General features: G+C 68.1%; 94 protein-coding genes, 3 tRNA genes and 1 pseudogene (2 of these 98 cut by a window edge). 30 read left to right on the top strand and 68 right to left on the bottom strand.

The features are described from left to right. On the top strand, positions 1–923 hold the 3' portion of the coding sequence (locus IFSED24_RS03195; protein ID WP_491333777.1) for an AMP-dependent synthetase/ligase. 889 nt of this gene lie to the left of the window's left edge; 923 of the gene's 1812 nt are visible here — the last part of the coding sequence; the start codon falls outside the window, past its left edge; the stop codon is at positions 921–923. Continuing rightward, positions 913–1839 carry a cation diffusion facilitator family transporter gene (locus IFSED24_RS03190; RefSeq protein WP_491333776.1) on the top strand — a complete coding sequence of 309 codons (927 nt, stop codon included), beginning with the start codon at positions 913–915 and terminating at the stop codon, positions 1837–1839. Before IFSED24_RS03195 ends, IFSED24_RS03190 begins: the two co-directional genes overlap by 11 nt. On the opposite strand, the gene IFSED24_RS03185 is transcribed toward IFSED24_RS03190, so the two are convergent. The 10 genes from IFSED24_RS03185 to IFSED24_RS03140 form a co-directional block, all read right to left on the bottom strand. Further along, complete coding sequence (locus IFSED24_RS03185) at positions 1805–3079, bottom strand: M28 family peptidase (RefSeq protein WP_491333775.1); 1275 nt, start codon at positions 3077–3079, stop codon at positions 1805–1807. The genes IFSED24_RS03190 and IFSED24_RS03185 overlap by 35 nt on opposite strands. 7 nt (positions 3080–3086) lie before the next feature. Next, positions 3087–4775, bottom strand: coding sequence for a gamma-glutamyltransferase (gene ggt / locus IFSED24_RS03180; protein ID WP_491333774.1), 1689 nt, complete (start codon positions 4773–4775; stop codon positions 3087–3089). 1 nt (position 4776) lies between these two features. Next, positions 4777–5481, bottom strand: coding sequence for a B3/B4 domain-containing protein (locus tag IFSED24_RS03175; protein WP_491333773.1), 705 nt, complete (start codon positions 5479–5481; stop codon positions 4777–4779). Between the two features lie 114 nt (positions 5482–5595). Then, positions 5596–6633, bottom strand: coding sequence for a dTDP-glucose 4,6-dehydratase (rfbB, locus tag IFSED24_RS03170; protein WP_491333772.1), 1038 nt, complete (start codon positions 6631–6633; stop codon positions 5596–5598). Between the two features lie 9 nt (positions 6634–6642). Beyond that, positions 6643–7374 (bottom strand): sugar phosphate nucleotidyltransferase, encoded by a 732-nt coding sequence (locus IFSED24_RS03165; RefSeq protein WP_491333771.1) that lies wholly within the window; start codon positions 7372–7374, stop codon positions 6643–6645. Continuing rightward, positions 7371–8180, bottom strand: coding sequence for a BtpA/SgcQ family protein (locus tag IFSED24_RS03160; protein ID WP_491333770.1), 810 nt, complete (start codon positions 8178–8180; stop codon positions 7371–7373). Before IFSED24_RS03160 ends, IFSED24_RS03165 begins: the two co-directional genes overlap by 4 nt. 65 nt (positions 8181–8245) lie before the next feature. Next, positions 8246–11647 carry a M6 family metalloprotease domain-containing protein gene (locus IFSED24_RS03155; RefSeq protein WP_491333769.1) on the bottom strand — a complete coding sequence of 1134 codons (3402 nt, stop codon included), beginning with the start codon at positions 11645–11647 and terminating at the stop codon, positions 8246–8248. A gap of 203 nt (positions 11648–11850) precedes the next feature. After that, a complete protein-coding gene (locus IFSED24_RS03150) occupies positions 11851–15276 on the bottom strand; it encodes a M6 family metalloprotease domain-containing protein (protein WP_491333768.1) in 3426 nt (1141 codons plus the stop codon). Between the two features lie 215 nt (positions 15277–15491). Then, entirely contained in the window at positions 15492–16091 is a 600-nt protein-coding gene (locus IFSED24_RS03145) for a thymidine kinase (protein WP_491333767.1), read from the bottom strand. Between the two features lie 213 nt (positions 16092–16304). Beyond that, the gene (locus IFSED24_RS03140) at positions 16305–18176 is read right to left on the bottom strand and encodes an HDOD domain-containing protein (RefSeq protein WP_491333766.1); all 1872 of its coding nucleotides are present in this window, start codon (positions 18174–18176) and stop codon (positions 16305–16307) included. Positions 18177–18331: 155 nt separating this feature from the next. Between IFSED24_RS03140 and queD the strand changes: the two genes are divergently transcribed. Next, positions 18332–18691 (top strand): 6-carboxytetrahydropterin synthase QueD, encoded by a 360-nt coding sequence (gene queD / locus IFSED24_RS03135; RefSeq protein WP_491333765.1) that lies wholly within the window; start codon positions 18332–18334, stop codon positions 18689–18691. On the opposite strand, the gene IFSED24_RS03130 is transcribed toward queD, so the two are convergent. From IFSED24_RS03130 to IFSED24_RS03105, 6 genes are read right to left on the bottom strand one after another with little or no spacing between them, the layout of a single operon-like run. Next, on the bottom strand, positions 18679–21312 hold the full coding sequence (locus tag IFSED24_RS03130; RefSeq protein ID WP_491333764.1) for a BatD family protein: 2634 nt from the start codon (positions 21310–21312) through the stop codon (positions 18679–18681). The genes queD and IFSED24_RS03130 overlap by 13 nt on opposite strands. Beyond that, entirely contained in the window at positions 21312–23102 is a 1791-nt protein-coding gene (locus tag IFSED24_RS03125; protein ID WP_491333763.1) for a VWA domain-containing protein, read from the bottom strand. Before IFSED24_RS03125 ends, IFSED24_RS03130 begins: the two co-directional genes overlap by 1 nt. A 22-nt stretch (positions 23103–23124) precedes the next feature. Continuing rightward, a complete protein-coding gene (locus IFSED24_RS03120) occupies positions 23125–24111 on the bottom strand; it encodes a vWA domain-containing protein (RefSeq protein ID WP_491333762.1) in 987 nt (328 codons plus the stop codon). After that, positions 24105–25148: a hypothetical protein gene (locus tag IFSED24_RS03115; protein ID WP_491333761.1), complete on the bottom strand. Its 1044-nt coding sequence runs from the start codon at positions 25146–25148 to the stop codon at positions 24105–24107. The genes IFSED24_RS03120 and IFSED24_RS03115 overlap by 7 nt, the downstream gene beginning before the upstream one ends. Beyond that, the gene (locus tag IFSED24_RS03110) at positions 25145–26074 is read right to left on the bottom strand and encodes a DUF58 domain-containing protein (protein ID WP_491335022.1); all 930 of its coding nucleotides are present in this window, start codon (positions 26072–26074) and stop codon (positions 25145–25147) included. Before IFSED24_RS03110 ends, IFSED24_RS03115 begins: the two co-directional genes overlap by 4 nt. Before the next feature lie 27 nt (positions 26075–26101). Then, complete coding sequence (locus IFSED24_RS03105; RefSeq protein WP_491333760.1) at positions 26102–27085, bottom strand: AAA family ATPase; 984 nt, start codon at positions 27083–27085, stop codon at positions 26102–26104. Between the two features lie 182 nt (positions 27086–27267). Between IFSED24_RS03105 and IFSED24_RS03100 the strand changes: the two are divergent. Together IFSED24_RS03100 and IFSED24_RS03095 are read left to right on the top strand one after the other, a co-directional pair. Then, a pseudogene (locus IFSED24_RS03100) lies at positions 27268–27903 on the top strand (DUF507 family protein). A gap of 31 nt (positions 27904–27934) precedes the next feature. Beyond that, the gene (locus IFSED24_RS03095; protein WP_491333759.1) at positions 27935–29197 is read left to right on the top strand and encodes a glycosyltransferase family 4 protein; all 1263 of its coding nucleotides are present in this window, start codon (positions 27935–27937) and stop codon (positions 29195–29197) included. Between the two features lie 13 nt (positions 29198–29210). Here IFSED24_RS03095 and IFSED24_RS03090 read toward each other — a convergent pair whose 3' ends face one another. The 4 genes from IFSED24_RS03090 to IFSED24_RS03075 all read right to left on the bottom strand — a co-directional run bounded on the left by IFSED24_RS03090 (position 29211) and on the right by IFSED24_RS03075 (position 33217). Beyond that, entirely contained in the window at positions 29211–29828 is a 618-nt protein-coding gene (locus IFSED24_RS03090; RefSeq protein WP_491333758.1) for a class II aldolase/adducin family protein, read from the bottom strand. Positions 29829–29841: 13 nt separating this feature from the next. Next, positions 29842–31266 carry a TolB family protein gene (locus IFSED24_RS03085; protein ID WP_491333757.1) on the bottom strand — a complete coding sequence of 475 codons (1425 nt, stop codon included), beginning with the start codon at positions 31264–31266 and terminating at the stop codon, positions 29842–29844. A gap of 125 nt (positions 31267–31391) precedes the next feature. Continuing rightward, the gene (locus IFSED24_RS03080; RefSeq protein WP_491333756.1) at positions 31392–32234 is read right to left on the bottom strand and encodes an energy transducer TonB; all 843 of its coding nucleotides are present in this window, start codon (positions 32232–32234) and stop codon (positions 31392–31394) included. Next, positions 32231–33217, bottom strand: coding sequence for a tetratricopeptide repeat protein (locus tag IFSED24_RS03075; protein WP_491333755.1), 987 nt, complete (start codon positions 33215–33217; stop codon positions 32231–32233). The genes IFSED24_RS03080 and IFSED24_RS03075 overlap by 4 nt, the downstream gene beginning before the upstream one ends. 258 nt (positions 33218–33475) lie before the next feature. On the opposite strand from IFSED24_RS03075, the gene IFSED24_RS03070 reads away from it, so the two are divergent. Then, positions 33476–35227 (top strand): family 43 glycosylhydrolase, encoded by a 1752-nt coding sequence (locus IFSED24_RS03070; RefSeq protein ID WP_491333754.1) that lies wholly within the window; start codon positions 33476–33478, stop codon positions 35225–35227. Positions 35228–35299: 72 nt separating this feature from the next. Here the strand turns inward: IFSED24_RS03070 and IFSED24_RS03065 are convergent, their stop codons facing one another. The 4 genes from IFSED24_RS03065 to IFSED24_RS03050 all read right to left on the bottom strand — a co-directional run bounded on the left by IFSED24_RS03065 (position 35300) and on the right by IFSED24_RS03050 (position 39536). Beyond that, positions 35300–36343 carry a FlgD immunoglobulin-like domain containing protein gene (locus tag IFSED24_RS03065; RefSeq protein ID WP_491333753.1) on the bottom strand — a complete coding sequence of 348 codons (1044 nt, stop codon included), beginning with the start codon at positions 36341–36343 and terminating at the stop codon, positions 35300–35302. A 365-nt stretch (positions 36344–36708) separates the two neighbouring features. Further along, positions 36709–38157 carry a hypothetical protein gene (locus IFSED24_RS03060; RefSeq protein ID WP_491333752.1) on the bottom strand — a complete coding sequence of 483 codons (1449 nt, stop codon included), beginning with the start codon at positions 38155–38157 and terminating at the stop codon, positions 36709–36711. A gap of 4 nt (positions 38158–38161) precedes the next feature. Beyond that, a complete protein-coding gene (locus IFSED24_RS03055; RefSeq protein WP_491333751.1) occupies positions 38162–38683 on the bottom strand; it encodes a zf-HC2 domain-containing protein in 522 nt (173 codons plus the stop codon). A 271-nt stretch (positions 38684–38954) separates the two neighbouring features. After that, complete coding sequence (locus tag IFSED24_RS03050) at positions 38955–39536, bottom strand: RNA polymerase sigma factor (protein WP_491333750.1); 582 nt, start codon at positions 39534–39536, stop codon at positions 38955–38957. 200 nt (positions 39537–39736) lie between these two features. On the opposite strand from IFSED24_RS03050, the gene eno reads away from it, so the two are divergent. From eno to IFSED24_RS02995, 11 genes are all read left to right on the top strand, one after another. Then, positions 39737–41020, top strand: coding sequence for a phosphopyruvate hydratase (gene eno / locus IFSED24_RS03045; protein ID WP_491333749.1), 1284 nt, complete (start codon positions 39737–39739; stop codon positions 41018–41020). A gap of 139 nt (positions 41021–41159) precedes the next feature. Further along, positions 41160–41444, top strand: a complete 285-nt coding sequence (locus tag IFSED24_RS03040; RefSeq protein ID WP_491333748.1) for an FtsB family cell division protein — start codon at positions 41160–41162, stop codon at positions 41442–41444. Between the two features lie 49 nt (positions 41445–41493). Then, positions 41494–41570, top strand: a tRNA-Met gene (locus tag IFSED24_RS03035). 52 nt (positions 41571–41622) lie between these two features. Beyond that, positions 41623–42555 (top strand): Ppx/GppA phosphatase family protein, encoded by a 933-nt coding sequence (locus IFSED24_RS03030; RefSeq protein ID WP_491333747.1) that lies wholly within the window; start codon positions 41623–41625, stop codon positions 42553–42555. Between the two features lie 92 nt (positions 42556–42647). Continuing rightward, entirely contained in the window at positions 42648–44045 is a 1398-nt protein-coding gene (locus tag IFSED24_RS03025) for a sodium-dependent transporter (RefSeq protein WP_491333746.1), read from the top strand. Further along, on the top strand, positions 44046–45248 hold the full coding sequence (locus IFSED24_RS03020) for an MFS transporter (RefSeq protein ID WP_491333745.1): 1203 nt from the start codon (positions 44046–44048) through the stop codon (positions 45246–45248). A gap of 79 nt (positions 45249–45327) precedes the next feature. Then, the gene (gene hemE, locus IFSED24_RS03015) at positions 45328–46368 is read left to right on the top strand and encodes a uroporphyrinogen decarboxylase (protein WP_491333744.1); all 1041 of its coding nucleotides are present in this window, start codon (positions 45328–45330) and stop codon (positions 46366–46368) included. Continuing rightward, the gene (hemN, locus tag IFSED24_RS03010) at positions 46369–47736 is read left to right on the top strand and encodes an oxygen-independent coproporphyrinogen III oxidase (protein ID WP_491333743.1); all 1368 of its coding nucleotides are present in this window, start codon (positions 46369–46371) and stop codon (positions 47734–47736) included. It begins immediately after the preceding gene. A gap of 9 nt (positions 47737–47745) precedes the next feature. Further along, entirely contained in the window at positions 47746–48837 is a 1092-nt protein-coding gene (hemH, locus tag IFSED24_RS03005) for a ferrochelatase (protein WP_491333742.1), read from the top strand. Continuing rightward, positions 48830–50269 carry a protoporphyrinogen oxidase gene (gene hemG, locus IFSED24_RS03000; RefSeq protein ID WP_491333741.1) on the top strand — a complete coding sequence of 480 codons (1440 nt, stop codon included), beginning with the start codon at positions 48830–48832 and terminating at the stop codon, positions 50267–50269. The genes hemH and hemG overlap by 8 nt, the downstream gene beginning before the upstream one ends. Next, positions 50266–54819, top strand: coding sequence for a GNAT family N-acetyltransferase (locus tag IFSED24_RS02995; RefSeq protein ID WP_491333740.1), 4554 nt, complete (start codon positions 50266–50268; stop codon positions 54817–54819). Before hemG ends, IFSED24_RS02995 begins: the two co-directional genes overlap by 4 nt. A gap of 12 nt (positions 54820–54831) precedes the next feature. On the opposite strand, the gene IFSED24_RS02990 is transcribed toward IFSED24_RS02995, so the two are convergent. From IFSED24_RS02990 to IFSED24_RS02955, 8 genes are read right to left on the bottom strand one after another with little or no spacing between them, the layout of a single operon-like run. Beyond that, on the bottom strand, positions 54832–55149 hold the full coding sequence (locus tag IFSED24_RS02990; protein WP_491333739.1) for a metal-sulfur cluster assembly factor: 318 nt from the start codon (positions 55147–55149) through the stop codon (positions 54832–54834). Further along, entirely contained in the window at positions 55146–55664 is a 519-nt protein-coding gene (gene sufU / locus IFSED24_RS02985; RefSeq protein WP_491333738.1) for a Fe-S cluster assembly sulfur transfer protein SufU, read from the bottom strand. The genes IFSED24_RS02990 and sufU overlap by 4 nt, the downstream gene beginning before the upstream one ends. Continuing rightward, positions 55661–56935, bottom strand: a complete 1275-nt coding sequence (locus tag IFSED24_RS02980; RefSeq protein WP_491333737.1) for a SufS family cysteine desulfurase — start codon at positions 56933–56935, stop codon at positions 55661–55663. The genes sufU and IFSED24_RS02980 overlap by 4 nt, the downstream gene beginning before the upstream one ends. Positions 56936–56938: 3 nt before the next feature. After that, positions 56939–57253 carry a Rieske (2Fe-2S) protein gene (locus tag IFSED24_RS02975; protein ID WP_491333736.1) on the bottom strand — a complete coding sequence of 105 codons (315 nt, stop codon included), beginning with the start codon at positions 57251–57253 and terminating at the stop codon, positions 56939–56941. 1 nt (position 57254) lies between these two features. Further along, a complete protein-coding gene (gene sufD, locus IFSED24_RS02970) occupies positions 57255–58559 on the bottom strand; it encodes a Fe-S cluster assembly protein SufD (RefSeq protein ID WP_491333735.1) in 1305 nt (434 codons plus the stop codon). Continuing rightward, positions 58552–59967 (bottom strand): Fe-S cluster assembly protein SufB, encoded by a 1416-nt coding sequence (gene sufB / locus IFSED24_RS02965; RefSeq protein ID WP_491333734.1) that lies wholly within the window; start codon positions 59965–59967, stop codon positions 58552–58554. Before sufB ends, sufD begins: the two co-directional genes overlap by 8 nt. Positions 59968–59969: 2 nt before the next feature. Continuing rightward, positions 59970–60746 (bottom strand): Fe-S cluster assembly ATPase SufC, encoded by a 777-nt coding sequence (gene sufC, locus IFSED24_RS02960; protein WP_491333733.1) that lies wholly within the window; start codon positions 60744–60746, stop codon positions 59970–59972. Positions 60747–60752: 6 nt separating this feature from the next. Next, positions 60753–61259, bottom strand: a complete 507-nt coding sequence (locus IFSED24_RS02955) for an RrF2 family transcriptional regulator (protein ID WP_491333732.1) — start codon at positions 61257–61259, stop codon at positions 60753–60755. A gap of 412 nt (positions 61260–61671) precedes the next feature. On the opposite strand from IFSED24_RS02955, the gene IFSED24_RS02950 reads away from it, so the two are divergent. Further along, the gene (locus IFSED24_RS02950) at positions 61672–62487 is read left to right on the top strand and encodes a ferredoxin--NADP reductase (RefSeq protein WP_491333731.1); all 816 of its coding nucleotides are present in this window, start codon (positions 61672–61674) and stop codon (positions 62485–62487) included. 141 nt (positions 62488–62628) lie between these two features. Continuing rightward, the gene (locus IFSED24_RS02945; RefSeq protein WP_491333730.1) at positions 62629–63759 is read left to right on the top strand and encodes a 30S ribosomal protein S1; all 1131 of its coding nucleotides are present in this window, start codon (positions 62629–62631) and stop codon (positions 63757–63759) included. Between the two features lie 90 nt (positions 63760–63849). Here the strand turns inward: IFSED24_RS02945 and nadA are convergent, their stop codons facing one another. Continuing rightward, positions 63850–64806, bottom strand: a complete 957-nt coding sequence (gene nadA / locus IFSED24_RS02940) for a quinolinate synthase NadA (RefSeq protein ID WP_491333729.1) — start codon at positions 64804–64806, stop codon at positions 63850–63852. A 214-nt stretch (positions 64807–65020) separates the two neighbouring features. Between nadA and IFSED24_RS02935 the strand changes: the two genes are divergently transcribed. Next, positions 65021–66199, top strand: a complete 1179-nt coding sequence (locus tag IFSED24_RS02935; protein ID WP_491333728.1) for a WD40/YVTN/BNR-like repeat-containing protein — start codon at positions 65021–65023, stop codon at positions 66197–66199. A gap of 78 nt (positions 66200–66277) precedes the next feature. Beyond that, a complete protein-coding gene (pepF, locus tag IFSED24_RS02930) occupies positions 66278–68200 on the top strand; it encodes an oligoendopeptidase F (RefSeq protein ID WP_491333727.1) in 1923 nt (640 codons plus the stop codon). A 157-nt stretch (positions 68201–68357) separates the two neighbouring features. On the opposite strand, the gene IFSED24_RS02925 is transcribed toward pepF, so the two are convergent. The 10 genes from IFSED24_RS02925 to IFSED24_RS02880 all read right to left on the bottom strand — a co-directional run bounded on the left by IFSED24_RS02925 (position 68358) and on the right by IFSED24_RS02880 (position 78501). After that, a tRNA-Lys gene (locus IFSED24_RS02925) sits at positions 68358–68434 on the bottom strand. Between the two features lie 159 nt (positions 68435–68593). After that, positions 68594–69889 carry an adenylosuccinate synthase gene (locus IFSED24_RS02920; protein WP_491333726.1) on the bottom strand — a complete coding sequence of 432 codons (1296 nt, stop codon included), beginning with the start codon at positions 69887–69889 and terminating at the stop codon, positions 68594–68596. A gap of 102 nt (positions 69890–69991) precedes the next feature. Beyond that, positions 69992–70414, bottom strand: coding sequence for a hypothetical protein (locus tag IFSED24_RS02915; protein ID WP_491333725.1), 423 nt, complete (start codon positions 70412–70414; stop codon positions 69992–69994). A 66-nt stretch (positions 70415–70480) separates the two neighbouring features. After that, positions 70481–71074, bottom strand: coding sequence for a ribosome biogenesis GTP-binding protein YihA/YsxC (gene yihA, locus IFSED24_RS02910; RefSeq protein WP_491333724.1), 594 nt, complete (start codon positions 71072–71074; stop codon positions 70481–70483). 2 nt (positions 71075–71076) lie between these two features. Beyond that, on the bottom strand, positions 71077–73488 hold the full coding sequence (gene lon / locus IFSED24_RS02905) for an endopeptidase La (RefSeq protein ID WP_491333723.1): 2412 nt from the start codon (positions 73486–73488) through the stop codon (positions 71077–71079). Positions 73489–73513: 25 nt separating this feature from the next. Further along, positions 73514–74779, bottom strand: a complete 1266-nt coding sequence (gene clpX / locus IFSED24_RS02900) for an ATP-dependent Clp protease ATP-binding subunit ClpX (protein ID WP_491333722.1) — start codon at positions 74777–74779, stop codon at positions 73514–73516. A gap of 48 nt (positions 74780–74827) precedes the next feature. Next, entirely contained in the window at positions 74828–75430 is a 603-nt protein-coding gene (gene clpP / locus IFSED24_RS02895) for an ATP-dependent Clp endopeptidase proteolytic subunit ClpP (protein WP_491333721.1), read from the bottom strand. A gap of 107 nt (positions 75431–75537) precedes the next feature. Further along, the gene (gene tig / locus IFSED24_RS02890) at positions 75538–76875 is read right to left on the bottom strand and encodes a trigger factor (protein WP_491333720.1); all 1338 of its coding nucleotides are present in this window, start codon (positions 76873–76875) and stop codon (positions 75538–75540) included. Between the two features lie 48 nt (positions 76876–76923). Then, positions 76924–77008 (bottom strand) — tRNA-Leu (locus IFSED24_RS02885). Positions 77009–77130: 122 nt separating this feature from the next. Beyond that, on the bottom strand, positions 77131–78501 hold the full coding sequence (locus IFSED24_RS02880) for a sigma-54-dependent transcriptional regulator (protein ID WP_491333719.1): 1371 nt from the start codon (positions 78499–78501) through the stop codon (positions 77131–77133). A 162-nt stretch (positions 78502–78663) separates the two neighbouring features. Between IFSED24_RS02880 and IFSED24_RS02875 the strand changes: the two genes are divergently transcribed. Beyond that, positions 78664–80079 (top strand): alginate export family protein, encoded by a 1416-nt coding sequence (locus tag IFSED24_RS02875; RefSeq protein ID WP_491333718.1) that lies wholly within the window; start codon positions 78664–78666, stop codon positions 80077–80079. A gap of 93 nt (positions 80080–80172) precedes the next feature. Then, positions 80173–81645 carry an MFS transporter gene (locus IFSED24_RS02870; RefSeq protein WP_491333717.1) on the top strand — a complete coding sequence of 491 codons (1473 nt, stop codon included), beginning with the start codon at positions 80173–80175 and terminating at the stop codon, positions 81643–81645. Between the two features lie 78 nt (positions 81646–81723). On the opposite strand, the gene IFSED24_RS02865 is transcribed toward IFSED24_RS02870, so the two are convergent. The 4 genes from IFSED24_RS02865 to IFSED24_RS02850 form a co-directional block, all read right to left on the bottom strand. Beyond that, positions 81724–83142: a 2-oxoacid:acceptor oxidoreductase family protein gene (locus IFSED24_RS02865; protein ID WP_491333716.1), complete on the bottom strand. Its 1419-nt coding sequence runs from the start codon at positions 83140–83142 to the stop codon at positions 81724–81726. Further along, entirely contained in the window at positions 83142–84203 is a 1062-nt protein-coding gene (locus tag IFSED24_RS02860) for a 3-methyl-2-oxobutanoate dehydrogenase subunit VorB (RefSeq protein ID WP_491333715.1), read from the bottom strand. The genes IFSED24_RS02865 and IFSED24_RS02860 overlap by 1 nt, the downstream gene beginning before the upstream one ends. A gap of 18 nt (positions 84204–84221) precedes the next feature. Continuing rightward, complete coding sequence (locus tag IFSED24_RS02855) at positions 84222–84443, bottom strand: 4Fe-4S dicluster domain-containing protein (protein WP_491333714.1); 222 nt, start codon at positions 84441–84443, stop codon at positions 84222–84224. Between the two features lie 140 nt (positions 84444–84583). Further along, positions 84584–85366 (bottom strand): enoyl-CoA hydratase/isomerase family protein, encoded by a 783-nt coding sequence (locus tag IFSED24_RS02850; RefSeq protein ID WP_491333713.1) that lies wholly within the window; start codon positions 85364–85366, stop codon positions 84584–84586. A gap of 173 nt (positions 85367–85539) precedes the next feature. Here IFSED24_RS02850 and IFSED24_RS02845 point away from each other — a divergent pair, with 173 nt between their 5' ends. Next, positions 85540–86934, top strand: a complete 1395-nt coding sequence (locus IFSED24_RS02845; protein ID WP_491333712.1) for a response regulator — start codon at positions 85540–85542, stop codon at positions 86932–86934. A 15-nt stretch (positions 86935–86949) separates the two neighbouring features. Here IFSED24_RS02845 and IFSED24_RS02840 read toward each other — a convergent pair whose 3' ends face one another. The 6 genes from IFSED24_RS02840 to IFSED24_RS02815 all read right to left on the bottom strand — a co-directional run bounded on the left by IFSED24_RS02840 (position 86950) and on the right by IFSED24_RS02815 (position 92969). After that, a complete protein-coding gene (locus tag IFSED24_RS02840; protein ID WP_491333711.1) occupies positions 86950–88080 on the bottom strand; it encodes a sodium ion-translocating decarboxylase subunit beta in 1131 nt (376 codons plus the stop codon). Positions 88081–88092: 12 nt separating this feature from the next. After that, a complete protein-coding gene (locus tag IFSED24_RS02835) occupies positions 88093–88494 on the bottom strand; it encodes a biotin/lipoyl-containing protein (protein ID WP_491333710.1) in 402 nt (133 codons plus the stop codon). Positions 88495–88512: 18 nt separating this feature from the next. Next, positions 88513–89406, bottom strand: coding sequence for an OadG family protein (locus IFSED24_RS02830; protein ID WP_491333709.1), 894 nt, complete (start codon positions 89404–89406; stop codon positions 88513–88515). A 12-nt stretch (positions 89407–89418) separates the two neighbouring features. After that, positions 89419–90969, bottom strand: a complete 1551-nt coding sequence (locus tag IFSED24_RS02825; protein ID WP_491333708.1) for an acyl-CoA carboxylase subunit beta — start codon at positions 90967–90969, stop codon at positions 89419–89421. Between the two features lie 199 nt (positions 90970–91168). Then, entirely contained in the window at positions 91169–91843 is a 675-nt protein-coding gene (locus IFSED24_RS02820; protein ID WP_491333707.1) for a hypothetical protein, read from the bottom strand. A 10-nt stretch (positions 91844–91853) separates the two neighbouring features. Then, positions 91854–92969, bottom strand: a complete 1116-nt coding sequence (locus IFSED24_RS02815; RefSeq protein ID WP_491333706.1) for an aminopeptidase — start codon at positions 92967–92969, stop codon at positions 91854–91856. A gap of 151 nt (positions 92970–93120) precedes the next feature. Between IFSED24_RS02815 and mce the strand changes: the two genes are divergently transcribed. After that, the gene (mce, locus tag IFSED24_RS02810; protein WP_491333705.1) at positions 93121–93573 is read left to right on the top strand and encodes a methylmalonyl-CoA epimerase; all 453 of its coding nucleotides are present in this window, start codon (positions 93121–93123) and stop codon (positions 93571–93573) included. A 10-nt stretch (positions 93574–93583) separates the two neighbouring features. Here mce and IFSED24_RS02805 read toward each other — a convergent pair whose 3' ends face one another. Genes IFSED24_RS02805 through IFSED24_RS02765 form a run of 9 tightly spaced genes read right to left on the bottom strand, consistent with a single transcriptional unit; the run spans position 93584 to position 102261 of the window. After that, complete coding sequence (locus tag IFSED24_RS02805) at positions 93584–94264, bottom strand: hypothetical protein (RefSeq protein WP_491333704.1); 681 nt, start codon at positions 94262–94264, stop codon at positions 93584–93586. A gap of 11 nt (positions 94265–94275) precedes the next feature. Next, positions 94276–95130: an ABC transporter permease gene (locus IFSED24_RS02800; RefSeq protein ID WP_491333703.1), complete on the bottom strand. Its 855-nt coding sequence runs from the start codon at positions 95128–95130 to the stop codon at positions 94276–94278. Next, on the bottom strand, positions 95127–95786 hold the full coding sequence (locus tag IFSED24_RS02795; RefSeq protein WP_491333702.1) for a hypothetical protein: 660 nt from the start codon (positions 95784–95786) through the stop codon (positions 95127–95129). The genes IFSED24_RS02800 and IFSED24_RS02795 overlap by 4 nt, the downstream gene beginning before the upstream one ends. 3 nt (positions 95787–95789) lie before the next feature. After that, positions 95790–96677, bottom strand: a complete 888-nt coding sequence (locus IFSED24_RS02790) for an ABC transporter permease (protein ID WP_491333701.1) — start codon at positions 96675–96677, stop codon at positions 95790–95792. Beyond that, complete coding sequence (locus IFSED24_RS02785) at positions 96670–97701, bottom strand: ABC transporter ATP-binding protein (protein WP_491333700.1); 1032 nt, start codon at positions 97699–97701, stop codon at positions 96670–96672. The genes IFSED24_RS02790 and IFSED24_RS02785 overlap by 8 nt, the downstream gene beginning before the upstream one ends. Before the next feature lies 1 nt (position 97702). Continuing rightward, positions 97703–97969 (bottom strand): exodeoxyribonuclease VII small subunit, encoded by a 267-nt coding sequence (xseB, locus tag IFSED24_RS02780; RefSeq protein WP_491333699.1) that lies wholly within the window; start codon positions 97967–97969, stop codon positions 97703–97705. Then, positions 97932–99410, bottom strand: coding sequence for an exodeoxyribonuclease VII large subunit (xseA, locus tag IFSED24_RS02775; protein WP_491333698.1), 1479 nt, complete (start codon positions 99408–99410; stop codon positions 97932–97934). Before xseA ends, xseB begins: the two co-directional genes overlap by 38 nt. Positions 99411–99419: 9 nt before the next feature. After that, entirely contained in the window at positions 99420–100778 is a 1359-nt protein-coding gene (locus IFSED24_RS02770) for an MATE family efflux transporter (protein ID WP_491333697.1), read from the bottom strand. Then, a complete protein-coding gene (locus tag IFSED24_RS02765; RefSeq protein ID WP_491333696.1) occupies positions 100768–102261 on the bottom strand; it encodes a leucyl aminopeptidase in 1494 nt (497 codons plus the stop codon). The genes IFSED24_RS02770 and IFSED24_RS02765 overlap by 11 nt, the downstream gene beginning before the upstream one ends. Positions 102262–102483: 222 nt before the next feature. Here IFSED24_RS02765 and IFSED24_RS02760 point away from each other — a divergent pair, with 222 nt between their 5' ends. Both IFSED24_RS02760 and IFSED24_RS02755 read left to right on the top strand, forming a co-directional pair. Continuing rightward, positions 102484–103128, top strand: coding sequence for a YIP1 family protein (locus tag IFSED24_RS02760; RefSeq protein WP_491333695.1), 645 nt, complete (start codon positions 102484–102486; stop codon positions 103126–103128). Then, positions 103125–103541 carry a DUF2752 domain-containing protein gene (locus tag IFSED24_RS02755; RefSeq protein WP_491333694.1) on the top strand — a complete coding sequence of 139 codons (417 nt, stop codon included), beginning with the start codon at positions 103125–103127 and terminating at the stop codon, positions 103539–103541. The genes IFSED24_RS02760 and IFSED24_RS02755 overlap by 4 nt, the downstream gene beginning before the upstream one ends. Here IFSED24_RS02755 and IFSED24_RS02750 read toward each other — a convergent pair. From IFSED24_RS02750 to IFSED24_RS02730, 5 genes are all read right to left on the bottom strand, one after another. Further along, positions 103538–104686 (bottom strand): acyl-CoA dehydrogenase family protein, encoded by a 1149-nt coding sequence (locus IFSED24_RS02750; RefSeq protein ID WP_491333693.1) that lies wholly within the window; start codon positions 104684–104686, stop codon positions 103538–103540. The two genes, IFSED24_RS02755 and IFSED24_RS02750, sit on opposite strands and share 4 nt — an antisense overlap. 8 nt (positions 104687–104694) lie before the next feature. After that, positions 104695–105537 (bottom strand): 3-hydroxyacyl-CoA dehydrogenase family protein, encoded by an 843-nt coding sequence (locus tag IFSED24_RS02745; RefSeq protein WP_491333692.1) that lies wholly within the window; start codon positions 105535–105537, stop codon positions 104695–104697. 19 nt (positions 105538–105556) lie between these two features. Continuing rightward, positions 105557–106729 carry an acetyl-CoA C-acetyltransferase gene (locus IFSED24_RS02740; protein ID WP_491335021.1) on the bottom strand — a complete coding sequence of 391 codons (1173 nt, stop codon included), beginning with the start codon at positions 106727–106729 and terminating at the stop codon, positions 105557–105559. A 152-nt stretch (positions 106730–106881) separates the two neighbouring features. Continuing rightward, on the bottom strand, positions 106882–107535 hold the full coding sequence (locus tag IFSED24_RS02735) for a lamin tail domain-containing protein (protein WP_491333691.1): 654 nt from the start codon (positions 107533–107535) through the stop codon (positions 106882–106884). A 329-nt stretch (positions 107536–107864) separates the two neighbouring features. Next, entirely contained in the window at positions 107865–110123 is a 2259-nt protein-coding gene (locus IFSED24_RS02730) for an ATP-binding protein (protein WP_491333690.1), read from the bottom strand. A 283-nt stretch (positions 110124–110406) separates the two neighbouring features. Here IFSED24_RS02730 and IFSED24_RS02725 point away from each other — a divergent pair, with 283 nt between their 5' ends. The 3 genes from IFSED24_RS02725 (at position 110407) to IFSED24_RS02715 (ending at position 114596) form a co-directional block, all read left to right on the top strand. After that, on the top strand, positions 110407–111903 hold the full coding sequence (locus IFSED24_RS02725; RefSeq protein WP_491333689.1) for an ABC transporter substrate-binding protein: 1497 nt from the start codon (positions 110407–110409) through the stop codon (positions 111901–111903). A 104-nt stretch (positions 111904–112007) separates the two neighbouring features. Further along, entirely contained in the window at positions 112008–112535 is a 528-nt protein-coding gene (locus tag IFSED24_RS02720; protein WP_491333688.1) for a chemotaxis protein CheW, read from the top strand. Positions 112536–112625: 90 nt separating this feature from the next. Continuing rightward, the gene (locus tag IFSED24_RS02715) at positions 112626–114596 is read left to right on the top strand and encodes a M1 family aminopeptidase (RefSeq protein ID WP_491333687.1); all 1971 of its coding nucleotides are present in this window, start codon (positions 112626–112628) and stop codon (positions 114594–114596) included. On the opposite strand, the gene IFSED24_RS02710 is transcribed toward IFSED24_RS02715, so the two are convergent. Next, positions 114593–115343, bottom strand: partial view of a M6 family metalloprotease domain-containing protein gene (locus IFSED24_RS02710; protein ID WP_491333686.1) — the final stretch only. 1571 nt of this gene lie beyond the right edge of the window; only the last 751 of its 2322 coding nucleotides appear in the window; the start codon falls outside the window, past its right edge; its stop codon occupies positions 114593–114595. The two genes, IFSED24_RS02715 and IFSED24_RS02710, sit on opposite strands and share 4 nt — an antisense overlap.

Below are 115343 nucleotides of genomic sequence, written 5' to 3'. Positions count from 1 at the left end.
TGTGGGCCACCGCGGTGGGGAGCGCCATGGCCCGCTGCCGCATCGACGACCGCCGCCCTGGGCCCTGGCTGCTGTTGCGCTGGGCGGTGGCCGACCGGCTGGTGTTCTGCAAGCTCCGCGCGGCCCTCGGCGGCCGGGTCTCTTTCGCCGTCTCGGGCGCCGCCCCGCTGACTCCCAAGGTGAACGAGTTCTTCATCGGCGCCGGCGTGCCGCTCTGCGAAGGCTACGGCCTGACCGAATCGAGTCCCGTACTGACGGTGAACAACCCGGGTCGCCAGCGTCCGGGCAGCGTGGGCACCGCGCTGCCGCGCACCGAGATCCGCGTTGCCGACGACGGCGAGATCTGCGTCCGCGGACCGCAGGTCATGCAGGGGTATTGGAACGATCCCGCCGCCACCGCCGAGGCCATCGATGCCGACGGCTGGCTGCTGACCGGCGACATCGGTCGGCTCGACGACGAGGGCTATCTCTACATCACCGATCGCAAGAAGGACCTCATCGTCACCGCCGGCGGCAAGAACGTGGCCCCGCAACCGCTCGAGAGCATCCTGCGGCGGAGCGAGTTCATCCAGCAGGTCGTGGTCTTGGGTGACAAGCGCCCCTTCCTATGCGCGCTCATCGTCCCCGAGTTCGAGACCCTCGACACCTGGGCTCAGTCGCAAGGACTGGATACCGACGACCGCGCGGCGCTCCTCGCCTCGAGCGAGGTCTTCAAGCTCTACCAGGGACTCCTGACCGACCTCAACCGCGAATTGCCCGGCTTCAACCAGGTCAAGCGGCATATCCTGCTCGCGGAGGAACTGACGGTGGAAGCCGGCGAGTTGACTCCGACCCTGAAGGTCAAGCGTTTCGTGGTGGCGGCCAAGTTCAAGGACCGCATCGACGCCGTCTACCCGCCAGGAGCCGCCGAGCATGCCGGTTGACCCCCGCAGCCTGCCCCGGCTCTACCGCCCCAGCGAATGCACCGCCGTCGGCATGGCCGTCAACCTGGTCCTGACCCTGGGCAAGATCCTGGTCGGCTTCGCCGCCTCCTCCGCCGCTCTGGTGGCCGACGGCGTCCACAGCTTCGCCGACGTGGTCAGCGACCTGGGTGTCCTGCTGGCGCTGCGGGCCAGCCGACGCCCGCCCGATGCGAAGCACCCCTATGGCCACGATAGTTTCGAGACCCTGGGAGCCCTGGTCGTCTCGCTGTTCATGATCATCACGGGCGTGCTCATCGGTCGCGATGCGGTGATGCGCCTCCTGCGCGGCGAGAATCTGCACCCGGAGTTCATCGCGTTCCTGGTGGCGGTCGTCTCGGTGGGCATCAAGGAATGGATGGCCCGCTACACGCTCAAGGCCGCGCGCCTGAACCACAGCCCGGCGCTGCTCAGCAACGGCCTGATGCACCGCGCCGACGCCGTCACCTCGGGTGCCGCGGCGGCAGGCATCCTGGGCGCCATGCTGGGCATCGTCTGGCTCGACAGCGTCGGAGCGCTGATCATCTCGGTGTTCGTGCTGCGCGAGGGCTGGAAGCTGACCCAGCAGAACGTGCTGGCCTTGGTCGACACCATGCCCGACGAGGAGACCGTCCAGGCCATCCGTGCCACCGCCGCCCAGACCCCGGGCATCCTGGCGATCCACGACCTGCGCGTGCGCCAGCGCGGCTCGGTCTTCCACGCCGACCTCCGGGTGGCCGTGGATCCCGACCTGAGCGTGGCCACGGCCCACGACCTGGCCCACGAGGTGGAAGAAGCGCTCTGTGCCGAGTTCCGTGAGCTCTCGCGGGTGTTCGTCCACGTCGAACCGTGCGACACGAGTGCGGTCAACGAGACCGCTGGCTCCGATCACCCAGCGTGACCAGGAAACGCAATCGCCTCCCCTGACGGTCCACCGTCACCTCGACCACCTCGCCGGGATCGTGCCGGCGCATGGCCGTGGTGAAGGTGGCCAGATCGGTCACCGGCGCCCCTCCCAGTTCCACGAGCAGATCGCCAGCCAGCAGGCCGCCCACCGCGGCCGGCCCTTTCGCGGCCACGGCGCCGATGAGGTAGCCCGCCTGCTCGCTGCCGGCGAAATCCGGCACCGAACCGAACCAGGTCTGAGGGTTGCCGCTGTCGGTGTCGGTGTCGGGGTCGCGTTCTGGCAGATCCTGGAACTCGAACCGACCGGGATCGGCACGCAGGCGCTCGACGAGTCGCGTGGTCAGGTCGGCCACCCTGGCCAGTCCAGGCAGATCCACCGCAGCCAGGCTGTCCGCCGGCGAATTCATCTCGGGATAGGCGCCGGTGAAGAAGAAGACCGACGGGATCCGCTGGTCGAGGAAGTTGACATGGTCGCTGCGCAGGAGACCGGCGTCCTGGGCGCGATACGTCAGATCATGTCCCACCGAGGTCAACAGCTCCGGGAAACGGTCGCACGATTCGAGGCCTGCGACGTGGAGCGGCCCGTCACCGAGCCGTCCCACGGCGTCGAGATTGACCATGGCGTCGATCTGCTCGGCCGGCACCGGCAGATGCGCCACGAGATGGGCCGACCCCACCAGACCCACCTCCTCCGCACCGAAGGCGCAGATGAGCAGCGAGCGTCGCGCCGGCGGACCGCTGCTGAGCAGGGCCAGCGCCGGCGCCGTGTGTGCCACGTGCATCAGGGCCGCCACCCCGGCCGCGTTGTCGCCGGCGCCGGGATAGTACTCGCCCGCCACCGGGATCCCCGTCGCTCCAGTGTGGACGCGACCGAGGTGATCGAGGTGCGCGCCCACCACGATCCAGCGCTCGGCCAGCTCGCCACGACCCGGGATCATGCCCACCACGTTGACCGAGTGGCCCCCGGCCGGAGACGGCAGGGGCACGTCCTGATACCAGCCGGTGGGCAGGGCCGGTCGGACCGATTCCCGGGCGCTTTCGTGGCGAGGAGTGCTGAGCCAGGACACCACCAGTTCGGCCGCCAGCCGTTCCTCGGCGGTGCCGGCCCCGCGGCCGGCGAGTGCGGGCGCGGTGAGCGCCCGGATCATGGCCGCCAGTTCGTCGGTGTCGGCCTCCATGGCGGGCACCGTGGCGGACGCGGTCAGCAACAGGATCAGGCAAGCCAGTCGTCGCATGGATCTCCTAGTAGCCGCGCGCCAGGCCCATGCCGCGCGGGTCGCTGGCACCGGTCCACTCACCGTGCTCGCGATCGCGCACGATGACCTGCACGTTGCCCATGGGTTCGCGGGCGGTCAGCTGGTGGCCCAGAGCCTCGAGCCGGCGCTGGGTGTCCGGCGACATGCCGTACTCCTCGAAAAAGCCGGTGGCCGGCGACCACTGATGATGGATGCGCGGCACCGACACCGCCTGGCGCACGTCCATGCCGAAGTCGATGACGTGGACGATGGTCTGGAGCGTGGCGGTGATGATCTTCGCCCCGCCCGGTGACCCTGTCACCATGAAGACCTCGCCGTTCTCGAGCACGATGGTCGGCGTCATGCTCGACAGCGGACGGTGATGCGGCGCCACGGCGTTGGCCTCGCCCTGGATCAGTCCGAAGGCGTTGGGCACGCCCGGCGCCGCCGCGAAATCGTCCATCTCGTCGTTGAGGATCACCCCGGTCCCCCGGGCGATCATGCCGGCGCCGAAGCCCAGGTTGATGGTCAGGGTGGACGCGACGGCGTTGCCCTCGGCGTCGACCACCGAGAAGTGGGTCGTGTGTTCGGACTCGGGCGCGAGGGGGGCGCCCTGGATGGCGGCCGGGTCGAGCGCGCGCCCGGGATCGATCCGCGCACGCTGTTCGCGGGCGCGATCGCTGCCGATGAGCATGGCCACGGGGACCGCGTGGAAATCGGGATCGCCGAGAAAGCGGCTGCGGTCGGCGTAGGCGAACTTCATGGCCTCGAGCATGAGGTGCCAGGAGGCGGCCGCGCCATAGCCCGCGGCGGCGAGGTCGAACCCCTCGAGGATGTTGAGCATCTGGACCAGGTGGACGCCACCACTGCTCGGTGGCGCCATGCTGATGACGCGGCGGCCGCGGTACTCGCCCTCGACCGGGTCGCGCCAGACGCAGCGATAGGCGGCGAGGTCCTCGCGCGTGAGCAGGCCGCCGCCCGCTTGCACTGCGTCGACCAAGGCTGCGGCTGTCGCGCCGGCGTAGAAGGCCTCCGGGCCATGTTCGGCGATGGCGCCGAGCGTGCGCGCAAGGTCGGGCTGCGCCAGGATCTGGCCCGGGGCGGGCAACGACCCGCCGGGCAGGAAGACCTCGCACATGGCGGTGTCGAAGCGTCCGTTGGCATGGTGATACGCCAGCCGTTGCGCGAGCATCTCCTGCACCGGGAATCCCTGGCGCGCCAGATCGATGGCCGGCTGCAGCAGTCGTGCCCAGGGCAGCCGACCGTGCTCCTGGTGGAGGTCCCAGAGGCCGCGTACCAGCCCGGGAACCGCCACACTGAGTGCACCGGTCCGGCTGCGAGCAGGATCGGCGCGACCATCGGGGCCGAGGAACATGTCGCCGGTGGCGCCGGCGGGCGCGGTCTCGCGGCAATCCAGGGCGAAGGCCTCGCGCGTGGCGACCCGCCAACCCACCACGAAACCGCCGCCGCCGAGGCCGCTGCTGTAGGGCTCGGTCACGGCCAGGACCGTGGCCGCGGTGACGGCGGCATCGGCCGCCGAACCGCCCTCGCGCAGCACTGCCAGCGCGGCCTCGGTGGCGTGGGGCTCGGCGGTGACCACCATGGCCTCGGCGCCACGGGCCGGTTCGTCGATGGCCAGGATCGGCGAGGCCCAGATCAGGAGCAGGATGGCGGCGAGGAAGAAGCGGTGGCTCATGTCAGTCTCCGAGAATGCCGGTGAAGGCGACCTGGGCCTCGCAATGCCGCGAGAAGAGGTCGCCGAAATGCGCGGTGTGGGCAGCGAGGTCGTCGAATGGATAGCGGCCGGTGGCCATGATCACCGCCAGGATGCGCTCGGTTCCGGTCGTCACGCAGGTGCGTGCGCTGTCGCTGGTGGGCGAGCCGAACCCACCTTGCTTGTCGAAGAGGCCGAGGCGTCCTGCCAGGTGCACCGGCCCCTTGCGGATCCCGGCATACTCCTCGCCCGTCTCGCCGACGCGCAGGACGATGTCGCCGGCGACCCGGTCCAGATCGTACATGCCGATGGGCAGCAGGTAGGAGAGGCTGGCCAGGTTGCAGCAGTCGACGGCATTGTTGAGCCGGTACAGGCCCTTGCCCGACAGCACCCGGCGCAACAGCGCCTCGCTGCTCGGCCGGTGGCGCGAGGGATCCATGCCGAAGCTCTTGTAGAGGTCGCGGGCCTCCTGCAGCCCGGCGATCTCGCTGGGCAGCTTGCCGGCATGCCTGGCGACCAGCTCGGCGGCCAGCGCCGCGGTCTCGGTCCAGACCGCAGGTTCTTCGCGGACCTGGATCCCGGCGAGCTGGATGACGCCGGCGCGGACCAGGCTCCGGGTGGAGTCGTGGAGGCTGACCTGGCGGCCGGCGGGCAGCGCGAGGCATGGGGCAGCGGCGGGATGGTTCAAGTGGCCTGGTCCTCCCTCTCCGGATCGGGGTGCGAGGCCGAACCAGGCGATGCCGGTCGGGCCCCCGGTGCCGTTGCTGGTGCGGCACCGGCGATGGATCGACAGGTCCCTTTCCTAGATGTCGTCTCCCCCGGCGTACCGACCCTCCTTGCCGTACATCTCCTCGTAGTAGCGACTGTACTCGCCGCTGCGGATCTTCTCCCACCACGCGCGGTTCTCGCGGTACCAGCGCACCGTCTGCTCGAGACCGCTGGGGAAATCATACGCGGGCTGCCAGCCCAGTTCGCTGCGGATCTTGTCGGCCACGATGGCGTAGCGCCGGTCATGCCCCGGCCGGTCCGGCACGAACTGGATGAGGGACTCCGGCCGGTCCAGCTTCTCCAGCAGCAGCTTGACCAGGTCGAGGTTCCGCCATTCGTTGGCCCCGCCCACGTTGTAGACCTCGCCCGCGCGACCGCCGCGCATCACCAGGTCGATGGCCGCGCAGTGGTCGGCGACATGGAGCCAGTCGCGCACGTTCTGGCCGTCACCGTAGACGGGCAGCGGCTTGTTCTCCAGCGCGTTGGCCAGCATCAGCGGGATCAGCTTCTCGGGGAACTGGTAGGGTCCGTAATTATTGCTGCAGCGCGTGATGCAGACGTCGAGGCCGAAGGTGTGGTGGTAGGCCCGGCAGAGCAGGTCGGCGGCGGCCTTGCTCGCGGCATACGGCGAGTTGGGCGCGAGGGGCGTCTGCTCGGTGAAACCGGGCGCATCGGCGGCCAGCGAACCGTAGACCTCGTCGGTCGACACCATCACGAAGCGCCCGAGTCCGTGGGCCAGCGCCGCCTGCAAGAGCACCTGGGTGCCCCGGGTGTTGGTGTCCAGAAACACGCCGGGAGCATCGAGCGAGCGGTCGACGTGGCTCTCGGCCGCGAAGTGAACCACGCAGTCGATCTGTTCGTCGGCCAGCAGGCGCGCCACCAGATCGGCATCGCGCACGTCGCCGCGCACGAAGCGATAGCGCGGATGGTCCTCCAGGCCAGCCAGGTTCTCCAGATTACCGGCATAGGTCAGGAGATCCAGGTTGACGATCCGGTCCTCGGAATGCTCCACGAGGTAATGGATGTGATTGCTGCCGATGAAGCCCGCTCCACCGGTGACCAGGATGTTCAACGCATACTCCTAATCGGTCTTGTTGGCGCCGCTCTCGGCCACCAGGGTGCTTGCCCGCAGCAGCGAGGGGAAGGTCCCGGCGTCGGTCCACCAGCCCTCGAGCTCGCTCCACTCGAGCTGGTCGCGATCGATGTACATGTTGTTGACGTCGGAGATCTCGAGCTCGCCGCGGTCGCTGGGCTTGAGCTGGGCGATCATCTCGAAGACCTGATGATCGTAGAAGTAGATGCCCGTCACCGCGAAATCCGAGCGGGGCATCTTGGGCTTCTCCTCGACCCGCACGATGCGCCCGTCCTCGAACACCGGCACACCGAAGCGCTGGGGATCGGACACCTTCTTGAGCAGGATCCGCGCTCCGCTCCGCTGCGCCCGGTAGGCCTCCACGGCGCCGCGGATGCTCCGCTCGACGATGTTGTCGCCCAGGATGACGGCGATCTTGCCGCCGTCGGCGAAATCCTCGGCGAGGCGCAGGGCGTCGGCGATGCCGCCCTCGCCTTCCTGATAGGTATAGTGCAGATCCTTGAGACCGAATTCCTTGCCGTTGCCCAGCAATTGCAGGAAATCCCCGGCGAAGCTGCCGCCGGTGACCAGCAGGACCTCGTCGATCCCGGCACTCACCAGGCAGCGCAACGGATAGTGGATCATGGGGCGGTCGTAGACCGGCAGCAGGTGCTTGTTGGTGATCTTGGTGCAGGGCAAGAGCCGCGACCCGAGGCCGCCAGCCAGGATGACGCCTTTCATGCCGGTTCCTTTCCTTCGGGGAGCGCCGCCAGGAGGGCGCGGACGCGGTCGGAGTCGACCACATCCCGGGTCTTCAACGAGGTGCCGACGATGTAACCGTCGGCCAGGCCGGCGTAGACCGGCAGGTTCTCCCGGGTCACGCCGCTGCCCAGGAGCAGCGGACAGTCGGGCAGGGCCGCGCGCAGGGTGGCGAGCTGCTGCGGATCGGCCGCTGCGCCGGTGGCCTCGCCCGAGATCACCAGGGCATCGGCCAGTCCCCGCAGCCGCAGGTCGCGCGCCTCGGCGGCGAGGTCGCGCACCGCCAGCGGGGCGGCGTGCTTGACCCGGATGTCGGCGAAGATGCCCACGTGATCGAGGCCGAGTTCGCGGCGCTTGCGGAGCGTCCGGTGCGCCTGGCCCAGGAGCGTGCCCTGGTCGGTGACCATGGCGCCGGTATGCACGTTGATCCTGATGAAACCGGCCCCCGTGGCAGCCGCCACCCCGAGCGCGGCCGCCGCATCGTTGCGCAGGACGTTCACGCCCAGGCGCACGTCGGGGCGCTGCCGGTGCAACTCGGCGACCACCACGGCGAGGGCCGCCACCGTCTCGGGCGGGACGCGATCGGGCCAGAAGGGGATGTCGTGGAAGTTCTCCACCATGACGGTGGTGATGCCGCCACGGGCCAGCGCCTCGAGGTCGGCGTGGGCCCGTGACAGCACGTCGTCGAGATCACCGGCATAACCGGGTGCACCTGGCAGCGACCGCAGGTGGATCATGCCGATGAACGGGGGGCTGCAGAGGCCCTGGAAGTCGTTGCGCGTCCACATGGTCGCCAATGATAACACCCGGCACGCCGCCGTGCATCCGGGTTTTCGGCGACCCTGTCCGCGGCCTACTTGACCAGGGCCAGGCGGGTGCTCTGCCGGATGCCGCCCGCTTCCAGGCGAGCCAGGTACACTCCGGCAGCCACGGCCCGTCCCCCGTGATCGCGCCCCTCCCAGCGGAACCGGTGGGGTCCGGCCGCGAGCTCGCCGTCGTGCACCACGGCCACCCGTCGGCCCGCCACATCGTAGATCGTCAACCGGACGTCCGTGGCCACGGCCAGCTCCAGCTCCAGGTTGGTGCCCGGATTGAAGGGATTGGGATAGGCGGGCAGGAGTCGGGTGACACTGGGCAGTTCCACGGGTCCCGTACCGCCGGAGGCCGGCTGCTCCACCGCCAGGATCTGGTCCGCCGCCACCTCGCGGATCACCTGACGCTGACCGCTGGGCCACAGGATCACCAGGCTGTCGGCCTGGGTGGCCGCCCCGAGCCCGAAATGGATCCGGCGCGCGATGCCCGACGGTCCGCCGCGAGCAGCCACTTGCCGCAGCTGGTACTGATCGCCGAGATGCAGCTGCAGGACAGCCCCCACGGGTTCGCACAGGGTCCCCCGGCCCTCGGGGTCGACCTGGAGCCAGTGCCCGCGGTTCATGGTGTTGTGCAGGAGCATGGTGGGCGCGCCATCGCGATCGATGGCCAGATCGAGGCCGCCATCGCCATCGAGGTCGCCGGCCATCGCCGCGACGGAAGGACCGTCGAGTTCGGTCAGGAGCAGGGGCGCCTCTTGCCATTCCCCATCCCCGTCGTTCATGAGCAGGCGATCGGGTTGCTGGTAGCGGGCGAGGTAGAGGTCCAGATCCCCGTCGTTGTCGAAATCGCCCCAGACCACGTCCCGGCCCGAGCCGGTGGTGCTGGTATTGTCACCCGCCTCCATGACGAAGGTGCCGTTGTACTGGGTGAAGAGCACGTCGGAAGCACCGTCCTGGACGGTGTACAGATCGAAATCCCCGTCGTTGTCGTAATCGCCCCAGGCGGCGGAACCGCCGCGCCATGGCTGCCCCAGTCCGCCGTGGGTCGCATTGACGAAGCGAATGGGCAGGCGATTGTGGGCCAGCACGTTGTCGCCGTAGAGGTTGACGGTGTAGAGGTCGAGCAGGCCGTTGCTGTCGTAATCGCACCAGGCGGAGCAGACGCTGCGGGCGAAGCTGAGGCTGGGCAGGATGTCCTGGACGATGTATTCCCCCAGCAGCGGTCCGGACTTGTCGGGAGCACGCAGGAGCACGTTCGGTTGTCCATCGCGCACCAGGTGCAGATCCAGGCGGCCATCATCGTCGTAGTCGACCCAGATCGCGGCCTGCGTCCCCTCCAGCCCGGAGGGCGCCTCCTCGGCCGCGGCCGCGAAGATGCCGGGCTCGGTCTGCCGCAGCAGCAGACCGGGCTGGTCGCGCAGGACCACGTAGAGATCCCGGTCACCGTCACCATCCACGTCGGCCCAGGTCGCAGCCACCGTCGGCGAGGTTCCGGACAGGGCCGACGGGGTGGCCTCGGTGAACTGCCACCCGCCCTCGTTGCGCAGCAGCAGGTCGGCCTCGTTCTCGCGGCAGAGGAAGAGGTCGAGATCGCCATCCTCATCGTAATCGGCCAGGTGACCGCCGCGGCCGGTCACGGGTTGGGCCAGCACGGGCACGTCGGTCATGGTGAAGGGGGGATGGCTGTAGGTCCCCGACACCTCGGGCACCGGGCCAGCCTCGGGCACGAGCACCGTGGCCGCCGGCGGTGCCAGCCAGCCCGGCACCGGACGCCAGGAGACCACGTAGCTGCCTTCCGCCGGCACGTGCACCAGCCGGGTGCCCCGGCCGAGCTTGACATAGCCGTCGGCGCCGGAGATCTGCCAGGGCGCATCGAGGGCCTCGGGCTCGGAATAGACCTGCAACGGCAGGATGCCGATGCCGTCGCGGAAGTCGAAGGTCATGGTGTCGCCGGGCGCGCTGATGTTGTCGAGGTAGAGGTCGGCGAATTGCTGCCGCCACCAGCGAGCCTCCGGCCAGGTATGCGGGCCGAAGCTGGTGAACTCGGGAGCGCCGAAGAGGTCGGTGTCGTCGCCCCAGTTGGCATCGTTCTCGAGATCGTAATTCCCGTCGGCCTGGACCAGGCTGACCATGTAGTGGAAGTCGGGCAGCATCTCCTCGCGATTGTTGTCCCCACGCCAGTCGACGTGGTAGACCGCCAGCCCCTCGTCGGTCATCAGCAGATCGCGCCCGCTTCGTTGCCGGTTCTCCATCATGTAGAACTCGCTCTCCACCGAGGGATGCGGCACGATGAAGACGTGGTTGCCCGTGACGGGCGCCACCTGGTCGGGCATGAAGCCGTCCAGCAGCTGGGTCTGGGTCCAGCCGGAACTGTATTTCAGGGGCCCGCACGGCTGCAGCGGATTGCGATAGGCCGCAGGGTTGCTCATGAGGCAGAACAGCCCGACACCCCAGGAATCGCCACCGGTGTCGTAGAGGTCGGGCCACTGGCAGAGCGCATGCCCGATCTCGTGGCAGGCCACGCCCAGGGTCAGCTCGTCGCGCATGGGGGCGATGTGCCATTGCCGCACCAGCACGCCATCGGCGTGGAAGCCCGTCTCACCGGCCTGCGGCCAGAGACCGACACCCCAGCTCCAGCGCGGCTCTCCGGCGTAGAACACGCCCACGAGGTCGACGTAGCCGTCGCCGTTGGCGTCGTACTCGCTGAAGTCGAAACCCTGTCGCTCGAGCTCGTTGAGCGCTTCATCCACCAGCAGCCGCGCCCGCCAGCCCATGGAATAGGACGGATCCTCGTACCAGGTCTTGGGGTGGGCAGCACGATAATAGTACGGCGTGACGTAATGGGTCAGGTCGAGGTTGCCGGCGGAGATGTCGCGATAGTAATCGCGCACCGAGCCGTTGTTCCCGCCCACGCTGTAGCCCAGCTGATTGAGGAAGTCCTCGATCTCGGTGGGATCGAAAACCGCAGTTTCGTCGCCGAAATCCACGAGCAAGGCGATCCCGCGCACCTGCCCCGTCACCGCGGGGACCGGATAATCTGTCTTGTCGACGGCGCCATCGAACCGTCCTGCGGCCGCCCGACCGGCGGCCACCTTGGCCGCCACCACGTCCGCCGGCAGGCGTAGACCCCGTTCGAGACCGGCGGGGGCCGACTTGCCGGCCACGATGCCGGTGGAGACCAGGGACTCGCCCCCGGGTCCCAGCTCGGCATAGCAGATCCAGCCGGTGTCCGCCTCGCGGATCAGGGTATAACCCGCCTCGTCCTCCACCCGCTGGTGGTATTCGTCGCCCCAGACACGGACCGTCAAGTTCGTGCCGTCCGGTTGCGACAGGGTCTCGGTCTCACCGAAGATGGGAATGGCCTGGTTCACGCCTGGCAAGAAGATCACGCAGATGACCAGAGCCAGGGCGACCCTTCCGAATTGGGCGCGTCCGACCGTCATGGGCTGTCCTTGCTTTCTGGCGCCATCAGGGAGGGGCGCACGGTCCGTCTGGGGGATACCGGATCGTCAGCATGAGTTTACGGTCAGATTCGGGCCGAGGCAAGCCTGGCCGCCACTTATTTATATCTTTTTTGTCCACTTTTTGGCGAAGACGGCGGCGGGGGCCCGTCGAGCCCCCGCCTAGATCCAACGGTGTCAGGCGCTTACTTCACCAGAGTCAAGCGCCCGCTGAAGGGTCCATCCACCGTCTTCAGCCGGTAGAGATACGTCCCCGAGGCCACCGGTCGGCCCGTTGCGTCCCGCCCCTGCCAGGCGGCTTCGTGGGCGCCGGCCGGCAGGTTGTCGCTCACCAGCACCGCCACCCGGCGACCATCCAGGCCGTAGATCGCCAGCTCGACCGGACCGGGGCGGGCCAGATCGAAGGCGATGGTGGTGGCCGGATTGAAGGGGTTGGGATAGGCCCCACGCAGGCTGGTGGCCGCAGGCAGAACCTGGTCATCCACCGCCGTGGGATTGGGATCCTCGAAGATCACTTGCCGCTGGTCGACCGTCAGACCGGTCTGCACGGTCTGCGTGCCGCCCGGCCAGGTCACGATGACGCTGTCGACACTGGTCGCGGCGCCCAGACCGACATGGAGGATGCGGCTGGCCTGGCCCTGCCCATCGCCACCATGGACCTCGCGCAGGAAACTCCGACCACCCGCCACCACCCGCACCCGTGCGCCGACGGCGTCGCGGCCGGATTCGTCACCGCGCAGGTCGATGGCCACCCAGTGCCCGCGCTCCTCGATCTGGTTGTGCAGGATGACGTTCGCCGCCCCGGCGCGACCGATGTAGAGATCCACGCCCCCATCGTCATCGAGGTCCGCGCAGACCGCGGCCACGCAGTCGCCCAGGGTCTCGGCCAGCGCCACCGGAGTGCGCACGAAGTTGCCGGTGCCGTCACCGAAGAGCAACAGGTCGTCGACACCGTAACGCGCGACGTAGAGGTCGAGGTAGCCATCGTTGTCGAAGTCGGCGGCGGCCACCGAGCGTCCCGGACCGTTGTCGCTGACCACGGGCTGTATCACCTGCTGGAAATAGGAACCCATGTTGAAGAAGAACGCATCGGGCTGGCCGTCATTGACCAGGTAGAGATCCCAGCTCCCGTTGTTGTCGAAATCGCCCCAGACCGCGTCGGAACCGCTGCCGATGTTGGCCAGCGCGATCGAGCCGGCATCCTCGAACATGGTGCCGTCGTAGCTGCGCACCAGCATGTTGGCCGCCATGTCATTCACCAGGTAGACATCGCGGTCGCCGTCGAGGTCGTAGTCGCACCAGATCGCCGACCGGCCGGGACCGTCCTGAGCGAGCACGCCGCTCGATGAGCTGACCAGCAGATGATGATCCCCGCTGGCGGGACCATAGTTCTTGAACATGACATTGCCGCTGCCGCTCTGGACCAGGTAGAGGTCGAGGTAACCGTCCTGGTCCACGTCGCACCACGCGGCGTCCTGGCCCGAACCGGCGTCATCGAGGCCGTAGTTCAGGGCGGTGACATCGATGAAGCCGCCGTCTTCCTGCTCGAAGAGGCGATTGGCCTCGCCGTCGCGCACGAGGTAGAGATCACGGTCGCCGTCGTCGTCGAAATCGCTCCAGGCGGCGGCCCGACCGGCGCCAGTGTCGGCCAGCTCGGCGGGTGTGATGTCGGTGAAGACCAGTCCGCCGTCGTTGCGCAGGAGCAGGTCGGCGGCACCGGCATTGACCACGTGCAGATCGTCGTCACCATCACCGTCGACATCGACCAGGGCTACCGCAGCGGCGGGGCCGGCGTCGCTTGCCGGTCCGGCCTCGGCCAGGACGAACGGCGGATTGGTGTAGTAGCCGGTGATCACCGCGGGTTCGCCGTTCTCGGCCACCGCCACGGTCACGCTGAGGGGATCGGGTTCGGTCCAGCCGGGCACATCGCCCCAGGTGAGCGTGTAGTCGCCCTCGTCCCAGACCAGCACCGAGCGGAAACCCTCGCCGCTCAGCTCGTAGTCGTTGGGACCGATCAGCGTCCAGGGCGCCACCAGCTCGGCCGGCTGAGGATCCACGTTCACGGCCATGGTGCCCAGCGCTTCGCGGTAGTTGAAGGTGATGATCTCGCCGGGAACGCTCACGCCGTCGATGTACAGCGGCGCCTCGCGGCCGTCCCACCACAGCGCCGCAGGGATGGTCGTGGGCGTGAATTCGGTGTACCTGGGCGCGCACCAGAGGTCATCGGGGTCGCCGTTGTTGTTGCCTTGCTCCAGGTCCCAGAGGCCGTCGGCCTGCACGAGGGTGACCAGGTAGTGGAGCGTGGGCGTCTGCTGCTCGTTGTTGTTGCTGCCGAACTCGTCGACGTGCCAGATGGCCATGCCCTCGTCGGGAATCGCGTAGTCGCGACCGCTCTGGATCCGGTTCTCCATCAGGTAGTACTCGTTGGGCTCGCCCTCGTACGGCACCTTGAAGACGTTCATGGCGTCGTGCGAGACCTCCAGCCCGCCCTGCAGGCCTTCCAGCACCACGGGCTCGACCCAGCCGGCATCGGCGCGCAGGTACGCGCATGGACGCACCGGATTGGTGCCCGGACCGCTGCTGCACATGAGGCAGAAACCGCCGACGCCGCTGGACTCGTGGCCATAGTCGTAGAGGTCGGGCCAGAACATGATCATGTGGCCGTTCTCGTGGCAGAAGGTCGACAGGCGCAGGCTGCTGCCGATGTTGGTGATCTGGTAGCGGTAGGAGGAGACCCCATCGGCGAAGAAGTTGATCACGCTCGAATGCGGCCACAGGCCCACCGACCAGCCGCCGGTGGGCGATCCGGCGTAGAACACGTTGATGGCGTCGATGAAGCCGTCCCCGTTGGCGTCGTACTGGCTGAAGTCGTGCCCCTGGGCGTCCAGCGCGTTGAGCGCCCAGCTCACCAGCTGCCTCGCCCGCTGGCCGTACTGGATGCTGGGATCCTCGTAGTAGGTCTTGGGCTGGGGAGCCCGGAGGTAGGCGTCGGGGACCCAGTTGTTGTAGGTGAGGGCCCCGCCGGAGACATCGTGGAAGTAATCACGTACCGAACCATTGTTGTTGTAGCCGTTGTAGCCAGGCAGGTTCAGGTAGTCGTCGAAATCGGCAGCGGGCACCGTGCCGGGCTCGTCGGAGAAGTCGATGATCAGCGTCAGGCCGAGGACGTTGCCCAGGCTCGATGGCTGGGGGTCGCGATCCTTCTCCGCGAGCAGCGCCTGCTCCTCGGCCAGGAACTCGTTGCGCACCTTCCAGGCGGCGGCCGACCGCGCTGCGGTGGTCAGCCGCAAGCCCCGGGCGAGTCCCGCCGGAGCGGGCTGATCCGCGGAGATGCCGGTGGATTCGAACCGGTCGCCGGCGGCCGAGAGCCTGGCGTAGCAGATCACGCCAGTGGCGTCATCGCGCACCAGGGTGTAGCCGTCCAGGCTCTCCACGCGCTGGTAGAACTCATCGCCCCAGACCCTGACGTCCACCGTCGAGCCATCCGGCTGACCGAGACTGAACCGGTCGCCGTCGTGGGGAGCGGCCAGGCCACTGCTGGCGATCAGCAGGGCACCCAAGACCAGGAGCAGGGAAATGGAACGACACCGCGAACAGGAACGGTACATCATGATTGCTGACCTCGCCGATTTGGCATGGTGGCAGAGTGACCCAAGCTAGCAATTTGATCATTTATTATACGTCAGACCGACGTGAAGATCAACCGGTCTAAGCAAGAAACATGCAATTATGGCGAAAATTGAGCACCGATGGTCAGGTCAAGGAATCGGGAGACATCACGAGACACGCTGGGCTTTTTTGAGTTATTGTAATTGCCGACATTGGGTCATCCCGACTGCTCGTGGGCAGCCTCTCCGGCCTCATCCTCGTTCGGAATCTCGAAGTGGTGCCGGCAACGTGCCTCGTACATGCCCGTGGCGCCCACCTGGATCTGGTCACGGCTGCGGGTCAACCGCTGGGTGAATCCCGCCGGATCGCCGCAGACCATGCAGATGGCCAGCTGCTTCGTCAAGTATTCGGCGCGGCACATCAGGTCGGGCATGGGCCCGAAGGGCTGGCCGCGATAATCGAGGTCGAGGCCGGCCACGATGATCCGCTTGCCCTGGTTCGCCAGCTTGTCGCAGACCGCCACCAGCCCGGAACCGAAGAACTGGGCCTCGTCCACGGCCACCACCTCGGTCCGATCCGCCACGCGTTCGAGGATCTCCTCGGGATCCTCGATGGCCAGCGAGGGCAGGGTCTGCTGGCTGTGGCTGACGATGCTGGCGGAATCGTAGCGGGCATCGATGGCGTGCTTGAAGATCTGGACCCGCTGGCGCGCGATCTCGGCCCGGCGGATGCGTCGGATCAATTCCTCGCTCTTGCCCGAGAACATGGGTCCGCAGATGATCTCGATCCAACCTGTCTTGCCCTTGACGATCTGCATCAACGTTGCCACCTCGTGGTCTGGATTGACTGGGGGTGGACAACCTTAACGTGTTCGGGCCTGCAGATCAACGCTCGTGGACCAACGCCGCTCCGGTTCTGCTTCCCAAGGACCGTCGGCTGTGCTAGGATGCTCTCCGGTTACCGCGCGTTCCCACGACCCCCGCCCGATCAGCGAGCGGGGGTCGTGTTGCGTGTCGGGCCAGCATCGTGATCAGGAGAAGAGGCTCGCATCGATGCTCAGATCGCGGGCCTGATTGCGGAGGCGATGGAACAGGTCGCTGGCGATGCCCAGGGCGGGCGCCGCGCGGCTGTGGTCGAAATGCAGATCCTCGGTATCCGGGTCGACGCTGCCGGTGCAGGCTGCCACCTCCTCGCCCAGCGCGATCATGCCGGCCAGCTCGCGGCACTGGATGTCGGGATGGTCCAGCCGATGGTGCCAGCGCACACCCTGCTCCAGTTCCTCGCTGAGGTTCCACTCCTTGATGAGCAGGGCCCCCAGATCACCGTGGTCGAAGCCCAGCAGCTCCTGCTCCACGACGTGGTAGGGCAGTCCCTCCTCCGCCGAGATGGTCAGGACCTGCTGGAAGAGCTCGGGCTGGCTGCGCGCCAGGACCAGCTGGCCGATATTCTGCATCAGGCCGCCGATGAACACGGTCTCGGGTTCGGCGCGCCGCAGCGCCTGGGCCACGATCTGCGACGCCATGGCCGACAGCACCGACTGCCGCCAGATCTTGTGGAAGAGCAGCCCTGCGCCCGCACCCAGGAACACGGACTTGGTCGCCGTCACCAGGGTCCAGTTGCGGATGGTGACATAGCCTAGCCGGACGATGGCCTCGCTCACCGTGTTGATCTCACGGACGGCTCCGTAGAACGGACTGTTGGCGATGCGCAGGATCTTGGCGGTGAGCGCCTGGTCCATGGCCACGGCCTTCTCCAGCCGCGTGGCGGTCGTGCGCGGATCCTCGATCACCGACAGGATGTGCAGGGCGGCCTTGGGCATGGCGGGCAGATCCCCGCTCTGGTGGAGGATCTCCGCCGGATCGCGGGGAGCGCTCGACGGTCCCGCCAGGTCGGCCGGTTTCGGCTCGGCGTGGAGCGGCCCGCCGAGAACGGCATCTTCCCAGGCCTGGACGATGGCGTCCGCCTCGGCCTGGGCCTGGCTGGCGCGCAGCGCCGCCAGCGGCAGTTGCATGGCCATGGGCTCGGGATCGGCCGGGGAATCGGCCACGTCCGCCGGCAGCGGCGTATCGGGAAGCTTGTTCATGGTAGGCTCGTCCTCATCGCCCTGGTGAATCCATTCGAGTTGCACGTCGACCTCATCGGCCGGGTACCGCGGGGCGGCCTCACGCCGGCCCAGGCTCGGCGCCTGAGATTCGGCCTGCTGTTGATGACGGCTGCGACGGCGATGCAGCTCGGTCTTGAGCAGGGCCGCCACCTGGCCCTCCCCGGTCAGTTCACCCTTCTGGAGCAAGCGCAGCCGGTCCACCGCGTGGCGGGCCAGGAACTCGGCCACCGTCAGCGCTGCCTCGGTGGTGGTATCGCCGTCGAGATAGACGTACGTCGACCAGCGGTCGCGTGCCGGCAAGGGCAGCACCACGATACGCCGATCCCGGGTGCCCCGGCCGAGCAGCAGCGTCAGATCGAGAGGGAAGGCCTTCACTGGCACGGGGCCGGCATAGACCTGACGCTCCCGACCAACCACCGCGAAGAGGTCGTCATCCTCCACCGGGATGGGCGCCTTGCCATCGGGGCGGCGCTGCTTGGCCTCCTGAGGTAGGGAGACGTTCCGTTCGGCACAGACCTGCAGCCCGCTACGCCACCGCTTCAGCACTAGCATGCGCAGGCCGGCGCGGGCGGCGTAGCGGGCGAAGAAATTGGGGAAGTCGCTGGCCTGGGTCAGGCTGTCCAGCTGGGCCAGGCCAGCCCGCAGCTGCACGAGGGCGTCCCCGCCGAGGCTGGGTGCCTGCTCCTGGGCGACCGCAGCAGGGGCCTCGTCCGTGCTGTCCTTGAGCTCACGGACCCGGTCCTTGAGGCGTCCCAGGGTGTCCAGGATCTTGTGGATATCGTTGTTCTGGCCCGACACGACCGTCCCTCGCGCTGAAACATCGAACCATTCGCTGCCCCAGGAATCGGCAGATGGACCAGAGGATTTGACAGTTTTTTGTACTGGAACTTACCTTTCGTCACTCAGCTCGCCCCGGAACCACCCCCCACCGGCCCCTATTGCCGGGAGGAAGCATGCACGTGCGCATCACCAAGGCCTTCGCCTTCGACGCCGCTCACCATCTGCCCCACGTTCCCGCAGGGCACAAGTGCGGCCGGCTGCATGGACACAGCTACCGGGTCGTCCTGGGACTGGAAGGACCGCTGCACCCCGAACTGGGCTGGGTCCAGGACTATGGCGAGGTGAAGACGGCCTTCGCACCCCTGCTCGAACGCTTCGACCACCAGAACCTCAACGAACTGCCGGGGCTGGAGAACCCCACCGCCGAGATGCTGGCCATCTACATCTTCAACGAATTGAAGCCGGAACTGCCGCTGCTTGTCGACGTCACGGTCTGCGAGAGCCCCACCGCCGAGGCCGTCTACCGTCCCTGAATCCGGATCGGCTCGAGGACGCCGGCCGGCACCCAGCCGACCCAGTCGCCGCCCAGCCCGATCCGCACCCAGCCCTCGCGTTCACCCCGCATCACCAGGGTCAGACCGTCGTGGACACGGAAGACCACGGGGAAGCTGGTGGCCGGACCGCTGCGCACCTCCACCTCCTCGGCGATCACGACCGCGGTGTCCCGCACCTGCTCCTCGTACCAGCGCGTGCTGGCGACCACGCCGACCAGCAGGGTCACCGCTCCCAGCAGGATCAGGGCCCGCCGGGTGCTGGTGGCCAGGTAGCCACGCCGCCAGGACCAGGCCACCAGCGCCGCGGTCAGCCAGGACAGCACCGCCAGCACCATGGACCATTCGTCGAGCGAGAGCATGTGCGCCAGTCCATCGAGCTGCTGGATCACCGGCGGCAGCGCTCCCCCGGCGAGCTCGAGATCCCGGGTGTGCGAACGAACCCAGCTCAGGTTGGTGCGCACGTCCGCATCGCGCGGATCGCGACGCTGGGCGCGCAGGTAGCTGGCGATGGCCCGCCCCAGCTCGCCGCTGCGCGCATGGGCGTTGCCGAGGTTGTAGTGGAGGATCGCATCGTCGGCGCCCTGGCGGCGGGCTTCCCGGTAGCGGGCGATGGCCGTATCGAGATCGCCGTCGGTATAGGCCTGATTCCCCTCGGCCAGCAGGCGGGCCGGATCCACGCCGGGAGCCGCGGCCACGGCCGGCGGGATGTCCTGGGCCGGCAGCGGGGTCGCCAGCAGACCGGACCCGAGGCACAGCACCGCCAGCACCGCACCGGTCGCCCCGACACCGCCGGCGCGGGAGCGCTGCCGGATCAGCGCGGCAAGCAGGGTCCGCACCTCCACCGCCGCAGCCGCCACGTCGAGGGCGGCGCCGCCCCCGAACCGGGTCTGGTCGCACGCGTCCAGGATCGCCGCCAGCGCCTCGCCGCGCGAGCGGTCCCCGCGCTCGACGGCCCAGTCCAGCACATCGGCCGCGGTCAAGCCGGCGGCCGGACGACCGGTGCTGTCGGCCACGTAGCCCACCACCACACGGGCCAGATCCTCGGCCTCGCCACCGCCAGCCAGACGCTGCAAGGCCTTCTGGGTACGCGGCCAGGCGGTTCGCCGGCGCAGTCCCTCGGGATCGCGGCGATCGGCTGCCACACGGCGCAGGTGGACCCGGTAGAACCCGAGCAGACACCAGGGCATGAGCAGCACCGCCCACCAGAGAGGCTGACCGCCCAGCGGAGTCGACCCGCGTCGGAGCGGTCCGCTGGCGGCGTGGATGAAGGCCAGGTCGCGCCCGAGCCGGGCGATCTCGGTGCGGCGGAAACCAGACGGGTCGTCGCCCACGGCGGGCAGGTCGCTCGGCGTGATGATCAGCAACGGGGAGGGGGCGTTGGCGATGGCGTAGCGACCGGACTCGGTGTCGAAATAGACCACGGCCAGCGGCGGCAAGGTCAGGGAGCCCTCCGCGGTGGGGACCACCGCCTTCTCCTGGCGGAAGACCGCCCGGTAACGTGGTCCGGTCACATCCTCACGCAGATCCTCGGCGGCATCATGGATCTGAAGACCCGGCGGTTCGGGCAGCTCGAGCCCCTCGTAGCTCTTGAGGAAGCCGTCGGCCGCCACTTCCAGGGTGAGACCCACCGGTTCGCCACGGGGCACGGTGTCCCGGTCCACGGCGGCGGTGAAATCCAGCCGGCTGGCGACGATGCCGCTGAAACCCGCCGGTCGCGGCAACGGCAGATCCCGGACGGTGACCCGGATGGGATCGGTCACCAGGTTCCGGGGACCGCGACCCCGGCGCCCGAAGAGCCGTTCGAAGGGATCGCCGGCGATGGTCACCTTGGCCGGCTCGATGGTCATCGCGCCCGACTGGGTGGGAAAGAGCGCGTAGCGGATCTCGGTGACGTCGTAGACGTGGCCGGCGATGGAGCGACGGTAGTTGCGTTCGGGCGGCAGATCGACCCGCCAGAAACCCTCGGTGCGTGGCGGCGAGTAGGACGGACGGTCCCAGGAACTGGAACGACGGTGATAGCGGAACACCAGCACGACCTGTTCCCCCACCCAGACGTCGTCGTCGTCCACGGTCATGGTGACGAAGAAAGGATCACCGGGACGGCCGGCAGCCGGGCCGGATCCTTCAGGCACCACGGGTTCGGCGGCATCGGTGGGCGGCGCCGGCGCCGGCCGGCCACCGGTCTGATCGGGATTCACCGTTCCGGCCACCACCTCGATGGCGATGGGCTCGGTGGCGCAGGTCTCGCCGCCAGCGGTGAAGGTCACCGCCGGGATTTCGAAATCACTGCCGCGGTCCACGCGCAGGTAGTAGGTAGCCGAGACCGAGAGCCGTTGCCCGCTGGCATCCATGCTGAACTGCTGGCTGGTCCCCCCGGACACCACCTGGACACCCTCGATTCGCGGCTCCTGGTGCCGGGGCTGGCGGTTCAGGTCGCCCTCGGCGTTGAGGATCAGGACGACCTGTCCGCCCTGGACCACCTTAGCTCGGTCGACCTCGGCCCAGCAGCGCAAGCTCGCCCAGGCCGGCCCGGCCAGGGTGGCCATCACCAGGGTCGCCAGCAGGACAGCATGCCATCGTCGTTCACTACGGTTGCGCATCACCACCGCTTCCCGCTCTTGGTGTTCCCGCCGTGCAGCCGCCGCTGCACCGAACGCTTGAGTTCCTGCTCGTCACGATCCAGGGCCTTCAGCATCTGCAGGGCCTGTTCCCGATCCAGTTCCTCCTGGCTGGGTTGTTCCTGCTCATGCTGCTCCTGCTGCTCCTGCTGCTCCTGCTGCTCCTGCTGTTCCTGCTGGTCCTGCTGTTCCTGCTGGTCTTGCTGTTCCTGCTGGTCTTGCTGGTCTTGCTGGTCTTGTTGCTCCTGCTGTTCCTGCTGGTCCTGCTGCTGTTCTTGTTCTTGTTCCTGCTCTTGGTCCTGCTGCTGTTGCTGCTGTTGCTGTTGCATCATCTGCAACGCCGCTTCCAGGTTCCAGAGCGCATCCTCGCGTTGGGGTTCGAGGCGCAGACTCTCGCGCAGGTGGTCCATGGCCGCCTGGGCGTCGCCCTGGGCCAGGGCGTTGGTCCCGGCGTTGTAGAGGCTCTCGGCCACCAGAGAGGGCTCGGTGGCGAGCTGACGGGCGCGTGTGAACTCGCGATCGGCCTCCTCGAAGCGTTCGAGGCGGAACAGGGCCTCGCCCACGGCCAGGGCCAGCCGCGGGTCCTCCGGATCCAGGGCCCGGGCCGTCTCGAACTCCTGCAAGGCGTCCTCGTAGCGGCCCTCCACGTAGGCACGGCGGCCGCGATCGGCGGCGGCCGCACCGGCTGGCCGCACGACCTCGGCCTCGGCGCGCCCGACCCCGAAGGACAGGACCAGCCAGAGCGCCAGCGAGGCCGTACCCGCCAGGCGGCGGGGACGGATCACCAGCGCCAGCAGGAGACTGAAGATCGCCAGCGTCAGGGGCCAGTGGTAGCGGTCCTGCCAGGCGGTGATCTGACGCTGCTCGAAATCGCGCTGACCGAGCCGCTCGAGCACGGTGCGCAGCCGTTCGCCGGCCAGGCCATCGAGCCCCACGCGGAAGGTGGATCCGCCGCCCATGGCCGCCAGGCGTTCCAGCGAGGCCAGGTCGATCCGCGAGAGGACCAGCTGGCCTTCCTCGTCCTTCAGAAAACCGTCCGGGTTCCCCTGGGCGTCGGTCATGGGAATCAGGCCACCCGTCTCCTCACCGATACCCACCGGGATCACGCTGATCCCCTCACGGCGGCACGCCTGGGCTGCTTGCTCCCAGTCGCCCTCGAGATCCTCGCCGTCGGTCACCAGGAGGATGGCCTGGAAATCGGCCGGACCACCCGGATCGCGTCCCGTGAGCAGCAGGTCGCGGCTGACCTCGAGGGCCGTGGCCAGCGCGGTGCCCTGGGCGGAGATCATGTCGGGTGCCGCCATCTGCAGGAAGATCTCGGCCGTGCCGAAGTCGGCCGTCAGGGGACACTGGACGAAGGCCGCTCCGGCGAAGAGGACCAGGCCGATGCGGCTGTCCTCCTGGCGCCGCAGGAAGCTGGTCAGTTCGGCCTTCGCCCGCTCCAGGCGGTTGGGCGCCACATCCTCGGCCAGCATGGAATTGGAGATATCCAGGGCGATGACCACATCGCGACCGCGCTGGGTGACGGTGACCTCGCTGGCCCCCCACTGCGGTCGGGCCAGCGCCAGGACCAGCCAGAAGACCGACGCCAGGAAGAGGAATCGCTGCCAGCTGCGCACCCGGGGATTCCAGCCCTCGCGATGCGCGGCGGCCCGCTCGCCCAGGAGATCCCTGGCCCGGGCCTGCGCACGGCGGTCGGCGGCCTTGACCGCCAGCCAGAGCAGCGGCGGCAGGACCAGTCCCACGAGCCAGATGCCGGCGGCGAAATGCATGCGTCCTCCTCGCTGGGTGCGGTCAGGGCAGCCGACGCACCCAGACCTCGTGCAGCAGGCCCGCCAGGACCAGCAGGATCAGGGCGGGAGTGGCTAACCACCCCGCCAGTTCACGGTGCCAGGTGGAGAGGCGCGTCTCGTAGCGGCTGGTCTCCAGCTGGTCGATGGTGGCGAAGATCCGGGCCAGCGCCTCGGGATCGGTGGCCCGGTCCATGATGCCGCCGGTGTGGCTGGCGATCCGGCGCAGCAGGTCCTCGTCGATGTGGGTCTCGAGCTGCCGGATCCGCCGCCCCGCCGGAGTATCCACCGGGAACGGGGCCACGCCCTCGCGACCGATGGCCACGGTGTAGACCCGGACGTCGAGGGTGCGCGCCAGCTCGGCGGCGGTCTCCGGTTCGAGTGTCGGCACGTTGTTCATGCCGTCGGTCAGCAGGATGACGGTCCGGCTCTGGGCGTCGCTGTGCCGCAGCCGTCCCACCGCGGTGGCCAGGCCCAGGCCGATGGCGGTGCCGTCGTCGATCAGGCCCACCTGGATCTCGTCGAGGAAGCCGACGAGGACCTGGTGGTCGAGGGTCAACGGGCACTGGGTGAATGCGCGCGAGGCGAAGACCACCAGCCCGATGCGGTCGTGCGGGCGGCCGGCGATGAACTCGCGGATCACGTCCTTGGCCGCCTCGAGGCGATCCTTGGGCTCGAAATCCAGCGCCTGCATGCTGCCGCTGATATCGAGCGCGATCATGATGTCGATGCCCTCGCCCTCGATGGTCTGGCTCGTATAGCTGCGCCGCGGCTGGGCCAGCGCGACCACCATCAGCAGCAGCGCGATCGCCAGGAGCCAGGGCACCGACCGCGACAGGCGCACCCGCCAGCTGGTGGGCAGCGGACCGAAGAGCGCGGTGTGTGAGTGCCGCAACACCGCGACCGGCGCCGGCTGGCGGCGGCGCCACCACAGCAGCGCCAGCACCGGAATGGCCAGCAGGAGCAGCCAGGGATGAGCCAGGGTCAGCATGCCACGCCTCCCTGGTTGCGCAGATCGCGCCAGGCCGCCTCGGCGGCCGTCGTCGTCTCGGCAGCCACCGGCGTATAGCGCGGCCGGATCCGGACCGCCTCGATGAGATCCAGCGCCTCGTCGAGACCGGCCCGGCACCGATGCGCCGGGACCGGCTCGGGCGCGTACCGGTCATCGTCGCAGCGTTGCAGCAACCTCACGAAACCCTGGAGCGGCGTGGTGGGCCAGCCGGCCAGCTGGCCCGCCGCGCCGATCTCGGCGGGCGTCATCTCCTCGGCGGGCAGCTGGAAGCGCACGGCGAGGAAGCGGCGCAGGATGCCGGCGAGGCGGTCGAGAAAGGCACGGCCCGAGTCGGGCCCGGCAAGGGAAACCGCTGCGAGATCTTGCAAGGCCAACGCCGCCTCGACCCAGGCGAAGGCCGGCAAGGGCCTGTCCACCGGCCAGTCGCGAGACCCGCGACCCCGCAGCCGCAGCCCGAGCAGCACGATGGCCAGCAACAGGATCACGGCGCCCACCAGGATCAACACCCAGAGCGGGATTCCGCCCAGGCGGCGCGGGTCGCGCACCGGCGCCACCTGGTTCGGATCGGCCACGCGCCCCTGCACCGTGAGCACTGGCCCGGGCTCGCTCCGTGACCAGGCGGGTCGCCAGGGGCCCACGCGGTAGACGTGGAAGGGAAAGGTGAGGCGCGGTCCGGTGGCGGCGGGCAGACCGGCGAGGTCGACTGGCGGCATCACGCTGGCCGGCTCGAGCCAGGGGACATCCACGAGCAGGGAATCGGCCGGGAGATCCCCGGCATCGAGAGCCAGGTCGAGGACCAGGACCACCGGGTCCCCGAAGACGGCGGAGCGCGGCACCACGTGCAGCGCCACGGGTTCGTGACCGGCGTTGGCCCAGGCGAAGCGGACCACCGCCGTGTCGGGCGGCGTCACCGCAATACCGGGCGGCGCCCCGGGCTCCGGGGGCATGGTCTGGGCGCCGGCGAGGGTCGCCAAAAGCCCGAGCAGAATCAGCGACATGCCCAGAGGCGGTTTCAACGGCCACCTCCCGGTCGCCGCCGCCCCGCCCGCGCGGCGAAGAATCGTTGCAGAGGCTCGACGTAGCTGCCGGTGGCGTCCACATCCACCAGGTCGACGCCGGCGTTGCGCAGATCGCTCTCCAGACGCCGGTCGTGCCGCTGGGCCCGTTGTCGCAGTTGCTCGCGCACGGCCGCCGCTCCCGTGTCCACCAGGACGTCCTGGCCCGTCTCGGCGTCGCGCCATGTCACCAGCCCCACGTCCGGCAGTCCGGTCTCGCGCGGATCTCGCAGCCGGACCGCGACGCAATCGTGACGGCGCGCCACGGTGCGCAGGCTCGACGAGAAATCGCCGGTCCAGAAGTCGCTAACCAGGAAGACCGTGGCCTTGCGCTTGAGCACGCGGCCGACCAGTTGCAGCGGCTCGTCGAGATCGGTGCCCATGCCCTCGGGCCGGTAGGTCAGCAGTTCACGGATGATCCGCAGGACGTGGCTCCGTCCCTTGGCCGGCGGGATGTACTTCTCGACGTGATCGCTGAACAGCAGCAGCCCCACCTTGTCCTTGTTGGCGATGGCCGCGAAGGCCAGCACGCCGCAGAGCTCGGCCGCTGTCTCGGCCTTGGTGCGCTCGCCGCTGCCGAAGCGCCCGCTGCCGGAGACGTCGGCGGCGAGCACCACGGTGAGCTCACGTTCTTCCTCGAACTGCTTGACGTAGGGCGTGTCGGCGCGCGCGGTGACGTTCCAGTCGATGGTGCGCACATCGTCGCCGGGGGTGTATTCGCGGACCTCGCGGAACTCCACCCCCCGCCCCCGGAAGACCGAGTGGTACTCGCCGCTGAAGACCTCGTCCACCAGCCGCCGTGTACGGATCTCGATGCGCCGCACAGCCGCCAGGATCTCGGGCGGGATCGCGGTTGCGCCGGGATTGTTGCTGCTGGGCTCTCGCATCACGGCGGACAGCTCCAAGACGTCGGTTTAGGGAACCTCGATGCTGTCGAACAGGGTGCTGACGATGGCGTCGGCATCCATCTCGCGCGCCTCCGCCTCGTAGGACAGGAGCACGCGGTGGCGCAGCGCCCCGTGGCCCACCGCCTTCACGTCCTCGGGCACCACGTAGGCCCGACCCTGCAGCAGCGCCCGGGCCCGGGCCAGGCGGATCAGCGCCAGCGAGGCCCGCGGCGAGGCCCCGTAGGCCAGAAGCGGCCCGATGTCCAGGCCATACGTACGGGGCTCGCGGGTGGCGAAGACAAGGTCCAGGATGTAGGTCTTGATCTTCTCGTCCACGAAGACGCTCTCCGTGGCCAGCCGGAACCCGGCGATGTCGGCCGGGGTCAGGCAGGCGGAAGCCTGGGGCGGGGTGCCGCCGCCCATGCGCTCGAGGATGAGTCGCTCCTCGTCCTTCTGCGGATAGCCCACGCGGAGCTTGAGCAGGAAACGGTCGACCTGGGCCTCGGGTAGCGGATAGGTCCCCTCCTGCTCGATGGGGTTCTGGGTGGCCAGGACCAGGAAGGGGTCGGGCAGCGGGAACGTCGTCTCACCGATGGTGACCTGCCGCTCCTGCATGGCCTCCAGGAGCGCGCTCTGCACCTTGGCCGGGGCGCGGTTGATCTCGTCGGCCAGGATGATGCTGGCGAAGACCGGACCGTGCTTGACGGTGAATTCGCCGGTTTCCCGGTTGTAGATGGTGGTGCCGACGATGTCCGCCGGCAGCAGGTCCGGGGTGAACTGGATTCGCTGGAAACTGGCGTCCACCACCTGGCTGAGGGTACGCACCGCCAGGGTCTTGGCCAGGCCGGGGACGCCTTCGAGCAGGATGTGCCCGTCGGCCATCAGGCCGAGCATCAGCCCCTCGAGCATCTCCCGCTGGCCGACGATGACCCGGCCCGCCTCGCGCAGCACGCCGTCGAGGCGGCTGGCGATCTCCTCCGCATGGACCTTGTCCAGGGTGTTCTCCTGCATGAGCACCTCTCCGCTGACTGGTTCACTCTGGTAAGGGCTGCACCGGGCCGCCGAGGGCCCAGCCCCGTTCTACGCCGCAAGCGTCCGACGGTTCCCCATTCGCTGCCCCGGAAATCGGAGCCTCGGGGGCGGGCGGTAATGTACCGTGTGGCTTTTCACTTGCCAAGACCGGGTGATCACCGTTGAATTGTCGCCGAGGCCGTCGTCCACGGCGGTCGTCGGCCAAGGAGGCAACGTTGAGACTCTCTCCGAACAAGATCGAATATCTTGCCGATCGGATCCTGGTCATGCTGCAGGAAACCGGCCCGGTCCACCTGACGGCCAATCCGGAAACGGTCTGGAAGACCGTGGCCGACACCATCTTCGCCAACATGCGCGAGGAAGAGTCCATCGACGACGAGGTGGACGAACTGCTGGCCAAGCACCGGGCCGAGATCAGCGGCATGGAGATGGATGTGGGCGATCTCCGGCGGAAATTCAAGCGCGAGGTCGCCCGCAAGCGCGGCTTCACACTCTGACCAGGAAGGACGACCGTGCGACTGTCCGAGGAACGCATCGCCGTGATCGCTCGAGAGATCGCCGAGACCCTGCTGGACGAGGAACTGGTCGATCTGGAGATCGAGGAGGACAAGTTCCTCTTCCTGCTCGAGAGCCTGCTCCTGAAGGATCTGCGCATCGAGGACGAGATCGACGAGGAGGCCACGGCATGGCTCAGGAAGCACCGCTCGCGGCTCGAGGAAGGCAGCACCGAGTGGGAGGTCGAGATGGAGCGGACCAAGGAAGAGCTGGCCGTCACCCGCGGCTACGTGATCCGCTGACCGAGCCCACGCCCCGCCCGAAGGCCCATCCGTGCGCATCCTGATCGTCACTCCCTATCTACCCCACGCCAGCATCGGCCACGGCGGCGGCACCGCCATCCGTGGCCTGATCGGCGCCCTGGCGCGCCGGCACGAGGTGGGCGTGGTCAGCCTGCTGCGCCCCGGCGAGGACACGCTCACCGAAAGTGTCCGGGAGCTGGGTGTCGCCCTGACCACCGTGCCGTTCCTCGACACCGCCGCCAGCGGCCGGGCCCGACTGGGGCTGTGGGCCGCCCGGTCCCGCGCACTCGGCCGTGTTCTCGCCACCGGCTACCCTTTCTACGTCGCCAAGTACGAGAATGCCGCCCTGGTCGCGGCCACGCAGGCCGCCATCCGCGCATTCCGGCCTCACGTGGTCCAGATCGAGTACCTCCAGCTGGCGGGGCTCCTGCGCGAGCTGCGCCGCTGGCGCGACGCCCGCTCGCCCGGATCCCCGACGCCGCGCCTGGTCCTGGACAGTCACGAGCTGGGTTCGCTGCCCAGACGGCGCCGGGCCGGCGGCGCCCCCCTCCTCTTGCGGCCCTGGTTCCGGCGGCAGGCCGCCGCCTGGGACCGCCTGGCCCGCCATGCCAGCCTCTGGGCCGATGCCACACTGTGCGTCACCGAGCAGGACCGCCGGCTCTACGCCGATATCGGTGGTCGGAACCTGGTGACCGTGCCCCTGGGCATCGACACGCACAACCTGGCCTGCGAACGCGATCCCGAGCCGGTGCCGCGCGCGCTCTTCGTCGGCAGCTTCCAGCACCCGCCCAACCGGAGCGCCGCCCGCCTGCTCTGCGAGCGGATCTGGCCCCAGGTGGCGCCCCAGTTGCCGGATTGGGAACTGGTGCTGGCCGGCCCCGGCTCCGATGCCTTCCTCGCCTCCCGGCCCCAGACGCATCCGGGGATCCGGGCCACGGGATACGTGGACGACCTCACCCCGCTGTTCCGGTCGAGCCGCCTGTTCCTGGCTCCCCTCGTGGAGGGCGGCGGCATCAAGATCAAGATCCTGGAGGCCATGGCCCGCGGCATCCCCATCGTCACCACCCCCATCGGGGCCGAGGGCATCGCCAGCGAGGCGGAAGAGCTGGTCTGGTGGGCCCACTCGGCCGACGAGTTCGGGGCGGTGCTCCTGGCCGCCGCCAAGGATCCCGAGGGCGCCGCCAGGCGCGCGGCCCGGGCCAGGGAGCACGTGGAAGCCAGGTTCTCGTGGCAGGCCGTGGTCGAGTGGCTGGAAGACGTCTATGGCGGGGAACAGCCCGCCGCCGGGGCCTAGGCGGGCTCGCGGGTCAGGATCCGTCGCCGAGGCGTCGCAGCAGGTCGAGCGGCAAGCAGCGGGCGCCCCCGGCCAGTTCGGCCAGCAAGCTCACCTCCGCCAGCCGTTCCACGCTCTCCAGCCGGAAGAAGGCCTCCTGGAGGTCCCGGCCCCAGGCCACGGCTCCGTGTCCTCCCAGCAGCAGCGCCCGGGCGCCCGGGATCAGGGCCCGCACCGAGGCCGCCACCTCGGGTGTCCCCGCCGCGGCGGGGTCGGCCAGCGGCACCGGTCCCAGCAGGGCTGCGGTCTCGGTCAGGACGCGATGATCGAGAGCACGCCCGGCGACGGCGCAGGCCGTGGCGTAAGGAGGATGGCCGTGGCAGACGGCGCCGGCCTCGGCGCACTGCTGGTAGATCTCCCGGTGCAGACCCCACTCGCTGGTGACCCGCCCCCGTCCCCCAGTCACCGTGCCGGCCGCATCGACCTCGAGAAGATCCTCCGCCCGGAGCCATCCCTTGCAGACGCCGGAAGGCGTGACCAGAAAGCGATCGCCGCCGAGACGAACCGAGAGGTTGCCTTCGGCGGCGACGACGAGCCGACGCTGGTAGAGCTGTTCTCCGATCCGGACCAGGTCCTGGCGCGGATCACCCATCGGATCGGGACCGTCAGAAACCACGGTAGAGGAAGAGATGGGACATGACGTCCTCGAAGAACGCCAGTTCCTCGCGTTCGTCGGCGGCCCGTCGCTGGATCTCCACCTCGGTCAGCGGCACCTCCAGATCCTCGTTCTCGGCCCAGAGGCGGTCGATGGCCTTCTGTTCGAGGGCGTCGAGCATCTCGTCGGGGAAGCCCATCCGGCTGGCGACGAGGATGGTTCCCGTGGGCCAGTAGACCACCGGATCGACATCGTCCATCCGTGAGTAGAAGAGCAGTTCTGGCTCGAGCCGGCCGTCGGAGGGGATTCGCCAGAGATTGCGGCCGCGCTGCGTGGAGCCCGGCGCGCGGCGCGAGGAGGTGAAGTAGATCTCGGAACCCGTGGCGTTGAAGTAGGGCGCGTAGTTGTGCAACCCGACGATGGGGTCGCCTTCGGAGACGCTGGTCGTGGTCAGCCGCTGCAGGCTGTTGTCGATGGTCACCACACCGGTCTCCGCCTCCTCTGGATCGAAGCGGACCAGGAAGAGCTCGTTGGCGGAGCCGCTGTACTGCCCCACCAGATCGACCGAGGCGGAGAAGCAGATGGACCGCCCATCGGGGCTCCAGGCCGGATCCTCCAGGTCGGCCGCCTCGCTGGTGACCGGGAACGCGGTGACCGCCGCCGGATCGCCCAGGGTGTTCATGTCGAGCACCCACAGCGCCTCGCCGGTGCAGATGGCCTCCGGCTGGTTGGGCAGCGTGTTGCAGCCGTAGCGCGTGAACACCAGCCAGCGTCCGTCGGAGCTCAGCGCCGGATCGCCGTGGTAGTAGAACCAGAAGTTGGTGCCGCGGGTGTCGTCGTCCTCGATGAAGACCAGTTCGGGAACCACGTTGCCCGGGTTGGAGATATCCGCCATGAGCATGCGGTCGCGGTTGTCGAAGCGCATCAGGAACAGCAGCGTGGTGTCATCGATCCACACCGGACTGTCCTTGGTCAGCCGGTGCGCGTTCTCCACCACGTGGACGTTGGGGTAGTCGGCGCCGATGGGACTGTTGAAGGGGCCGACGTAGACCAGCTCCGCCCCCAGGTCCTGGATGTCGGCCACCGGGTCCCGGTAGATCATGGTGTCGGCCCAGATGTCGGCGGGGATGGGCATCAGGAGGATCTGGCGCGCCAGGACCGGTTCACTGGGATCCTCGCCTGGTACCGAGGGGATCACGCCCCAGTCGGCGGTGAAGGCGATCCGGGTGCCATCGGGCGAGAAGGTCGGATCCAGATACTGCCAACCGTCGCTGGAGGTGTCGATGGTCACCATGGCCAGGTCACCGCAGGAGTGGTTGCCGCAGATGACCAGTTCCTCCGCGGGATCTTCCTTGGTGGAACAACCAACGACGAACGCGGCGGCCAGCAGCAGGACGTAGGCCGCGGCCAGATAACGATTGCGGAACCCCTTCAAGATTCCGACCTCCCGTCGGGTGCGCAGATTGGCGGGCCGAGGCCCGGATGGCAACTCGTCCTGCCCGGCCGGAAGGCGCACAGGACGCATTAAAGTAAGGGCAGTCAGCCGAGCAAATCAACCTGTCAGTTCGTGAGGGTGAATCGGATCGGGACCCGGAGCCAGGACCAGATCGGGTAGTAGCCCACCTGGGCAGCCTGGTAGCCCCCCATGGGCAGTGCCTCCCGGGCCGCGGCCAGCAGGTCGCGGGGCGGCTCGCCCACGACCACGGATTCGACCGCCCGTCCCTGGGGATCGATGAGGATATCGAGCACCACCTCGCCCTGGATCCCCTCCCGGATGCAGTTCTCGGGATACGCGGGCACGATGGGCGCGATGACCTTGGCCGGCTTCCGACCCAGTTGCCGCAGACGCCGCAGCAGGTCGAGACTCTCCGGATGGCTGCACTTGCCGCGCCCCCGGAAATCGAACTCGGCGGCGGCGGACTGGTCGTCGCGGGCCCGGCGAGCGTCGGCGAGCAGGAAATCCACGATCGCGTCATCGGGCCAGTCGGCCGCCAGGCGGTTCAGGAGATCCTCGGCCCTGGCGAGCAGGCGCTGCTGGTCCCTGGTCCAGTCGCCGGACATGGCCGCCGGTCCGGAGGTCGGCTGGCAGTGCGGCTCCCCTTGCCCCGCGAGCAGATAGATCTGGGCGAGCAGGAGCAGCGACCAGGGGTCGCTCGCCCCCTCACTGAGGCCCAGTTCGAGCACCGAGACCGCGTCACCACCGTTGTGCAGCTCGAAGAGCTCGAGGGCCTCGGCGAACACCGGCCGGGCCAGACCGGACGGCGGGGCATGCTCCTGGCAACGCGACAGCAGATGCGGTCGCCAGGCTCCCTCCGGCGGCGGCGCTTCCTCGGCTGGCACCGGCGCCGTCAGGGCTGTCAACGCCGCCATGAGAGTCAGGCTCCAGATCCGCAGTCGATTCACGGTGATCCTCCCTGTGCGGGATCCAGCCGACGCGCCTCCGCCAGCGCTGCGCGGGCCTCGTCCTCACGACCCAGTGCCAGCAGGATCGCGGCGCGGTTGTGGTGGTAGACGGCCTGTCCCGGTTCCTGGGCCAGGGCGCGATCGATGGCCGCCAATGCTGCCTCGTGTTCCTCCGCCTGCAAACAGATCTCCGCGACGATGGCCCAGAAATCCGCACCTGGCCGCCAACCGGCGGGCAGTTCGGGCTGGTCCGAGCGAGCCCAGTCCACGGCCCGGCTGCTCGTTCCGAGCTGGCGGTCCGCCTGGATCAGGATCATGACCTCGGCACCGGTCAGCGCCGCAACGGGAACGGTGTCCAGCAACGCGGTCGCCGCCGCAACCTCGCCAGCCGAGGAGAGCACCAACGCCAGGAGTCGTCTCGTCTCCGGATCGGGCTGGCGTGCGTAGAGCAGGCCCAGCGGTTCGGCCGCGGCTGAGGCCTCGCCGCTGGCCAGGTAGTGGTTCACCTCGCCTCGCAGCGCCGCGTCGCAATCGGCACAGTCGCGACGTGCGCGACGGATCTGCTGCAGGGCATCGCGGCGGATGCCGAGAGCGTCGAGAGCCTCGGCGTACTCCAGGCGCCATGCGAACCGGCCCGGAGCCAGCGCCAGCGCCGCATCGAATTCGGCCACAGCCCGACCCTCCCGGCCCAGCGCCCGCAGCGCCCGGGCCAGATTGAGATGCGAGGCCGCATCGTCGGGCACCTCGCGGAGGACCGCCTCCAGGATCCCGACCGCCTCATCGGGTCGGCCGACAGCGGTCAAGGCGGCCCCCAACCGCTGGCGGACACGCCAGAGGTTCCGGGGTTCCACCGCTCCCGGCTTCAGCAACCCGGTGGCCAGGGCCACGGCCGCCTCGGCCTCTCCACCGGCGAGCAACTCGTCGAGCGCCGCCAGGCTGGACAGGTCGTCCGCCCCGGCCAGGCCCGCAACCAGGACACACACCAGACACGCTGCCCCTGGCCTCAGGTCCCTCGAGTTCATGGTGGCTCGATCCTCTTCATCGATGGCGGGGACAATTGACCCGACAACCTCATCCCTGGTATAATCCCCATGATTGAGGAAAAATTCCAGGACATCGTGACAACCGCAAGACAAGAGGCGGTTTAGATCGATGGACACGCCTGCATGGAGGACCAGACCAGCATGCCCATCCCCACGAGCGAGCGGTGTCGTCCCCGACGGGGCCGCCCAGGCCGTTCCATGCTGTACGTTATCCTGTCTCTGGCCCTGCTGTCAGGACAGGCCTCTGCGCTGCTGAACATCGATTTCGAATGCCCCTACTACGTCCACCCCGGCATGCAGGTCTGGGACTTCTGCCTGATCCAGGAGGGTGGGCTCTATCAGATCTTCTACCATGGGATCCTCGAGGAGCACAATCACCCGCGGTTCGCTCATCACATCTATCGCGCCACCAGCGAGGACCTGCGCCACTGGTCCCCGCCCGAGATCGTCCTCTCGATCTCCGACGAGGCCCACGAAGCCGAGGCCATCTGGGCACCCGACGTGGTCTTCGACGACGAGACCGGACTGTGGTGGATGGCCTACACCGGAGTCGACCACCAGTTCAACCAGCGGATCTGCATGGCCTGGTCCCGCGACCTCACGACCTGGTACAAGTCACGCGCCAACCCCGTGCTGGAGCCCGACCCTTCGCTCTTCTTCTACTATCCCAGTTCAGGCTGGGCCGAGTGCCGCGATCCCTTCCTCTACCGGCAGGACGGCCAGTGGCACATGCTCACCTCGGCCAAGATCCAGGGTATCCAGGGTGGGCAGGGCGTCCTGGCCCATGCCGCCAGCAGCGACCTCCTCCACTGGAGCCCCACCGACGTCTTCATGCTCAACGACGGGACCCAGCCCGGGCACACGCTCGAGAGTGGCCAGTATCACGAGCGCGAGGGCCGTCACCATGTCTTCTTCCTGGAATACGACGTCCAGGGCATCAGCTACATCGGAGCAGCCTCGGTTCCCGAATTGAGCTTCGAGCGGCGCACCATCATCGACCTGGGCATCGCCCCGGAGGTCGATAGTTTCGACGACGGCGCCAATTTCGTGTTCTCGCGCCTGGCTCCCTATCGCGAGACCGGCGCCTCGATCCTGAGCTACTGCGTCCGTCTCGACACCCTGCGCTTCCAGGACGGCAGCCTCGCCCCGGCCGTCTATCGGGCCAACCCCCTCGATCGCGACTGGGAAGTACATTCCGGGACCATGTGCCTCGGCAACCCCTGCTTCGGCGACAACCCGGCCCGCCGAGGCGAGGAACCCGCCGGACCGGTGGGCCAGTTCTACTTCGGCTCCAAGGAGTATTACCAGGGTCCCCTCTCGGGCCGTGGGGATCCGGGCCGCGACATCGGCGACTCGGCCATGGGACTCCTGAAGTCGCGGCCCTTCACCATCGAGGGCAACTCGATCTCGCTCCTGGTCGGGGGAACGTTCAACCCGGACAGCCTCTACGTGGCACTCGCAGACGCCGCCACCGACACCTTGCTCCGCGTCGCCACCGGCCTGGGCAGCGAGACCATGACCACCCGCTTCTGGGACGTCCAGGACCTCCAGGGCCAGGAGGTCTATGTTACGGTGGTCGACAACGACCCCTTCGGGCATATCAACGTCGATGAGATCGTCGAGAGCCATACCGAGTTCATCACCGGGATGGAGCCGACCACGCCCGCCTCCCCCATTCGCGATCTCGGCCCCATGCCAAACCCCTTCAATCCGGCCACGGACCTGCGTTTCGAGCTGGCCGCCCCTTCGGATTACCGGGTGACCATCCACGATCTGCGCGGACACCGCGTCTGGGACTCCGGGACGGTCGCGGGACGCGCAGGGCTGAACACGGTGCGCTGGAACGGTGCTGATCAGGCGGGGGTGCGGGCGGCAGGAGGACTGTACGTCTATCGCATCGAGGCGCCGGGGTCTTTCACCACCGGCGGCAAGCTCACGCTGGTTCCTTGAGTGGAGTACCGGAGAGAGCGCGGCAACCTGTCCTGACCACCGCGATGCCGAGCTCCGGTGCCGCGATCGCCATCAGCGGGACAGATAGATGAGACGCCCCGAGCCGACAGACGTGCCGTGAGTCAGCCGATACAGGTAGATCCCGGCCGCCGCCCGGCCGCCGCCGAGGCTCTCCCCGTCCCAGGCCAGGGTGACCCTGCCCGCCGAGACCCTGCCGCCACGCAGCCGCTGGACCAGATGTCCCCGCACGTCGAAGATCTCGAGCACCGACTCCCCGTCGTGCGACTTGGCGGCGCCATCCTCCAGGCTCATCTCCACCGTGGCCAGGTCGCGACAAGGATTGGGATAGACCCGGCTCGGCCGCAGGGATGGCATCTCCAGTCCTGGCTGGGCCAGGAATCCGGCGAGGAGGTCGGCCAGTCCAGGCACCCGGTTGGGCAGGGTCAGCGAGTCGTTCTCGATGGTGCCCGATTGTGTGGCGAGAGCGCCCCCGAAGAGGAAACGGAGGTCCTCGGCGATGATCTCACGATGGCGCTGGGCATGGGGGACATCGGGGCCACCTGTGGAGGCATCGAGGTCGCGCAGTTCGCGGTAGGCGGCCCAGCGCGATTCATGACCGTCGATGGCGGACCAGCAGAGCACGTGGCCCAGTTCATGGGTGGTCACGTAAGCCACGGTTTCGTCGGGCTGAGGCCCGAATCCTGGCGCGAGGAAGATGGCGTCGCGCCGGGCGAAGCTCGACAGGACCTCGGCGGGTAAACCAGGCAGCAGAAAGACGTCGACGTCCAGATCGGTGACGAATCCTTGCACGTCGCGGAGGGCCTCGGCCACGGGTCCCGGCGATACGGGCGTCAGCCCGGACCAGGGATGGCGTTCGGTATCGAGTTCCACCTCCCCCGCCGTGGGATGGTCCAGATAGACGCGACCGTCGCGGTAGGTCAGCAATTCGGCCTCGATCTCGGCCGGCGAATGGATGGTCACGTGCAGGCCGGTCGGCGTCTCCAGGGTCGTGGCCGACGCCGTGCCGACGCCGAAAAGACCGCACAGGACGAGGGTCAGGAGCAGGGGTCGGGAACCGATCCGACCAGCGCTATCGCGGTTTCCATGCTGAGACATTCCGGGGTCTCCTCGTCCGTTCCAGGGCCTCGCAGGCCATCCTCCACCATCATCGTCCATGCTCTGCGCCATATCGGAATATGACGCAGGGAGCATTCCAGATCCCCCGGATCCCGACGTGGTTCGCGACACCACGCCTGCGGCGATGTAAACCTCTTCCATGAAACAGCTTACATGAACAATTCGAGATCGTGACAATCATGGAGGGCAGGCGCCCCAAGGCGACGGCCACGAACATGCGCCAAATGGCTCAGAATGCTGGTGATTATAACACAGATAATATTTATTGAATATTGATAATTGCCGATTCCAGGTTGAACCCAGAAATCCGGCTCACCGGTCTAGCGCGAGGTAGGCAGGGAGGATCAGGCGCCGTGGGCGCCCGGAGTCGGATCGAGGGGCACGGTGAGGTCGCTGGCCCGGGAGCTGGCGCCGAGGCGGCCGAGAACCAGGGCTCCCAGGCCGAAACAGAACGCTGCGAATTTCAGGATACGACCGAGCCAGGAGATCAGGATGATCAGCACCAGGGGCAGTCCAGCCGGCCCCAGAAGCGCGGCCAGGAAGGCGGGCAGGTGCAGCAGGGCCATGCCCAGAAATGCCTCTCGCCAGGGATTGCCGCAGCCCAGACCGAGACGCGCACACAGGCGCTGGCCCACGACCAGGGCGGACAGGCCCACAGCGCCCAGATCGAGGAAGATCACCACCAGCAGGACCAGCAACGCCACGGGAATGCCGATGACCGTCAGCACCAGGATCGCACCCAGGCCGAGCAGGACCATGTGCCCCACCAGCGCCATGATCAGGCCCACGCCGAAGCACTCACCGGGGCGACGGAGCAGCGTGAGCGTCATGGTCTCGAGACGCCGCCGGGGCGTGAGGGCGACCATGAGGAGGACCAGGAAGAGCAGGAGCAGGAAGAGCGCCTGGTAGCCCCAGAACCCCAGCCAATTGCCCCGGATCTCGCGCATCCCCTCGGGCAGGAAGGACAGGCCCGGATCCACCACCGTCAGCGCCCCGTACTCGCTACCGGCCAGGAAGTCACGCTGGCCGAGGATGGAGATGATCTCCCCCTCGACCTCGGCATTTTCCCCCAGCTGCAAATCTCCGAGCACCACCACCAGATCTCCCTGGATCCGCCCCTCCACCAGCACGTCGCCCATCACGGCGATGACGTCGCCCAGCACCAGTTCGTCGGCGAAGATCTCCACATCGTCCTTGAACTTGACGATCCCGCCCTCGATCACCCGCTCTGGCTTGGGGGCCACGACGGGCACGATATCCAGACCCTTGCCATCGAAGCTCCAGGTGAAGCCGCGCTGATCGTCACCGAGGCGAAGAGTGTCCGGCATCTCGTCCAGGATCACGCGGGTGATGGAGCTGATACCCTCGCTGAACCGCTGGCCCAGATCCTCGGGGATCTCCAGGGTCACCTCACCGCCGCGGCCGTCCCGCAGGCTGACCTGTCGATCCTCGACGGCGACCTCCAGCTGCGAGAGCTGATCGGTGAGCATGCCGATGGCCTCGCTGAGCGCGGTGATGGACTCCTCCATGTCCTCGACCCGCTCCCGGCGCGGCGACGCCTGGCGATCGAGACCATCGAGCGAATCGCGCAAGGCGGCCACGATCTCGGCATAGCGCTGGATCTGAACCCGCAGCGTGTCGCGGCGGTCGGCCTGGCTCGGCTGCGAACGGGAAGACGAACGGGAGGCGGACTGAGCGCCCGCCTCTCCGGGAACCATGATCACTGCTGTCGCCACCAGACAGACCGCCACCAAGCAGGAGGCGAGACGGCCGAACTGGAGCGAGTGCCTCATGAAATCACGCCCCTTCCCGACCAGCGGTCAGGGCCAGGGCCAGACGGCGACCCATGCGTTGCAGTTGCACCGCGGCCTCGGGCAGGCAGCCCACAACCGCAGCGATCAGTGCAGGATCGGGAACCATGTCTGCGAACCGTCCGGCCACGACCGCCACGGCGATCATGATCCCGGCAAGGCGCGTGGCGCGTGCCCGCACCCAGGCCGGCAGGGTTTCCTGCTCCAGGAAGATCGGGACTCGCTGCTGGCGCAGGCCAGCCATGGCCCGGTAGGAATCATAGGGCACCGCGGCCAGGACCTTGGCGTCGAAATCAGCAGGAGGCTCGCGCTCGGGCAGGGTCTCCAGGAGGGTGACCAGTCTCTCGAGACGGGCCAATTCCTCGGTACACTGCTCGCAGGCGCGGACATGTAGGAACACGCGCATGGAATCGGGCTTGCTCAGCCCCCCGTCGCGATACTCCTGTAGCCATTGCTGGCATTCGGCGCAGGTCAGGTGGGGTGCCTGGCGAGAATGCTGGCCGCTCAAATCAATTCTCCTCGCTCGAAGCCGATCCTCGACTTCTTGCACGGTGGCCGGGACGGGAGAAGCCCGGAAACCGTCTGCGGACGGGAGCGAGCACGCTGGGCGTCCTCGCTCCCCCGACCGCGGCAAACGACGTATCCCCCGACAACGACATGTCCATTCGCCACGGTTTCGAAATGTCAACCCATTCACCAGAAGGCACTTGCGCTGCCCGCAGCGCCATCGGATCCGGGTCGACACCCATCTTACGGAATCCCCGTGGCCCAGGTTTCACCTAAATCTCGTAATTCCTGGCGGCCAGCAATTGCTGGATCATGTTCCGCGCCCGGTGGATCCTCGCCTTCACCGTGCCCAGGGGGAGCTGCAGGGTCTCGGCGATCTCCTCATAGGAGAGCTGCTCATCATGACGGAGCAGCGTGATGATCCGGTAATGCGGCGGCAACTCGGCGATCACTTCCTCCAGCTTCTCCAGCGCTTGCCGCCGCTGCATGACCACGTCGGGCTCGGGCCCTGTGGCCGGGATCTGCAACTCGGCTTCCTCGTCCTCGCTGCCGCCGTCACGCTCCACCGAGAGGAATCGGAGACGCTGGCGGCGCAGGTGGTCGATGCAGTGGTTGGTGGCGATGCGGAAGAGCCAGCTGCTGAAGGCATATTGCTCGTCGAACCGGTCCAGGAGGGTAAAGACCTTGATGAAGACCTCCTGAGCGAGATCGCGAGCGTCCTCGTCGTTGCGGACCATGCGCCAGCAGAGATTGTAGATTGCAGCGCGATAGCGGGTCAAGACCTCCTGGAAGGCGGCCTCTTCCCCCCGCTTGCAGCGGCGGATGAGCTTGAGATCGGCACGACGATCAAACATGGTAGGAACCTGGAGCTGCCTTATTCTGTCTGCGGTAAGCGGCAACATTGGCAGCTTGCCGGCGGCTGGTCAACAACGGTTTCCCATCCATTGACACCCGCGAACCAGGGGCCTAGACTGCCGCGCGCCACCAGATCGGATGCAGGGATCGCCAGGGAACCCACCCGTACGATCCACCCGACGCCTCAGGAGGAGTGAATTTGAGCGCCATTGAACTGATCCAGGCCCGGGAGATCCTCGATTCCCGTGGCAACCCCACCGTCGAGGTGGATGTGCTGCTGACCGATGGCTCGGCTGGCCGGGCCGCCGTCCCCAGTGGCGCCAGTACCGGTGAGCACGAGGCCCATGAGCTGCGTGATGGCGACAAGGATCGCTACCTCGGCCGGGGGGTGCTGAACGCCATCAAGAACATCCAGGGCATCGAGGACGAGTTGGTGGGGCTGGATGCCACCGACCAGATCCTCGTGGACCGTGTACTCATCGAGCTCGACGGCAGCCCGAACAAGTCCAAGCTGGGCGCCAACGCCATCCTCGGCGTGTCGCTGGCCGTGGCCAAGGCTGCCGCCGAATCGGTGGGGCTGCCGCTCTACCAGTACCTCGGCGGTGTGGCGGCCAGGACCCTGCCCGTGCCCATGATGAACGTCCTGAACGGGGGGTCCCACGCCGACAACAACGTCGACCTCCAGGAGTTCATGATCATGCCCCTGGGAGCGCCCAGCTTCTCGGAGGCGCTGCGTTACGGGGCCGAGACCTTCCACACGCTCAAGAAGCTCCTGAACGAGAAGGGCCTGGCCACCGGGGTGGGCGACGAGGGCGGCTTCGCCCCCAACCTGGGCAGCAACCGCGAGGCCCTCGACCTCCTGGTGCTGGCCATCGAAAAAGCCGGATACAAGCCCGGCGAGGAGATCGCCATCGCGCTGGATCCCGCCAGCAGCGAATTCTTCCGCGACGGCAAGTACGTGCTCGAAGCCGAGGGTGGTGAGCCCTGGGATTCCGACCGCATGATCGAGTTCTACGCCGATCTGGTGGACAACTATCCCATCGTCTCCATCGAGGATGGGCTCGCCGAGGACGACTGGGAAGGCTGGAGCAAGCTCTATGAGCGCCTCGGCAATCGCATCCAGCTCGTGGGTGACGACCTCTTCGTCACCAATCCGGAGCGGCTGACCCGTGGCATCGAGGTACGTTGCGCCAACAGCATCCTGATCAAGCTGAACCAGATCGGGTCGCTGAGCGAGACCCTCGAGACCATCGAGATCGCCAAGCGCGCCAGCTTCACCAACGTGGTCAGCCACCGCTCGGGTGAGACCGAGGACGCCTTCATCGCCAGCCTGGCCGTGGCCACCAACGCCGGCCAGATCAAGACCGGCTCGCTCTGCCGCAGCGATCGCGTCGCCAAGTACAACGAGCTGCTGCGCATCGAGGAAGAACTTGACGATCTGGCGGTCTTCCCCGGACACTCGTGTTTCTACAACCTGCGTTGATCCGATCGGGGGCCGGCTCGCGGCCGGCCCCGCCCCTACCGTGGAGGATCCGGCCGTGTCGGACAAGGATGTCCCCCAGCGCCGCTCACCATATTTGCGACCCCGGCCACCCGGTGCAAGCCTCGCCAGAGGGACCGTCGTGTGGTTGCTGGGCGCGGGCGTGCTGATACTCGCGCTTGTCTCCCTGGTCGGTGAGAATGGCCTGGGCGAATACCTGCGACTGCGCGCCGAACGGGACCGTCTCCAGCGGGACCTCGACAGCCTCACCGCCGAAGCCGCGACCTTGCAGGCCAGCCTCGACGCGCTGCAGCACGACCCCCTCGCCCTCGAGAAACTGGCCCGGGAACGCTACAACATGCGCCGCGAAGGCGAAGAAGTGATCCTGCTGATTCCCGAATCCGACCAAATACCATCCCATCCTTGACACTCCCAGGACCCCCACATACATTGGCCCAACGAACCTATTTGATGGGTGCGGGGTGGAGCAGTCTGGTAGCTCGTTGGGCTCATAACCCAAAGGTCGCAGGTTCAAATCCTGCCCCCGCTACCAACGATCGAGGCCCGACAGAGATGTCGGGCCTTTCTCGTGTCCGGAGGTCGGCGTGTCTGACGCGAACAAGACCTATGCCGCCATCGATGTGGGCAGCCATTCGGTGAAGCTGCGTCTGGCGCAACGCAGCAGCGCGGGTGCTTGGCGGACACGGTCGGACCAGGTCGTGATCACGGGCCTGGGCACTGGGCTCGCCGGATCCGCACACCTCGACCCCACCGGCGTGGAGCGGACCCTGGCCGCCCTGCAGGACTTCACGGCCCTCGCCCGCCAGCACCGGGTCGCGGGCATGGCCGCGGTGGGCACCATGGCGCTGCGCCTGGCTGTCGATGGTCAGGATTTCCGGGACAGGGCCACCGCGGTGCTGGGCATCCCGCTGGAGATCATCAGCGGAGACGAGGAGGCGAGGCTGACGTACCTCGGCGCCGTTTCCAGCCTGCCCCGCCCCCCGGGCGCGGCGGCGCAGCTGGTCTTCGACATCGGCGGCGCCAGCACCGAACTGGCCTGGGGCCACGATCGACAGCCAGCCGAGCGCCGCAGCCTCGCCCTCGGCACCATCACCCTGACCGAAAGCCATGGCCTCGCAGACCGGGTTGGCCCGACGACCTGCGAGGCGGCGCTGCAGGTGGTCAAGCAGGCGCTCGACACGCTGCCCGTCTTCGCGACGCCAGCACGGCTCGTGGGCATCGGCGCCACTCCGGCGAGTCTGGTGGCCCTGGCGCTGGCACGCGAGGTGGCCGACAGCGACGAGGTCCACGGCAAGACACTGGAGCCGGCTGTCCTGCAACACTGGCTGATGACACTGAGCGACCTGACGACCAGTGGCCGACGCAACCTGCCGGGGCTGCATCCCGACCGGGCCGCGGTGATCCTGGCCGGAGCCATCATCACCACCGCCGTGGCCCAACGTTGGCGCGGCGTACCGCTTCTCATCAGCGCCTGCGGACTGCGGCAGGGACTCCTGGTCGACCGCTTCGCCGACTGACTGCCGGTTGCCTAAAGGCTCCGCTTGCCATAATCTCGGCGGCATCGTCAGCACCAAGACCCTGCGGATCCTGATTCACGGGAAGGCGAGTCATGCAGCAACGAGGTCAGTGGAGCGGTCGGCTGGGCTTCATCCTGGCGGCCGCCGGGAGCGCCATCGGCCTGGGCAACCTCTGGAAGTTCCCCTACGTCACGCACCAGAACGAGGGCGGCGCGTTCGTCCTGGTCTACATCGCCGCCGTGATCCTCGTGGGCTTCCCCATCATGGTCGCCGAGGTGTTGCTAGGGCGCCGGACGCAGCGCAGCCCGGTGGGCGCCTTCGCCGCCCTCGGCCAGGGCCGACCGGGAGGCAAGGCCTGGACCGCCCTGGGATTCCTGGGGGTCAGCGCCGGCTTCATCATCCTCTCGTATTACAGCGTGGTGGCGGGCTGGACCGTCCACTACATCGTCCTGGCGATCCAGGGGAAACTGGCCACCCTCGCCCGCGACGCCACGGCGCTGCAGGACCATTTCCTGACGGGCTTCCTGGCCGACGGCACCCAGCAGGTCGGCTACCACCTGGCGTTCATGATGGCCACCGTCGGCGCGGTCTACTTCGGCGTCAAGGAGGGGATCGAACGGGTGGCCAAGATCCTGATGCCGCTGCTGTTCGCCATCCTCCTCTTCCTGGTGGTCTACTCGGCCACGACCAGCGGCTTCGGCGATGCCATGCGCTTCCTCTTCCGGCCCAACTTCGGCGACCTGACCGCCTCCTCCATCCTCGAGGCGGTGGGGCAGGCGTTCTTCTCGCTGAGCCTGGGCATGGGCGCCATGCTCACCTACGGCAGCTACATGCGCCGGGACAGCAGCATCCCCCGCTCGGTGGTGGAGATCTGCCTCCTGGATTCGCTCATGGGCATCCTGGCCTGCGTCATCATGTTCTCCATCATCTTCACCTTCGACCTCGAGGTGACCCAGAGCGCCACCATCCTCTTCACGACCCTGCCCACGGTCCTGGTCCAGCTGCCGCTGGGCGGCGTGGTCCTCGCGCTCTTCTTCGTGCTCGTGGCCTTCGCCGCGCTCACGTCCACGGTCAGCCTGATGGAGGTGGTCTCGAGCTACGCCATCGACGAACTGGGCTGGTCGCGCCAGCGCGCCACCTTGACCATGGGTGCGGCCATCACGCTGTTCGGCGTGCTCAGCGCGCTCAGCATGGGCAGCAACGCCACCCTGTCCAACCTCAACCTCTTCGGCAAGGAGTCGACCGAGGGAATGTTCTCCTCCCTGGACTACCTGGCCGCCAACTGGCTGCTCCCGGTGGGCGGGCTCCTGATCGCCCTGTTCGTCGGCTGGATCCTCAATCCACGCGACGTGCGCGACGAACTGGAGGCAGGACACGGGGCCATGGGCCGCAACTTCGGATTCCTGCGGTTCGCCCTGCGCTTCGTGGCGCCGCTCGCCGTGGGCGCCATCCTCTTCTCCATCATCTTCCTGGGCGCGGAGTACCAGTAGTTGCGGGGGCCCGCCGCACAGCCCGGCTCCAGAGCCCTGCAGGCCACGCTGCGAGGCTTCTTCCTGTCCGCCGCCGGCATGGACGGCGGCTTCTTCCTGATCATGGCCGCCATGCCCTTCAAGGTCCTCGCCCTGGGCGGCGACGCTCTCGCCCTGGGCCTGGTGCCGGCCATCGGCGCGGTGACCTACATCGTGTCCGCGCCGCTCTCCGGTCACTGGAGCGACCGGGTCAGCCGGACACTGCTCTGCCTGGCAGGCGGCTCCGTGCTCATCGTCTGCGCCGTCCTGGCCTGGCTCGTCCAGCGACTGGACCTGCTCCTGGCGCTGCAGGTCCTCATGGGCCTGGGCAAGGCGCTCTACTGGCCCACCGTCCAGGCGACCCTGGGTGACCTGAGTCCTGGTGACCGCCGCATCCCCGTGCTGGGTCGATTCAACGTGGCGTGGTCGGCGGGCAAGGCGCTGGGCTTCGCCCTGGGCGGTGTGCTCCTGGCCTGCTGCGGCTTCCGCACCGCCTATCTGGTGGGGGCGGTCAGCGTGGCCCTGGCCTTCGCGGCGCTGCCCAAGAGCGCGCTGGTGACTGCAGGACTGGCCGCCGTGAAGACGTCGGGACCGGCGACTGCGACCGACCAGCAGCACGATCCGGCCACGCTGCATGCTTTTCGCGCCATGGGTTGGATCGCCAACACCGCCGCCTACGGGGCGTTCGGCATCCTCACCGCACACCTGCCGCAATGGTTCGCCCAACACGGCTGGGCGGCCAGCCACTACGGCTGGTACCAGGGAGCGATCCTGGCGTGCCAGACCACGGTCTTCTTGCTGCTGACCGGTCCATTGAAGCTGGCCTACTCGGCCTGGCGGCTCTGGCTGCCCCAGGCAGCGAGCGTGGTCGCCGTGCTGCTGGTGCCCTGGCTGCCGGGGTTCGGCTCGTTGCTCCTGACCGCGCCCTTGATCGGGCTCGGTTGCGGGGTCTGCTACACCGCGAGCATCTTCTACAGCCTGGAGATTCCTGGCCAGCGCGGGCGCAACGCGGGAATCCACGAGGGGCTGGTGGGAGCCGGGGGATTCTTGCCGCCGGTGATCGCCGGCCTGCTCGTCCGGGCTGGTCTCGGCCTGGCCGCACCGTACTGGTTGGCGTCGGGACTGCTGCTGCTGGCCCTGCTGGCGCAGATCGCCCTGCACGCTCGCCGATCCCGCCCGGCTTGAACCCGAACCGCTCCGTGCCAAGGACGACCGGATTGGTTATCCTGGTAGGAATTCTGACGTTTCCCGAAAGGTAGTTACCATGCCCCAGACCTCTCTTGCCAGCTCGCCCTTTCTGACCGCCCTGCGCGGCGAGACACCGTCGCGCCGGCCCCTCTGGATCATGCGCCAGGCCGGCCGCTACCTGCCCGAGTACCGGGCGGTGCGCGAACGCGCCAGCTTCCACGAGCTGTGCACCACGCCCGAGCTGGCGTGCGAGGTCACCCTGCAGCCGTTGCGTCGGTTCGACCTCGACGCCATGATCATCTTCAGCGACATCCTCACGCCGCTGGGCCCCATGGGCGCCGAATTCGATTTCAGCCAGGGCTCGCCCAAGCTGGCGGCCCCGCTGCGCACCGAGGCCGACCTGGCCCGGTTGCGGGTGGTCGAGCCGCGCGAGGAGCTGGGCTTCGTGGCCGAGGCCATCGGGCTGGTCACCGGCGAGAAGCCCGGGACCCCGCTCATCGGCTTCGCCGGCGCCCCGCTGACCCTCGCGGCCTACCTGGTCGAGGGCGGCGGCAGTTCGGATTTCCGCCACTTCAAGGCGCTGCTCTACTCGCGTCCAGAGGTTGTCACGGGGCTGCTCGACACCCTGGCCGATCAGGTCACCCGCCACCTGACCATGCAGGTCGAGGCGGGCTGCTCGGCGGTCCAGATCTTCGATAGCTGGGCGTCGATCCTCCACCCCCACGACTACGCCCGCGTGGCCCTGCCCCCGATCAAGAAGATCATCGACGGCCTGGCCCACCTCGGCGTGCCGAGGATCCTCTTCAGCAAGGGCGGCGCGGGAAACCTGCCGTCGCTGGTCACGGTCGGCGCCGACTGCCTCTCGCTGGACTGGACCTGCGACCTGGCGGCGGTGGCCGCCCAGGCGCCGCAGCAGACCCTGCAGGGCAACCTCGATCCGGTGGTTCTCTTCGGCAGCGAGGACGAGATCGTGCGCCGCGCCCGCGCGGTCTGCCGCGCCGGCGACCACGCCCGTTCGCACGTCTTCAACCTGGGCCACGGCATCCTGCCCCCGACCCCGCCCGAAGCGGTGGCCCTGCTCGTCGAGACCGTTCACGCCCATGGCAGGGAGGCCTAGATGCGCGTCCACGTTCCCCAGGATCTGCTCCAGCGCATGGACCGACCGGGTCCGCGCTACACCAGCTATCCCACCGTGCCGGCCTGGACGAGCGACTTCGGGCCCGAGCAGTGGCAGGAGGCCCTGGTCGACCTGGCCGCCGCGCCCGAGCGCGAGATCAGCCTCTACGTCCACCTGCCCTACTGCGTGAAGCGCTGCCACTACTGCGGCTGCAACGCCGCGGTGCCCGACAGCCGCGGCGACGTCGATCGCTATCTCGATCATCTCGAGCGCGAACTGGACCTGACCGTGGACGTGCTCGGCAAGCGGCGCGTGGTCCAGATGCACTGGGGTGGCGGCACGCCCAACTACCAGACCGACGCGCAGATGCGCCGTACCTGGCAGCTGCTCGCCGACCGCTTCGAGCTGAGCGGCGAGCTCTCGCTGGAATGCGATCCCCGCGCCGCCAAGGCCGACCAGCCTCACCTGCTGCGCGAGCTGGGCTTCAACCGCATCAGCATGGGCGTGCAGGATTTCGATCCCCGGGTGCAGGAGGCCATCGGGCGGCGGCAGCCGGAGAAGGTGACACGGCGATTCGTGGAATCGTGTCGCGCCGCCGGATTCGAGAGCGTCAACCTCGACCTGGTCTACGGGCTGCCGCACCAGACCGCCGAGGTTCTCGCCGACTCGCTCGAGAAGGTGCTCGCCCTGGAACCCGACCGGCTCGCGGTCTTCGGCTACGCCCACGTGCCCTGGGCCAAGCCGCAGCAGCAGCTGATCGACGAGACCACGCTCCCCACGGCCGACGAGCGCTTCATCCTCTACCAGCAGGCGGTGGAGACCCTCACCGAGGCGGGCTACGTGTGGATCGGCCTGGACCACTTCGCCCGCCCCGACGACGAGCTCGCCGTGGCACTCGCCGCCAAGCAGCTGCACCGGAACTTCATGGGCTACACCACGCGTCCGGCGCTGGACATGCTGGCCTTCGGCAACAGTGCCATCGGCGACGTCTGCGAACGCTTTGCCCAGAACGCGCCGCTGGTGGGCGCCTACGAGGAGAGCGTGGCGGCCGGCCGGCTGCCCGTGGTGCGCGGCATGCGGCTCTCGGACGACGACCGCCTGCGGCGCGCCGTGATCCTGCACCTGATGTGCAACCAGGAACTGCCCTGGGACCTTACGGTCAGCGGATTCGGCGGCACGGTCACCGACCTGATCCCCGGGTGCATGGACCGACTGGCGCCCCTGGCCGTCGAGGGGCTGATCACCCTGGATGACGACGGCGTGAAGGTCACCGAGCTCGGCCGGTTCTTCCTGCGCAACGTGGCCATGGTCTTCGACGCCTACCTCGACGCCGGCGATGGCCAGCCCCGCTACTCGCGCACCGTCTAAGGAGGGACCGTGCGATACAGTCCGCCGCTCTGCCCCGCCCGCCGGCTCGACCCGGCTCGCCGGACCGGACTGCTCTACCTCGGCCTCGGCGGCCCCGACTCGCCGGAGTCCGTGGCGCCCTTCCTCTACAACCTCTTCGCCGACCCCATGGTGCTGCCGCTGCCCGCGTGGTTGTCGCGCCCGCTGGGCAGGATCATCGTCCGCCGCCGTCTCGACGAGGTGCGCGAGAAGTATCGTCGGCTGGGTTTCGGCGGCGGCTCCCCCCAGCTCGAATGGACCGCGAAGCAGGCCACGGCGCTCGCCGGCGACCTCACCGCGCGCGGGATCGACACCACGCCGGCGGTGGCCATGCGCTACTGGCATCCGCTGACCGGGGAAGCCCTGGCGATCTTGCGCGAGGCCGCGGTCGAGCAGCTCCTCGTGGTGCCCACCTATCCGCAGTACAGCGCCGCCACCACCGGTTCGAGCCTGATCGAGCTCGCGCGGGTGCTGGCGCACGAAGGCTGGGATCCGCCGCGACACGTCCTGCGCGAGTGGCCGCTGCTGCCGGGCTATGTCGACCTGCTCGCGCGGCAGGCCGCGGCTGTCCTCGACCGGTGGCGACGCGACGGCAAGGATCCCCACCGGACCGCCCTGGTCTTCACCGCCCACTCGCTGCCCGAACGTTTCCCCAGGCGTGGCGATGCCTACGTGCGGCAGACGCGCGCCACCGTGCGCGCGGTGCACCGGGAACTGGCCGGCCGGACCACGCTCGACGACCTCGCCGCCGGCGGCCGCGAGCCGCTGCTGGCGTTCCAGAGCAAGGTCGGACCGGTGAAGTGGATCGGGCCGCCCACCGAGGGCACCTGCCTCGAGCTGGTGCGTGGCGGCGTCCGTCACCTGCTGGTGGTGCCGGTGAGCTTCAACTGCGAGCACATCGAGACCATCGACGAGCTCGACAACGAACTGGGCGAGGACGTGCGCCACGCCGGCGTCACGGACTTCGCGCGGACCGCGGCCCTGAACCTGGACCCGGCCTGGTTGCGCTCGCTCGCCGACCGGCTGGCGACGCGCGCCTTCGGCCTGGCAACCACCGAGCAACAGGAGAATCGACGTGCCTGAGCTTCACGGATCCCGCGTGGCCATCATCGGCGGTGGCGTGGCCGGCCTGGCAGCAGCCTGGCGTCTGGAAAACCCGCCGGCGGACACTCGGGACACCGCACCTGTGAGCGTCACCGTGTTCGAGGCGGACCAGCGGGTGGGCGGCAATCTGCGCACCGAGGTCGACGGCCCGTTCCGGGTGGAATGGGGCCCCAACGGTTTCCTCGACAGCGAACCGGCGACACTGGAACTGGCCCGTGCCGCGGGCCTCGCTGACGACCTGCTCCGCAGCAGCGACGCGGCGCGCCGACGCTTCCTCTTCCTGCGCAGCAAGCTGCGCGAGATCCCCACCAGCCCCGGCGCCTTCCTGCGTTCGGATCTCTTCTCGACCGCCGCCAAGCTGCGGATCGCCGGCGAGCTGCTGGTGCCACGGCGGCACGGTCTGGGCGAGGCGGCCGCGCGTCCGGAAACCGACGAGACAGTCTGGGCGTTCGGCGCCCGCCGGCTCGGTCGCGAGTTCGCCGACACCATGCTCGACCCCATGGTGCGCGGCATCACCGGCGGCGAGTGCCGGCGGGTCTCGCTGGCGGCGGCCTTCCCGCGCATGGTCGAGCTGGAGAAGGATCACGGCGGACTCTTCCGCGCCATGGTGGCCCTCGGCCGGCAGCGCCGGCGCGAGAAGCGGTCGCGCGAGGGCGGCACCGGCGGCCCGACGGGTGTGCTCACCAGCTTCACCTGCGGCATGGAGCAGCTCCCGCGCGCGCTGGCCGCCGGCCTGCGCGGAAAGGTGCACACCGGTTGCGCCGTCACCGCGCTCGAGCCTGGTCCCGAGGGCTGGTTCCTCACCGCCGGCGGCGAGCGCCACGGCCCCTTCGCCGCGGTGGTCGACACCGCTCCCGCCCATGCGGCCGCCCACTACCATCCCGACCCCGAGGCGCGCCAGTTGCTCGGCGGCATCCGCTTCAACCCGCTGACGGTGATCGGCGTGGCGCTGCGTCGCGAGGACGTGAGGCACCCGCTCGACGGATTCGGCATGCTGACCCCGAGTACCGAGGGACGACCGTTGCTCGGCGTGCTCTGGACCAGCAGCATCTGGTCGGGCCGCGCTCCTGCGGATACCGTGTTGCTGCGGGCCATGTCCGGCGACCCGGAGTGGCTCGGGCTTGCCGAGGACGAGATCGTCGACCGGGCGGTGGCCGAACTCGACCGAATCTACGGTGTGCGCGGCGCGCCGCTGCGCCGGTGGGTCTTCCGCCATCCGCGGGCCATCGCCGAGTACGAGGTCGGACACCTGGCGCGGCTGGCGGCGCTCGAGCGTGCCCTGGCCCGGACGCCGGGGCTGCTCGTCGCGGGCGCCAGCTACCGCGGCATCGCGGTCAATGCCTGTTGCAAGGATGCGTCCCGGGTGGCCGCGCAGGTCCGGACGCACCTGGCCCTGGAGGTTCCGGCATGAGCGACAACCAGGAACTGTCCTCCCTGCTCCAGCGCTGGCTCGCCCAGGAGCCGGACCCCGGCCTCGCCGCCGCCGTGGCCGCGGCGGCCGCCCGCGCGGCCGCCGGCACCGAGAGCGACCCCGAACTCTGGCGGCGCTTCCTCGAGACCACCGGATCCCAGCCCTACCTGGCCGCCCTGGCCGACCGCTCCGCCCGTCATGCCTGGGCCGAGACCGCGTTCACGGCCATCCGTCGTGCGGAATTCGGCGTGGCCGCGCTCCTGGACTGGCGCGTGCGCGAACGGGGCGACACCATCTTCCTGCGCGATCTCGGCCGCACCGGCGAACCGGCTCTCACCTACCGGCAGGTCGCGCGTCGCACCCGGCGCATCGCGGCGCACCTGCTGGGTGCCGAACCCACTGCCGGCAACCGTCCGGTGGTGGGCATCCTCGCGGCCAACACCCTGGACGGCGCGCTCTGCGACCTGGCCTGCCTGGCGCACGACATCCCCGTGGTGCCGCTGAACATCCACGAGGACGTGGCCACCCTGGCCTGGATCTGCGACCGCCTCGCCATCAACGTGCTGATGGTCGACGGACCCGACCGCCTCCAGCGGGCGCTCGAGCTGCGCGACCGCACCAGCCGGCCACCGCAGATCAAGCTGCTGCAGGCCTGCGCCCACGGTTCGCCCGAGGCCATCAGCGTGCTCGACGAGGAGCTGTCCCACCTCGCCCAGGACGAGGTCGACGCACGGCTGGCACGCCGCCCGCGCTACGGCCTCGACGACCCCTGCACCGTGCTCTTCACCAGCGGCTCCACCGGCAAGCCCAAGGGCATCGTCTTCACGCCCTACAACCTGGTCAGCAAGCGTTTCGCCCGGGCGGCCGCGTTGCCCGCGGTGGGCCAGGACGAGGTCCTGCTCAGCTTCCTGCCGCTCTACCACACCTTCGGTCGCTACCTCGAACTCATGGGCATGCTCTACTGGGGCGGCACCTACGTCTTCGCCCGGGATCCGTCGGCCGACTCGCTGCTGGCCGGCCTGCCCCAGATACGCCCCACCGGCCTGATCTCGGTCCCGTTGCGCTGGCAGCAGATCCGCGAGCGCGCCCAACAGCTCGGCCACGACCCGTCCGTCCTGGGGCAGGTCACCGGCGGCCGCCTGCGCTGGGGCCTCTCGGCGGCCGGCTGGCTGGCGCCCGACACCTTCCGCTGGTTCCACTCACGCGGAGTGGAGCTGTGCAGCGGCTTCGGCATGACCGAGGGCACGGGTGGGCTGACCATGACGCCGCCCGGCGAGTACGTCGAGGAATCGGTGGGCCTGCCGCTGCCCGGTGTCCGCACCCGCCTGGGCGAGCTGGGCGAACTGCAGGTCTCCGGCCCCTACGTGGCGCGATACCTCACCGAGAACGCTCCGCCCGGCGACGTGAGCATGGAGCCACCGGTCGATCAGGAGTACTGGCTGGGCACGGGCGACCTCTTCCGCGAGCTGCCCGGGGGACACCTGCAGATCGTCGACCGCATCAAGGACATCTACAAGAACAACCGCGGCCAGACCGTGGCGCCGCGCAAGGTGGAGTCGCGCTTCACCGGGGTTCCCGGGATCAAGCGCACGTTCCTGGCCGGCGACGGTCGGGCCTACAACGTCCTGCTCATCGTGCCCGATCTGACCGACCCGGTGCTCGAGGAGCTCGGGCCCAAGGAACGCGAGGACTACCTGCGGCGCGTGATCCGGCAGGCCAACCTGGACCTGGCGCCCTACGAACGCGTGGTGGCCTTCACGCTCCTCGACCGCGACTTCAGCGCCGATGAGGGCGAGCTCACGCCCAAGGGTTCGTACCGCCGCAAGGCCATCGCCACCAACTTCAAGGACGTGCTCGAGGACCTCTACCGCCGCCGCACGCTGACCTGGCACGACCGGCGGCTCATCATCCACCGCTGGGTCATGCGCGATCTCGGGGTCCTGGGCGACGAGATCCAGCTCGAGGACGACACGCTGGTCAACCGCCGCACGGGCGCCCGACTCCTGCTGGCCGAGGGCAGCCGCCCCGGATTCGTCAGGATCGGGGACCTGGAGTACCACCACGCCGACGGCCAGGATCTCGACCTCGGCGTCTTCGCGCGTCAGCCGCTGCTCTGGGTGGGCAACGCCCAGCTGCAGACCTTCCTGCCCTGCCGCAGCGGCTGGGACACCTCGCTGGGCGGCCTCGCGGAACAGGTCCTGCTGCCCGACCGCCAGGGCGACGCCGCGGAAACGGTCTGCCCGGCCCGGCGGGGCGATCGGTTGGGGGAACTGGACAGCCTCTGCCAAGCGGCGCTCTTCGGCGAGATCGCCGACAGCCTCGCGGCCATCGGCGCGCTGGAGGAACGCCTCGAGCACGCGACGTCCCGGGAGGCGCTGCTGATCAGGCGGCGCCTGGAAGCCCTGGCCAATCATCCCCAGCTGGAGGTGCGCTGCGAGGCCTACCGCATCCTGGTCCTCGACGAGCCCGAACCGGATTACGGGCGCTACCTGGCGGCCTTCGTCGACTCGGGCCGTCCCTTCCTCTGCCCCGGCAGCATCGCCGCCATCGCCCGCGACGCCTCCGAACCCCGGCGCCTGTTCAGCTTCCGCCGGCGCCTGCACGCCTACCGCCAGCAGCTGGACTGGCCGGCCAGCCCGACCGTGCGCAACATCTTCACCGACCTGCTGAAGCTGCTCGCCGATTTCGGCCGTCACCAGCCGGAAAACCTGCCCACAGTGCGCCGCGAGCTCATCTGCTGGGCCACGTTCCAGGCCGACCCCGCGCTGGCGGCCCAGGCCGGCGCCCTGCTCGACGAACTCACGGCCTGGCATCGCGAGGAACTGGCCGACCGGGCGCCCGAGCGGGCCGCCTGGGACGACAAGATCGCCTACCAGGACGGCCTTGACGCCGAGGAGATCGCGCACATCGAATCGGTCCTTCTGGAAACCACGTTCCTCGCCGAGACGCTCGCCCTCATCTTCGATGCCGAGCTCGATCCCGGCGAGGTCGATCCCGGCGGGATCTGGATCAGCCGCACCCTCTCCCAGCCCTTCCCCTCGCGCTACCGGGTCAGCATCAATACCCGCAGCGGCCTGCACTTCGACTTCCTGCTCGTGCTCCGCGAGGACCTGAACGACCCGCACGTGCTGGAGACCTTCCACCGGGTGGCGGCGATCCGGGCCTGGCCCACCGCCACGCCGGTGCTGCCGCGCCTGGGCGCGCTGCGACCCGACCTGGGCGCGGCCAGCCTGGCGTTCGCCAGCGGGCTCACCGTGTGGGACCGCATCCGCCAGCACGCCGCCACCGGAGCCGACGCCGCCCAGGTGGGCCGCCAGGGCTGGCGGCGGCTGCTGGTCGCCGGCATGGCCGCCGTCATCACGGCCTGGAAGCATTCGGGACGGGAGATCGTCGCCGGCATGGTCACGCCCTCCAACGTGATCGTTCCCGACCGCGACTGGCAACGCGACCGCCTGGTGATCAGCCTCGCCGGCTGGCGGCCCTACACCGGTCCGCTCGACCTGGCCCGGCCGCTCCTGCAGAACTTCCTGCGCCTGCCGCCGAGCCATTACCCGGCGCTGCGCGGACTGGTGGACGACGGCTGGCTCGCCGAGGCGGTGGCCGAGGCCCTGGGCGCGGTGGAGGCGCGGCAGTTCCTGAGCGAACTGGCCGGCGCGCTCGAACAGGACCCCCGCCCCCAGGATGGCGCCGAGCTGGCGCCGCGCATTCGCCTCTTCGCCGACGATCTGGCCGTGCGGTACCGGCCGACCCTGACGGTGGAGGGCGCCTGCGAGCGCTTCGAGCGCTGGCGCGCCCTCAATCCCGACGCCTCCTCGCACGCCCGCAGCGACCAGATCGAATCGCTGATCCGCCTGTACCGGCTGGACCTCGAGGGCGAGCTGGCCTGCTTCACGCTCTTCCGCGAGGCCTACCTGCGCGAGGCCGACGTGGCCGCGCTGCATGCCTGCGACCAGCTCCTCGCCCGCCTGTTCCGGTTCCCGGACCTGCGCGCGGCCCGCACGGTGGAGATGAGCGACCTGCAGGCCGCGTTGACCGACCCCGAGGACCGCGAGGCGCTCAGCCGGCTGGCCTTCCCGCGCTCGGCCTTGGGGCACCGCCCGGCACTGCACGCCATCGGCGACCGCGCCCGCGGCCACGTGGTCCTGCAGACCGAGATCGTCGACGACCGTGGCACGCACCACATGGTGCGCGAGCCGCGCGACGCCGCCGAGATGGGCCGCCTCTACCGGTTGTTCCTGCAATCGGGATTTCCGCTGGACATCAGCGAGAACGACCGTCACCTGGTCCTGGTCGACGTCGACGGTCAGCTCTCCGGCGGGGTGGTCTGGCGGCTCGACGCCATCGGCGAACCGCACCTCGACGGCGTGGTCGTGGCCCGGCCTTTACGAGGCCGGGGACTGGCCAGGCTGCTGCTCGAGGATTTCGCCCGCCGGCTCAGCGACGATGGCCACCAGGTCCTGCGCACGCACTTCAGCCTCCAGGGCTTCTTCACGCGCCTGGGCTTCCACACCGACCGGCAACGCGGAGGTCTCGTGCGGCGGCTGGCCTGAGCGCCCGCCGGATCAGTCCCAGATCCCCAGCTCGGCCTTGGCATCGTCCGAGGCATCGACGCGCGGGTCCCAGAGCGGCGACCAAACCAGCTGGATCTCGGCCGCCTCGACGCCGGACACCTTTTCCGCCGCGTGCTTGGTGGCGGCCATGATCTCCGGCCCCAGCGGGCACATGGGACTGGTCAGGGTCAGGTCGATGTCCACCTGGCCCGAATCGTCGGCCACGGTGATGCCGCGCACCAGGCCGAGGTCGACGATGGAGATGTTCAGCTCGGGGTCGATCACCGGGCGCAGGCCCTCGAGCACGGCTTCCGGAGTGGGCTTGGTCATGAGCGTTCCTCGATCGTCACATCCATGGGCCGACCGTCGTCGGTCACGCCCTCGGTGCTGACAGGCTGGGGAGTGCGGCCCTGGCGATGAGCCAGGATGGCGTCGAGCAGGGTGACCCAGGGCAGGAGCGCGCACTTGACGCGCACGGGGAACTTCTTGACCCCCTCGAGAGCCTCCAGATCGCCGAGGTCGATATCGGTGGGGAATTCGCCACCGTGCATGACCGCCCGGAAGCGGTCGGCCAGGACCTGGGCCTGGTCCACGGTGAGGCCCTCCACGATCTCGGCCATCATCGAGCCGCTGCTGGTGGAGATGGCGCAGCCCTGGGAGAGGACGCCCACGGCGGCGATGCGATCGCCGTCGAAGCGCGCCTGCAGCGTGACCTCGTCGCCGCAGCTGGGGTTCTTGCCCGACGCCTGCACGTCGAACTCGGCGAGCGGGCTGGCGCCGCGCGGGTGCCGGTGGTGATCCAGGACCACCTCGCGGTAGAGCGAATCCAGGGGTCCTTCCGTCATGCTGCAAAGACCTTTCTGGCGGCCGTGATGCCGTCGATCAGCGCGTCGATGTCATCGCGCCTGGTGTAGAGACCGAAACTGGCGCGGGTGGTGGCGGGCACCCCCAGGCGACGGTGCAGCGGCTGCGCGCAGTGATGGCCGGCGCGCACCGCCACCCCGAACTGATCGAGCAGGGTACTCATGTCGTGCGGGTGCACCGCGGGGTCCCAGAATGCGATCAGGCCACCGCGCCGGTGAGCCTCCCGGGGCCCGTAGATGGTGAGCCCGCCCAGTTCCTCGAGACGGGCCAGCGCGTAGGCCGTCACCGCTTCCTCGTGCCGTCGGATCGTGTCGGCACCCAGTTCCTCGAGCAGGTCCAGGGCCGCGGGAAAGGCGGCGGCCGCCGCCACGTTGGGGGTCCCCGCCTCGAATCGATGCGGGACCTCGGCCCAGGTGGCGTTGTCCAGGTGCACCCATTCGATCATCTCGCCACCCCCCTCGAGGGGTTCGAGCTTATCGAGCAGGTCGCGCTCCGCAACCAGGAAGCCCAGTCCCATGGGACCATAGGCCTTGTGGGCGGAAAACACCACGGCGTCCGCGCCGAGGGCCGAGAAGTCCAGAGGCAGATGGCCGGCAGTCTGGGCAGCATCGACCACCGTGAGCGCGCCGCGCAGCCGCGCCTGACTGGCGACCTCGGCCACCGGATTGATGGTGCCCAGCACGTTGCTCGTGTGGACCAGCGAGACGATCCGGGTGCGACCGGTGAGCAGTTCGGGTAGGCGATCCAGGTCGAGCTGGCCGTCGTCGGCCAGGGGCAGGAAGCGCAACACCAGGTCGCGCCGCCGGGCGAGCATCTGCCACGGTACCAGGTTGGCGTGGTGCTCCATCTCGGTCAACAGGATCTCGTCGCCGGGTGCGAGCAGATGCTCGACCCCGTGCGCCAGCAGGTTCAGGGCCGAGGTGGCACCGCGAGTGATGACCACCGACTCGGCCGCCGGCGCCTTGACCCACGCCGCCACGCGGCGCCGGCACGCCTCGTAGGCCTCGGTGGCTTCGGCGGCCAGCGTGTTGAGGCTGCGGTGCACGTTGGCGTTGCTGTGGCGGTAGTAGTGATCGATGGCCTGCAACACCGCCTCGGGCTTCTGGCTCGTGGCCGCGGTGTCCAGGTAGTGCAGGGGTCGGCCGGCGACCTGTCTGGCCAGCAGGGGGAAGCGGTCACGCGCCAGCCCGGTCGCCAGGCTGCCGAGGTCCGGTCTGGTCGCGTCGGCGGTGGTGTGGTCGGCTCGCGCCAAGGCTCAATCCTCCAGGTCGGCCACCACCCAGTCGCCTTCGATGCGCGCCGGATAGGTGGCGATGCCCACCGGGGCGGGGCTGCGACGCACCTCCCCGGTGGCGATGTCGAAGCGAGCGCCGTGCCTGGGGCAGGACACGCATCCCTCGTGGATCTCCTGCGCGCCCAGCGACGCATCGTCGTGGCTGCAGACGTCCTCCAGCACGTGGACCGTGGCGCTGGCGGGTCTGCAGATCAGGAGATCATCCAGCCCGATCCGCACCGGCCGCGCTGTACCCACCGGCAGTTCGGCCAGCGCGATGACGCGCGTCCAGGCCACGTCAAGCCGCTCCGACCAGCCGCTGCAGACGCGCGTCGATCAGCTCTTCCAGCTCCTCGCGCAACCCGACGGGCACCAAGCGCAGGGTGGTCTCCACGAACCCGCGCACGATCTGGTGCAAGGCCTCGTCGGGGCTGAGGCCGCGGCTCTCCAGGTAGAACAGCTGTTCGGGATCCACGGGTGCCGCGGTGGCTCCGTGGCTGCAGCTGACGTCGTCGGTGAGGATCTCCAGCTCGGGAATCGTGTCCGCCCGGGCCCGTTCCGACAGCAGCAGATTGCGGTTCTCCTGGAACGCCTCGCTGCCCGCCGCATCCTTCTCGATCCGGATCAGCCCGGTATAGGCCGACCGCGCCCGGTCGGTGACCGCCGCCTTGAAGTCGATGTTGCTCCACGTGCGCCCGCTGAGGTGCTGGTGCAGAGTGTGGTGATCGAGGTGCTGGCGCCTCTCCGGCAGGGTCACACCCACCAGTTCGCTGCGCGCGCCGGGACCGGCGAGCACGCCACCCAGGTCGACCTTGACGAGCTGACCGCCGAGGCCGGCAGTGGCCCCGAGGAAGCGGGCATCGCGCTCGAGGCGCGCCCGCTGGGTGAGGTGGCCGCGCACGCCGTGGTTCCAGCGCTGGACCAGCACGTGCCGGACGTCGCTGTTGGCGCCGGCCAGGATCTCGGTCACCCCGATCACCAGCGCATCGGCACCACCCCCGACATGCTCCTCCACCACGGTCAGGGTCGCGCTCTCACCCGCGACGACCAAGAGGCGCGGCAGGCTCTGTCCGGCGAGGGGCGCGGGCACGATCACTCGCAACGGTCGCTCCAGAGCCAGACCTCGCGGCGCTCGCACCACCAGTCCGGCATCGAAGCCCACGGCGTTGAGCGCCTCGAAATAGCCGTGTCGTGGCGGAACGGCCCGCCCGAAGAGGTCCGTGTGGTCTGGCCGGGTGAAGGCCCGCTCGAGCGACAGACCACAGGCTTCGGCCGCCGGATTCAGCCGCAATTCGTCGGCGGCGGTGAGCACCACCGCCGGATCGTCCACCGGCGGATCGATCGGATCCCCGGCGTCCGCACGGGCTGTCAGCAGAGCCGGCGGCATCAGCAATCCGGGATCGGTGTAGCGCCAGAGGTGCTGGACACGATCCGGAATGGCCGTCTCGGCGAGGGCCAGGAGTGCCTGCTGGCGCCACTGGGCGCCGGCGGCGGTCTCCTGCCGGCGCTGGCTGAAGTCGTCCACAGCCGCCGCCGTGGGCAGCGGACAGGTGCTGGCGGCGGTCGCCGTGACGTTGCGGGTCATGGTGTTGCTGTCAGCCAACGGATCCCTCCATTTCAAGCTCGATGAGGCGGTTCATCTCCACGGCGTACTCCATGGGCAACTCGCGGACGAACGGTTCGATGAAGCCGTTGACGATCATCAACCGGGCCTGATCGGCGTCGAGGCCCCGGCTCTGTAGGTAGAAGAGCTGCTCGTCGGCGAGCTTGCTCACGCGAGCCTCGTGCTCGACCCGCACATCGTCCTCGGCGATCTCCATGGTCGGGTAGGTGTCGGTGCGCGACTTCTCGCCGATGAGCAGCGCGTCGCACTCCACGCTGGTGCGGCAGCCGGGGCAATCCTTGTGGACCTTGACCATGCCCCGATAGGTGCTGCGCCCCTCGTCCTTGCTGATGGACTTGCTGATGATGCGGCTGGAAGTGTTGGGCGCCGCGTGGATCATTTTGGCGCCGGCGTCCTGGTGCTGGCCAGTGCCCGCATAGGCGATGGAGAGCACCTCGCCGTGGGCCCGCTCGCCGAGCAGATGAATCGCCGGGTACTTCATGGTCAGCTTGGAGCCGATGTTCCCGTCGACCCACTCGACCACCGCGTCGCGGTGCGCGTGCGCCCGCTTGGTCACCAGGTTGTAGACGTTGTTCGACCAGTTCTGGATGGTGGTGTACCGGATGTGCGCACCCGGCAGCGCCACCAGCTCGACCACCGCCGAGTGCAGGCTGTCGGTGGAGTACACCGGCGCCGTGCAGCCCTCGATGTAGTGCACGCTGGCACCCTCGTCGGCGATGATCAGCGTGCGCTCGAACTGCCCCATGTTCTTGGCGTTGATCCGGAAGTAGGCCTGCAGCGGGATCTCCACCTTGGTGTTCTTGGGCACGTAGATGAACGAGCCACCCGACCACACGGCGCTGTTGAGCGCGGAGAACTTGTTGTCCTCGGGCGGGATCACGGTGGCCCAGTACTTCTTGACGATGTCCTCGTGCTTGGCGAGCCCGCTGTCCATGTCGGTGAAGATCACGCCCAGCTCGTCGAGTTCCTTGTTGATGGAGTGGTAGACCACCTCGGAATCGTACTGGGCCGTGACTCCGGCCAGGAACTTCTGCTCCGCCTCCGGGATGCCGAGCTTGTCGAAGGTCCGCTTGATGTTCTCCGGAACGTCGTCCCAGTCGTTGACCGAACCCTCGCTGGAGGCGAGGTAGTAGTGGATATCTGCGAAGTCGATGCTGCCGAGCAGTTCCTGGTTCCCCCACTTCGGCATGGGCTTGGCCAGGAACGTGTCCAGAGCCCGGTGGCGGAATTCGCGCATCCAGTCGGGCTCGTCCTTGAACCGCGAGATCATCTCCACGGTCTCGTGGTCGAGGCCCTTGGGTGCCTGGTGCAGGAACGCTTCGGGATCGGCGAATCCATATTTCTCGCGGTAGTCCGCGTTCAGATCGGCAATGCGCTCGGCGGACATGTCTATGCTCCCGCGTTGGCGGTGACGGTGTCGTTGAGCCAGTCGTAGCCGCGCTTCTCGAGCTCGTGCGCCAGCTCCGGGCCACCGGTCTTGACGATGCGGCCGTGCATGAAGACATGCACCACGTCGGGCTTGACGTAATCGAGGATCCGCTGGTAGTGAGTCACCAGCAGCACGCCGGTCTCGGGACTAGCAGACTGGTTGACACCCCTGGAAACGACCTTCAGGGCATCGATGTCGAGCCCGCTGTCGGTCTCGTCGAGCAGCGCGATCCTGGGTTCCAGCAGCAGCATCTGCATGATCTCCAGCCGCTTCTTCTCACCGCCGGAGAAGCCCTCGTTGAGGTAGCGGCCGGCGAATTCGCGCGGCACCTCGAGCACCTCGAAGGCCGCCTGCATCCTCTGCCGGAACTCCTTGACGGGAACATCCTGCCCGGTCCGCGCCGAGAGGGCGGCTCGCAGGAAGCTGGCCACGGTCACTCCGGGCACCGCCACGGGGTACTGGAAACCAAGGAACATGCCCCGGCGTGCGCGCTCGGAGGGCTCGAGCTCGGATACGTCCTGGCCGTCGAGCAGGATGGTGCCCTCGACGCGATAGGCGGGGTGCCCCATGAGCGCGGCCGCCAGCGTCGACTTGCCGGACCCGTTCGGCCCCATGAGCGCGTGTTTCTCACCAGCCCGGATGTCCAGATCGACACCCTTGACGATCTCCTTGTCCTCGACGTACACCCGCACGCCTCGGCAGGAGAACAGGCTCTGCTTCTCTGCGTTGTTAGTCATGAACCTTCAGGCTCCTTCGGAGAGGGCGCGTCCCACGCCCGTGTCTTGGTCGTCCATATCTTCCAGCGGCCAGAGCTGAGCGAGCTGGCCGTCCATGCTACGCTCGACCTGCAGGAGATCGGCGATGGAGGTCCTGTCCAGCAGTCCGGCCACCTGTTGCTGCAGATGCCGCCATACCGCGCGCAGTCCGCAATCCTCGGTGCGCGGGCAATCACCAGCCCCCTCGGGATTGGCCACGCAGGGGTGGTCGGGCGCCGGTTCGTTGCCCAGAGCCCGCAGCACGCTGGCCGTGGAGATGTCTTCGGGCCGGTGAGCCAGGGTGTAGCCGCCATGGCGTCCCCGCACGGCCTCGACCACTCCCCCGCGCCGCAACTGCCCCAGCAGCTTGGCCACCGTGGGCTCGGGCAGGCGCTCCAGCTGGGCCAGCTGGCCCAGGGTCTGCTGCTCGCCAGCCATGGCCAGCCGCATCACCAGTCGCACCGCCTGGTCCTCTGCCTTGGTGATTCTCAGCATGTCGACTGCTCTCGATCGAGTGAGAGGATGGTGGGCGGCACGTCTGGAACTTCGCTGGTGGGCGAGTTGCTCGCTCGCCGCTGGCCGCCCACGACCCTTTTCTACTAGATAACTTAAGTCCGATATTAAATACAATACCAATTTCGTCAATATATTTTTCTTGTGCCATCGAGATTGTGTCTGGCGGTCCACTGAGGCTTTTGAAAGCACCACGATGTAATAATGATGACAATTGGCATATTCTGTGGCCCCAGAACGGTCCGCCGATCGGCAGACACAATTTCCTTGGCACAAGTGGATGTTTCGATTGGGGGGTATTGGGTGTTATCTTGCGGCGTTCCCGGGCTTCCCCGGAAGCCCCGATCGCCGCCGACAACCCTGACCGCACCCAATCCCAGGGAGAGAATGGTTCATGTCCGCCGAACTGAACGCCACCGTCACCATGCGCTACGAGATCAACCACGGCCTACTCGTGTTGCAGGTCGCTCCCGACGAGGAGATGCAGCCGTTCACCGCCGGGCAATACACCATCCTGGGCTTGCCAGGGTCGGCGCCCCGCTATCACGTGGCCGATCCCGAGGACGCGCCGGCTGATCCGGACAAGGTCATCAAGCGGGCATACTCCATCGCTTCTTCCAGCCAGCAGGGGAAATTCTTCGAGTTCTTCGTGGCGCTGGTGCGATCCGGAGCCCTGACCCCGCGGCTCTTCGCACTGCAGCCCGGGGACCGGATCTTCCTGGGACGCCGGATCGTGGGCATGTTCACCCTCGAGGATGTGCCGCCGGAGAAGGACATCGTCTTCGTGGCCACGGGTACGGGCCTGGCCCCCTACATCAGCATGCTGCGCTCGCGCTACGCCTTCGATGCCGGAAACCGCACCGTGGTGGTGCACGGTAGCCGGGTCTCCTACGACCTGGGGTATCGCAGCGAGCTGGTGGGCCTCGCCTCGCGGTTCGAGAACCTCCACTACATGCCCATCATCGACCGCCCAGAGGCCGACCCCGGCTGGACCGGAAGCGTCGGTTTCGTGAACCGATTCTTCGAGGATGGCAGCGTCGCCGAGGCGCTGGGCCACGATCTCTCGCCGGAGAACAGCGTGGTCTTCCTCTGTGGAAATCCTCACATGGTCGACGGGATGATGAAGTATCTGGGGGACCGGGGGTTCCGCAAACACACGCGCAAGGAGCCCGGCGAGCTTTTCGTCGAGGAATTCTGGAAAGAGAGCTGATTCTGTCCGGCTCGAAAGATGAAGCTGGACATGGAAAAAACACACGCCATGCGCCCGGGGATGGGTTATGCTGTCTCCTCAGGCACCCGGAAACCAAGGATGCCCAGGTAACTTGCCCATCAAGGAGACCAGGACCGGATCATGCACGAAGAGCCCATCAATCAGGAATTCGACGACGAAAACGATAGTCGCGAATCCGAGGAGTTCGCCCAGCTCCTCGAGCAGAGTGAAGACAGTCAACCCGAACCCAAGCCTGGCGACAAGGTGACCGGCAAGGTCGTCCAGATCAGCCCCACCGAGGTGTTCATCGACGTGGGCTCGCGTCGCGAGTTGCCCATGGCGGCCGAGGAGCTCCAGGACCCCGAGGGCCAGCTCGCCGTGGCCGAGGGCGATGAAGTCACCGGCTACGTCGTCAAGGCCCAGGACGGTCTCGCCCTGACCAAGTCCATGAGCCCCGCCGACGCCGGCAAAGAGGCCATGCAGATGCTGCAGGACGCCCTGGCGGCTGGCGCACCGGTGACCGGCAAGGTCACCAGCACCAACAAGGGCGGATTCACCGTCGATCTCGGCGGACAGCGTGGCTTCTGCCCCTTCAGCCAGATGGACCTGCGACGCGTGGACGACCCCGACCCCTACGTCGGCACCAACCAGCAGTTCCGCATCCTCGAGATCTCGCCCGATGGCCGCAACATCGTGCTGAGCCGGCGGGCGCTGCTGCAGATGGAGCGCGAGGAGCAGGCGACCTCCACCCGGGAAGCCCTGGCTCCCGGCGCCGTGTTCCAGGGCGAGGTCACCCGTTTGATGCCCTATGGAGCGTTCGTCGACATCGGCGGAGTCGAGGGCCTGGTGCACATCTCCCAGATCAGCCACCAGCGGATCTCCGATCCTTCCGAGTTGCTCTCCGAGGGTCAGCAGGTGCGTGTCGAGGTGGTGGAGATCCAGAACCAGGGCGAGGGCCGGCGTGAGCGGATCAGCCTGTCCATGAAGACTCTGGCCGAGGATCCCTGGCCTGCCGATGCGGCGACCATGCCCGTCGGCGAGGACACCACCGGGACGGTGACGCGGCTGGTGGATTTCGGCGCCTTCGTCCAGCTCAAGCCTGGCATCGAGGGCCTGATCCACATCAGCGAGCTCTCCGAACGCCGTCTCGTCCATCCCCGCGAGGTGATCAACGAGGGTGACGAGATCTCGGTGCGCGTGCTCGAGGTCGACGTCAACCGTCGCCGGATCAGCCTCTCCCGCCGGCAGGCTGCCGATTACGCGGGCGACTAGACCGGAGACCGGGGCACGATCATAGCGAAGACCACGGCCGACCCTCTGGTTGGAGGGCCGGCCGTGTCCTTTGGAGGACCTGGGTGCGGATCAGACGCTGAGGTCGAGCATGCGCTGCAACGGCGCGAGGGCCCGGCGCGCCAGCTCGGGATCCAGGACCAGTTCGGGGCTGCGATCGCGCATGCAGGCGTGCAGCTTGGCCATGGTGTTCTTCCGCATGTGCGGGCAGAGGTTGCAGCTGCAGGTCTCGTCGGCGCCCGGAGCCGGGATCAGGACCTTGCCCGGGTTCTCCTTCTGCATCTGGTGCAGGATGCCCGGCTCGGTGACGACGATGATCTCGCGGGCCGGCGTCCGGCGGGCGAACGCGAGGATACTGCTGGTCGAGCCCACGTGGTCAGCCTGGTCCAGGATCACCCCCGGACACTCGGGATGCGCCGCCACCACCGCCTCGGGATGGGCCTCGCGCAGCTCTTCCAGCCGGATGGCGCTGAAGACCTCGTGGACCTCGCAGCTGCCATGCCACAGCACCAGGGGACGGCCGGTCTGCTCGCTGACCCAGCGGCCGAGGAATCGATCGGGGGCGAAGACCAGCGGCTGGTCGGCCGGGAAGCTCTCCACCATCTTGACCGCGTTGCTGCTGGTGCAGATGAGGTCGCTGAGGGCCTTGGTCGCCGCCGAGCAGTTGATGTAGCTGATCACCTTGTGGTCCGGGTACTGGGCCAGCCAGGCGGCGAACTCGTCGGCCGGACAGCCATCGGCCAGGCTGCAGCCAGCGGTGAGATCCGGCACCAGGACCTGCTTCTGGGGATTGAGGATCTTGGCGGTCTCGGCCATGAAGTGCACCCCGGCGAAGACGATCACCTCGCGGTCGGTCTCGGCGGCGCGCTGGGCGAGGTAGAGGCTGTCGCCGACATGGTCGGCGATGTCCTGGATGGCCGGCTCCTGGTAGAAATGGGCCAGGATCACCGCGTTGAGCTCTTCGCGCAGGCGTTCGATCTCGGCGACGTGGTCGACAGCCAACGCATCCTGGACAGGATTCCGGTTCATGGACTCGCCTTTCGGGTTGGGCTCCTGGCAGCAATTTCGTCACGGCGGCCGCCCACGGCAAGGTCGAAGCACCGCCGGTTGTCTGTGGACTTTCACCCTGCCAGTCATTACTTTTACCGAGATTGAAGCCATCGACCACGACGCGGCCGCCCCGCCCGGCGTGGTCTGAGGTCCGATCCTGCTGGAACGTTCCAAGCCAAGGGAGATGCCCACGATGACAGGTGTCCGGGCTTCCAACACCCGTCGCCCGCAAATGGTGGTCCTGGCCGTCCTGGCCCTGGGTCTGCTGCTGGCCGCTGGTTGCGGTGAAGACGACAAGAAACCCACCTACCCCCCCCAGCCCGAGCCTCCCGTGGGCAACTGGTTCAACGCGGTCTGGGGCAGCGGTGCCGACGACGTCTACGTCGTGGGTCGGCCTGGTCTGATCTACCACTGGAACGGCACCGACTGGGCACGTCAGGATAGCGGTACCGAGAGTACCCTGACCGACGTCTGGGGCGACGGCGCCGGAACGGTCTACATCACCGGTCACGGTGGCCTGATCCTGCGCAGCACCGGCGGCGGCTGGTCCAGCATGAACAGCGGCACCGACAAGGACCTCTACGCCATCGGCCGCTACCAGGACACCATCATGGCGACCGGCTTCAAGGGCACCTTGCGGCAGCTCAACGGCGGCACCTGGGGCCAGGGGCCCGACGAGGTCTACGTCCGGGACGAGAACCTCGCGGTCACCGACACCTTCAGCCTACGTACCGACGAGCGGGTCGAAAGCCTCACCGTGGTGACCGAGTATCACGTCGCCGGCTCCGATGGTTACATCCTCATGGAGGACCCCGAGACGGATTGGCTGCAGCGGCGGATCACCGGTGGTCTCGAGTGGATCACCAGCGGCACCTCGAGCGACCGTGTCTCCGGCAACTTCGTGGCCACCAGCGAGGGGCGGCTCTTCCAGATGCGGGCCGAGGACAACGGGCTCTACGCCTGGAGCGAGCGGTTCTCCCCCACGGCCAGCCTGGCCAGGATCGACTCGGTGAATTACGATCCGCCGCGGTACTTCTATACCAATTCACCAGCCCGGATCTATGGCCTCTACTCGGACGACGCGGACACCGTCTGGGCCGCGACCAACGATGGACGCATCAATCGCGTCGTCCCCGGCGCCACGCCGAACCTGGACGAATTCACCGAACTCTACAACGACGGCCTGGTGCTCTTCGACATCTGGGGGACCGACGGCACCAATCTCTATGCGGTCGGTATCGAGGGCCGCGTGTTGCACTTCCACGAGATCGCTCCCGGCGAGTACGGCTGGGAGCTCGAGGAAATGCCAGGCCTGCCCGAAGCCAAGAGCTATGCGGAAGTCTATGATAAATTCGGGGTGCTGGTCCAGTAGCCCCCCTGCTCTGTACCCCCGGCGAGCCCGGCCCCTGTGGCCGGGCTCCTTCCTGTCCCTACTCCCTGGAGGTCCCTCATGATTCAGCGCGCGAATGGTCGCTCGCTTCGACTCGCCATCCTGCTGGGTTGCCTGTTCATGGCGCTGCCCACCCTCGCCTACACGCCCGACGCCTCCGCGCCGCGCAGCGAGGTCCCCACCGAGTACCAGTGGCAGTGGGAGCATATCTTCCCCACCCTGGAAGCCTGGGAAGCCGAGCTGGCTGCCTTCGATCAGGACATTCCCACCCTGACCGAGTACCAGGGCCACCTCGGCGAATCCAAGGAAACGCTGAAGGACGCGCAGGAAGCGGTCTACGCCATGCTCAACCGCTTCTACAAGCTCATGGTCTACGCGCAGCTGCGCTTCGACATCAACCAGGGCGACAACGAGGCCCGCACGCGCCAGGGCCGCGTGGGCCAGCTGGGCCCGAAGTTCGGCCAGGCCACGGCCTGGATGCAGCCCGAGCTGCTGACCATCCCCCGCGAGACCATCGAGGGCTGGATGGCCGCGGATCCCGAGCTGGCCCAGTGGGAGTACTCGTTCAGCGAGATGTGGCGGACAGCTGAGCACACGCTGGACGCCAGCGGCGAGGGCCTGATGGCCATCACCGGCCGCATGCGCGGGACCCCGGGCGACGCCCACGAGGCGCTGCTGGGCGTGGACATCGAGTTCCCCGAGATCATCGGCACCGACGGCGAGCCCAAGCAGCTGACCCTGAACAACTTCGGCACCCTGCGCGCCGCCCCCACCTACGCGGTGCGCAAGCAGGCCGCCGAGGGCTTTTTCGGCACCCTGCGCGGCTACGAGAACACCTTCAGCGTGCTGCTCGACGGCGTGGTCAAGAACCACATCGCCACCAAGGAAGCCCGCGGCTACGAGACCTGCCTGCAGGCCTCGCTCGACGGTGACAACATCACCGAGCAGACCTACAAGAACCTGGTCACCACCATCCGCGAGAACCTGCCGCGGACCCTGCACAAGTACGTGACCCTGCGCAAGCAGGTCCTGGGCCTCGACGGTCCGGTGGACTTCGCCAACCTCTACAACCCCATGCTCGAGGACGTCGAGAAGGAGTACACCTACGAGGAGGGCGTGGAACTCGTCGCGCGCGGCCTCGAGCCCCTGGGCAAGGAGTACGTCGAGCAGGCCAAGATCGGCATGGATCCCCAGAGCGGCTGGACCGACGTCTTCCCCAACGAGGACAAGCGCTCGGGCGCCTACAGCAACGGCGTGCTGGCCAACGAGATCCACCCCTTCGTGCTGCAGAACTTCGACAACACCCTGGACGCTGTCTACACCTGCGCCCACGAGTACGGCCACGCCATGCACAGCTGGTACAGCAGCCACAACCAGCCGCCGCAGTACCGGGGCTATACCACGTTCCTGGCCGAGATCGCCTCGACCTGCAACGAGGCCCTGGTCACCAACTACCTGCTCGAGAAGTACGAGAAGGACACGGCCATGAAGCTCCTGCTGCTGAACCAGCGGCTCGAGAGCATCCGGCTGACCATCTTCCGCCAGACGCTGTTCGCGGACTTCGAGCTGGCGTTCCACGAGCACGCCGAGGCCGGCAACCCGCTGACCGCCGAGTGGCTCAACGCCAAGTACAAGGAGCTCATCGAGCTGTACTACGGCCCCGATTTCGCCATGGCTGAGAACGACGAGTGCGAGTGGATGTTCATCCCCCACTTCTACTACAACTTCTACGTCTTCACCTACGCCACCGGCCTGACCAGCGGTCTGGCCCTGGCCGAGCGCATCGAGGAGAACGGCGACAAGGCCGCCCGTCAGTACATCGACAACATGCTCAAGGGCGGCTCGAGCGCCCCGCCGCTGGACATCCTCCGCGAGGCCGGTGTCGACCTCGAGACCCCCGCTCCCATCCAGAGCGCCATGGACCTCTTCGCCGAGACCCTGGCCGAGTTCGAGAAGACCTGGGTGAAGGCCAACAAGATGTAGCCGAGCCCGGATCCTGGTCCCACGAGAGAGCCCCCGTCCCGAAAGGGCCGGGGGCTCTCCCCATCCAACGCAAGACCCCCGTGGGTCAGCGGGTCGAAACTCCGCAGCGCCCGAAGGGCGCGAGGACATTCGGCACGCTGACCCACGGGGGTCGCACTGGTAGGCCGCCCGGGACTCGAACCCAGCACCCTCTGCTTAAAAGGCAGATGCTCTAACCTGATGAGCTAGCGGCCCACGATTCCTTCGAAAAAGTAATCTACTCGCCCACCCCCGCCAAAACAAGCCTCCCCCCCGCACCCACGCGTGACGACCTGATCGTCGGGCGGGCAACTCCGCAGGCCGCCGGCCCGGCCGCATGGCCGGACCGGCGCCGAGGAAATGCCCGCACGACGGTCAGGTCGTCACCCCGGTGGGTGTGAGGATCATCTGCTCGCGCTCCTTGCCCACCGACACCCCCACGATCAGCACGCCGAGCGACCGCTCCAGGTACTCGAGGTACTTCCGGGCGCCCGCCGGCAGGTCGGCGAGCTTGCGCGCCTTGCCCGTGGGCTTCTCCCAGCCGGGCATCTCCTTGAGGAGCGGCTTGAGGCGGCAGTTCTCGTCGGGACGGATGGGGAAATCCTCGCGGCGTTCGCCGTCCAGGTCGTAGGCCTCGGCCACCTTGATGGCGGGCAGGGTGTCGAGCACGTCCAGCTTGGTGATCACCACGCCGGTGAGCCCGTTCACGCCGACGGCATAGCGCGCGGCCACCATGTCGAACCAGCCGCACCGGCGAGGCCTGCCGGTGGTGGCGCCGTACTCGCCGCCCAGCGTCCGCAGCTGCTCGCCATCCTCGGCCAGCAGCTCGGTGGGGAAGGGACCGTTGCCCACCCGCGTGCAGTACGCCTTGAACACGCCCACGATCTCGCCCAGGCTCCGCGGCGGCAGACCGGTGCCGGTGAGCGCCCCGCCCACGGTGCAGTTGCTGCTGGTGACGAAGGGGAAGGTGCCGTGGTCGACGTCCAGCAGCGTACCCTGGGCGCCCTCGAAGAGCGCCGACTCGGTGCCATTGCGCACGCCGCGCAGCGCGGTGAACCCGTCGACGATCATGGGACGCAACGTCTGGGCCAGGACCACCAGTTCCTCGGCCAGGACCTTGGCCGGGAGCGGCTCGGCGTCGTACTGGCCGGCCAGGACCTCGTTGGCCTCGAGGATGTGCTCGATGGCGATCCGCTCGAGCTTCTCCAGCGGCATGGCCAGATCGCCCAGGCGCATGCCCGAGCGTTGCAGCTTGTCCTGATAGGCGGGACCGATCCCCCGGCCGGTGGTGCCGATGGACTTGCGCTTGCGCAGTTCCTCGCGCAGTTCGTCGAGGCGCTTGTGGTAGGGCATGAGCAGCGACGCGGCGCTCGAGACCATGAGCCGGTCGCGAACCTTGATGCCCTGCTCCTCCAGGCCGACGATCTCGTCGCGCAGCGCCCAGGGGTCGATGACCATGCCGTTGCCGAGGTAGCAGCGCACGCCCTCGCGGAAGATGCCCGAGGGCACCAGGTGCACCACGTGCTCGCGCGAGCCGATCTGGATGGTGTGGCCGGCGTTGGCGCCGCCCTGGTAGCGGATGACCCAGTCGAATCCCTCGCCGAAGGCATCGATGATCTTGCCCTTGCCCTCGTCTCCCCACTGCCCACCGATGATGGTGCGGTTCTCCACGGTTACTCCTCGTACCGGCGCTCAGGAATTCGCCGGACAGCAAAAAAACAGCCCGCCGACGGGGGCGTCGCAGCGTGCGTCAGGCGAGCGGCCCGACGGCTGCTAATTCCGGTCGAACAGGGCTTTCAATTCACCCCAGGTCTTGTTGTCCACCATGGACCCGCCACAATCGGCGGGATCGCCAGGGTTACTCTGCAAGGTGTCCACATTGCCGTCGGCCTGACCATCGCCGTCGGCATCGCCCAGCTCCACGCCATTGGTGCAGTTGTCACCGTCGGAATCGAGTCCCGCCAGCGTTGCGTTCCAGACTCGGGCGTTGGCCAGGAAATCGGCGCCGAAACCGTTGAGCGCGAAGCTGCCCGCCGAAGGCGCTTCATCCACGTGGCAGATCAGGCACTGGAAGGGGTCGGTCACCGGTAGCTGGGCCAGGTCCGACTCGGTGGCCACGGCAGGCAGAGTCCAGCAAATCATGATCGCAACGACCATGACCAGACCGTATCCCCGGTACCGTTCCACGCGTGTCATGACCCGGATGCTCCTCTCCTGGGTTTGCTCTTCGGTACCCATTATATCGACGATATGCCACGAAAGTCAAACACCATGATCATTGGCCGCCAGGACCGCGTCGATCCAGCCCAACACCTCGGGACGACCCCGCTTCTTGCTGCTGGACGTGGGCAGGAAGGCCACATCCGCCGGGAGGTCCAGGTCAGCGATGATCTGGCGATAATTCTTCATCTGCTCGTTCTGCTTCAATTTATCGATCTTGGTGGCCACCACGGCGAAGGGATGGCCCGAACGCGCCACCCAGCGGGCTACCTCCAGATCCTGGGCACTGGGCGCGTGTCGGGCGTCCAGGAGGTGCAGGATCGCCAGGGGGCGGTCCTGGGTGGCCAGGAAACGCTCGAAGAGCTTCCACCAGCGTTCGCGCTCGGTGCGGGCCACCTTGGCATAGCCGTAGCCGGGCAGATCCACCAGCAGGAAGCGGTCGTCCACCCGGAAATAGTTCCACAGCCTGGTCTTGCCCGGCTGGCGGCTGATCCGCGCCATGCCCTTGCGCTGGAGCAGGAAGTTGATCAGCGACGATTTCCCGCAGTTGCTACGGCCGAGGAAGGCGAACTCGGGCAGATCCGGTTCGGGCCGGCTGGCGAGATCGGGGAAGCTGCCGATGAACTCGACCTGCATGATCAGCCCTCGTCGACCAGGGCCAGATCCAGCACGGCGTCCATGGTCTCCACCAGGTGCACCGTCAGTTCCTTGCGGATCACCGGACTCAGCTCGCGGAACTCCTTCTCGTTGTCCCGGGGAATCACGAGATGCTTGGCCCCGGCCCGGACCGCCGCCACGGCCTTCTCGGGAAGGCCCCCGATGGGCAGCACCTTGCCGCGCAGGGTCACCTCGCCGGTCATGGCCACGTCCTTGCGCACCAGCTTTCCGGTGAGCAGCGAGACCATGGCCGTGGCCATGGCCACACCCGCCGACGGGCCGTCCTTGGGAATGGCGCCCTCGGGAACGTGGATGTGCACCTGGTGCTCCTTGAACCAGTCGCTGCCTGTCTCGCGGCAGCGGGTGCGCGCGTAGCTGAGCGCGGTCTCGGCCGATTCCTTCATCACGTCCTTGAGGTTGCCCGTGAGCGTCAGCTTGCCGGCACCGGGCAGCGCGGCGGCCTCGATCTCCAGGATCTCGCCGCCGGCCTCGGTCCAGGCCAGGCCCACCACCACGCCGACCTCGGGATCGCGGTCGACCTGCTGGCGCTTGTAGCGCGGCACCCCCAGATAGCGCGTGATGGTGCGGGCGGTGACCGCGGCGGGATAGCGATCCTTCTCGGCGCGCTCCTTGGCCACCTTGCGGCAGACGGCGCCGATCTCGCGCTCGAGGTTGCGCACGCCGGCCTCGCGGGTGTAGCCGTCGACGATGGTCTGCAACGCCTTGCGCCGGAAGCCACCCGACCAGTCCTTGATCCCGTTGCGCTCGAGCTGGCGGGGGACCAGGAAACGTTCGGCGATGGCCAGCTTCTCGTGCTCCAGATAGCCCGGCAGCCGGATGATCTCCATGCGGTCCTCCAGCGCGGGCGGGATCGAATGCAGGCTGTTGGCGGTGGTCACGAACAACACCTGGGAGAGGTCGAAATCCACTTCCAGGTAGTGGTCGGAGAAGTGCGAGTTCTGCTCGGGGTCCAGGACCTCGAGCAGCGCCGAGGCCGGATCGCCGCGGTAGTCGGCGCCCATCTTGTCGATCTCGTCGAGCAGGAACACCGGGTTCTTGGTGCCGGCCTTGCGCAGCGATTCGATGATCCGACCGGGCTTGCTGCCGATGTAGGTGCGCCGGTGGCCGCGGATCTCGGCCTCGTCGCGCACGCCGCCCAGGCTGATGCGCACGAAGCGTCGGCCGAGGCTGTCGGCGATGCTCCGTCCCAGGCTGGTCTTGCCCACGCCGGGCGGGCCCACCAGGCAGAGGATCGAGCCCTGCATCTTCCGGGTCAGCTTGTAGACCGCCAGGAACTCGATGATGCGGTCCTTGACCTTGCTCAGGCCGTAGTGGTCGGCATCGAGGCGCTCGCGGACCTTCACCGTGTCGATGCGATCGCGCGACCGCTTCTTCCAGGGCAGGTCGAGCAAGGTGTCGAGGTAGTTGCGCACCACCGTGGCCTCGGGCGACATTCCCGGCATGCGCGCCAGCCTTGTCAGCTCGCGCTGGGCGATCTCGCGCGCCTCGGCCGTGAGGTCGCTCTCCTCGATGCGCTGGGCGTACTCCTCGGCCTCGCCGTCGTCGTCGGCCTGGTAGCCGAGCTCCTTGCGGATCGCGCGGAGCTGCTCGTTGAGGTAGAATTCGCGCTGATTCTTCTGGACCTGGCTCTGCACCTCGCTGTCGATGCGCTGCTCGATCTCCAGGATCTCCAGTTCGTCGGCCAGGATCTGGTTGATGCGGCTGAGCCGACGGTGCAGGCTCGGCTCGGCGAGCAGCTCCTGCTTGAGCGAGGTCTTGCCCAGGATGTAGGCCGAGATGGAGTCGGCCATGCGGTCGATCTCCTCGAGGTTCAGCACCGAGAGCAGGACCTCGTCGGGGAGGCGCTTGTTGAGCCGCACGTAGTCCTTGAAGCGGTCCTTGATCGAGCGGGTCAGCGCCTCGATCCGCGGGCCTTCCTCGCCCTCCTCGGCCAGGGGCGCCACCGTGGCGACCAGGTGGTCGCCCAGATCCTCGAGGTCTTCGAGGTGGACCCGGGCCAGCCCCTCCACCAGGATCTTGAGGGTCTCGTCCGGGGTCCGGATCACCTGCAGGACCTTGATCACCGTGCCGACCTCGTGGAGATCGTCGCGACCAGGCTCATCGGTGTCGGCCTCGCGCTGGGCGACGACACAGATCAGCTTCTCGGCATCCATGGCGGCTTCCACCGCGGCCACCGAGGCGGCGCGCCCCACCAGCAGGGGCGTGACCATGAAGGGGAACACCACCACGTCGCGCAGCGGCAACATCGGCAGCCGGGCGGGCACCACGTGGTCCTCGTCCTCGCGGTGGATCACGAATTCGCTGTAACCCATGTCGTCGAACTCCGCTCCATTCAAGTCGAGCGAGCCGGGCTGGGCCACGGCTCGCTCCATTGGTTCTCGCTTCGTGGGACCGTCCCTAGGCTTCCTTGAGGTCGGCGTCGGAATCGCCGCCGATGACCTCGGGCGCGGCACCCTCGGTGAGGGTCTCGCGGGTGATCACCACCCGGCGCACATCGTCCTGGGAGGGGATCTCGAACATCACGTCGCGCATGGCCGCCTCGATGATCGAACGCAGCCCCCGCGCCCCGGTGCCGCGCGTGATGGCCTCGTCGGCGATGGCCTCGAGCGCGCCGGGCGCGAAGACCAGCTCGACACCCTCCATGTCCATCAGCTTCTGGTACTGGCGGGTCAGGGCGTTGCGCGGTTCGGTGAGGATGCGCACCATGGACTGGCGGTCCAGTTCCTCGGTATGCACGGACACCGGCAACCGGCCGATGAGCTCGGGGATCAAGCCGTACTTCATCAGATCCTGGGGCTCGACCTGGGCCAGGACCTCGCCGCGCTTGAGCCGCTTCTTCGGCGCCTCCTCCTCGCGGCCGAAGCCCAGGGCGCCCATGCCGATCCGTCGGGTGACGATCTTCTCCAGGCCCTCGAAGGCGCCACCGCAGATGAAGAGGATGTTCCGCGTGTTGACCTCGAGGTACTTCTGCTGGGGATGCTTGCGACCGCCCTGGGGCGGCACGTTGGCCACGGTCCCCTCGAGGATCTTCAGGAGCGCCTGCTGCACCCCCTCGCCCGAGACGTCACGGGTGATGGAGGGATTGCCGCTCTTGCGACCGACCTTGTCGATCTCGTCGATGTAGATGATGCCCTGCTCGGCCGCCGGGATGTTGTAGTCCGCGGCCTGGAGCAGGCGCACCAGGATGTTCTCCACGTCCTCGCCCACGTAGCCGGCCTCGGTCAGCGCGGTGGCGTCGGCGATGGCGAAGGGGACGTTCAGATACCGGGCGAGGGTCTGCGCCAGCAAGGTCTTGCCCGTGCCGGTGTTGCCGATGAGCAGGATGTTGCTCTTGTCGATCTCGATCCCGTCGCGTCCGGCCTTCTGGTGGATCCGCTTGTAGTGGTTATAGACGGCCACCGACAGCGAGATCTTGGCCTCTTCCTGACCGATGACGTACTGGTCCAGGTGGTCCTTGATCTCCAGCGGCTTGGGGAACTCGGGCGGCGCGAGCGCCGCCTCGTCCATGAGCTCTCCCTCGAGGATGTCGTTGCAGAGCTTGATGCACTCGTTGCAGATGTACACGCTGTTGGGCCCGGCCACGAGCTTGGCGACCTCGTCCTGGCCACGGGCGCAGAACGAGCACTTGATCATCTGGGGGCTGCCGTTCTGGCGGCGCTTCATGATTCCTCCAGCCAGCGTCGATGCACACCCTCGCGGGTGTCCCGGCGTCTATTTTTTCTTGGACTCGATCTCTTGCCGGTTCTCGATGACCTTGTCCACCAGACCATAATCCTTGGCCTCATCGGCGGACATGAAGAAATCGCGGTCACTATCCTTCTCGATCTTATCGTGGGTCTGGCCCGTGTGCTTGGCGAGGATGGCGTAGAGCTTGTCGCGGATCTTGAGGATTTCCTTGGTGTAGATCTCGATCATGCTGGCCTGGCCCTGGCTGCCTCCCAGCGGTTGATGGATCATCACCCGGGAGTTCTTCAGGGCCGAACGCTTGCCCGCGGCACCCGCCGCCAGGAGCACGGCACCCATGCTCGAAGCCTGTCCCATGCAAATAGTTACGACATCATTGGTAATGTATTGCATGGTGTCGTAGATAGCAAGACCGGCCGAGACGCTGCCGCCGGGGCTGTTGACGTAAAGATAGATGTCCCGCTCCGGATCCTCGGCCTGCAGATACAGCATCTGGGCGATGATCAGGTTGGCGACGTTATCGTCCACAGGCGAGCCCAGGAAGATGATCCGATCCTTCAGCAGCCGCGAATAGATGTCATATCCGCGCTCGCCGTGCCCGGTCTGCTCCACCACCATCGGAACCAGCATGGTCACTCCTTTGCCACTCGTGGGGTCGACACTGCGTCCCCGAGTCACTGGTTACCCCACGCACGGGGTCGGGTTCCCGATCATCATACAGCCTGACGGTCGTGCCGTCAGCCCTGGTCTCCATCCTCCGTCGATTCTCCGTCCTCGGCCGCGGGGGTCACCGCGGCGCGCGACAGCAGGAAATCGTAGGTCTTCCGCTCCTCGAGGCCACGCAGGATGCGATCGCGCTCCTCGCCATGGCTCAGATACTCGCGGAATTTCTCGAGGTCGAAGCCGTTCTCGGCGGCGACGGAGGCGATCTTCTCCTCGATCTCCTCCTCGCTCACCTCGAGCTTCTCCTGCTCCCGGACCGACTCGAGCAGGAACATGCCCTTGATCTGCCGCTCGGCCACCGGACGGGCCGCCTCGCGGTACTGCTGCTCGTCCTCCTCGGAGACCGGCCGCCCCATCTGCTGGCTGCGCTTGTGCATGTCCTGCAGTCCGGCCTGGATCCAGGCGTTCACCATGCTCGGCGGCACGGGAACCTCGTTGCGGGCGATGAGCTGGTCGAGCACCTGTTCGTCCATGTCCTGGACCGCTCGCTTCTCGGCTTCCTTCTCGAGGCCCTCGCGGATGCGACCCCGCAACTCGAGCAGGGTCTGCCCCTCCTCCAGCTGCGCGGCGAAGGCGTCGTCGGCCTCGGGCACCACCTTCTGGCGCACCGAATCGATCTGGCAGACGAACGTCACGGTGCGCCCCTTCATGTCCTCGTTGGGATACTCCTCGGGGTACTCCACCTCGACCTCGCGCTCCTGTCCGGCCTCGGCCCCGAGGAGCGCCTCGTTGAAGGCCGGCAGATTCTGCTCGCCTCCCACGATCAGCTTCTGTTCCTTGAGCCGCTTGTCCTCTTCCAGCGAGCCGTCGTCCAGTCGGGGCACCAGGTCGAGCACGACCTCGTCGCCCTCGGCCGCGGCGCGCTCCACCGGCTCGAAGAAGGACCGGCTGTCGCGCAGCCGCTCCAGCACCTGGTCGACCTCGGCGCTGGTGACTTCCACCTTCCGCTCCTCGACCGGCAGGTTCTCGTAATCCACCGCGGTCACCTCGGGGCGGATCTCCACCTTGAGGTCGAACGCCAGATCCTTGTCGTCGTCGAAGACGAGATTCTCCAGCGCGGGCTCGGTGATGGGGTACAGACCGTGTTCCACCACGGCCGCGCGGTAGGCCTGGGGCACGATGGCCTCGAAGGTCTCGGCGCGCAGCCGACCTCCCAGTTCCTTCTCGACGATGGCCAGCGGCGTCTTGCCCTTGCGGAACCCGGGACGCTGGTGGCTCTTGACGGCGGCGGCGAGGCGCTGCCGGTATTGACGGTCGTACTCGCTGCGTGGCACCTCCACCTTGATGACCCGCTGCCAGGGCTCGGGTGTCTCCACGGTGAGACGGAAGGGGGTGGTGGTGTTCTCGGACATGGATGACCTACCTCGTTGACGGGCCGGCGCCGCGGGCGCAGGCTGGCCTGGTGCGAGAGGGGGGACTCGAACCCCCACGGGTTGCCCCACAGGGACCTAAACCCTGCGCGTCTACCAGTTCCGCCACTCTCGCAAAAACGGTCCGAGAAGGCTCGGACCTGCAAAGACGCTGATGGGCAGTATTCTCGCCCTCGGACGCCCAATGTAGCCCGGCCGTCAAATGAGGTCAAGCAAGGTCGGCGCCCGCCGGACCGGTCATTTCAGCTTGCGGTAGATGGTGCGGGAGGTGATCCCCAGGATGCGCGCGGCGGTCTCCTTGTCGCCGTCGGTGCTCTGGAGCGTGGCCTCGATGAGTTGCATCTCGGCCTGGCGCAGGGGCGTGCCCACCGGGATCACCACCTGCTCGAACCGTGATTTGCCGGCGAGCACCGTGGGCGGCAGGGCATCGGCATCCACGAAGGGCCCCTTGCTCATGACCACGCACCGCTCGATGCAGTTCTCGAGCTCGCGGACGTTACCGGGCCAGGAATGGCGGCTGAGCGCGGCCACCGCCTGGCGCGTGAATCCGCCCAGGTTCTTGTTGTTCTTCTGGTTGTAGACCTGCAGGAAGTAGTTGGCCAGCAGCACCACGTCCTCGCCGCGATGGCGCAGGGGCGGCAGCTCGATGTTGATGACATTCAGCCGGTAGAAGAGGTCCTCGCGGAATTCTCCTCGCGCCACCTTGGCGGCGAGATCGGCGTTGGTGGCAGCCAGCAGGCGGACATCCGCCGAACGGGTCTCGCTGCTGCCCAGCCGCTCGAAGGTCCCCTCCTGGATCACCCGCAGCAGCTTGACCTGGGTCGTCGAGCTCATCTCCCCCACCTCGTCGAGGAAGAGGGTGCCGCCGTCGGCCATCTCGAACCGGCCCGTGCGCCGGCCTACCGCGCCCGTGAAGGCCCCCGGCTCGTAGCCGAAGAGCTCGGCCTCGAGCAGGGTCTCGGGCAGGGCCGCGCAGCTGACCTTCACCAGCGGCTGCTTCCGCCGCTCGCTCCAGCGGTGCACCGCATCGGCGAAGACCTCCTTGCCCGTCCCGCTCTCCCCGGTCAAAAGCACCGTGGCAGTGCTGGGCGCGACCTGCCGCGCCGTCTCCACCGCCTGCCGCATGACATCGCTGTTGCCGATGATGTCGTGACGGTCCTGGATCTCCTCCAGCTGGCGGCGCAGTTCGAGGTTCTCGGCGAGCAATTGCTGCTTTTCCAGCGCCTTGCGCACGGTCTTGAGCGTGATGGCCGAAGTGAAGGGCTTCTCCACGAAGTCGTAGGCCCCGAGCTTCATGGCGTCCACGGCCGCCTCGATGGTGCCGTGCCCCGTGATCACCACGAACTCGGTCTCGGGCGAGAGCACCTTGCCGGTCTTCAGGAGGTCCAGGCCACCCATGCGCGGCATGATCAGATCGGTGAGCACCAGATGGATCTCGTGCTGCCGCAACGCCTGCAGCGCCTGTTCGCCATCGCCGGCGGTGAGCACCTCGTACCCGTTGCGGGACAACAGCTTGTCCAGCGCACGACAGAGTTCGGGTTCGTCGTCCACCACCAGGACCCGGGCCGGCGGCCCGGCGGGTCTGGGGTCGGCGTTCTGGTCGGTCATGAAGCCCTCCACGGCCATGGGATCGCGAGCCAGGACAGAGTGTCGGTGCCGGCCGGCGGTGTCAAGACCCCTTCCGCCCAGATCCCCTGTTGACGGCGCTCCTGGACGCGTTACCTTCCTCTCTTCCCTCGAAACGCCCACCGCCCTGAAGAGGTTTCCAAGATGTGGCAGCGCAATAGATTCCTGACCTCTTTCCTGCTGGTCACCGGCCTGCTGGCCACCGCCGCACTGGCCGGCCCGCGCCCGCGCCTGGCACCCATCCGCCAGGCCGAGAACTGGGCCCCGCTGGCCGACCCTGCCCTGCGCACCGAACCCCTCGACGCGCTGAAATACATCGGCCTGGGCGCACCCGGCCGCTTCCTGACCCTGGGCGCCGAGGTCCGCCTGCTCCACGAGTACTACGAGAACGAGGACTGGGGCGACGGCGCCCAGCTCGCCGGTGGTTCGTGGCTGCTGCGCACCCTCGTCCACGCCGACACGCGCATTGGCCGCCATGTCCGCGTCTACGGTCAGCTAGGCAGTGGCCTGGAGAGCGGTCGTGTGGGCGGACCGCGGCCGGCCGACGAGGCGGACCTCTATCTCAACGCCCTCTTCCTCGAACTCGGCCACGACCTGGACGACGGCTCACGCCTCGACCTCCGTCTGGGACGCATGGAACTCAGCTACGGCTGGGGACGCCTGGTCTGCTTCCGCGGCCGCCCCACGCTCAAGCGCAGCCACGACGGCGGTCTGGTCCGCTGGGCCAAGGGCAAGCGCCGGACCGACTTGCTGCTGACCTGGGACGTCCGGCGCCAGGACGGCGTCTTCGCCAGCGAGCGTCTCGACGATTTCCGCCTGCTGGGCCTCTACCACACCCAGCCCCTGGGCGGCGGCCACAGCGCCGACCTGTACGTCTTGAACACCGACCGTGCCGCGCAGGCCTATTTCCTCGACCCCGCGAGTCCCGTCCCCACCAGCGCCGCCGAGGTCCGCACCTCGCTCGGTGCACGCTGGGAATATCGGCAGGGCATCTTCTACACCGATCTCGAGGCCACCTATCAGCTGGGCACCTACAAGCCGGCCGGCCAGCCGTCGCTGAACATCAGCGCGCTGGGCCTGGGCACCATGACCCGCCTGCGCTGGCAACATGGCTGGCGGCCCGAACTGGGCCTGGACCTGGGCTACACCACCGGCGATGATGACCCCGCCGACGGCACTCTCGGCACCTTCCGCTCCCCCGCGCCCGGCGCGTTCTTCCTGGGCGGCGGCCATTATCTCGGCTACGGGAACCTGGGCCTGGCGCATCTCCTCGGCGCGGTCCGCCCCACGGCTCCGGTCCGCGTCCAGGCCGGCGTGTTCCTGTTCTGGCGCGATCAGCCGAGCGACGGCAGCTATGCCCTGCCGGGCCGGCCGTACCTGCCGCCTGCCGACACCAGGGAGCTGGGCTGGACCCCCGAACTGATCGTCACCTGGCAAGCCGCCCCCTACACGACCCTCGAGGTCGAGGTCACGCCCTACGCTCCAGCAGCCTACCAGGACCTTGTCACTGCCGGCGAGGACATGCTCTTCGTCAGCTCCAAGGTGACCTTCCTGTTCTAGCCCGTGGTTGGACGTTCACGGTGCATGATGTAGATTCCGGGGAATGCGTCATCGCGGGCATGGCCCGCGCCCTAACCGAGCGAAGGACGACCCATGACCGAATCTTCCCAGACTTCCGGCCTGTCCTGGCGCTTCTCCAAGGCGTTCTGGATCGCCAACGGGGTCGAGCTGCTCGAGCGCGCCGCCTGGTACGGCGTGTTCGTGGCCATCACCCTCTACCTCAGCCGCATCCTGGCGTTCACCGACATCGAGGCCGCCATGATCAGCGGCACGTTCACCGCCGGCCTCTACTTCCTGCCCACCTTCAGCGGCGCCTTCGCCGACAAGATGGGATTCCGGGCGTCGCTCCTGCTGGCGTTCGGCCTCTTGACCATCGGCTACGCCAGCATGTGGCTCCTGCCGACCCTCTTCGAGAGCGCCGGGCTCGTGCAGTACGGGGTGGCCGCCCCCGATTCGGACCTGGCCGACTCGGTGGGCAACATCGTCGTCTTCAACGGACTGGACACCACCTGGCACCACTGGCTGTTCATCCCGGTGATGCTGGTGATCATGGTCGGCGGGTCGTTCATCAAGTCGGTGATCACCGGCACGGTGGCGCGCGAGACCACCGAGGCCAACCGCGCCCGCGGCTACTCGGTCTTCTACGCCATGGTCAACATCGGCGCATTCTCGGGCAAGACCATCGTCAAGCCGCTGCGAGATTCGCTGGGCAACGAGGGCTACATCGTCCTGAATCTCTTCGCCGCCGCCATGACCCTGATGGCGTTCATCCTGGTCCTCGTCTTCTACCGGAGCGCACGGCACGAGGGGAAGGTCAAGGACCTCGGCGAGATCGTCCAAGCGCTCGTCGCCGTGCTCACCCGTGCACGCCTGATCACCCTGATCCTGATCATCACCGGCTTCTGGATGGTCCAGCACCAGCTCTACGCCTCCATGCCCAAGTACATCCTGCGCATGGTGGGCGAGGGCGCCTCGCCGTCGTGGTACGCCAACGTCAATCCCGCCGTGGTGGTGCTCACCGTGGGCTGGGTGACCCAGCTGCTGCGCCGGCGGACCGCGCTGTTCTCCATGACCTTCGGCATGTTCATCATGCCGGTCTCGGCGCTGTGCATGGCGTCGGGCAACATGTTCGGCGCACCGATCCTGGGCATGCACCCCGTGGCGTTCATGATGATCGTGGGCATCGCCTTCCAGGGCCTGGCCGAGAGCTTCATCTCGCCGCGCTTCCTCGAGTACTTCTCGCTCCAAGCCCCCAAGGGCGAGGAGGGGCTGTACCTGGGCTTCAGCCACCTGCACTCGTTCATCTCGGCGATCCTGGGCTTCTTCCTCTCGGGCGTGCTGCTCGAGAACTTCTGCCCCGATCCCAAGACCCTCACCGCCGCCGAGCAGGCCCAGCGGTTGGCCGCGCTGGCCGGCGATGGCCCCATGCCGGCGGCCTATGCCCACGCCCACTACCTGTGGTTCGTCTTCGTGGGCATCGCGCTGTTCTCGGCCCTCGCGCTCATCGTCTTCGGACAGGTGACGCGGCGGATCGATGCGCGGCAGTCTGCTGCCGACCTGGACTGAGGCGGCGCCAGCACCGGACATGACAACGGCCCCGCCTGCGGAAGAGGCGGGGCCGTTGCTCTGGGGCGCCGGAGCGGACTAGGCGTTCTTGACGAAATCCCAGCCCTCGTCGAAGGCCTGCAGGTTCATGTCGATCAGACTCTTCTTCTTGATCACGACCTTCAGCGTGTCCTTGACGTAGTCTCGGTCGAAGATCCCGGTGGCCGCGCAGATGGCGCCCAGCATGACCACGTTGGCCACCTTGGGTGTGCCCACCTTGTCGGCGATCTCGGCCGCCGGGATCATGGTCACCTTCAGGCGCTCCTGGTCGGGCGTCGAGGTGCAGATCCCGCTGTCCACGAAGATCCAGCCGCCGTCGACCACGTCGTGCTCGAACATCTCCAGCGAGGGCTGGTTCATGGCCACCAGCACGTTGGGATGCTCGACGGTGGGCGCGCCGATCCGGTTCTTGCATACGTTCACCGAGCAGTTGGCAGTGCCGCCGCGCATCTCCGGACCGTAGGCCGGGAACCAGCTCACCTGGTGGCCGGCCTTCATGCCGACCTGGGCCAGGAAGAGCCCCAGGGTCAGGATGCCCTGACCGCCGAATCCGGCGAACTTGCAGTTGAGGTCGGTGGTCAGCTCGACGGGGTCCAGCTCGAGCGGCGTCTGCATGGCCTGCAGGTACTCGTGCCGCTTGGCGATGTCGAACGGCTCGCTGATGCGATCCCAGTACCCGGCCTCCTCCTCCTCGCTGGTGTCCTTGTAGACGCCGAGGGGGAAGATCTCCTCCATGGTCTTGACCAGGTGCTCGCGGGCATCGGGAGGATCCATCTTCCAGCCGGTGGGGCAGGGCGCCAGGATCTCGACGAAGCTGTAGCCCTTGCCTTCCTTCTGGATCTGCAGCGCCTTGCGGATGGCCTTGCGCGTCTGCATGATCTGCTTGCTGTTGCCCAGGCCGACCCGCGTGATGAACGTGGGTGCCGGCAGGGTGGCGAGCATCTCGCACACGCGGATCGGGTTGCCGTGGTCGACCTCGGTGCGGCCGAGCGGTGTGGTGGTGGAGCGCTGGCCGATCATGGTGGTCGGAGCCATCTGGCCGCCGGTCATGCCGTAGATGGCGTTGTTGATGAAGAACACCGTGATGTTCTCGCCGCGGTTGGCCGCGTGGATGGTCTCGGCGGTGCCGATGGCGGCCAGGTCGCCGTCGCCCTGGTAGCTGATCACGATGCTGTTCGGGTTGGTGCGCTTGACCGCGGTGGCCACGGCGGGCGCCCGTCCGTGCGCCGACTGGAAGTTGCCGCTGTTGAAGTAGTAGTAGCCAAAGACCGAGCAGCCCACGGGACTGACGAAGACGGCCCGCTCGGCCACCTCCAGGTCCTCGAGCGCCTCGGCGATCATCTTGTGCACGTTGCCGTGGCCGCAGCCCGGGCAGTAGTGTGTCGACTTCTTGCTGCCGGCGGTCTTGCGATCGAACTCGCTGTAGAGACTGGCAGGCTTCTCGTATACCTTGGCCATCAGTTCTCACCTCCCGCCATGATCTTCCGGTACTGCTCCATGATCTCCTTGCCGCCGGGCACCATACCGCCGGCACGGCCGTAGAAGTGCACCGGGCACCGGCCCTCCACCGCCAGGCGCACGTCCTCCACCATCTGACCGGTGGACAGCTCGATGGCCAGCACGTGCTTGACGCGCTGGGCGTGGGCGGCGATGGCCGCGGAGGGGAACGGCCAGACGGTGATCGGGCGCAACAGCCCCACCTTCAGGCCTTCCTCGCGGGCCTGGTCGATGGTCGAGTAGACCAGGCGGCTGACCACGCCGTAGGCCACCACCAGCAGCTCGGCGTCGTCCGTACGATACTCCTCGAAGCGTACCTCGTTCTTGGCGATCTCCTGGTACTTGCGGTCGAGCTTGAAGTTGTGCTCCTCGAGCTCTTCGGGCTCCAGGAAGATCGAGCTGACCAGGTTCGCCCGGGTCGCGGCGTCGCCGCGTACGGCCCACTCGGTGTGGTCGAAGGGCACGGGTGCTGGATCGGGGATCTCCACAACCTCCATCATCTGCCCGGTGATGCCGTCGGCCATGATGCAGGCGGGGTTGCGGTACTTGTCGGCCAGATCGAAGGCCAGCCGGGTCAGATCGCACATCTCCTGGGCGCTGTTGGGCGCCAGAGCGATGAGGCGATAGTTGCCGTGGCCGCCGCCCTTGGTGATCTGGAAGTAGTCGGCCTGCTCGGGAGCGATGTTGCCCAGTCCGGGGCCACCACGCACGATGTTGACCGCCACGCAGGGCAGCTCAGCACCGGCGATGTAGCTGAGGCCCTCCTGCTTGAGGCTGAAACCGGGCGACGACGACGCGGTCATGGTGCGGATGCCCATGCCGGCGGTGCCGTAGACCATGTTGATGGCCGCGATCTCGCTCTCGGCCTGGATGAAGACGCCACCGAGGGCGGGAAAATGAGTGGCGGCGGCGTGGGCGATCTCGCTGGCGGGCGTGATGGGGTAGCCGTAGTAGGCGCGGCAACCGGCCGCCAGGGCCCCCAGGATGATCGCGTCGTTGCCCTTCATGAACTGTCTGGCCATGGAGTAAACCCCCAGTCCTTAAGGTTTGACGACCCGGATGGCGCCCGGCTCGGGGCACGCGTAGAAGCAGAGACCGCAACCGGTGCAGCCTTCGCCGATGTAGTAAGCCGGGTGATAGCTGGAACTGTTGAGCTTGTCGCTGATGGCGATGACGCCCTTGGGACAGACATCGAGGCACAGCTGGCAGCCCTTACACAGCTCGGAGTCGACTTCCATGAACGGTTTCAGCTCTGTGGTCATGGGCATCACCTCGTTGTGCAGAAGGGTCGATGTTTGCTGTGCCCGTAACATAGTCAACGGACTGGTCCACTGGAAAAAGAAAGTTGGGCCGTCCCCTGGAGAACGGCCCGCTTCCTGCAGTTGGCTGGCATTCACCACACTCAGCAGTGCTTGAATTCGGGATCTCGCTTCTGCAGGAAGGCCTGGCAACCTTCGGCCGCGTCGGCGCTGGCCAGCGCCACGCCGAAGAGCGCCGCCTCCAGGCGAACCGAGGCATCCGGGGTCATGTTCGCACCCTCGGTCACGGCCTTCAGGGCGGCGCGGAGAGCCGGGGCCGGACGGGCGGCCAGGCGGGCGGCCAGCGCCTGCGCCTCGGGCAACAGTTCCTCCCGCGGCAGGACCCGCGTGACGAGCCCCCAGGCCAGCGCCTGCTCGGTGGTGATGGGCTCGCCGCCGAGGATCATCTCCAGCGCGCGGCCCCGTCCCACCAGGCGCGGCAACCGCTGGGTGCCGCCGAAGCCCGGGATGAGGCCCAGACCGGTCTCGGGCAGGCCGAGGCGGGCGCCAGCGGCAGCCCAGCGGATGGTGCAGGCCAGCGCCAGTTCCAGCCCGCCACCCAGGGCGAAACCGCCGATTGCTGCGATCACCGGCTTGCCCAGATTCTCCAGACGCCACATCAGGCCGTGACCGCGGGCCGCATATCGTTCCGCTCCGGCGGGGTCGAGAGCCGCCAGCTCGGAGATGTCCGCCCCCGCCACGAAGGCTTTCTCGCCCGCGCCGCAGAGCACCACCGCCCTGATGTCTTCATCGAACTGGAGATCGGCGAACGCCCGATCAAGCTCGCCGATGGTGGCGATATCCAGGGCATTGAGCCGTTTCGGGCGGTCGATCATCACCGTGGCCACCGCGCCCTCGCGCTGCAGAACCAAGCTTGTTGTGGACATGACCGATACTCTCCTGGTTGATTGAGGGAAGGATAACGTACGTCCCGGAGACAGGTTAGCTCCATGATCGCCGAACGGCAGCCCGTTGCTGGGCTTGCAGCTTGATTCATGTTATCCTTTTCGTGGAATGGAATGTCCGGAACCATGTCCCGAGCGGGAGTGATACCACCTCCATGAGCACGCTGGGCAACATCATCGTGTATGGTGGGACGGGGCTGGTCGTCGGGCTGGCCTTGGGGCTGGCCTTCACCCGGCTCCGCCGACGCCGTCATCACGATGACCAGGGTGAGAGCGCCTCGCTCCACAAGCAGCTCCAGCGCGCCCAGCGCATGGAAGCGCTCGGCATCCTCAGCGGCAGCATCATGCACAACTTGAACAACCTGCTGGCCGTGGTCCTGGGGCAGGCGCGTCTGGCCCGCGAGGACATGCCGCCCGGCTCATCCGCCTGGAGCAGCCTGGGCCAGGTCATCCAGGCCGGCGAGGCCGCGGCCGAGCTGAGCCGCGAGGTCGACAGCTACCAGAGCGAGTCCGACCAGGACCGCAGCCCCACCCGCCTGCAACCGGTGGTGCGCTCCACCGTCAAGCTGCTGCGCGACATCCTGCCGGATACCGTGACGATCGAGACCGACCTCGATCCCGCCTGCGGCTCGGTGCTGGCCAGCACCACCCAGGTCCAGCAGGTCCTCATGAGCCTCTGCAGCAACGCGTACCACGCCATGTACCGGCGCCACGGCCGCATCGCCATCACCATGAAGCCCATCGAGATCCATACCCCCCGCCAGGCCGTCCCACGCAGCCTCGAGCCGGGAGTTTACGTCCAGCTGACCGTGGCGGACAACGGCCGGGGCATGGACGACGCCACGCTCAAGCACATCTTCGAGCCTTACTTCAGCGCCCGCTCGCCCCGCCGCGGCGCCGGACTCGGCCTGACCATGGTCTCGCGCCTCCTGGCCGCCAACGAGGGCGTGACCATCCCCAGCAGCCTGCCTGGCCACGGAACCCGGTTCGACCTGTACTTCCCCATCATCGCCCGGGGCATCCAGTCGATCCCTGCGGCCGAGCAGCAGCCGCCCCATCTGGAGATCGTGGAATCCTCAGGCAGCGGCGCCGACGGCGGCGCCTACGAAGCACCGGCCGTGGCCGTGCTGAGCGAGTCCCCCCGCGCGGTACCCGACCGTGCCCACATCCTGCTCGTGGAGGATGACAACATGGTCGCCGAGACCGTCCGTTCCTGCCTGGTGCGGGCCGGATTCCGCGTCACCGTGCACGACGATGGCGCCTCGGCCGTCTCGGCGTTCGCCGAGGACCCTGGCGCCTTCGACCTGCTCCTGACCGACCAGTTCATGCGCGGGCTCGATGGCGGGGAAGTGGTCGCCGAGGTCCGGCGCTACCGACCGCGGATGCCGGTGATCCTCATGTCGGGCCATCCCGAAGGCATCCGTCAGGAGGAGGTGGCGCGCCTGCAGATCAGCGGGGCCATCGCCAAGCCCTTCACCCCGACGGCCCTGCTGGACCTGGTCAAGAAGGCGCTCGCCGGCGATGTCCGCGCCCAGGAAGGGAAAGCCTGACCGACCCCGCCCGCGTCACTTCAGCACGAAGGTCGACAGGAACACGCCCGCCGCCACCGCCGACCCGATCACCCCCGCCACGTTCGGCGCCATGGCATGCATGATCAGGAAGTTCTGCGGATCCTCCTTGGCGCCCACCATCTGGCAGACGCGGGCCGAATCGGGCACCGCCGAGACCCCGGCCGCGCCGATGATCGGATTGATCTTCTCCTTGGCGAACACGTTCATCAGCTTGGCGAAGAGCACGCCGCTGGCCGTGGCCACGCCGAAGCTGAGTGCGCCGAGGACGAAGATCAGCACCGATTCGGAGGTGAGGAACCGACTGGCATCGGTACTGGTCCCCACGCACAGCCCGAGCAGGATCGTCACGATGTCGATCATGGCGCTGCGGGCGGTCTTGGCCAGGCGTTCGGTGACCCCGCTCTCCTTCAACAGGTTGCCGAAGAACAGGAAGCCCAGCAGCGAGATGGCGCCCGGCGCGATGCTCGCGCAGAGCACGAAGGCGATGACCGGAAAGAGGATGCGCACCCGCTTGCTCACCGGCCGCGAGGGCTTCATGCGGATCAGCCGCTCGCGACGCGATGTGAGGAGCTTGATGATCGGGGGCTGGATCACCGGCACCAGGGCCATGTAGCTGTAGGCCGCCACGGCGATGGCCCCCAGCAGGTGCGGGGCCAGCTGGCTCGAGAGGAAGATGGCCGTGGGGCCATCGGCGCCGCCGATGATGCCGATGGCGGCGGCTTCCTTGATGGGGAAGCCCAGGGCCAGCGAGCCGAGGAAGGTCAGGAAGATCCCCGCCTGCGCCGCCGCGCCCAGCAGGATCAGGCGTGGATTCGAGAGCATGCACGAGAAGTCGGTCATGGCCCCGATGCCCAGGAAGATGAGCGAGGGGTACCAGCCCTGGGTCACGCCGTTGTAGAGGATGTTCAGGACGCTGCCCTGCTCGTAGATGCCGATGTTCATGCCGGGCGACAGCGGGATGTTGCCGACCAGCATCCCGAACCCGATGGGGACCAGCAGCAGCGGCTCGTAGTCCTTGGCGATGCCCAGGTAGATGAACACGCAACCCACCGCGAGCATGGCCATGTTGCCCCAGGAGAAGTTGCCGACGATGCCGACCTGGAGAAAGTCCAGAAATGCTTCCATGGTGATGGTCCCCTACTCGAACTCGACGAGCAGCTCGTTCTCACGCACGCTGTCGCCGGCAGCCACGGGGACAGCCTTGACCTTGCCGTCGCGGGGCGCGGAGATGGCGGTTTCCATCTTCATGGCCTCGATCACCAGGAGTTCCTGCCCGTTCTTCACCTCGTCGCCGGCCTTGCACTTGATCTCGAGCACGGTGCCGGCGATGGGGCTGATCACGCCGCCTTCGCCGCCACCTGTGCGAGCCGGGCCGGCGGGACGGGGCGCGGGCGCCGAAGCTGGCGCGGCCATGGGAGCGGCGCCTGCCGGCGGCGCCATGGCCGGCAGCGGGCTGGCCTGCAGGAAATCGTGCTCGGCGTCCAGCACCTCGACATCCACCTCGTAGGCGACGCCGTGGACGGTGATCTTCAGCTTCATCATGCTCTCCCGTTGAGATCAGTTCTGCTTGCGGCCGACAGCATGGGACCCCTGAAGAATCAGGCGTCCCTGGGCCGACCAGGGCGTGCGCTTGGTCTTGGGCGATAGCAGACGCCGGATCTTGCGGACCCGGTGCCGTCCCGTGATCACCGTGGCGCAGGCCGCGGCGATGAGCACCACGGTGGTATCGTCGATGGTGGGCTCTTTGCTAAGGGCGTCCACGGCCTGCTGCTTCTCCTGGACCTTCCAGCCGTCATCGAGCTTCCGGATGCCGCCGACGACCATGGAGATCAGGAACAGGACGAAGAACACCACGAGGATGCCGACCACCGAGAGGGTGAGCGACTGGGGCCCCACGCCCTCGGTCACGCCCAGGCCGTAGGCCAGATCGCTGGCCGTGGCCACCAGGCGGTCGCCCAGCTGCTTGGCCAGCAGGGCCCGGCGGCCCACGACCAGCCGCGCCTCTTCCGGGTCCGGGGGCAGTCCCTCGCGCCAGCTGCGGGCAACCAGCTCCTGCGCCACCGCGACCAGGCTGTCGGTGTCGGCACGTCGCTGCCGGAGCACGCCGCTGCGAACCGCCGGCTGGAAATCCGGCACGGCCTGGAGACGGTCGGCCTGCACTCGCAGCTCCGTCGCCTTGGCGGCCACCGCTGCGAGCGCCTCGTACAGCCCGTCCATGGCGTCCCAGCTCGTGGTGTCCGCGGGTGCCCCACGTCGCAGCGGCGCGAAACGACGCCCCGCCTGCTTGCCCAGCGCCGTCAACTCCACCATGGTGCCCTGGATGCCGGTACGCAGGACGTCAGGCGGGGTCGCGGTGTTCGCCTGGGCCGCGGCGAGCTGCGGGACGACCGTCACCAGGAACAGCGCCGCCAGGATGGCGGTGATGACCGAGCTGTGGAACCTGCGAACCATGCCTCGTCCTCGCTACAGGGGAATGAGCCCGTGCTTCTTCTGCGGGCGCATCTCCCGCTTGGCCTTGAGCACCTCGAGGGCCTGCGCCACGTAGAGCCGCGTTTCGGCCGGCTCGATGATGTCGTCGATCATGCCGCGACCGGCCGCCACGTAGGGATTGGCGAAGGTCTCGGTGTAGTCCTTGATCAACTCCTGGCGTTTCTCGGCCGGGTTTTCGGCTTCCTCGATCTCCTGGCGGTGCAGGACGTTGACCGCGCCCTCGGCGCCCATCACGGCGATCTCGCCGCTGGGCCAGGCCGCCACGCGGTCGGCGCCCATGCTCTTGCCGCACATGGCGAGGTAGGCGCCACCGTAGGCCTTGCGCGTCACCACGGTGATCTTGGGCACCGTGGCCGCGCCATAAGCGAAGAGCATCTTGGCGCCGTGGCGGATGATACCACCGTACTCCTGCTGCACACCCGGCAGGAAGCCCGGCACGTCCACGAAGGTCAAGAGCGGGATATTGAAAGCGTTGCAGAACCGGATGAAGCGCGCGCCCTTGCAGCTGCTGTCGATGTCGAGCACGCCCGCCTTGAACATGGGGTTGTTGGCGATCACCCCCACCGTGGAACCCTCGATGCGTCCGAATCCGATGAGGAGGTTGGGTGCGAAATCGCGCTGCACCTCGAGGAAATCGGCCCGGTCGACCACGCCCTGGATCACCTGGTGCATGTCGTAGGCTTCGCGGGGATTCTCGGGCACGATGGTGTTGAGCATGGCATTGGGACCGACCATGTCGTCGTGCAGTTCGCCGATGAACGGCGGGTCATCGGTGTTGTTGCTGGGCAGGAAGCTCAGCAGCCGGTGGCAGAGCTGAAACGCCTCCTCCTCGGTCTGAACCACGAAGTGGGTGACGCCGCTGTAGCGGGCGTGGCTCATGGCGCCGCCGAGTTCCTCGGCCGTGACCTTCTCGCCGGTCACCTGCTCGATGACCTTGGGGCCGGTGATGAACATCTGCCCGATGCCCTGCACCTGGATCACGAAATCGGTGAGCGCGGGCGAGTACACGGCCCCGCCAGCACACGGTCCGGCGATGATGCAGATCTGTGGGACCACCCCGGAGAGCATGATGTTCTTATGGAAGATGTGCCCGTAACCCGCCAGGGAATCGACACCTTCCTGAATCCTGGCCCCACCAGAATCGTTGATGAAGATGAACGGATCACCCGTCTTGAGCGCCTGGTCCTGGATTTCGCAGATCTTGTTGGCCGTGGCCTCGCCCACCGCGCCACCGGCCACGGTGAAGTCCTGGCTGGCCGCATAGACCGGCCGACCGTCCACCAGGCCGTAGCCCGTGACCACGCCCTCGCCGGGGAATTCCTTGCCTTGCAGCCCGAAGTGGGTGCACCGGTGCTTGATGAAAAGGTGCATCTCCTGGAAGGTATCGCCATCGAACATGAGGGCCAGCCGTTCGCGGGCGGTCAGCTTGCCCTTCTCGTGCTGCTTGGCGATACGCTTCTCGCCCCCGCCCTTGTACAGGCGGTCCTTTTCCTTCAGGAGCTTTTCGATCTTCTCCGAAGCCATGAGGTATTCCCTCCGCAATGGCCATGGGGCGCGTGAGTGATTGGCAGGATATGGTGTCCTGTTGAAGCTTTGTCAAATCAGTAATCACGCCGGCACGGAAATAACGAGGACACCGCGACCCATCAGAGAGGGTAACGGCGCCCAGGAGCGCTGGCCAGCGGTTCGTGAGTGGCTTGGATCTCTTTCTGCCGACGCCGGCTCAGAACCAGAAGACCAGGTTGAACATACCGAAGCTAGAGTTGCTGCTCGGACCGTAACGGACGAAGGAATGACCGTGGCTGCGCGACCAGGCCCTGCTCGCGGATTCCTGGTTGGGATTGATCCGCTCGGTCTCCTGATCGTAATTGTACCAGCCGTACCGGACCCCGAATTCGCACTCCAGCGCCACCCAGCTGCGGATCCGCCAGGTCGGGCGCAGCGCCAGCGTGAGGGAATAGGTGTTGGTGTAGATCTTGCGAACGTACGTGGACCAGCCCTGATCCGGTTCGTACCAGCTGCGCTGGCGCCACTGCTGGTCGCTCCAGGCATAGCTGAACGCCAGGAGCACGGGCAGCGTCACCTGGTCCCAGGTCGCCACGGGCCGGGCCACGTCCAGGCGGACCCAGCCCGACTCACGCTTGTCATCCTGGGGTACATCGCGAATCGAGTCCGGGAAGGCCTGCCCGTAGTCCTGCTCCCAGGATTCGACGTAGTCCAGATCGTCGTCGGGACGCGCCGCCAACCCGATCTGCCAGTCGCCCAGCCGGATCCGGGCCGTGGGCGCCTGATCGAGGCCCAGCCAGCCCACCGCCCAGCGCGGCGATTCCTCTCCATCCTGGGCGGCAGCCGTCACCGCCAGCGCCAGGGCCAGCCCCACCATCATCCCCCTCGTCATGATGTCGCTCCTACTTCAGGTTGTCGGGGTTCAGGCCCTCGAGCTCGGGCAGGACGAACAGGCCGTCCTTGCGGATCAGGTTGCCGTCGAAGTGGATCTCGCCACCGCCCCATTCGGGGGTCTGGATGCTGACGATATCCCAGTGCAACGCCGACTTGTTGCCGTTGAAGGCCGCCTCGTAGGCGTTGCCCGGCGTCAGGTGGAAGCTGCCGCCGATCTTCTCGTCGAACAGGGTATCGAGCATGGGCTTGGTGATGTAGGGGTTCACGCCCAGGGCGAACTCGCCGAAGTAGCGCGCCCCCTTGTCCACGTCGAGGGCTTCGTTGAGCTTCTCGTCGTCGCCGTCGCAGGTGGCGCCCACGATCTTGCCGTCCTGAACCTCGAAGCGGACGTTCTCGAACTTGATCCCCGCACGCATGGTGGCGGCGTTGTAGGTGATCACGCCGTTCATGCTGTCCTTCACCGGTGCGGTGTAGACCTCGCCGTCGGGAATGTTACGGCCGCCGTCGCACTTCACCGCGGGCAGGCCCTTGATGCTGAAGCGGAGGTCGGTGCCCGGACCGGTGATGTGGACCTGGTCGGTCTTCTCGAGGAGTTCGGCCAGCGGGTCCATGGCGCGGCTCATCTTCGCGTAATCGAGGCAGCAGACGTCGAAGTAGAAATCGGCGAAATCCTCGGTGGGACGCTCGGCGAGCTGGGCCATGGCGGGATTGGGATAGCGGAGCACGCACCACTTCTTCTTCAACCGCACCGGGATGTGGACCTCGTCCCAGTAGGCCTGGTCGTGCCACTTCATCCGCTCGGCGTCGACGCTGGCCAGGTCGAAGGGGTTGGTGGAGCCGCGGACGCCGATGTAAGCGTCGACCGACTCCATGATCGGCCGGTGGAAACGGCCCCAGGCCTGGAACTGCTCCTGGCCCGCATGGCGGATGAACTGGCTGCTGATCTCCTCGTCGTTGTAGTACCAGAAGGGTACGCCGCCGGCCTCGGTGGCTGCCCGGACCAGCGCCTTGCCCAGTTCCAGGGCGTGCAGGCCCTTGATCTCGAGGTAGATCTTCTCTCCTGGTTGCAACTTGACGCTGTAGCTGATGAGCTGTTCGGCGAGCCTGCGGTTGCGGGGATCCATGCGGTCCTCCTCACGAGGGATCGAGGGCGGCGGTCGATTCGATCCGCGATGATAAGACATGACCCGAAATCAGAGCAAGCTCGGCTTGCCGCAGCCCCCACCGCGGCCTTACTTTCCCGCGAACCAGAGCGCCAACCCGCGGAGGATCGCCATGACCCACATCGTCCCCGAGCTGCCTGCCGGCACTGCCGGCTTCGTCGATCACATCGGCATCGCCGTCAACGACCTCGACGAGGCCCTCGTGCTCTACCGCGACCTCCTGGGCCTCGAGCTCGAGCGCCTCGAGGAAGTGCCCAGCGAGCAGGTCAAGGTGGCCATGCTCAAGCTCGACCGCACCGGCGCCGTGGGACACGTCGAGCTGCTCGCTCCCATGAGCGAGGACTGCAACATCGCACGGTTCATCGCCAAGAAGGGGCCGGGCCTGCACCACATCGCCTTCGCCGCCGACGACATCGAGACCGTGATGCAGCGGTGCCGCGACGCCGGCCTGCGGCTGCTGGACGAGACGCCGCGCACCGGCGCCGGTGGCAAGCAGATCGTCTTCCTGCACCCCAAGAGTTCGGGTGGCGTGCTCATGGAGATCTGCCACGACCCCGGCCACTAGGCCCACGCGACTACTTGCGGAGCTTGCGCTCGGTGTAGATGCCGACCTCGCGGAAATCCACGTAGCACGGCTCGGCCAGGATGTCGGGCGTGCCGTCGGGATTGAGGTACGCCGGCACCTGCCCGGCGGCGAAGAGGTGGTTCTCCTGCCCGGCATCGATGGACCCCACATAGACCGCGGACGCCCCGGAACCGGCGCAATCCTCGATCCCGTCGCACGTAGGCATCCCCTCGGGATCGAGGGAGAAGCGAACGTTCCGGACCTCGCCCTTCAGCAGCACCGTCCAGTGGCAGAGCACCAGGCGTCCGTCCACGAAGGGCTCCCCCGGCACGGTGCCCACCCGGCACCGCGCCTTGCTCTCGGCGAAATCACGGAAGGGCATGTCGATGATCTTGTCGACCACGGTGGCGTCGGCACCCTGGACCAGCAGCCCGAGTTCGAAACCACCCAGCGCCAGGAAGGCTCCCAGGGGACCCTCCACCGGGACCAGCTCGTCGAGCACCGCCCACACCTGCACCGAGGTCACCCCGTCCGCAGCGGCCTCCACCTCGGCGACGGGCTGCAATTCGGGGCCGGCGGTGAACGACAGCTTGACCAGGCCATTGCCGCCGCAGAAGACGGTGGCGGTGGCCGACCCGCTGGTGAGCAGCAGGGTCGCCAGCAGGGCCACGCCCAGGATCCTCGTCCGCATGATCACACCTCTCAGCTGCCGGTGCTGGCGTAGCGCTTCAAGCCTGCCTGCCACACCGAGTGGGCCAGCGCGGCGACCAGCACCGCCACCAGCGGGGTCAAGAGCGCCCAGCGCTTGATGTCCGCTCCACCCACGAACCAGGTGGCGGGCATGTAGGCCACCCAGGCGAAGGGGAGCACGAAGGTCAGGAAAGCTTGCACCCCACGGCCATAGATGGTCAAGGGGTAGCGTGCGAAACGGATCACGTTGTAGACCGGCGGAGCCAGGCCCATGCGGTCCTCGAACCAGAACGAGACCGCGGTGAGGCCGAGGAAGACGGCGATGTAGACCGTGGCGGCCGAGGGGACCAGCAGCAGCAGGACCGCGAAGTCGAGCGGCGTGAGCGTCAGCTGCAGCCGCAGGGCGGCGGTGACCATGATCACCGTCCCCATGATCATCTCGTTCAGACCCGAGATGTTGAACGATTCGAAGAGGATCTGGGCCAGCGGATTGATCGGTCGCAGGAGCACCCGGTCCAGATTGCCCTCGGCGATGTAACGCTCGGAGAACCGGTAGATGTTGATGCTCACCAGGTTGAACAGGCCCAGCGGCAACAGGCTGAAACCGTAGATGAACAGGACCTGGTCGAAGCTCCACCCCTTGAGTTCCTGGACCTTGTCGAAGAGCACGGCCAGGGTGGCGAGCTGGACGCCGATGGCGAAGAGGTTGGCCGCCAGGTCGACCAGGAAATCCACGCGGTAGACCAGCCGCGACTTCAGGAACTGGGCGAAGTAGGCCGCCACGATGGTGCCCTGGCGCGCGGCGCGGGCGGCGCGGGTCCGGTGGGGGCCGGTGGCGAGGGTCACGGTCTGGTCGGTCGGCTTCATGGCGCCGCCTCCGCTACCCGCCAGGCCGCAGGCAGCAGGCTGGCCTCGACCACGCGGTAGTGCGGAGCGTGGCGTCGCCGGTAGCTCTCGCTATGATGGACGGCAGGCCAGCCGGTCCCGAGCTCGCGCTGGAAATGCTGCAGGTCGCTGGCGGCGATCCGTCCCCGCCAGAGTGCCGTGTCGGCCACTGCCCGCTGCCAGAGCTCCGCCAGCAGCTCTTGATCCTTGGGCCAGCGGCGGGCGGTCCTGGTGAAGGCCATGGCCAGGGTGTCGAGAGCCGCCGCCTCGGTCGCCGGACCGCTGGCCGCCAGCAGGGCGCGCAGGCGGACCAGGTCGATGCGCACCAGTTCGCCATCGGGCCGCAGCGGCAAGAGCAGTGGCGGTCGCGAGGCGGCAGGCAGGCCACGGGCCTCGGCCCACTCGCCGGTGAGCCACTGCCGGGCGTGCGCCACGTCGCTCACCGCATGCGCTGGGCCCATGACCCCCTGGAAGAGGAACTTGTAGAGATCATCCGGCCGATCGATCCCTGCCCGGGTCAGTTCGGCGGCCAGGAGCGGACGCCACTGGGCATAAGACGTATCAACCGGTCCAGCGGAGCGACGGCAACCGCCGGTGGCGACCAGCATCAGCGCGAGCGCCATCATGGCACGCACCATGGCTCAACCTCCCTGCGCGGTGACCTGGCGCACCGCCCTGGCGAAGAGCCAGCGCCCGACCAGGTAGAGCCCGAGCGCCCAGCACGCCTGGACCAGCAGCGCGCTGGCGAGGTCGGGGCCGGTTCGCTTGCCGAGATAGATGGTCACCGGCACGTAGCTGAGCCCCTGGAAGGGGAGCCAGGCCACCACGGTCTGCACCCAGCCGGGGAAGAAGCTGAACGGCACGAGCACGCCCGAGAGGAAGTCCATGCTGATGTGCTTGGCCCGGACCACTCCGGTGATGTTCTTGAGGTAGAAGGCCAGGCAGCCGGTGAGCCAGTTGAGCTGGCTACCGATCACCAGCGCGAGCACGAAGCTCAGCAGGGTCCAGCCGTAGAGCGCCGGATCCGGCGGGGCGAGGATGTCGAAGAGCGGCACCACGACCACCATGATGGGAACGGTGAACATGAGCAGCCGGAAGGCCGCCTCGCCCACCGCCTCGAACATCATGACGGTCTGGACGTGGAAGGGCTTGATGAGCTGCATGGCGATCTCGCCCTGCTGGATCTGGTGCGAGAGGGTGCGGTCGATGTTGTTGAAGGTGAAGCTGCGCCCGATCCAGGCCACCGCGATGTAGGTGATCATCTCGGGCAGGCTGAAGCCGCCGATCTCCACGGTCCCGCCGATTTCCGGGCGGCTCGCATAGAGCGCGCGATAGAGGTAGGCGTTGCCCGCCACGAAGATGGTGTAGCTGACGACGCCGGTGTAGTAGCGCAGGCGGTAGGCCAGGAACTTGAGGAAGGCCAGGCGCACGAACCCCAGGTAGAGGCGGAAGGTCGCCATGCGGTCGCGACGCCAGGGCGCCAACCCCACCACCAGCGGTGCGACGACCGTGCCGGCGCGATCATCCACCATCCACCTCCGGCAGCGGGGTGAGGCCCTCGCGATAGATGCGCCGCACCACGTCCTCGATCTGCGGCTCGGTGAGAACCATGTCGCGCAGGCGGTGCACGGCGAGCACGCGCGAGAGGATGGCGGCCGCGGAGGTCTCGGCGCGGGAAAAGAGCGCGCAGTGGCGGTGTCCGGGCTGGACGTCGTCCCAGGTCACCGGCAGCTCGCCGGTGGCGGCGGCCAGCTGCGCCGTGGTCACCGGCTCGGCCAGGTCCAGGCAGAGCCGCAGGCGGTGGCCCGGACCGCGGCGTAGATCCTCGAGCTGGCCGTCGTAGAGGACCTTGCCGTGGTCGATGATGATGATCCGGCGACAGAGCTGTTCGATGTCGCCGAGGTCGTGGGTGGTCAGGATCACGGTGACCTGCAGGTGGTCGCGGGCGGTGCGCAGGAACTCGCGCACGTTCTCCTTGGCCACCACGTCGAGGCCGATGGTGGGCTCGTCGAGGAAGAGCACGCGTGGTTCGTGCAGGAGCGCCGCCGCCAGGTCGCAACGCATGCGTTGGCCCAGGCTGAGCTTGCGGACCGGCTGGGAAAGGAACTCGCCGAGGCCGAGCAGGTCGTCGAAGAACGCCATCTGCTTGCGGTAGCGGTCCTCGGGCACCTCGTAGATCCGCTGCAGGAGGCGGAAGCTCTCCTGCACCGCCAGGTCCCACCAGAGCTGGGTCCGCTGGCCGAAGACCACGCCGATGTGCCGCGTGTAGCTCTGCCGCTGCCGGTAGGGGACCAGCCCGCCCACGCGGACCTCGCCGCCGGTGGGGGTCAGGATCCCCGTGAGCATCTTGATGGTGGTGCTCTTGCCCGCGCCGTTGGCGCCGATGTAACCCACCATCTCGCCCTGGTCGATGGAGAACGAGACGTCGTCCACCGCGCGCAGGGTTCGCTTGCGCGGGCGCACGAGATCGACAACGCCGCCGAGGACACCCTCGCGTCGTTGGGTCAGCTGGTAGTCCTTGGTCAGGCCCTCGACCTGGATCAGCGTCGCCATGTCAGAAGGGCGCGTCCTGATCCGGCTCCGGTGCGCGTGGAGGCTCGGCCGCTGTCGGCGGCGTGAGCTGGGCCACCAGTTCGCGTACCTCGCCATCGGTCTTCTCGAGACGCGCGCGGCAGGCCGTGATCAGTTCCACCGCCCGCTTCACCTCGCCCGCGAGCTCGTCCACATCGGTCTGCTCGCCCTCGAGCCGCGCCACGATGTCCTCCACCTCGGCCACCGCCTCGCTAAAAGAGAGCTTGCTGACCGGAGTCTTCTTCTCCACCACCTCGGCCTCCCTTCTTGGTCCGGCGACGCGGATTGCCGCCGCCCATTCTGGTCACGGTGCTGATGATCTCCCCGTCGACGAAACGGGTCCACAACGGCTGGCCAATCCTGGTCTCGGTAGCCCGGGTGATCAAGCGTCCCTCGGCGTCGCGAGTCAGGCTGAAGCCGCGTTCGAGCAGGCGCAGCGGATCGAGCAGACGCACCTTCTCGGCCAGCAGATCGAGTCGGGTCCCGTCCTCACGCAGCCTGGCCGTTGCCGGCACCGGGAGCGCCTCGGCGACCGCAGTCAACCGCCTTCCGGCCGGCGCAGTGGCCCGGACAGCCTCGCGAGCCAGTCGACGGGCAAGATAGTCGGTCTGTTGACGCGCCGCCGCCGTGCGCTGGCGCACCCCCCCCTCCAGGCGGCCCGCCGCGGCCTGGAGCCGACGGGCCTGTCCCGCCACGGCGCGTCCGGTGCGGACCTCGAGACCGGCGCCGAGCACGCGCAACCGCTCCTGCGAGGAGCGGAGCTTGTTGGTGACGAGCAGCGCCAGCGTCCGGGCGGCGTCCTCCAGCCGCTCGGCCTGATCGTCGATGCGGTCGGCCAGTAACGCCGCGGCCGCCGTGGGCGTCTTGCAACTCGTGTGCGCGCAGAGGTCCGCGAGACTGGTGTCGATCTCGTGGCCGATGGCGGTGATGACTGGCTTGCGGCAGCGGGCCACCGCGGCGCAGAGATCCTGCTGATCGAACCAGCTCAGATCGGCGCGCGAGCCGCCACCGCGGGTCAGGACGATGACGTCGAGATCCTGACGCGCCAGGTGGGCCAGCGCCGCGATCACCTGGGGCGTGGTCTGCTCGCCCTGCATGCGGCAGTCGGCGAGGGTCACGGTGAAGCGGTAGCCGCTGGCTTCCAGACCGGTGCGGAAATCCTTCTCGGCGGCGCTGCCCCGGCTGGTGATCAGGCCCACCCGCAGCGGCAGGTCCGCCAGGGGTACGAGCCGGTTGGCCTCGAGCAGGCCCTCCTGGCGCAGCCAGGCCAGCACCTGCCGGCGACGCGCCTCGAGTTGGCCCAGCGAGAACTCGGGGTCGATCCCCACCACCTTCAGTCCGAGCTTGCCGAAGGGCGGATAGAAGTCCACCCGGCAGAGCAGACAGACCTCGAGCTTGTCCTGGAGCCGGAACGAAGGGTCCGACCCGTCGAGGAAGCGGCCCAGGCCGAAGCGGTCGCGATCCCAGCCCATGAGGGACACCGGGATCTGGTAACGCGCCGTCCCCTGCCCCTGGCCGTCGTGAAGTTCGAAGTACACATGCTTGCGGCTGGCGGCATCATGGGGCAGCCGCTGGACCTCGCCCCGGACCCACACCGGTTCGGGGAACGCGGCCCCCAGCGCGGTCTGGATCGTCTCGTTGAGCTGCCGGATGCTCAGGATACGGCGCTGTTCCATTGCGGTTCCGGTCACGTTCACCTCCTAGAGGCGGATGGAGAGCCAGCGTCGGTCGAGGAACAGGATCGTCATGATCACGGCGTGCAGGCCGAACCAGGCAGCCAGAGCCCACCAGGTCCCCAGGAGGCCACCACCGAGCACGACGCCCAGCAGCCAGGCCGCCGGCAGCATGAAGCCGGCGCTGGTGGCCACATCCACCAGCATCACCCGCCTGGTGTCGCCGGCGCCGCGCAGCACTCCGGCGAAGGTCAAGCCCACGGCGGCGAGGACCTGTCCCAGCGCGGTCAGGCGCAGGATCTGGCGGCCGGCCGCCAGCACGGCAGGATCGGGCGCGAAGACGCCGAGCAGCACCTCGGGAACCAGCAGGAACGGCAACCCCACCGCCGCCATCAGGCCGCTGCCCACCAGGACCCCGGCCAGACCGCTCCGCCAGGCGCCACGGGCATCGCGAGCACCGAGGCTCTGGCTGACCAGGGTCTGCACCGCCACGCCCACCCCGATGACGGGCATGATCGCCAGCGAGGCGGTGCGCATGACGATGTTGCCGGCCGCCATGGCCACCGTGGAGATCTGGGCGAGGATCGCATAGAAGACCACGATACCGCCGATCAGTCCGAAAGCCTGCACCGCTGGCGGCCAGCCCAGGCGCAGCAGTGGCCAGACCAGCTCCCGCCGCAGCGAACCGCGCCCGAACAGGCCGTGACGACGCCGCAAGCCAGGGCGCAGCACGACCAGGAGGATGAGCACCGCCCCCGTCAGGCTGGCGAGCGAACTGGCCAGCGCCGCCCCCCGCACTCCCAGGGCCGGCATGCCCAGATGCCCGAAGATCAGCCCCCAGTTCAGGGTCACGTTGACCAGATTCATGACCACGCCCACGACCAGTCCGATCCTGGTGCGGCCGAGACCGTCACAGCAGGCACGGATCTGGAAGAAGGCCAGGAAGGGCAGCAGGCCAGCCAGGCGCAGCGCATAGTACTGGCTTCCGAGCTGGATCACCTCGCTGTCGCGGCTGATCAGGCGCAGTCCCAGGTCGGGCCAGAGCAAGCCTGGCACCAGCACCACCGCCCCGGCGACGATCACCATCACGAGGCCTGTGCCCAGGACCGGCCCGACCTCGGTCGGCCGGCCGGCGCCGGCGCGTCGGGCGCAAAACGTCTGCACCGCCACATCGAGGGACTTGAGCGCCATGGCCAGCGCCGAGAACAGCAACGTGGCCACACCGACGGCGGCGATGGCGGCCGTGCCCAGTCGGCTGACCATGATCGTGTCGATGAGCCCCATGAAGGTCTGGGCGAGGTTGGCGACCACGACCGGAGCCGCCAGCGAGGCCACGTGGCCCAGCAAGCGACTCCGGGACAGGTCACCGAGGCGTTCAGCCGACAAGGATCTCCACCGTCCGGGCCAGGAGCCTGGCTCCGAATCCGGTGCCGCCCGGCGAGCCCAGCGGCCCATTCTTGTCGTTCCAGGCCGGGCCGGCCATATCGACATGAGCCCAGGCGATCTCCTCGGGCACGAAATGCGAGAGGAAGGCGGCGGCGGTCAAGGCGCCACCCTCGCGCGCGCCCAGGTTCTTGAGGTCGGCCACCTTGGATTTGAGCGCCTCGCGATGGGCGTCGATCAGCGGCAAGGGCCAGACACGCTCGCCAGTCTCGCCGCCGGCCTGCTCGAGCACCTCCATCAACTCGCCGCTGGTGCCCATGACGCCGGCGAATTCGTGACCCAGGGCGACGGCGCAGGCGCCGGTCAGGGTGGCGATGTCGATGATGTAATCCGGTTTGCGCGCGCTGACCCAGTGCAGGGCGTCGGCCAGGATCAGGCGACCCTCCGCATCGGTGTTCAGGACCTCCACGGTCTTGCCGCTGGCCATGGCCAGCACGTCGGCCGGTTTGATGGCGTTGCCGCCGGGCATGTTCTCGGCCGACGGTGCCACTGCCAGCAGCCGCACCGGCAGTTGCCGCGCGGCGATGATGGCGGCCGCACCGAGCACCGCGGCGGCGCCGGCCATGTCGCACTTCATGACGTCCATCTTCGCACCGGGCTTCAGGCTGATGCCCCCGGTGTCGAAGGTCACGCCCTTGCCCACCAGGGCCACGGTGGGCCAGTCGCGCTTGGCCGTGGCCGATTCGAGGCAGATCAGCCGGGGACCATTGCGGCTCCCCTGCCCCACGCCGAGCAGGCCGCCCATGCCCAGCTTCTTAAGCTGCGGCGGGGCCAGGATCGTGCATTTCAGGCCGTGGCGTCGGGCCAACTTGCGAGCCTCGGTCGCCAGCAGCGCGGGCGTGAGCTGGTTGGGCGGCAGGTTCACCAGGCGCCGGGCCTCCAGGCAACCCATGGCGGCCACCTCGCCCTGGGCGAGTCCGCGACGGAGCGCCGCCGCTTCCTCGGCCTGGCCTGGCAGGAGCTTCCAGACCTTGGGACCCTTGCTGCTGTTCTGCTTGGCATCGGCGGGTCCGGCGGGCGCCAGCCCCATGGCGACGCCCTCGACCCAGCATCGCGCCACGCATTCGGGGTCGAAGGCGCCGATCAGGGTCGGCATGGCCAGCACGGTGCCGGCAGCCATGCTGCGCGCCTGGCGAGCAGCGGTCGCCGCCGCCTTGCGCACGCCTTCCAACGAGAGCGACGCAACCGGGCCCAGTCCCACCAGCAAGACCCAGCCGGCCTTCAGACCACCGCAGTAGAGCGGCAACGTTGTGCCTGCTGCAGCCGTGAAGCCGCTGCGCTTGATGATCCGTTCCAGATCACCGTGGCCGCCGGCCACCGCCAGCACTCCGGTCAGGTCCGGGCCCTCCTTGGCTGCCGGCACGGGCAGCACCAGCAGGTCTGCGGCCAGCGAGGCCATCTCTCCCGTACTCACGGTCCAGCGCATGTCTTCTCCTCGGAAAATTCACGGTCGGTCGATCAGGATCCAGATGGCGAGGATGCCGGTTTGCCCGGACGAATTCAATGGAATCTTGTGTCCGCCGCCTCGTGATGCGTCTTGTGAGCGCGATTCGTCCGGACTAGAATGCTAGGCACGGGTGGCTGGATCATGCAACGCGCGCCCGTCGGCTGCGTAGGAGAGGTCAACCACGCCGCGAAAGGACGACCCTTGACTGAGAACCTCCCCAGCCCGGACACCCGGTCCCTGCGGCCTCCCCCGTGGGAAGAGCGTGATCGCTACGGTTTCCTCAACGCCCTGGTCCTGACCATCCGCCTGGTCCTGCTCGCTCCGGATCGGATGTTCCGGCGCATGCCCGTGGGCCTGGGCTACCTGCAGCCGTTGCTCTTCGCCGCGCTGCTGGCGCTCCTCGGCGCCCTCTTCGACTGGATGTGGGCCCTGTCCGCCGGCAACCTGCCGGCCATTCTCGGCGGCCCCACCTCACGCCTCTTCCATAGCCCCCTGACCGGCTTCAATTTCATCCTGAGTCCCCTGACCGCGGTGGTGCTGGTGTACCTGCGCGCCGCCATCTTCCACGCGCTGCTGGTGGTGACCGGCGGCAACCGGCTGGGCTTCGAGGCCACCTTCCGGGTCGTGGCCTACACGCGGGCCACGCGACTGCTCTCGGTCCTGCCCTTCTGCGGCTGGTTCGTCGGTCTGATCTGGGAACTGGTGGTGACGATCATCGGCCTGGCCCGGATCCACGAGTGCCAGGAATGGAAAGCCATCGTTGCCGTGGTGGCTCCCGTCATGCTGGGCCTCCTGGTGTGGAGTAGCTGGGCTCTCGCGCTCCTGGGCCTGGCCGCCATCCAGTGAAGCTGGTTCCGGGCGATCCGGGCCTGTCCCGGCGGCTGGCCCTGGCCACGCTCCTGCTCCTGCCCTGCGGCCTTTGGTGGTTGCAACGACATCCCCAGACCTTCCAGATGTGGTCCGGGCCCTGCCGGCTGGAGTCGTTGCTCGGAGTGCCGTGCCTCACTTGCGGTGGGACCATGGCCCTGGTCGAACTCGGCCGAGGCCGACTCCTGGCCGCTTTGCTGGCCAATCCCCTGGTGGCCCTCCTGACAGTGGCAGCGGCGGTATGGGCCCTGGGCGGACTGGCCATGACGCTGCGGCCACGCTGGCAGCGACGCATCGAGGCGGCGCCCGGTGACGGACGCCGCCTCGTGGTGGCCCTGGCGATCCTCGCGGTCGCCAGCTGGGCCTGGGTTCTGGTGGCCGACCGGCTCTAGCCCGTGCGGCCGGCCAGGGTCTGGCGGGCGATCACCAGTCGCTGGATCTCGCTGGTCCCCTCGTAGATCCGGGTGACCCGCACGTCCCGATAGTACCGCTCGACCGGGTACTCCTTGACGTAGCCATACCCGCCATGGATCTGAAGCGCCTCGTCGGCCGCCCGGCCGGCGGCCTCGGTGGCGAAGAGCTTGGCCATGGCCGCCTCGCGAGTGTAGGGACGCCCTTGATCCTTGAGCCACGAGGCGCGCAGGGCGAGCAGCCGCGCCGCATCGAGTTCGGTGGCCATGTCTGCCAGCTTGTGCTGGATCACCGGCTGCTCCGAGAGCGGCTTGCCGAAAGCCTCGCGCGCGCGGGCATACAGGAGCGCCTCCTCGAGACAAGCGCGCCCGATGCCGAGCGCCTGGAAGGCCACCCCGATCCGACCCCCGTCGAGGGCGGTCATGGCGATCCGGAACCCCTGGCCCTCGTCGCCGAGACGTTGCGCCACCGGGACACGCACACCATCGAGGCTGATCACCACGGTGTCGCTGGCGCGCAGGCCGAGCTTGTCCTCCTTCTTGGCCACCGCGAGTCCGGGACTGTCGCGCTCGACCAGGAAGGCGTGGATGCCGCGATGGCCCGTCGAGCCAGGCTCACGGGCGAGCACCACGAAGAACTGCGCACGCGAACCGTTGGTGACCCAGACCTTGGAGCCGTCCAGCACGTAGTGGTCGCCATCGTGGCGGGCGGTGGCGCCGAGCGCCGCGGCGTCGCTGCCGGCGTTGGGCTCGGAGACGCAGAAGCTGGCCAGCTCGCCGGCGGCCATGCGCGGCAGGAACGCCGCCTTGACCTGGTCGCTGCCGAAGCCCGCCACCGGATAGAAGCCCACGCTGTTGTGCACGGTGACCATGATGCAGATCCCGGCACTCTGCCGCGCCAGCTCCTCCACCACGAGCCCGTAGGAGATGGTGTCCAGTCCGAGCCCGCCGTACTCCTCGGGATAGCTGAGTCCGAAGAATCCCGACGCGCGCATCTTGTCCAGCAGCGATTCGGGGACCTCGCCGGTCACATCCATCTCGTGGGCCAGCGGGGCGATCTCCTGCGAGGCGAAGTCGCGGGTCATGTCCCGCAGCATGCGCTGGTTCTCGGTGAGTTCGAAATCCATGCGGCCCCCTATTCGTACTCGTAGAAGCCGCGACCGGACTTGCGACCGAGGAAGCCCGCGTCGACCATGCGCCGCAAGAGCGGACAGGGCCGGTACTTGCTGTCGCCGAAGCCCTCGTACAGCACGTTCATGATGTCGAGGCAGATGTCCAGCCCGATGAAGTCGGCCAGGGTCAAGGGGCCCATGGGATGGGCCATGCCCAGCTTCATCACGGTGTCGATGGCCTCGCGATCGGCCACGCCCTCCATCAGACAGTACACCGCCTCGTTGATCATGGGCATGAGCACGCGGTTGCTGATGAACCCGGGATAGTCCTGCACCGTCACCGGCACCTTGCCCAGCTGCTTGGCGACCTCGGTGACCAGCGCCAGGGTCTCCGGGCTGGTGGCCTGGCCGCAGATCACCTCGACCAGCTTCATCACCGGCACCGGGTTCATGAAGTGCATGCCGATGACGCGGTCGGCGCGTCCGGTGCAGCCGGCGATCTTGGTCAGGCTGATGCTGCTGGTGTTGCTGGCGAGAACCGTGTCGGCCGGGCAGATCTCGTCGAGCTTGGTGAAGATCTCCCGCTTCACCTCGAAACTCTCGAAGACCGCCTCGATCACCAGACTGCTGCCGGCGGCGTCCGTCAGGTCGCCGGACGTCGTGAGCCGCGCCAGGGTGGCCTTGGCGTCGGCCTCGCTGATGGCTTCCTTCTTCACCTGCCGTCCGAGATTCTTCTCGATGGTGGCCCGCGCGCGTTCCAGCGCCGCCGGCTGCGCGTCGATCAGGGTCACCTCGTGCCCGTTCTGGGCGAAGACGTGGGCAATGCCATTGCCCATGGTCCCGCCGCCGATAACCGCGACCTTCATCGTCGTCCTCCCTTCCCGCCTAGATGCGGCGGATGGTGAGCGCCACGGCGTCGCCGCCGCCGAGGCAGAGCGTGGCCAGTCCCTGCTCGCCGCCGGTGTCCTCCAGCGCGTGCAGCAGGGTCACGAGGATCCGCGCGCCGCTGCAGCCGATGGGATGGCCCAGGCTGATGCCGCCGCCGCGGATGTTGGTCTTCTCGGGATCCAGAGCGAGTTCGCGGCTCACCGCCACCGCCTGGGCGGCGAAGGCCTCGTTGACCTCGACCAGGTCGAAATCGCTCACCGCGCCGCCCGTCCGCTCGAGGAGCCGGCCGACCGCCGTCACGGGGGCCATCATGACCTCGTTGGGCGCCACGGCGCCGGTGCCGTAGGCCATGACCTCGGCGCGGACCTCCAGGCCGTGCGCCGCGGCGAAGTCGGCATCGCAGACCAGGAGCGCGGCAGCGCCGTCGTTGATGGTCGAGGCGTTGCCCGCGGTCACCGCCCCGCCGTCCCGCTTGAAGACCGGCCTGAGCCGGGCCAGGCCGTCGGCCGTGGTGTCGCCGCGCGGCCCCTCGTCGCGGTCGACGATCACGGGGTCGCCCTTGCGCTGGGGAATCTCCACCGGCACGACCTCGCGGGCGAAGTCGCCCCGCTCCCACGCCGCCACGGCCCGCTGATGGCTCAGCGCGGCGAAGGCGTCCTGGTCCTCGCGGCTGACCCGGTAGGTGTCCACCACCCACTCGGCGGTCAGCCCCATGTGGTAATCGTTGTAGACATCCCACAGGCCGTCGTGCACCAGGAGGTCGATGATCTCACCGTTGCCCAGCCGGTAGCCGTCGCGCGCCTTGGGCAGCGCGTAGGGAATGTTGCTCATGCTCTCGAAACCGCCGGCCAGGATGCAGCGGGCGTCGCCGGCCCGGATGGCCTGTGCGGCCAGGGCCACGGCCTTCAGGCCCGAGCCGCAGACCTTGTTGATGGTCATGGCGCTCACCGCGCTGGGTACGCCGCCGAAGATCGACGCCTGCCGGGCGGGGTTCTGGTGCAGCCCGGCCTGGACCACGTTGCCCAGGATCACCTCGTCCAGGGCCGCTGCGTCGAGGCCCGTGCGCTCGAGCAGCGCCTGGACCGCCTTGGCGCCCAGCTGGGGCGCCTTCAGGGGGGCGAGACCGCCCTGGAATTTGCCGATGGGGGTCCGGACCGCCCCACAGATCATCACTCGCTTGTTCACGACACGACCTCACTGCGCGTTGAAAGTCCAGGGTCGACAGCTCCCGATCGCAAGAGATCCGGCGCTGCGCCGCGGCAGCGCCGGACCCCAAAAAGAATACAGGAAGTCGACTCAGACCGCACCGCACAGCGCCGGTCTCACCGCCAGCGCGACTTGACCTCGCTCCAGGGTACGGCCTCGGTGGGCGTCTCGTCGCAGTCGTTGTTCAGACCCGGCGTGGGCTCGCAGCCGGTGCCCAGCGGCTCGAGGTCCCCCTCGTAGGGGTTGAGACTGTCGAAAAGGACCCAGGTGCCGCCATCGGGGGCCCGGCCGCAGGCACGGTCATCGGCCCCCTCGTGAGCCACGTAGACCTTCTCGTCCACCAGCAGGAGGTTGTCGGGATCATCGGGGTCCGTGCGCAGCAACTGCACCGTGTCGCCGCCGTTGTTCAGCGACAGGCCCGAGCTGCCGGCGCCGTTCTCGAGTTGCCAGGCCACGGCATGATACCCGTAGAAGACCGCCACCTCGCCCGGCGCCAGCACTCCGAACAGGTTCAGGTGCACCGCCTCGCCGAGCCCGTCGCGCAGCCAGTACTCGGTGAGGTGCACGTCTCCCGGTCCGGGATTGTAAACCTCCACCCACTCGTCGAGCTTGCTGTCGATCTCGCCGTCGCTGTCCCAGTCGCTGGCCGGATCTGCCAGCAGCTCGTTCAGGACCGGCTGCGACCGGGCCGGCCCAGCGGCCAGGACCAGCCCCAGCGAGAGGGCCAGCAGCAGGACTCCCAGTCCGGATCGCCAGATACCTTCGCGCATGCTGTTGCTCCAATCGGGAGGTCGTTCCAGATCGCCGGACGGATCGTCGTCCGGCGGGCGCCGGCCACTCGCAGGAAGCGGGCCGGTGGGACCGCCGGCGATGGATGCGGCCCTCCGGACGCCAGTGGCCGCCCGACGCCGGGAGCGTTCAGCAGGGCGTGGTGGGAATGGGTGTCCTCGAGCGGGGACGCTCGGCGCGGGTTCTGTCGACGTTCGCGTGCCTCGCAGCGGCTGATCTGCATGTGGTCTCGGCCACCGAGTCGGCACGCTGGAAGGCGATGGGGTGGTCCGCGAAACTGAAGTCGGCGGAGTCGAGCTAGCCTATGGACTCAGGACCGAGAGCCAGGGGCAGCGGGCTCCTGGGGATGCGGGATCGAGATGCGATACTGGGTGCCCTTGCCGGGTCGACTGGTGCAGGCGATGGTGCCGCCGAGATCGTGGGTGACCAGGCTGTAGACGATGTGCATGCCCAGCCCCATGCCGCCCTGGCCGCGGGCCGAGGTGAAGAACGGCTCGTAGAGGTGATGGACCTGCTCGGGAGTCATGCCGCGACCGTCATCGCGATAATCCAGCACGATGCCACGGTCGCAGCGGCTGACCGTGATCTGGATCTCGCCCACGAGCAAGCCATCGAAACCATGCTGCAACGAGTTCATGACGAGGTTGCTGACCACGCGGTAGAGCACGCCGGGGTCGGCCATCAGGACGAGGTCCTCGGGGCAGGTGAAGCGGACCTCCGCGTGCCGCTCGCGCAGCCGCGGGCCCAGGCTCAGGAGCACGTCGCCCAGGTACTCGCACAGCGGGATCCGACGCGGTCGCGAGACCACCTGGTCCACCGCCGCCTGGCGCATCCCGCTCACCAGGTCGGCCGCTCGCTGGAGGTTGTCGTTGATCAGTCGCGACGACTCGCGGGCCGAGGCGAGGAAGTCCTCGAATTCCGACCGGCGCATCAACCCGTCCTGGTACCGGCTGGCGATCTCCTGGGCGCGATCCCCCAGATGGTTGGCGGCGGTCAGCCCCACCCCCACGGGCGTGTTGATCTCGTGGGCGAGGCCGGTGACCATGCGCGCCACCGCCGCCATCTTCTCCGACTCCACCAGGTGGTCCTGCGCCTGCCGCAACTCGCCCTGCTGCTCGACCACTTCCTGCTCCAGCCGCTCGTTGCGCCTGGCGGCGGTCATGTCACAGAAATGCAGCAACCACCCCGACTCCTGGCCCAGAGGGCGCATTGTGAGTTGCACCCAGGTGCGTCGTCCCTGCGGGTCGATGATCTCGAAGAGCCCGCTGGAGCCGGGCAACGGGACCTTGTCGCCAGCTGCCAGACGCGTCGCGAGCCAGTCCTCGCTGCCGGGCAGCACCCGGGCCACGGCGTCACGGACGGACAGCCCCCGCATCTCGCTGGCCGGCCGGCCGGTGAGCTGCTCGAGCGCCTGATTCCAGATCACCAGGACCGCGGCGGAGTCGGTCATCGCCACCGGTTCGGGCAGGAGTTCGGCCAGATCGCCTGCGCGATCGTTGGCCTCGTCGAGACGCTGGCTGGTCTGATCGTGACACTGGACACGCTGGCAGATCTGGGCCATGGTCTCCAGGAGCTGCCGGTCCTTGCGACACCATCGCCGCTGACGGCCCAGGGTCTCGCACCCGAGCAGCCCGACCACCTCGCCCTGCACGCGGAGCGGGACGACCAGGAGCGAGGTGATGCCCTGGGCGAGCCAGCGAACCCGTTCCGGAACCTCTTCCGCCGCAAGACGTTCCACATCGGTGACCACCAGCGCGCCATCCTCGATCAAGCGTTCCCTGGTCCAGGGGTAGCTGGTCAGGCCGGGCAGACACTGATCATCGCGCAACGGCGAGACACCCGGCGCATACCATTGGCGATGACTGAGGAGGCTCGACCCATCAGGGCTCTGCATGTAGTGGTAGCAGCGATCGGCGCCGATCCGGCTGCCGATGAGGCTGAGTCCGCGGGCCAGGGCTCCGCCGTGTTCCTGGCGCGGCGTGACCTCGAAGTCCTGCAGGATCTCGCCCAGGATCTGCTCCGCCGAGTACGAGGGCCTGGCCACCGGATCCGCCGCCGACTCGGTGATCGCCTCCAGGAGACCGCGCCACCCGACCACACGTTCCTGGTCGACGATGGCCGACAGGCGCAGCGACACCGGAACCCGCGCTCCATCCCGGCAACGCAGCGAATAGGACCGGACCCTGACGTCGTCCGTCGAACGCAGGCTCTCCAGATCCTCCATGAGTTGCCCGCATTCGTCCGGGTCGAACAGGTCGCCCAGGTTCAGCCCGCTCCGGAGATCCCTCTCGCGGTAGCTGGTGAGGGCATGGAAGGCCCGGTTGGTATACGTCAGGGTCCGGGTCGCATCGGCCTCGATGAGGACGTCCTCGAGGAGTTCGCCCACGGCGGTGAAGCGCTGCGTGCTGCGCTGGTAGATCCGGCCGGTCTCGGCCCAGGCCGCCTGGACCTGGCGCCGCAGCTGGACGACGAAGAGCGTGGTGAGTCCGAGGAACGATCCGGCAGCCACGGCCACCAGCGCCGTGGGCCAGGTGGCGGGAGATTGAAACCAGAAGGCGGCCAGCAACATGATGCGGTTCGCTTCCCCGGGCGGGGCATCCTTGCCGTTGCTGGTTGGTTCCCTCCAACCATGTCGCTACTTGCGAGGCCGTAGTATGACTAAGGTTTCCCTTATGGTCAAGAAGATATTCCGGCACGGATGGCTCCTGTTTCTCTGCGCCCTGTGGGGGCTGGCCGGCTGCGGCTCGCAACCTTCCGGGAACGGGACCTCCTGGCGATCCCAGCCTTACGATCCCGGTCCACTGACCATGCCGGCGGCGGCTGTGGACTGCCCTGGCGGCCAGCGGCCGGAGATGAATGGGGCATTCCGACTCGCCCTTCCGGGCACCGTGGTGCCGTCCCGGGCTCCCCTGCCGGTCACCGAGGCCGAACGCCAGCTCTTCCGCAACCTGTACGAGCCGCTGGTCCGGGTGGGCTGTGACGGCGTGCCCGGACCGGGTCTGGCCGTCCGCTGGGAAGCTTTCGACGAGGGCCGCGTCTGGGTCTTGACCCTGCGTGACAGTGCCACCTTCTGGGATGGCACGCCGGCGGATGCCACGGCGGTGGTCGCGTCCTGGCGCCGCGCCGCGGCGCTCTGCCGTCTCCGCGGGGAACCCGACCCGTTCCTCCTCTTCTCCCCCACCGGAAGCGCCCTGCAGGTGATGGGACCGCAGGAACTGGTGATCCAGCTGTCCGCCGCCAGCGAACAGCTCCCGCTGCTGCTGGCACATCCGGCCCTGGCGATCACCGGCCCTCCTGATGGCCGCGGCTGGCTGGCCGGCAGCGGGCCACTGCAGCCCGCGGCCCCGCCCCGTGATCAGCGCCTCGAACTGCGACCTCGCCTGGATCATCCCCAGGCTCCGATCTGGGACCGTCTCGAGGTGTCGCTCGTGGTCGACGCCGACGAACGGAGCCTCCTGGATCTGGGCCACGACGCCCTGGTCACTCGCCAGCACGACGTGGTCGCGTATTACGAGGGCCGCCGCGCGACTCGCCTGGAGGCGTTACCCTGGGATCGCCGCTACTACCTGGTGGTCCCTGCGGCAGGGACGGGGGCCGAGGAGCGGGACCGCCGCCGCTGGACCGCGGGGTGGGATCGGGTCGAACTGGCGCGGGAGGTGACCAGCCAGGATGCGGAACCGGCCGACTTCTTCGCCTTCGAGCCGCCCAACCTGCTCTGTCCGGAGCTCGCCAATCCGGTGCCGGTGCTCGGGAATCCCGGCCTCACCGGCACCGAGACGCTGGCCTCGCGCGACACGGATCTCATCGTCTGGCCTGCCGACGACCCCGACGCCGGACGGCTGGCCGAGCGCCTGGCCGTCCTGGCAGCCCGCCCCCTGCGTCCCGGACCCGATCTGCCCAGCAGGGGACCGCTCACCCCACCGGATCCACCCGGTCCTGGCGTCGCGCCCGAAGCGGCCGCGGTGAGCCCGGCCGATCTGACGGCCCACCTCCAGGCCGGCAAGGCCGGGGCCCTGATCCTGCCCTGGCCCCGTCGTTTCCCGGCTCCCTGCCACGAGCTGGCACGGCTGCTCTCGCTGTCGGAATGGTTGCGCGAGGCGGCCCAGGATCCCACGGCCGACACCGGGCTCGTCCCCCCTGGCGCCACCGCCGCCCGCCCGGTGGATCAGGCCGAACCACCGCGCGTGCTGGCCATGGCCCGCCGGCTCGAGCAGACCCGGACCGTGCAGCCGCTGGTCCAGAGCCGCGCCTACCTGATCCGGGTACCCGGGCTGGTCGGTCTGAGCTGCGAGTACGATGGCTGCCTGCGCCTGTGGACCGGCGGCTGGCAAGCGCAAAGCTTTCGATAATTATTATGACAATATATCATTTTTTAACTAAAGGCATCTTATGCGATGTCGAAACCATATGCGTTCATATGAGGTGCTCGTAGACAATCTCCAAGGGGACAACCATGACGACGAGCCAAGACAGCACCGCCCTGCTGGAACCCACTACGATCCGTGACGACCTGGCCGGCAAGTACATGGGCTTCAAGCTGGACGAGGAGAACTTCGGACTCGAGATCCTGAAGGTCCAGGAGATCATCGGCTTGATGACCATCACGGCCGTACCGCGCACCCCCGATTTCGTACGCGGCGTGATCAATCTGCGCGGCAAGGTGATCCCGGTCATCGATCTGCGCCTGAAGTTCGGCATGGCGGCCAAGGAGAACACCGAATTGACCTGCATCATGGTGGTCCAGGTCAACATGAGCGATTGCCTGGTGACCATGGGCGTCATCGTCGACCAGGTCTCCGAGGTCATGGACATCAAGAGCGACCAGGTGGAGCCGCCCCCGTCGTTCGGCGATCCCGAGGCCGAGAAGTTCCTGCTGGGCATGGGCAAGTTCCAGGACAACGTGGTCATGCTCCTGGATGCCGACCGCATCCTCAGCGCCGGCGAAATGACCATGGTGGGTGCCATGAGTGACGAGTCGTAACCCCCCTGCTCCGAGCTCGGACGCCCCCGAAAGCCCCGCGACCTGGTCGCGGGGCTTTCATCGTTCCGCACGTGGCCGTATCATACCGGTATGCTCACGCTCATCCTCTCGGTCCTGCTGACGCTCTCGGCCGCGGCCTCCGTGCCGCCGCCGGACAAGACCGCGCCCCTGCCCGACCTGCCCTGGCCCGGTCGCATCCCGGCCGGCGACACGCGCGGCTACGACGTCCTCGCCTACCATCTCGAACTCGACCTCGCCGCCCTGCCCCCCCAGACCCCGCGCATCGAGGGCCGCACCACCATCGAGCTCGCGCTGCTGGCCGAACCTCCCGTCGAACTGCGCCTCGACCTGGTGGACGCGCTCGCCGTCAGCTCCGTCCTGCGCGACGGCGTACCGGCACCCTGGATCCAGGCCGGCGACAGCCTGCGCGTGGCCCTGCCTGATCCGCCCCAGGCCGGCGCCGCCCACACCATCATCGTGGAGTACGCCGGCCGGCCGCCGCGGCACGGCACGCTCTGGGCCGGACTGCTCCTGCGCGACCACGGCGACTGGACCCCCGACGACCCCAGCGACGACGGCCCCAGCGTGGGCAACGTCTCCCAGCCCTATTCGAGCCACAGCTGGTTCCCCTGCAAGGATCATCCCGCCGACAAGGCCACCCTGCGCTTCGACATCACGGCGCCCGACACCCTGACCGTGGTCGCCACCGGCGTCCTGCAGGACACCACCCCGCTGCCCGCGGGGCGTCGCCTCTGGCGCTGGGCCACCGACCATCCCGTGGCCACCTACCTGGTGGGCCTCGCCACGAGCAACTTCGCCTCCTGGGAGGAGACCTGTCCCTGCGCCGAGGGCCCCCTGCCGCTGCAGTATCACGTCTTCCCCGAGCACCGGACCGAGGCCGAGGCGGTCTTCGCGCCGACGTGCGCCATGATGCAGTTCCTCGAGGACCTGGCCGGCCCCTACCCCTTCGCCGGCGAGAAGTACGCCCAGGCCGAGATCGCCTGGGGCGGCGCCATGGAGAACCAGACCGTCACCGCGTTCGGCCAGGCCTCGCTGCTCCTGCCCACACGCTCGGCCCAGCTGGTCAACGTCCACGAGATGGCCCACCACTGGTTCGGAGACAGCCTGACGCCGCGGGTCTGGTCGGACATCTGGCTCAACGAGGGTTTCGCCCGCTATACCGAGGCGCTCTGGCTCGAACACGTCGAGGGACCGGCCGCCTACCTCGCCCACCTCGACCTCCTCCGCGACGACGACCTCTTCCAGGGCGACGGCCTGCTCGCCGACCCCGACCCCGTCCTGCCCAATCTGCTGGTCTACGACAAGGGCGCCTGGGTCCTGCACATGCTGCGCTGCCACCTGGGCGATCCGGCGTTCTTCGCCTTCCTCCACGACTATGCCACCGATCCGGCGCTCCGCCACGCCAGCACCGACCGTGCCGCCATGACCACCGCCTCCACCGCCGCCTCGGGCCTGGACGTGGCCGCTTTCCTCGCGCCCTGGCTCGACACCGAGGCGGTGCCCGAGCTGGGCGTGCGCTGGCGCCGTGTGGACGGCGGCACCCTGGTGGAGGTGACCCAGCACCAGGGCGCCCCGTTCTTCCCGCTGACGGTGCCGGTGCGCGTGCATGCCGGCCCCGAGCGCCTCGACCGGCGCCTGCGCATGGACGCGACCCTCGCGGGCACCGTGGTCCAGACCACGGCGCCGGTGGACAGCGTGGTCCTCGACCCCGACGGCTGGCTCCTCTTCCGCACCGCCGATTCGCCGCCACCGCGGCTGCTCGCCGCCCAGCCACGTCCCAACCCGGCCATCGGGTCGGTCAACCTGGCCTACTGGCTCGCGGCGGCCGACCGGGTCACCGCCGCTGTCTACGACGTGCGCGGCCGCCAGGTGCGGCGCGCCGATCTCGGCTTGCAGCCTGGCCTGGGACCGGAGGATCCGCTGCTCTGGACATGGGATGGTCGCGACGACCAGGGCCGCGGCGTGGCGGCGGGCGTCTACTGGCTCGAACTACGCACCCCCGACGACCGGACCGTGCGCAAGGTCACGTTCCTGCACTAACGGACGAGCGTCACCTTCAGTAGCGCCCGGCCGCCCGGGCCCTGCGCCCGGATGTAGTACACGCCGCTGGCGGCATGCCGCCCCTGATCATCCCGACCGTTCCAGACCACCCGCTGCACGCCCGCACCGCGGGGTTCGTCGAGCAGGCGGCGGACGAGGCGCCCGGCGGCGTCGTGGATCAGGAGCTGCACTCGACCGGCCCGGGGCAGCGAGAAGACGATCTCCGCGCGTGGATTGAAGGGGTTGGGCACGCACGGCCCCAGCGACAGCTGCTGGACATCGGGCACGTCGGTCGTGGTCGGCGAACCGAGGATGGCGAAGACCTCGCTCAGGGCCGTCCCCAGGTTGCCCGCGGCATCGCGCGCGGCGAGCCGCAGCCGCGCGGACGGGCAGGAGGGATCGGGAACGGTCCAGACGGTGCTGCCGTTGGCCGGCAGACCGGTGCCGGCCGGTTCCCAGGTGGCGCCGCCGTCACGGCTCAGCTCGAGCGCCATGGCGACCACGCCCACGTTGTCGGCGCTGACCCAGGCCAGCTCCACCGCGTCCTGGGGCGCCAGCTGGCTGCCCGCCGCGGGACCGAGGGTCAGGACCACGCCGGGCTCGTAACGGTCGATCAGGGCGAAGACGCCGCTCTGGGCGGTGCCCTCGTTGCCCTCGGCGTCGCGCGCGGCCACCCCGATCACCATTAGTTCACCCGGGGTCGGCCCCAGGCTGCCGGTCCAGACCCCGGTGTTGTCCAGGCCGGTG

The organism is Candidatus Latescibacter sp. IFSED24 (genome assembly GCF_058273205.1).
This window is presented reverse-complemented; position numbering and strand designations above follow the sequence as displayed.

Bases quoted from the DNA above. Each gene is read 5' to 3' on its own strand.
- IFSED24_RS02995 (WP_491333740.1), top strand. From the start codon at position 50,266: ATGAGCGACAACCAGGAACTGTCCTCCCTGCTCCAGCGCTGGCTCGCC.
- IFSED24_RS02720 (WP_491333688.1), top strand. From the start codon at position 112,008: ATGACGACGAGCCAAGACAGCACCGCCCTGCTGGAACCCACTACGATC.
- clpP (WP_491333721.1), bottom strand. From the start codon at position 75,430: ATGCTGGTTCCGATGGTGGTGGAGCAGACCGGGCACGGCGAGCGCGGA.
- nadA (WP_491333729.1), bottom strand. From the start codon at position 64,806: ATGAACCGGAATCCTGTCCAGGATGCGTTGGCTGTCGACCACGTCGCC.
- IFSED24_RS02860 (WP_491333715.1), bottom strand. From the start codon at position 84,203: ATGGCCAGACAGTTCATGAAGGGCAACGACGCGATCATCCTGGGGGCC.
- IFSED24_RS02990 (WP_491333739.1), bottom strand. From the start codon at position 55,149: ATGACCAAGCCCACTCCGGAAGCCGTGCTCGAGGGCCTGCGCCCGGTG.
- IFSED24_RS03060 (WP_491333752.1), bottom strand. From the start codon at position 38,157: ATGAGGCACTCGCTCCAGTTCGGCCGTCTCGCCTCCTGCTTGGTGGCG.
- IFSED24_RS03065 (WP_491333753.1), bottom strand. From the start codon at position 36,343: ATGTCTCAGCATGGAAACCGCGATAGCGCTGGTCGGATCGGTTCCCGA.
- IFSED24_RS02715 (WP_491333687.1), top strand. From the start codon at position 112,626: ATGCTCACGCTCATCCTCTCGGTCCTGCTGACGCTCTCGGCCGCGGCC.
- IFSED24_RS02740 (WP_491335021.1), bottom strand. From the start codon at position 106,729: ATGATCTGTGGGGCGGTCCGGACCCCCATCGGCAAATTCCAGGGCGGT.
- clpX (WP_491333722.1), bottom strand. From the start codon at position 74,779: ATGAAGCGCCGCCAGAACGGCAGCCCCCAGATGATCAAGTGCTCGTTC.
- IFSED24_RS02855 (WP_491333714.1), bottom strand. From the start codon at position 84,443: ATGACCACAGAGCTGAAACCGTTCATGGAAGTCGACTCCGAGCTGTGT.
- IFSED24_RS02820 (WP_491333707.1), bottom strand. From the start codon at position 91,843: ATGACGAGGGGGATGATGGTGGGGCTGGCCCTGGCGCTGGCGGTGACG.
- yihA (WP_491333724.1), bottom strand. From the start codon at position 71,074: ATGCAGGTCGAGTTCATCGGCAGCTTCCCCGATCTCGCCAGCCGGCCC.
- IFSED24_RS02745 (WP_491333692.1), bottom strand. From the start codon at position 105,537: ATGAAGGTCGCGGTTATCGGCGGCGGGACCATGGGCAATGGCATTGCC.
- IFSED24_RS02795 (WP_491333702.1), bottom strand. From the start codon at position 95,786: ATGGTGCGTGCCATGATGGCGCTCGCGCTGATGCTGGTCGCCACCGGC.
- IFSED24_RS03185 (WP_491333775.1), bottom strand. From the start codon at position 3,079: ATGCGACGACTGGCTTGCCTGATCCTGTTGCTGACCGCGTCCGCCACG.
- IFSED24_RS03150 (WP_491333768.1), bottom strand. From the start codon at position 15,276: ATGATGTACCGTTCCTGTTCGCGGTGTCGTTCCATTTCCCTGCTCCTG.
- IFSED24_RS03070 (WP_491333754.1), top strand. From the start codon at position 33,476: ATGCTGTACGTTATCCTGTCTCTGGCCCTGCTGTCAGGACAGGCCTCT.
- IFSED24_RS02725 (WP_491333689.1), top strand. From the start codon at position 110,407: ATGAATGGGGCATTCCGACTCGCCCTTCCGGGCACCGTGGTGCCGTCC.
- IFSED24_RS02880 (WP_491333719.1), bottom strand. From the start codon at position 78,501: ATGACCGACCAGAACGCCGACCCCAGACCCGCCGGGCCGCCGGCCCGG.
- IFSED24_RS02785 (WP_491333700.1), bottom strand. From the start codon at position 97,701: ATGGCGACGCTGATCCAGGTCGAGGGCCTGACCAAGGACTACCAGCTG.
- IFSED24_RS02865 (WP_491333716.1), bottom strand. From the start codon at position 83,142: ATGGCCAAGGTATACGAGAAGCCTGCCAGTCTCTACAGCGAGTTCGAT.
- IFSED24_RS03145 (WP_491333767.1), bottom strand. From the start codon at position 16,091: ATGCAGATCGTCAAGGGCAAGACAGGTTGGATCGAGATCATCTGCGGA.
- sufC (WP_491333733.1), bottom strand. From the start codon at position 60,746: ATGACTAACAACGCAGAGAAGCAGAGCCTGTTCTCCTGCCGAGGCGTG.
- IFSED24_RS02825 (WP_491333708.1), bottom strand. From the start codon at position 90,969: ATGGCTTCGGAGAAGATCGAAAAGCTCCTGAAGGAAAAGGACCGCCTG.
- IFSED24_RS03110 (WP_491335022.1), bottom strand. From the start codon at position 26,074: ATGCGAGAGCCCAGCAGCAACAATCCCGGCGCAACCGCGATCCCGCCC.
- IFSED24_RS03025 (WP_491333746.1), top strand. From the start codon at position 42,648: ATGCAGCAACGAGGTCAGTGGAGCGGTCGGCTGGGCTTCATCCTGGCG.
- IFSED24_RS02730 (WP_491333690.1), bottom strand. From the start codon at position 110,123: ATGTTGCTGGCCGCCTTCTGGTTTCAATCTCCCGCCACCTGGCCCACG.
- mce (WP_491333705.1), top strand. From the start codon at position 93,121: ATGACCCACATCGTCCCCGAGCTGCCTGCCGGCACTGCCGGCTTCGTC.
- queD (WP_491333765.1), top strand. From the start codon at position 18,332: ATGCACGTGCGCATCACCAAGGCCTTCGCCTTCGACGCCGCTCACCAT.
- pepF (WP_491333727.1), top strand. From the start codon at position 66,278: ATGATTCAGCGCGCGAATGGTCGCTCGCTTCGACTCGCCATCCTGCTG.
- IFSED24_RS02840 (WP_491333711.1), bottom strand. From the start codon at position 88,080: ATGGAAGCATTTCTGGACTTTCTCCAGGTCGGCATCGTCGGCAACTTC.
- IFSED24_RS02845 (WP_491333712.1), top strand. From the start codon at position 85,540: ATGAGCACGCTGGGCAACATCATCGTGTATGGTGGGACGGGGCTGGTC.
- IFSED24_RS02805 (WP_491333704.1), bottom strand. From the start codon at position 94,264: ATGCGGACGAGGATCCTGGGCGTGGCCCTGCTGGCGACCCTGCTGCTC.
- sufB (WP_491333734.1), bottom strand. From the start codon at position 59,967: ATGTCCGCCGAGCGCATTGCCGATCTGAACGCGGACTACCGCGAGAAA.
- IFSED24_RS03130 (WP_491333764.1), bottom strand. From the start codon at position 21,312: ATGCGCAACCGTAGTGAACGACGATGGCATGCTGTCCTGCTGGCGACC.
- IFSED24_RS03155 (WP_491333769.1), bottom strand. From the start codon at position 11,647: ATGACGGTCGGACGCGCCCAATTCGGAAGGGTCGCCCTGGCTCTGGTC.
- IFSED24_RS02815 (WP_491333706.1), bottom strand. From the start codon at position 92,969: ATGGATCCCCGCAACCGCAGGCTCGCCGAACAGCTCATCAGCTACAGC.
- IFSED24_RS02800 (WP_491333703.1), bottom strand. From the start codon at position 95,130: ATGAAGCCGACCGACCAGACCGTGACCCTCGCCACCGGCCCCCACCGG.
- IFSED24_RS03125 (WP_491333763.1), bottom strand. From the start codon at position 23,102: ATGCATTTCGCCGCCGGCATCTGGCTCGTGGGACTGGTCCTGCCGCCG.
- IFSED24_RS02935 (WP_491333728.1), top strand. From the start codon at position 65,021: ATGACAGGTGTCCGGGCTTCCAACACCCGTCGCCCGCAAATGGTGGTC.
- IFSED24_RS03090 (WP_491333758.1), bottom strand. From the start codon at position 29,828: ATGGGTGATCCGCGCCAGGACCTGGTCCGGATCGGAGAACAGCTCTAC.
- IFSED24_RS02870 (WP_491333717.1), top strand. From the start codon at position 80,173: ATGACCGAATCTTCCCAGACTTCCGGCCTGTCCTGGCGCTTCTCCAAG.
- IFSED24_RS02945 (WP_491333730.1), top strand. From the start codon at position 62,629: ATGCACGAAGAGCCCATCAATCAGGAATTCGACGACGAAAACGATAGT.
- IFSED24_RS02875 (WP_491333718.1), top strand. From the start codon at position 78,664: ATGTGGCAGCGCAATAGATTCCTGACCTCTTTCCTGCTGGTCACCGGC.
- sufU (WP_491333738.1), bottom strand. From the start codon at position 55,664: ATGACGGAAGGACCCCTGGATTCGCTCTACCGCGAGGTGGTCCTGGAT.
- IFSED24_RS03050 (WP_491333750.1), bottom strand. From the start codon at position 39,536: ATGTTTGATCGTCGTGCCGATCTCAAGCTCATCCGCCGCTGCAAGCGG.
- hemE (WP_491333744.1), top strand. From the start codon at position 45,328: ATGCCCCAGACCTCTCTTGCCAGCTCGCCCTTTCTGACCGCCCTGCGC.
- IFSED24_RS02850 (WP_491333713.1), bottom strand. From the start codon at position 85,366: ATGTCCACAACAAGCTTGGTTCTGCAGCGCGAGGGCGCGGTGGCCACG.
- IFSED24_RS02950 (WP_491333731.1), top strand. From the start codon at position 61,672: ATGTCCGCCGAACTGAACGCCACCGTCACCATGCGCTACGAGATCAAC.
- lon (WP_491333723.1), bottom strand. From the start codon at position 73,488: ATGGAGCGAGCCGTGGCCCAGCCCGGCTCGCTCGACTTGAATGGAGCG.
- IFSED24_RS02835 (WP_491333710.1), bottom strand. From the start codon at position 88,494: ATGAAGCTGAAGATCACCGTCCACGGCGTCGCCTACGAGGTGGATGTC.
- ggt (WP_491333774.1), bottom strand. From the start codon at position 4,775: ATGAGCCACCGCTTCTTCCTCGCCGCCATCCTGCTCCTGATCTGGGCC.
- IFSED24_RS03120 (WP_491333762.1), bottom strand. From the start codon at position 24,111: ATGCTGACCCTGGCTCATCCCTGGCTGCTCCTGCTGGCCATTCCGGTG.
- IFSED24_RS02735 (WP_491333691.1), bottom strand. From the start codon at position 107,535: ATGCGCGAAGGTATCTGGCGATCCGGACTGGGAGTCCTGCTGCTGGCC.
- IFSED24_RS02830 (WP_491333709.1), bottom strand. From the start codon at position 89,406: ATGGTTCGCAGGTTCCACAGCTCGGTCATCACCGCCATCCTGGCGGCG.
- IFSED24_RS02955 (WP_491333732.1), bottom strand. From the start codon at position 61,259: ATGCTGAGAATCACCAAGGCAGAGGACCAGGCGGTGCGACTGGTGATG.
- hemN (WP_491333743.1), top strand. From the start codon at position 46,369: ATGCGCGTCCACGTTCCCCAGGATCTGCTCCAGCGCATGGACCGACCG.
- IFSED24_RS03165 (WP_491333771.1), bottom strand. From the start codon at position 7,374: ATGAAAGGCGTCATCCTGGCTGGCGGCCTCGGGTCGCGGCTCTTGCCC.
- IFSED24_RS02750 (WP_491333693.1), bottom strand. From the start codon at position 104,686: ATGGATTTCGAACTCACCGAGAACCAGCGCATGCTGCGGGACATGACC.
- IFSED24_RS03105 (WP_491333760.1), bottom strand. From the start codon at position 27,085: ATGCAGGAGAACACCCTGGACAAGGTCCATGCGGAGGAGATCGCCAGC.
- IFSED24_RS03190 (WP_491333776.1), top strand. From the start codon at position 913: ATGCCGGTTGACCCCCGCAGCCTGCCCCGGCTCTACCGCCCCAGCGAA.
- IFSED24_RS02765 (WP_491333696.1), bottom strand. From the start codon at position 102,261: ATGCGCTGGACCGTGAGTACGGGAGAGATGGCCTCGCTGGCCGCAGAC.
- IFSED24_RS02915 (WP_491333725.1), bottom strand. From the start codon at position 70,414: ATGACACGCGTGGAACGGTACCGGGGATACGGTCTGGTCATGGTCGTT.
- tig (WP_491333720.1), bottom strand. From the start codon at position 76,875: ATGTCCGAGAACACCACCACCCCCTTCCGTCTCACCGTGGAGACACCC.
- IFSED24_RS03160 (WP_491333770.1), bottom strand. From the start codon at position 8,180: ATGTGGACGCGCAACGACTTCCAGGGCCTCTGCAGCCCCCCGTTCATC.